Origin of the sequence: Streptomyces sp. NPDC059875 (assembly GCF_042731085.1) — a bacterium.
Classification (GTDB): domain Bacteria; phylum Actinomycetota; class Actinomycetes; order Streptomycetales; family Streptomycetaceae; genus Streptomyces.
On the sequence record NZ_JBHWJZ010000015.1, the window covers coordinates 85,824 to 186,771 of the forward strand.

General features: G+C 71.5%; 80 protein-coding genes and 1 riboswitch. Of the genes, 24 read left to right on the forward strand and 56 right to left on the reverse strand.

Translation table 11 applies throughout. The annotated features are described in order from the left end of the window. Positions 1-103 precede the first annotated feature (103 nt). Positions 104-2,155 (reverse strand): APC family permease, encoded by a 2,052-nt coding sequence (locus ACFV9D_RS19930; RefSeq protein ID WP_385147514.1) that lies wholly within the window; start codon positions 2,153-2,155, stop codon positions 104-106. 234 nt (positions 2,156-2,389) lie between these two features. On the opposite strand from ACFV9D_RS19930, the gene ACFV9D_RS19935 reads away from it, so the two are divergent. Next, positions 2,390-3,058 (forward strand): potassium channel family protein, encoded by a 669-nt coding sequence (locus ACFV9D_RS19935; RefSeq protein WP_385147517.1) that lies wholly within the window; start codon positions 2,390-2,392, stop codon positions 3,056-3,058. After that, positions 3,058-3,741 carry a potassium channel family protein gene (locus ACFV9D_RS19940; RefSeq protein ID WP_385147520.1) on the forward strand — a complete coding sequence of 228 codons (684 nt, stop codon included), beginning with the start codon at positions 3,058-3,060 and terminating at the stop codon, positions 3,739-3,741. The genes ACFV9D_RS19935 and ACFV9D_RS19940 overlap by 1 nt, the downstream gene beginning before the upstream one ends. A gap of 133 nt (positions 3,742-3,874) precedes the next feature. On the opposite strand, the gene ACFV9D_RS19945 is transcribed toward ACFV9D_RS19940, so the two are convergent. The 8 genes from ACFV9D_RS19945 to ACFV9D_RS19980 form a co-directional block, all read right to left on the reverse strand. After that, positions 3,875-4,639: a DUF3159 domain-containing protein gene (locus tag ACFV9D_RS19945; protein ID WP_385147522.1), complete on the reverse strand. Its 765-nt coding sequence runs from the start codon at positions 4,637-4,639 to the stop codon at positions 3,875-3,877. Between the two features lie 3 nt (positions 4,640-4,642). Then, a complete protein-coding gene (locus ACFV9D_RS19950; RefSeq protein WP_361967355.1) occupies positions 4,643-5,041 on the reverse strand; it encodes an OB-fold nucleic acid binding domain-containing protein in 399 nt (132 codons plus the stop codon). A gap of 43 nt (positions 5,042-5,084) precedes the next feature. Then, positions 5,085-5,771: a response regulator gene (locus tag ACFV9D_RS19955; RefSeq protein ID WP_385147525.1), complete on the reverse strand. Its 687-nt coding sequence runs from the start codon at positions 5,769-5,771 to the stop codon at positions 5,085-5,087. Positions 5,772-5,925: 154 nt separating this feature from the next. Continuing rightward, positions 5,926-8,472 carry an ATP-binding protein gene (locus ACFV9D_RS19960; RefSeq protein ID WP_385147528.1) on the reverse strand — a complete coding sequence of 849 codons (2,547 nt, stop codon included), beginning with the start codon at positions 8,470-8,472 and terminating at the stop codon, positions 5,926-5,928. Between the two features lie 130 nt (positions 8,473-8,602). Next, positions 8,603-9,331, reverse strand: a complete 729-nt coding sequence (locus ACFV9D_RS19965; RefSeq protein ID WP_385147531.1) for an ABC transporter ATP-binding protein — start codon at positions 9,329-9,331, stop codon at positions 8,603-8,605. Positions 9,332-9,475: 144 nt separating this feature from the next. Next, positions 9,476-10,237: a DUF3710 domain-containing protein gene (locus ACFV9D_RS19970; protein ID WP_385147534.1), complete on the reverse strand. Its 762-nt coding sequence runs from the start codon at positions 10,235-10,237 to the stop codon at positions 9,476-9,478. A 1-nt stretch (position 10,238) separates the two neighbouring features. Continuing rightward, entirely contained in the window at positions 10,239-10,751 is a 513-nt protein-coding gene (gene dut, locus ACFV9D_RS19975; RefSeq protein WP_385147537.1) for a dUTP diphosphatase, read from the reverse strand. Next, the gene (locus tag ACFV9D_RS19980) at positions 10,751-11,335 is read right to left on the reverse strand and encodes a PaaI family thioesterase (protein WP_385147540.1); all 585 of its coding nucleotides are present in this window, start codon (positions 11,333-11,335) and stop codon (positions 10,751-10,753) included. Before ACFV9D_RS19980 ends, dut begins: the two co-directional genes overlap by 1 nt. 58 nt (positions 11,336-11,393) lie before the next feature. On the opposite strand from ACFV9D_RS19980, the gene ACFV9D_RS19985 reads away from it, so the two are divergent. After that, positions 11,394-11,912 carry a DUF3093 domain-containing protein gene (locus ACFV9D_RS19985; protein WP_385147543.1) on the forward strand — a complete coding sequence of 173 codons (519 nt, stop codon included), beginning with the start codon at positions 11,394-11,396 and terminating at the stop codon, positions 11,910-11,912. On the opposite strand, the gene ACFV9D_RS19990 is transcribed toward ACFV9D_RS19985, so the two are convergent. The 4 genes from ACFV9D_RS19990 to ACFV9D_RS20005 all read right to left on the reverse strand — a co-directional run bounded on the left by ACFV9D_RS19990 (position 11,909) and on the right by ACFV9D_RS20005 (position 15,508). Beyond that, a complete protein-coding gene (locus ACFV9D_RS19990) occupies positions 11,909-12,910 on the reverse strand; it encodes a hypothetical protein (RefSeq protein WP_385147546.1) in 1,002 nt (333 codons plus the stop codon). The genes ACFV9D_RS19985 and ACFV9D_RS19990 overlap by 4 nt on opposite strands. A gap of 12 nt (positions 12,911-12,922) precedes the next feature. Next, on the reverse strand, positions 12,923-13,219 hold the full coding sequence (locus tag ACFV9D_RS19995) for a DUF4193 domain-containing protein (protein ID WP_003955561.1): 297 nt from the start codon (positions 13,217-13,219) through the stop codon (positions 12,923-12,925). A gap of 395 nt (positions 13,220-13,614) precedes the next feature. After that, complete coding sequence (locus tag ACFV9D_RS20000; protein WP_385147549.1) at positions 13,615-14,850, reverse strand: sensor histidine kinase; 1,236 nt, start codon at positions 14,848-14,850, stop codon at positions 13,615-13,617. 4 nt (positions 14,851-14,854) lie between these two features. Next, positions 14,855-15,508 (reverse strand): response regulator transcription factor, encoded by a 654-nt coding sequence (locus ACFV9D_RS20005; RefSeq protein WP_132914883.1) that lies wholly within the window; start codon positions 15,506-15,508, stop codon positions 14,855-14,857. Between the two features lie 386 nt (positions 15,509-15,894). Between ACFV9D_RS20005 and ACFV9D_RS20010 the strand changes: the two genes are divergently transcribed. Continuing rightward, positions 15,895-16,068, forward strand: coding sequence for a hypothetical protein (locus ACFV9D_RS20010; RefSeq protein ID WP_315893340.1), 174 nt, complete (start codon positions 15,895-15,897; stop codon positions 16,066-16,068). 66 nt (positions 16,069-16,134) lie between these two features. On the opposite strand, the gene ACFV9D_RS20015 is transcribed toward ACFV9D_RS20010, so the two are convergent. Both ACFV9D_RS20015 and ACFV9D_RS20020 read right to left on the reverse strand, forming a co-directional pair. Then, positions 16,135-16,959, reverse strand: coding sequence for an inositol monophosphatase family protein (locus ACFV9D_RS20015; RefSeq protein ID WP_385147552.1), 825 nt, complete (start codon positions 16,957-16,959; stop codon positions 16,135-16,137). A gap of 9 nt (positions 16,960-16,968) precedes the next feature. Further along, the gene (locus ACFV9D_RS20020; RefSeq protein WP_385147555.1) at positions 16,969-18,096 is read right to left on the reverse strand and encodes a ferrochelatase; all 1,128 of its coding nucleotides are present in this window, start codon (positions 18,094-18,096) and stop codon (positions 16,969-16,971) included. A gap of 146 nt (positions 18,097-18,242) precedes the next feature. On the opposite strand from ACFV9D_RS20020, the gene ACFV9D_RS20025 reads away from it, so the two are divergent. Beyond that, positions 18,243-19,496 carry an MFS transporter gene (locus ACFV9D_RS20025; RefSeq protein WP_385147558.1) on the forward strand — a complete coding sequence of 418 codons (1,254 nt, stop codon included), beginning with the start codon at positions 18,243-18,245 and terminating at the stop codon, positions 19,494-19,496. Next, positions 19,456-20,775, forward strand: coding sequence for a D-arabinono-1,4-lactone oxidase (locus ACFV9D_RS20030; protein ID WP_385147561.1), 1,320 nt, complete (start codon positions 19,456-19,458; stop codon positions 20,773-20,775). Before ACFV9D_RS20025 ends, ACFV9D_RS20030 begins: the two co-directional genes overlap by 41 nt. Before the next feature lie 3 nt (positions 20,776-20,778). Here the strand turns inward: ACFV9D_RS20030 and ACFV9D_RS20035 are convergent, their stop codons facing one another. Continuing rightward, positions 20,779-21,696, reverse strand: a complete 918-nt coding sequence (locus tag ACFV9D_RS20035) for a hypothetical protein (protein WP_385147564.1) — start codon at positions 21,694-21,696, stop codon at positions 20,779-20,781. A 465-nt stretch (positions 21,697-22,161) separates the two neighbouring features. On the opposite strand from ACFV9D_RS20035, the gene sepH reads away from it, so the two are divergent. Continuing rightward, the gene (sepH, locus tag ACFV9D_RS20040) at positions 22,162-23,193 is read left to right on the forward strand and encodes a septation protein SepH (protein ID WP_385147567.1); all 1,032 of its coding nucleotides are present in this window, start codon (positions 22,162-22,164) and stop codon (positions 23,191-23,193) included. 490 nt (positions 23,194-23,683) lie between these two features. On the opposite strand, the gene ACFV9D_RS20045 is transcribed toward sepH, so the two are convergent. Then, positions 23,684-24,517, reverse strand: a complete 834-nt coding sequence (locus tag ACFV9D_RS20045; RefSeq protein ID WP_385147570.1) for a sulfurtransferase — start codon at positions 24,515-24,517, stop codon at positions 23,684-23,686. A 318-nt stretch (positions 24,518-24,835) separates the two neighbouring features. On the opposite strand from ACFV9D_RS20045, the gene ACFV9D_RS20050 reads away from it, so the two are divergent. Then, a complete protein-coding gene (locus ACFV9D_RS20050; protein WP_385147573.1) occupies positions 24,836-25,609 on the forward strand; it encodes a VOC family protein in 774 nt (257 codons plus the stop codon). A 45-nt stretch (positions 25,610-25,654) separates the two neighbouring features. On the opposite strand, the gene ACFV9D_RS20055 is transcribed toward ACFV9D_RS20050, so the two are convergent. The 3 genes from ACFV9D_RS20055 to ACFV9D_RS20065 all read right to left on the reverse strand — a co-directional run bounded on the left by ACFV9D_RS20055 (position 25,655) and on the right by ACFV9D_RS20065 (position 30,700). After that, positions 25,655-26,989, reverse strand: a complete 1,335-nt coding sequence (locus ACFV9D_RS20055; RefSeq protein WP_385147576.1) for a polysialyltransferase family glycosyltransferase — start codon at positions 26,987-26,989, stop codon at positions 25,655-25,657. 2 nt (positions 26,990-26,991) lie between these two features. Next, positions 26,992-27,957 carry a glycosyltransferase family 2 protein gene (locus ACFV9D_RS20060; RefSeq protein ID WP_385147579.1) on the reverse strand — a complete coding sequence of 322 codons (966 nt, stop codon included), beginning with the start codon at positions 27,955-27,957 and terminating at the stop codon, positions 26,992-26,994. A gap of 121 nt (positions 27,958-28,078) precedes the next feature. Next, entirely contained in the window at positions 28,079-30,700 is a 2,622-nt protein-coding gene (locus ACFV9D_RS20065) for a YfhO family protein (protein WP_385147582.1), read from the reverse strand. Between the two features lie 238 nt (positions 30,701-30,938). Here ACFV9D_RS20065 and ACFV9D_RS20070 point away from each other — a divergent pair, with 238 nt between their 5' ends. Together ACFV9D_RS20070 and ACFV9D_RS20075 are read left to right on the forward strand one after the other, a co-directional pair. Then, the gene (locus ACFV9D_RS20070; protein WP_385147585.1) at positions 30,939-32,165 is read left to right on the forward strand and encodes an MFS transporter; all 1,227 of its coding nucleotides are present in this window, start codon (positions 30,939-30,941) and stop codon (positions 32,163-32,165) included. Positions 32,166-32,213: 48 nt separating this feature from the next. Continuing rightward, on the forward strand, positions 32,214-32,651 hold the full coding sequence (locus tag ACFV9D_RS20075; protein WP_385147588.1) for a heme-binding protein: 438 nt from the start codon (positions 32,214-32,216) through the stop codon (positions 32,649-32,651). 16 nt (positions 32,652-32,667) lie between these two features. Here the strand turns inward: ACFV9D_RS20075 and ACFV9D_RS20080 are convergent, their stop codons facing one another. The 4 genes from ACFV9D_RS20080 to ACFV9D_RS20095 all read right to left on the reverse strand — a co-directional run bounded on the left by ACFV9D_RS20080 (position 32,668) and on the right by ACFV9D_RS20095 (position 38,426). Beyond that, positions 32,668-33,315 (reverse strand): thymidine kinase, encoded by a 648-nt coding sequence (locus tag ACFV9D_RS20080; protein WP_385147591.1) that lies wholly within the window; start codon positions 33,313-33,315, stop codon positions 32,668-32,670. Positions 33,316-33,414: 99 nt separating this feature from the next. Beyond that, the gene (locus ACFV9D_RS20085) at positions 33,415-34,620 is read right to left on the reverse strand and encodes an alkaline phosphatase family protein (protein ID WP_385147594.1); all 1,206 of its coding nucleotides are present in this window, start codon (positions 34,618-34,620) and stop codon (positions 33,415-33,417) included. After that, a complete protein-coding gene (locus tag ACFV9D_RS20090; RefSeq protein ID WP_385147597.1) occupies positions 34,620-35,204 on the reverse strand; it encodes a DUF5998 family protein in 585 nt (194 codons plus the stop codon). Before ACFV9D_RS20090 ends, ACFV9D_RS20085 begins: the two co-directional genes overlap by 1 nt. 54 nt (positions 35,205-35,258) lie before the next feature. Beyond that, positions 35,259-38,426, reverse strand: a complete 3,168-nt coding sequence (locus ACFV9D_RS20095; RefSeq protein ID WP_385147599.1) for a GNAT family N-acetyltransferase — start codon at positions 38,424-38,426, stop codon at positions 35,259-35,261. A gap of 174 nt (positions 38,427-38,600) precedes the next feature. Between ACFV9D_RS20095 and ACFV9D_RS20100 the strand changes: the two genes are divergently transcribed. Further along, positions 38,601-38,882 carry an HPr family phosphocarrier protein gene (locus tag ACFV9D_RS20100; RefSeq protein WP_030118648.1) on the forward strand — a complete coding sequence of 94 codons (282 nt, stop codon included), beginning with the start codon at positions 38,601-38,603 and terminating at the stop codon, positions 38,880-38,882. A 149-nt stretch (positions 38,883-39,031) separates the two neighbouring features. Here the strand turns inward: ACFV9D_RS20100 and ACFV9D_RS20105 are convergent, their stop codons facing one another. From ACFV9D_RS20105 to ACFV9D_RS20120, 4 genes are all read right to left on the reverse strand, one after another. Beyond that, positions 39,032-39,715, reverse strand: a complete 684-nt coding sequence (locus tag ACFV9D_RS20105; protein ID WP_385147602.1) for a GntR family transcriptional regulator — start codon at positions 39,713-39,715, stop codon at positions 39,032-39,034. 165 nt (positions 39,716-39,880) lie between these two features. Beyond that, positions 39,881-40,663 (reverse strand): M23 family metallopeptidase, encoded by a 783-nt coding sequence (locus ACFV9D_RS20110; protein ID WP_385147605.1) that lies wholly within the window; start codon positions 40,661-40,663, stop codon positions 39,881-39,883. Between the two features lie 12 nt (positions 40,664-40,675). Continuing rightward, positions 40,676-40,842, reverse strand: a riboswitch (cyclic di-AMP (ydaO/yuaA leader). Positions 40,843-41,054: 212 nt separating this feature from the next. Then, a complete protein-coding gene (locus ACFV9D_RS20115) occupies positions 41,055-42,422 on the reverse strand; it encodes a M16 family metallopeptidase (protein WP_385147734.1) in 1,368 nt (455 codons plus the stop codon). 26 nt (positions 42,423-42,448) lie between these two features. Further along, positions 42,449-43,795, reverse strand: a complete 1,347-nt coding sequence (locus tag ACFV9D_RS20120) for a M16 family metallopeptidase (protein WP_385147608.1) — start codon at positions 43,793-43,795, stop codon at positions 42,449-42,451. 225 nt (positions 43,796-44,020) lie between these two features. Between ACFV9D_RS20120 and ACFV9D_RS20125 the strand changes: the two genes are divergently transcribed. Continuing rightward, entirely contained in the window at positions 44,021-46,477 is a 2,457-nt protein-coding gene (locus tag ACFV9D_RS20125) for a DNA topoisomerase (ATP-hydrolyzing) subunit A (protein WP_385147610.1), read from the forward strand. Here the strand turns inward: ACFV9D_RS20125 and ACFV9D_RS20130 are convergent. Next, complete coding sequence (locus ACFV9D_RS20130) at positions 46,474-47,520, reverse strand: CobW family GTP-binding protein (RefSeq protein WP_385147613.1); 1,047 nt, start codon at positions 47,518-47,520, stop codon at positions 46,474-46,476. The two genes, ACFV9D_RS20125 and ACFV9D_RS20130, sit on opposite strands and share 4 nt — an antisense overlap. A gap of 295 nt (positions 47,521-47,815) precedes the next feature. Between ACFV9D_RS20130 and ACFV9D_RS20135 the strand changes: the two genes are divergently transcribed. Both ACFV9D_RS20135 and ACFV9D_RS20140 read left to right on the forward strand, forming a co-directional pair. Continuing rightward, positions 47,816-49,507: an ATP-binding protein gene (locus ACFV9D_RS20135; protein ID WP_385147616.1), complete on the forward strand. Its 1,692-nt coding sequence runs from the start codon at positions 47,816-47,818 to the stop codon at positions 49,505-49,507. Continuing rightward, the gene (locus tag ACFV9D_RS20140; protein WP_385147619.1) at positions 49,504-50,187 is read left to right on the forward strand and encodes a response regulator; all 684 of its coding nucleotides are present in this window, start codon (positions 49,504-49,506) and stop codon (positions 50,185-50,187) included. The genes ACFV9D_RS20135 and ACFV9D_RS20140 overlap by 4 nt, the downstream gene beginning before the upstream one ends. 13 nt (positions 50,188-50,200) lie before the next feature. Here the strand turns inward: ACFV9D_RS20140 and ACFV9D_RS20145 are convergent, their stop codons facing one another. The 5 genes from ACFV9D_RS20145 to ACFV9D_RS20165 all read right to left on the reverse strand — a co-directional run bounded on the left by ACFV9D_RS20145 (position 50,201) and on the right by ACFV9D_RS20165 (position 56,548). Next, the gene (locus ACFV9D_RS20145; RefSeq protein WP_385147622.1) at positions 50,201-51,799 is read right to left on the reverse strand and encodes a cation acetate symporter; all 1,599 of its coding nucleotides are present in this window, start codon (positions 51,797-51,799) and stop codon (positions 50,201-50,203) included. Beyond that, on the reverse strand, positions 51,796-52,305 hold the full coding sequence (locus tag ACFV9D_RS20150) for a DUF485 domain-containing protein (RefSeq protein WP_385147625.1): 510 nt from the start codon (positions 52,303-52,305) through the stop codon (positions 51,796-51,798). The genes ACFV9D_RS20145 and ACFV9D_RS20150 overlap by 4 nt, the downstream gene beginning before the upstream one ends. A 98-nt stretch (positions 52,306-52,403) precedes the next feature. After that, positions 52,404-53,162 carry a response regulator gene (locus tag ACFV9D_RS20155; protein WP_385147628.1) on the reverse strand — a complete coding sequence of 253 codons (759 nt, stop codon included), beginning with the start codon at positions 53,160-53,162 and terminating at the stop codon, positions 52,404-52,406. Continuing rightward, positions 53,159-54,331, reverse strand: coding sequence for a sensor histidine kinase (locus ACFV9D_RS20160; RefSeq protein WP_385147631.1), 1,173 nt, complete (start codon positions 54,329-54,331; stop codon positions 53,159-53,161). Before ACFV9D_RS20160 ends, ACFV9D_RS20155 begins: the two co-directional genes overlap by 4 nt. Before the next feature lie 99 nt (positions 54,332-54,430). Then, positions 54,431-56,548, reverse strand: a complete 2,118-nt coding sequence (locus ACFV9D_RS20165) for a type IIA DNA topoisomerase subunit B (protein WP_385147634.1) — start codon at positions 56,546-56,548, stop codon at positions 54,431-54,433. 432 nt (positions 56,549-56,980) lie between these two features. Between ACFV9D_RS20165 and ACFV9D_RS20170 the strand changes: the two genes are divergently transcribed. Next, on the forward strand, positions 56,981-57,211 hold the full coding sequence (locus ACFV9D_RS20170; RefSeq protein ID WP_137992866.1) for a hypothetical protein: 231 nt from the start codon (positions 56,981-56,983) through the stop codon (positions 57,209-57,211). Between the two features lie 134 nt (positions 57,212-57,345). Here ACFV9D_RS20170 and ACFV9D_RS20175 read toward each other — a convergent pair whose 3' ends face one another. The 7 genes from ACFV9D_RS20175 to ACFV9D_RS20205 form a co-directional block, all read right to left on the reverse strand. After that, the gene (locus ACFV9D_RS20175) at positions 57,346-58,164 is read right to left on the reverse strand and encodes a S1 family serine peptidase (RefSeq protein ID WP_385147637.1); all 819 of its coding nucleotides are present in this window, start codon (positions 58,162-58,164) and stop codon (positions 57,346-57,348) included. A 133-nt stretch (positions 58,165-58,297) separates the two neighbouring features. Beyond that, entirely contained in the window at positions 58,298-59,845 is a 1,548-nt protein-coding gene (locus ACFV9D_RS20180) for an RNA polymerase sigma factor (RefSeq protein ID WP_385147640.1), read from the reverse strand. A 376-nt stretch (positions 59,846-60,221) separates the two neighbouring features. Then, entirely contained in the window at positions 60,222-61,109 is an 888-nt protein-coding gene (locus ACFV9D_RS20185; RefSeq protein WP_385147643.1) for a FadR/GntR family transcriptional regulator, read from the reverse strand. 160 nt (positions 61,110-61,269) lie between these two features. After that, positions 61,270-63,081 (reverse strand): ATP-binding cassette domain-containing protein, encoded by a 1,812-nt coding sequence (locus ACFV9D_RS20190; RefSeq protein ID WP_385147646.1) that lies wholly within the window; start codon positions 63,079-63,081, stop codon positions 61,270-61,272. A gap of 119 nt (positions 63,082-63,200) precedes the next feature. After that, positions 63,201-63,971 carry an NUDIX domain-containing protein gene (locus ACFV9D_RS20195; RefSeq protein ID WP_385147649.1) on the reverse strand — a complete coding sequence of 257 codons (771 nt, stop codon included), beginning with the start codon at positions 63,969-63,971 and terminating at the stop codon, positions 63,201-63,203. Between the two features lie 105 nt (positions 63,972-64,076). Next, complete coding sequence (locus tag ACFV9D_RS20200; RefSeq protein WP_385147652.1) at positions 64,077-66,128, reverse strand: glycogen debranching N-terminal domain-containing protein; 2,052 nt, start codon at positions 66,126-66,128, stop codon at positions 64,077-64,079. Between the two features lie 115 nt (positions 66,129-66,243). Then, positions 66,244-67,626, reverse strand: coding sequence for a DUF4192 domain-containing protein (locus ACFV9D_RS20205; protein WP_385147655.1), 1,383 nt, complete (start codon positions 67,624-67,626; stop codon positions 66,244-66,246). Between the two features lie 133 nt (positions 67,627-67,759). Here ACFV9D_RS20205 and ACFV9D_RS20210 point away from each other — a divergent pair, with 133 nt between their 5' ends. Continuing rightward, entirely contained in the window at positions 67,760-69,943 is a 2,184-nt protein-coding gene (locus ACFV9D_RS20210; protein WP_385147658.1) for a RecQ family ATP-dependent DNA helicase, read from the forward strand. A 217-nt stretch (positions 69,944-70,160) separates the two neighbouring features. After that, positions 70,161-70,790, forward strand: coding sequence for a hypothetical protein (locus ACFV9D_RS20215; protein WP_385147661.1), 630 nt, complete (start codon positions 70,161-70,163; stop codon positions 70,788-70,790). 109 nt (positions 70,791-70,899) lie between these two features. Here ACFV9D_RS20215 and ACFV9D_RS20220 read toward each other — a convergent pair whose 3' ends face one another. The 6 genes from ACFV9D_RS20220 to abc-f all read right to left on the reverse strand — a co-directional run bounded on the left by ACFV9D_RS20220 (position 70,900) and on the right by abc-f (position 77,778). Then, complete coding sequence (locus ACFV9D_RS20220) at positions 70,900-71,529, reverse strand: hypothetical protein (protein WP_385147664.1); 630 nt, start codon at positions 71,527-71,529, stop codon at positions 70,900-70,902. Between the two features lie 91 nt (positions 71,530-71,620). Further along, on the reverse strand, positions 71,621-72,331 hold the full coding sequence (locus tag ACFV9D_RS20225) for a ribonuclease HII (RefSeq protein WP_385147667.1): 711 nt from the start codon (positions 72,329-72,331) through the stop codon (positions 71,621-71,623). Between the two features lie 310 nt (positions 72,332-72,641). Then, positions 72,642-74,081: a DUF4153 domain-containing protein gene (locus ACFV9D_RS20230; RefSeq protein WP_385147670.1), complete on the reverse strand. Its 1,440-nt coding sequence runs from the start codon at positions 74,079-74,081 to the stop codon at positions 72,642-72,644. Between the two features lie 469 nt (positions 74,082-74,550). Next, on the reverse strand, positions 74,551-75,462 hold the full coding sequence (locus ACFV9D_RS20235) for an ADP-ribosylglycohydrolase family protein (protein ID WP_385147673.1): 912 nt from the start codon (positions 75,460-75,462) through the stop codon (positions 74,551-74,553). 12 nt (positions 75,463-75,474) lie between these two features. Next, a complete protein-coding gene (locus tag ACFV9D_RS20240; protein ID WP_385147676.1) occupies positions 75,475-76,134 on the reverse strand; it encodes a histidine phosphatase family protein in 660 nt (219 codons plus the stop codon). Positions 76,135-76,167: 33 nt separating this feature from the next. Then, positions 76,168-77,778: a ribosomal protection-like ABC-F family protein gene (gene abc-f / locus ACFV9D_RS20245; protein ID WP_385147679.1), complete on the reverse strand. Its 1,611-nt coding sequence runs from the start codon at positions 77,776-77,778 to the stop codon at positions 76,168-76,170. Positions 77,779-77,916: 138 nt separating this feature from the next. On the opposite strand from abc-f, the gene ACFV9D_RS20250 reads away from it, so the two are divergent. Beyond that, positions 77,917-78,582: a TetR/AcrR family transcriptional regulator C-terminal ligand-binding domain-containing protein gene (locus tag ACFV9D_RS20250; protein WP_385147681.1), complete on the forward strand. Its 666-nt coding sequence runs from the start codon at positions 77,917-77,919 to the stop codon at positions 78,580-78,582. On the opposite strand, the gene ACFV9D_RS20255 is transcribed toward ACFV9D_RS20250, so the two are convergent. Continuing rightward, the gene (locus tag ACFV9D_RS20255; RefSeq protein WP_385147684.1) at positions 78,583-79,188 is read right to left on the reverse strand and encodes a YdbC family protein; all 606 of its coding nucleotides are present in this window, start codon (positions 79,186-79,188) and stop codon (positions 78,583-78,585) included. It lies immediately after the preceding gene. Positions 79,189-79,356: 168 nt separating this feature from the next. Here ACFV9D_RS20255 and ACFV9D_RS20260 point away from each other — a divergent pair, with 168 nt between their 5' ends. Continuing rightward, positions 79,357-79,887 (forward strand): TerD family protein, encoded by a 531-nt coding sequence (locus ACFV9D_RS20260; protein WP_385147687.1) that lies wholly within the window; start codon positions 79,357-79,359, stop codon positions 79,885-79,887. 79 nt (positions 79,888-79,966) lie between these two features. Here the strand turns inward: ACFV9D_RS20260 and ACFV9D_RS20265 are convergent, their stop codons facing one another. Beyond that, complete coding sequence (locus ACFV9D_RS20265) at positions 79,967-82,855, reverse strand: vitamin B12-dependent ribonucleotide reductase (RefSeq protein WP_385147690.1); 2,889 nt, start codon at positions 82,853-82,855, stop codon at positions 79,967-79,969. A 160-nt stretch (positions 82,856-83,015) separates the two neighbouring features. Beyond that, positions 83,016-83,528, reverse strand: coding sequence for a transcriptional regulator NrdR (gene nrdR, locus ACFV9D_RS20270; RefSeq protein WP_385147693.1), 513 nt, complete (start codon positions 83,526-83,528; stop codon positions 83,016-83,018). A 480-nt stretch (positions 83,529-84,008) separates the two neighbouring features. On the opposite strand from nrdR, the gene lexA reads away from it, so the two are divergent. Continuing rightward, the gene (gene lexA, locus ACFV9D_RS20275; RefSeq protein ID WP_315893389.1) at positions 84,009-84,800 is read left to right on the forward strand and encodes a transcriptional repressor LexA; all 792 of its coding nucleotides are present in this window, start codon (positions 84,009-84,011) and stop codon (positions 84,798-84,800) included. Between the two features lie 111 nt (positions 84,801-84,911). On the opposite strand, the gene ACFV9D_RS20280 is transcribed toward lexA, so the two are convergent. From ACFV9D_RS20280 to ACFV9D_RS20300, 5 genes are all read right to left on the reverse strand, one after another. Next, entirely contained in the window at positions 84,912-86,885 is a 1,974-nt protein-coding gene (locus ACFV9D_RS20280) for an ATP-dependent DNA helicase (RefSeq protein WP_385147696.1), read from the reverse strand. Between the two features lie 37 nt (positions 86,886-86,922). Next, positions 86,923-88,728 carry an IucA/IucC family protein gene (locus tag ACFV9D_RS20285; RefSeq protein ID WP_385147699.1) on the reverse strand — a complete coding sequence of 602 codons (1,806 nt, stop codon included), beginning with the start codon at positions 88,726-88,728 and terminating at the stop codon, positions 86,923-86,925. A 61-nt stretch (positions 88,729-88,789) separates the two neighbouring features. Next, positions 88,790-89,518 carry a GNAT family N-acetyltransferase gene (locus ACFV9D_RS20290; protein ID WP_385147702.1) on the reverse strand — a complete coding sequence of 243 codons (729 nt, stop codon included), beginning with the start codon at positions 89,516-89,518 and terminating at the stop codon, positions 88,790-88,792. A gap of 96 nt (positions 89,519-89,614) precedes the next feature. Continuing rightward, a complete protein-coding gene (locus ACFV9D_RS20295; protein WP_385147705.1) occupies positions 89,615-91,516 on the reverse strand; it encodes an IucA/IucC family protein in 1,902 nt (633 codons plus the stop codon). A 49-nt stretch (positions 91,517-91,565) separates the two neighbouring features. Then, positions 91,566-93,029: a diaminobutyrate--2-oxoglutarate transaminase family protein gene (locus tag ACFV9D_RS20300; protein ID WP_385147708.1), complete on the reverse strand. Its 1,464-nt coding sequence runs from the start codon at positions 93,027-93,029 to the stop codon at positions 91,566-91,568. 321 nt (positions 93,030-93,350) lie between these two features. Here ACFV9D_RS20300 and ACFV9D_RS20305 point away from each other — a divergent pair, with 321 nt between their 5' ends. Continuing rightward, positions 93,351-94,526: a trypsin-like serine peptidase gene (locus ACFV9D_RS20305; protein WP_385147711.1), complete on the forward strand. Its 1,176-nt coding sequence runs from the start codon at positions 93,351-93,353 to the stop codon at positions 94,524-94,526. A 59-nt stretch (positions 94,527-94,585) separates the two neighbouring features. Here the strand turns inward: ACFV9D_RS20305 and uvrA are convergent, their stop codons facing one another. Beyond that, a complete protein-coding gene (gene uvrA / locus ACFV9D_RS20310) occupies positions 94,586-97,564 on the reverse strand; it encodes an excinuclease ABC subunit UvrA (protein WP_385147713.1) in 2,979 nt (992 codons plus the stop codon). A gap of 188 nt (positions 97,565-97,752) precedes the next feature. Here uvrA and ACFV9D_RS20315 point away from each other — a divergent pair, with 188 nt between their 5' ends. From ACFV9D_RS20315 to ACFV9D_RS20325, 3 genes are all read left to right on the forward strand, one after another. Continuing rightward, entirely contained in the window at positions 97,753-98,478 is a 726-nt protein-coding gene (locus ACFV9D_RS20315) for a maleylpyruvate isomerase family mycothiol-dependent enzyme (protein ID WP_385147716.1), read from the forward strand. Positions 98,479-98,528: 50 nt separating this feature from the next. Beyond that, positions 98,529-99,185 (forward strand): MBL fold metallo-hydrolase, encoded by a 657-nt coding sequence (locus tag ACFV9D_RS20320; RefSeq protein WP_385147719.1) that lies wholly within the window; start codon positions 98,529-98,531, stop codon positions 99,183-99,185. A 377-nt stretch (positions 99,186-99,562) separates the two neighbouring features. Further along, entirely contained in the window at positions 99,563-100,846 is a 1,284-nt protein-coding gene (locus ACFV9D_RS20325; RefSeq protein WP_385147722.1) for an MFS transporter, read from the forward strand. Positions 100,847-100,948: the final 102 nt, after the last annotated feature.

Consider the following 100,948-nt stretch of genomic DNA (forward strand, 5'->3'; position numbering starts at 1 on the left):
CCTCTTCCCAGCCCCCCACACTTTTCTTCTTTGTGGGGTTTTTCTTGCGGTGGTCAATCATGCATCAGGGGGGGGCGGGCCCCCCCCCCCCCCCCCCACCAGTCTACGTGTTCTTGCCGGCCGGTTCCTTCGTGCGCTTCTCGACCGGGCCTCGCCGCACCGAACCGGGTGCGTTCCAGTCCTGGCGCTTCCTCGCCCGCTTCTTCGCGGCCTCGGAGGACTGCAACTGGTACGGGACGGACGTCACCATCACGCCGGGGGTGAAGAGCAGACGGCCCTTGAGCCGCAGGGCGCTCTGGTTGTGCAGCAGGTGTTCGTACCAGTGGCCGACGACGTACTCCGGGATGTAGACGGAGACGGCGTCGCGCGGGCTCTCGCGGCGGATGTTCTTCACGTACTCGATCACCGGCCGGGTGATCTCGCGGTACGGCGAGTCGAGGATCTTGAGCGGTACGTTGATCCCGCGCCGCTCCCACTCGTCCTTGAGCGCCTTGGTCTCGGCCGGGTCGACGTTGACGCTCAGCGCCTCCAGCTCGTTCGCGTGCAGCAGCTTGGCGTAGGCGAGCGCCCGCAGCGTCGGCTTGTGCAGCTTGGAGACGAGGACGACGGAGCGGACGCGGGAGGGGCGCACGTACTCGTCGGGGCGCTCCTCGGCGGCGGCGATCTCCTCGGCGACCGAGTCGTAGTGGCGGCGGATCGCCGACATCGTCCCGTAGAAGATCACCATGCCGAGCAGAGCGACCCAGGCGCCGTGCGTGAACTTGGTGGCGAGGACGACGACGAGGACCAGGCCGGTGAAGAAGGCGCCGAAGGTGTTGATCGCGCGGGAGCGGATCATGTGGCGGCGCTTGGCCGGGTCCTTCTCGGTCTTCAGGTGCCGGTTCCAGTGCCGGACCATGCCGGTCTGGCTGAGGGTGAAGGAGACGAAGACGCCGACGATGTACAGCTGGATCAGCTTCGTCGAGTCGGCCCCGTAGACCCACACCAGCAGCATGGCGGCGCCGGCGAGGAGCACGATGCCGTTGGAGAAGGTGAGCCGGTCGCCGCGGGTGTGCAGCTGGCGCGGCAGGTACCGGTCCTGGGCGAGGATCGAGCCGAGGAGCGGGAAGCCGTTGTACGCCGTGTTGGCGGCCAGGAAGAGGACGAGCGCGGTGGCGGCGGCGAGGAGTACGAAGAAGAAGGTTCCGTCGCCGAACACGGCGGCCGCGACCTGGGAGATGACCGGGTCCTGGACATAGCTCTCGCCGACCGGTTGGCCGTTGCTCAGCAGGTCGTGGGCGGGGTTCTCGGCCATCCGTACGTCGGTGGCCATGGCCAGGCCGATGATGCCGCAGAACATGGTGACGGCCAGGCCGCCCATGAGGAGGAGCGTGGTGGCCGCGTTCTTCGACTTCGGCTTGCGGAAGGCGGGGACGCCGTTGGAGATCGCCTCGACGCCGGTGAGAGCGGCACAGCCGGAGGAGAAGGCCCGCAGCAGCAGGAAGACCAGCGCGAAGCCGGCCAGCCCCTCGTGCTCGGGCTTGATCTCGAAGTCGGCGGTGGGCGCCTGCATGGTCTCGTCGAGGACGATCCCCTTGTACGCGCCCCAGGCGATCATGATGAAGACGCCGGCGACGAAGACGTACGTCGGGATGGCGAAGAGGCTGCCCGACTCCTTCACCCCGCGCAGGTTCATCAGCGTCAGCAGCAGGATGACGGCGACCGCGCAGAGGACCTTGTTCTCGACGACGAACGGGATGGCCGAGCCGAGGTTCTCGATTCCGGAGGAGATCGATACGGCGACGGTCAGGACGTAGTCGACGAGCAGGGCGCTGGCGACGGTCAGTCCGGCCTTCGGGCCGAGGTTGGTGTTGGCGACCTCGTAGTCGCCGCCGCCGCTCGGGTAGGCGTGGACGTTCTGCCGGTACGAGGCGACGACCGTGAACATCAGGACGACGACGGCCAGCGCGATCCACGGGCTGAAGTGGTAGGCCGACAGACCCGCGATCGACAGGACGAGCAGCACCTCGCCGGGTGCGTACGCCACCGAGGACAGCGGGTCGGAGGCGAAGACGGGGAGAGCGATGCGCTTCGGGAGAAGGGTCTCCCCGAGCTTGTCGCTCCGCAGAGCCCGTCCGATCAGGATCCGTTTGGGCAGGTCGGTCAGTTTGGACACGGAGAGGATCGTAAGCGTTCGAAAAGAGCCATGCTCACCGCGACCCCCAATCCGCACGGAATCTCCCTGGCAGGCACCTCGGATGCGGTCCCGTTCGGCGTTGCCGCATAAGCTCGGATCGGGCAGCACGGCAGGGCGCTGCCCGCCACGGCCCGGGCCAGTCGGGTGAGGAAAGTTGTGAGCAGGGTGTATTCGCAGGTCAGTAAGACGATCAGGAGTGCGGGGTAAGGGGACGTGCACATCGTCATCATGGGCTGCGGGCGAGTGGGAGCCGCTCTCGCGCAGACCCTGGAGCAGCAGGGGCACACCGTCGCCGTCGTGGACCAGGACCCGACGGCTTTCCGCCGTCTCGGCTCCGGCTTCGGCGGCCGTCGTGTCACCGGCGTCGGCTTCGATCAGGACACGCTCCGCGAGGCGGGGATCGAGGAAGCCGGTGCCTTCGCCGCGGTGAGCAGCGGCGACAACTCGAACATCATCGCGGCGCGGGTCGCGCGCGAGATGTTCGGCATCGAAAACGTGGCCGCGCGGATCTACGACCCGCGGCGCGCCGAGGTCTACCAGCGTCTCGGCATCCCGACGGTCGCCACGGTCCGCTGGACCGCCGACCAGATGCTGCGCCGGCTTCTGCCGTCGGGCGCGGAGCCGCTGTGGACCGACCCGAGCGGCGGGGTGCAGCTCGCGGAGGTGCACACCTCCGCGGCGTGGATCGGCCACAAGATCAGCAGGCTGCAGGACGAGACGGGTGTGCGCGTGGCGTTCCTCACCCGGCTGGGCGAGGCGATCATCCCCTCCTCGCAGACCGTGTTGCAGGAGGGCGACCTCGTGCACGTGATGATGCGTACGGACGAGATCGCGAAGGTCGAGGCGGACTTCGCCGAGGGGCCTGAGGAGGGCGGTCACTGATGCGTGTCGCTATTGCGGGCGCGGGTGCGGTGGGCCGTTCCATCGCGGGCGAGCTCCTGGAGAACGGTCACGAGGTCCTGCTGATCGACAAGGCGCCCACCGCCATCTCGGTGGAGCGGGTGCCGCAGGCGGAGTGGCTGCTCGCCGACGCCTGCGAGATCACGTCGCTGGACGAGGCGGCGCTGCAGCGCTGCAACGTGGTGATCGCGGCCACCGGTGACGACAAGGTGAACCTGGTCGTCTCGCTGCTCGCGAAGACCGAGTACGGCGTGCCGCGTGTCGTCGCCCGGGTGAACAACCCGAAGAACGAGTGGCTCTTCAACGAGTCCTGGGGCGTGGACGTCGCCGTGTCGACGCCGCGACTGATGTCGGCCCTGGTGGAGGAGGCGGTGAGCGTCGGCGACCTGGTCCGGCTGCTGCGCTTCAGTCACGGTGACGCGAACCTGGTGGAGCTGACGCTCCCGCCGGAGTCGGCGATCGCGGGGACGGCGGTGGGCGACGTGGCCTGGCCGCAGGACACCTCCCTGGTGACGATCATCCGCGGCTCTCGGGTGCTGACCCCGAGCCCGGAGGAGACCCTGGAGGCGGGCGACGAGCTCCTCTTCGTGGCCGCTCAGGCGCGCGAGGAGCAGCTGGAGGACCTCCTGTCGGTCCGCCGCGACGACGCGTCCTCGACGAGCTGACGCACGACACGGTACGGACGCACGACGCGCGGTTCGGACGTACGACGCGGTACGGACGCACGACGCGGATGCGGCAGTACGCGGAAGGGCCCGGGACCTGGACAGGTCCCGGGCCCTTCCCCGTGTACGCGCGTTACGCCTCCGGCGGCCTCGCCGCGGCCGCCTTGCGGGCCTTCTCGGCCTCTTCCTCCGCCTCCATCTCGGCGAAGACGTCGATCGGCGGCGGGGCCTTCGCGAGGAAGACCCACGTCAGGTACACCGCGAGCAGGAACGGCGGGATCTTCAGCGCGACCAGGACCCAGCCGAACTTGGTGGTGTCCGCCCACCAGTACATCGGGAAGAGGATCGCGCACTTGCCGAGCAGGATCAGGCCCCACGCCCAGCTGGCCTTCGCGTACGCCTTCTTGCGGCCGGGGTTGCGGGTCCGCCAGGAGAGGTTCTCCTTGAAGACCGGGCCCAGGATCAGGCCGATCAGCGGGACGCCCGCGAGCGTGGTGATGATGTACGCGAGGGCGAGGCCCAGCGTGTACAGCATGCCCGGCAGGTAGAAGTCCTTGGCGTTGCCGGTCATCATCGCGAAGACCACGCCGAACGCCACGCCGAAGACGCCGCTGAAGGCGTGCTTGACGGTGTCCCGGCGGATCAGCCGGACGGCGACGAGGATCAGGGAGACCGCGAGCGCCGCGATCGCCGAGATGTGCAGGTCCTTGTTGATCGTGAAGATCGTGACGAAGAGAAGGCCGGGCAGGACCGTCTCGACCATGCCCCGCAGGCCGCCGAAGGCCTCGAACAGCGCGGCCTCGGTGACCTCCTTCGAGGCCTGGGGATCCTGACGCCCCTGGCCGTCCTGGCCGTTCTGGGCGTCCTGATCCGTCGTCGGCTTGTCGAGCGACGTCACCGGCTACTCCTGTCCGAGCGGTCGGAGCTCGTATTTGGGGTTGAAGAGGACCCGCCGGCCATGGCTCATCGAGATCCGGCCGGAGGCGATCAGCTTGCGGCCCGGCTCGATGCCCACGATGGACCGCCGGCCCAGCCACACCACGTCCAGCGGGGCCGTGCCGTCGAACAGCTCGGCCTCGAGGGCCGGCACGCCGGCCCGGGGGCGCAGGGTGACCGTGCGCAAGGTACCAGTCACCTTGACTATCTGGCGGTCGGAGCAGTCGGAGATTCGGGTGCAGCCCGACGCCTCGGCGTCCTCCTGGAGCTCTTCGGACTCCAGCTCCTCCTGCGAGGTGGACAGCCGGTCGAGCATCCGGCGGAAGCGCCCGGCCGGCTTCTCTGTACGCGGTGCAGCACTCATACAGAAAGCGTACCGGCCCCCGCGAACGGCGAACCGCCCCGTATCAGTGCTCGAAGCGGTAGCCCATGCCCGGCTCGGTGACGAAGTGCCGCGGGTGCGAGGGGTCGGCCTCCAGCTTGCGCCGCAGCTGCGCCATGTAGACCCGCAGATAGTTGGTCTCGGTGCCGTACGACGGTCCCCAGACCTCCTGGAGGAGCTGCTTCTGGCTGACCAGGCGCCCGCTGTTGCGGACGAGCACTTCGAGCAGGTGCCACTCGGTGGGGGTGAGGCGGACGTCCCGCCCGTCCCGGTGGACCTTCTTCGCGGCCAGGTCGACCGTGAAGCCCTCGGTCTCGACGACCACGACGCCGTCCTCGCCGCCGCCGACCGGCTCGGCCCGGCGGACCGCGGCGCGCAGCCGGGCCAGGAGCTCGTCCATGCCGAACGGCTTGGTGACGTAGTCGTCCGCGCCCGCGTCGAGCGCCTCGACCTTCTCGTCGGAGGTCTGCCGCGCCGAGAGCACCAGGATCGGCACCCGCGTCCAGCCGCGCAGGCCCTTGATGACCTCGACGCCGTCGAGGTCGGGCAGTCCGAGGTCGAGGACGACCACGTCGGGATGGCGCTCGGCGGCCATCCTGAGGGCGGTGGCGCCGTCGGGGGCCGCGTCCACCTCGTACTTCCGCGCCTTGAGGTTGATCACCAGCGCGCGGACGATCTGCGGCTCGTCGTCGACGACGAGAACCCGGGTCATCGAGGGCTTCCTTCTCTCTGTCTGTCTTCTGGGGCTCTGACTACTCGCGGTGGGATCGCGGGGTCGAAAGGTGGCATGAGTGGCGGGTCACGACGTGGCACGGGTGGCGGGGTCACGAGGTGGCGCGGTCACGAGGTGACGTGGGGCGGCGCGGTCACGGGACGGCGTGGGCGGGCAGGTCGGCGGCCGACGGTGGGCGCTGCCCCGTCACGGCCTTGAGGGTGAGGGTCATCGTGAGTCCACCGCCGGGGGTGTCCTCGGCGGTGATGGTGCCTCCCATCGCCTCGACGAAGCCGCGGGCGACCGCGAGCCCGAGACCGACGCCGGAGCCGCGCGGGGCGTCCCCGAAGCGCTGGAAGGGTTCGAAGATGCCGTCCTTGCTCTCGTCGGGAACGCCCGGCCCGCGGTCCACGACCCGCAGTTCGACCCGCTCGCCCAGGGCGCTGGCGGAGACGGCCACCGGCACGCCCTGCGGGCTGTACTTCACGGCGTTCTCGACGATGTTGGCGACGGCCCGCTCCAGGAGCCCCTTGTCGACCTCGACCATCGGGAGGGTCTCGGGGATGTCCAGTTCGGCGCTGCCGTCGGGCACCCCGCCGAGCGCCATCGGGACGACCTCGTCGAGGTCGATCGGGCGGATCAGCGGGGTGACGGTGCCGGTCTGGAGCCGCGACATGTCGAGGAGGTTCCCCACCAGGTGGTCGAGCCGGTCGGCGCCCTCCTCGATGCCGGCGAGGAGTTCGGCGCGGTCCTGCTCGGACCACTCGATGTCGTCGGAGCGCAGGGAGGACACGGCCGCCTTGATGCCGGCGAGCGGGGTACGCAGGTCATGGCTGACCGCCGCGAGCAGCGACGTACGGATCTTGTTGCCCTCGGCCTGCTTGCGGGCCTCCTCGGCCTCGCCGACGAGCCGCTGCCGGTCCAGGACGACCGCGGCCTGGGCGGCGAAGGCGCCGAGCACGCGCCGGTCCTCGGCGGGCAGCACCCGGCCGGTCAGGGCGAGCGCCAGGTGCTCGCCGACGGGCATGTCCACGTCCGCGTCCTCGGGCCGGGCGACGGGGCGCGACCCCACGCTCGCCGCGCAGGTCCACGGCTCGACGTCGCTCACCCGCTCCAGCAGGGCGACGGACTCCATGGCGAAGGTCTCGCGGACCCGTTCGAGCAGGGACTCCAGGCTGGACTCTCCGCGCAGCACGCTGCCCGCGAGGAAGGACAGGGTCTCGGCCTCGGCCCGCAGCCGGGCGGCCTGGTGGGTGCGGCGGGCCGCGAGGTCGACGACGGAGGCCACGGACATGGCGACGCCGAAGAAGACGGCGATCGCGACGATGTTCTTCGGGTCGGCGATGGTCACCTTGTGCAGCGGCGGGGTGAAGAACCAGTTCAGCAGGAAGGAGCCGAAGGCGGCGGAGGCGAGCGCCGGCAGGAGTCCGCCGAGCAGCGCCGAGGCCACGGTCAGCGCCAGGAACAGGAGCATGTCGTTGGCGAGGCCGAGGTCCGCGTCGACATGGGTGAGCAGCAGCGTGAGCAGGGCGGGGCCGCCGATGCCGACGAGCCAGCCCCAGATGATCCGGGAGCGGCCGAGCCGGGCACTGCGGGCGACGGGCAGTCCGCGGCCCTTGGCGACCTCTTCGTGCGTGACGATGTGGACGTCGAGGTCGGGGCCGGACTCCCGGGCGACGGTCTGACCGACGCCGGGGCCGAACATGTACTGCCAGGTCTTGCGGCGGCTGGAGCCGAGGACGATCTGGGTCGCGTTGACGCCCCGGGCGAACTCGAGCAGGCCGGAGGGGATGTCGTCGCCTATGACGTGGTGGAACGTTCCGCCGAGGTCCTCGACCAGGGTCCGCTGGACGGCGAGCTCCTTGGGCGAGGCGGCCGTGAGGCCGTCGCTGCGGGCGATGTAGACGGCGAGCACCTCGCCGCCCGCGCCCTTCTCGGCGAGCCGGGCCGCGCGCCGGATGAGGGTGCGCCCCTCGGGACCTCCGGTGAGCCCGACGACGATCCGCTCGCGGGCCTGCCAGGTGGAGCGGATGTTGTGTTCGCCCCGGTACTGCTGGAGGTATTCGTCGACCCGGTCGGCGGTCCACAGCAGCGCGAGTTCGCGCAGCGCGGTGAGGTTGCCGGGACGGAAGTAGTTGGCGAGGGACGCGTCGATCCGGTCCGGTTTGTAGATGTTGCCGTGGGCCATGCGGCGGCGCAGGGCCTGTGGCGACATGTCGACCAGCTCGATCTGGTCGGCGCGGCGCACCACCTCGTCGGGGACGGTCTCCTTCTGCCGTACGCCGGTGATCGACTCCACGACGTCGCCCAGCGATTCGAGGTGCTGGATGTTGACCGTCGATATGACGTCTATGCCGGCGGCGAGGAGTTCCTCGATGTCCTGCCAGCGCTGGCCGTTGCGGGAGCCGGGGACGTTGGTGTGGGCGAGTTCGTCGACGAGCGCGACGGCCGGCTTCCGGGCGAGCACCGCGTCGACGTCCATCTCGGTGAAGGTGGCGTCGCGGTACGGGAGCGTGCGGCGCGGCACCTGCTCCAGGCCGTGCAGCATGACCTCCGTACGCGGCCGGTCGTGGTGCTCGACGAAGGCGACGACGCAGTCCGTGCCACGCTCGACGCGCCGATGTCCCTCGGAGAGCATCGCGTACGTCTTGCCGACGCCCGGTGCCGCGCCGAGGTAGATCCGTAGCTTGCCGCGTCCCATGGCATGACCTTACGTCCAGCGAAACGGACATTCTGCACGAGAGGCAAGGCCCGGGGGCTGTATTGACGTGATTCTGATGGCTGCCCGCTGCCGCGGGGGCCCGGCCGCGTCGTGGCGCGCCGGACCGGCCTCAATGCTCGATGATCTCGCCGTCGCTCAGTTCGAGCACCCGGTCCGCGAGCCCCAGGAGCTGGGTGTCGTGGGTGGCCACCAGCGCCGTGACGCCCTCGCTGCGGACCACCGCGCGCAGGAGCTCCATCACCGCGAGCCCGGTCTCGGCGTCGAGCTGACCCGTCGGCTCGTCGGCGATCAGCAGGGCCGGCCTGTTGGCCAGGGCCCGGGCGATGGCGACGCGCTGCTGCTGGCCGCCGGAGAGCTCGCCGGGCCGCTGGGCCGCGTGGTCGGCGAGGCCGACCAGCGCGAGGAGGAGGGCGACCCGCTCCTCACGCTCCTTCGGGTCCGCCTTGCGCAGCCGCAAGGGCACCCCCACGTTCTCGGCCGCCGTCAGGATCGGGATGAGTCCGAAGGACTGGAAGATGAAGCCGATCCGGTCCCGGCGCAGCTCCAGGAGCCCGTTCTCGCCGAGCTCGGCGAGGTCGGTCCCGCCGATGGTGATCCGACCGTCGTCGGGGCTGTCCAGGCCGCCCACGAGGTTGAGCAGCGTGGTCTTGCCGGAGCCCGAGCGGCCCTTGAGCGCGACGAGCTCGCCGCGCGGGATGTCGAAGGTGACCCCGCGCAGGGCGTGGACGGCCGCCGCGCCCGTCCCGTACGAGCGGTGCAGGTTCTCGACCCGGACCATGGGTCCGCCGTGCGGGTCCTCGACCACCGCCGCGCCGGACCGTGCGCTGCTCTCACTCATCCTGGGCTCCCCCTCGTCGAACGTGTGCGCCCGTCAGTATGTGCTGCCGAGGAGCCGCCGGGCCAGGGTCCGGGAAACGCCGGTGGGCCGTATTCCGGACGGGATGTTCGGAATACGGCCCACCGGCCCTGTACGACTACGGATTCAGCGGACCTCGGTGATCTCCGGTCCGCGCTGGAGCTGGCCCATGCCTCCGGAGAAGCGCGAGCCCTCCTGCTCGTCCTGCTGGACACCCTCGGGCACCATCTGCGCGTCGTTGGGGAGCTTGAGGACGATCGGGTCGCGCGGGGCCATCGGGCCCTCGCCGCGGACCACGACGGTGTCCCGGACGATCTGCTCCAGCAGACCGGCCGCCTCCGGCTGCACCGCGCCCTGGCCGGAGATCACTCCGCGCAGGAACCAACGGGGGCCGTCGACACCCACGAAACGCACCAGCTGCACGCCACCGGTGCCGTCGGGCAGCTGCACCGGGACCTGGGCCCGCAGCTCCCAGCCCAGCGGGCCCTCGACCTCGTCGATGACACCGCCCTGCTGGGTGATGCCGGAGGCGATCTCCTCGCGGACCTCGCCCCAGATGCCTTCCTTCTTCGGTGCGGCGAAAGCCTGCAGCTGCACGGCGCTGTCGCGCAGGACGACGGTCGCCGCGACGATCGCGTCGCCCGCGACCTCGACCCGCAGCTCCATGCCCTCGACTCCGGGCACGAAGATGCCGCCGAGGTCCACGCGCCCGTCCTCGGGCTTGGAGACCTCGGAGATGTCCCACGGCCCGTCGGGCCGGGGCGCCGGCGGAAGGTTCACCCGACGCGGCGCGTCGGCCGCGCCGTCGGTGCCGACCTCGTCGACGACCTGCTCGGCCTCGCCCGCTGCGTCCTCAGCGGCACCGCTCTTCTTGCGACGTCCGAACACGTCACTGTCCTTCCCGGTCGGATACGACCGAAGCGTATCGATTCCCACCCGTTGAGCCGTCCACGGCGGCATGACCGCCGGTGGACCCGAAGCCCCCCTCGGCCCGCGCCGAGCCGGGAAGCTCCGCCACCTCGTGGAAGCGCACCTTCTCGACCTGCTGGACGACCAGTTGGGCAATCCGGTCGAACCGTTCGAACCGCACGCTCTCGCGCGGGTCGAGATTGACCACGATCACCTTGATCTCTCCACGGTACCCGGCATCCACCGTCCCCGGGGCATTCACGAGGGCGACTCCGCACCTGGCCGCGAGCCCGGAGCGCGGGTGGACGAAGGCGGCGTAGCCGTCGGGCAGGGCGATGGAGACGCCAGTGGGCAGCACGGCCCGCTCGCCGGGGGCCAGGACGGCCGCCTCGGTGGTCACGAGATCGGCTCCGGCGTCGCCGGGGTGGCCGTAGGTCGGGATCGGTACGTCCGGGTCCAGGCGCCGGATCAGGACGTCGACAGGGTTGCGCATCAGGGGTTCACCTCGAAGGCGCGGGCGCGCCGGACCTGGTCGGGGTCGGACATGGCGGCCTGGATCTCCTCCGGGCGGCCGTTGTCGATGAAGTGGTCGACCTTGACCTCTATGAAGAGGGCGTCGGCGCGGACCGCGACGGGGCCGTCGGGCCCGCCGATCCGGCCGGTGGCGGTCGAGTAGATCTTGCGCCCGTGCACCGCGGTGACCTCGGCCTCCAGGTGCAGGACGGTGCCGACCGGAACGGGCCGCGCGAAGTCGGTCTCCAGACGTCCGGTGACGGCGATGACCCGCAGCAGCCAGTTCAGGGAGCCGAGGGTCTCGTCGAGCGCCGTGGCGAGCACGCCGCCGTGGGCGAGACCGGGCGCGCCCTGGTGGTCGGGGGTCACGGTGAACTCGGCGGTGACGCGCACGCCGTCGCCGGCCCGGGCCTCCAGATGGAGACCGTGGGGCTGCCCGCCGCCGCACCCGAAGCAGTACTCGTAGTGCGCGCCGAGCAGCTCGCCGGGGGCGGGCGCGTCCGGGTGGCGTACCGGCGGTATGGCGTCGGCCGGCGGGGTGAGGGCGGCAGATGTTGCAGTCACAGCCGCAGACCTTACCCGCGAGGCCAGGCGCAGGTCGCGCCGTGCCAAGCTTGGACGTATGCAGCCTTCCGTATCGCCCTCCGCGCCGCGCTTCGACGAACGTCTGACCGCTCCCCGCTCCTGGTGGGTGATCACGGCTCTGCTGGGCCTGTCCGGCGGTCTGGTCATGTTCCCGCTGGGCACGGTCCCGACGCTGGGCGGGCTGATCGCGGCGGCGGCGCTGGCGGCGGTCGTCGTCTCCTCGTACGGCTCGGCGCGCATCCGGGTGGTGGCCGGTTCGCTGGTGGCGGGCGACGCTCGGATCCCGGTCTCGGCGCTGGGGACACCGGAGGTGCTGGACGCGGAGGAGGCGCGCGCCTGGCGCACGTTCAAGGCCGATCCGCGTGCCTTCATGCTCCTGCGCAGCTACGTCCCGCGCGCGGTCCGGGTCGAGGTGACCGACCCGGCGGACCCGACGCCGTACGTCTACCTGTCCACCCGTGACCCGGAAGGCCTGGCCGCGGCCCTGGAGGCCGCGCGCGCCGAGAGCCCGGTCGCCGACGCCGACGCGCGGACGGACGAGGTCGCGGAGGCCTAGAAGCCGATCTGCTTGGGGTTCTCGGGCTGCTCCAGCGGGGGCAGCCCCTCCAAGGCTTCCCAGGGGACCTGGCGCTTCCGCAGGTCCTTGCGGACGTGCTCGGCGACCTTCCTGGTGTCGCGGCGGTTCATCAGCGCCCCGACGGCGGCGCCGACCATGAACGGCATCAGGCTGGGCATGTTGCGCACCATGCGCTTCATGATCTGCTGACGCAGCTCTCGCTTGAGCTGCCCGCCGAGCGCCGCGTTGACGGTGGTCGGCTTGCCGGGGTCGATGCCCCGCTCCTCCGTCCAGGAGGTCAGATAGGCGGTCGAGCGCTGGGTGAGTGTGCCGGGCGGCCGCAGGCCGTACACCTCGTGGAGCTCGGCGATGAGCTTGAGCTCGATCGCGGCGACCCCGGTGATCTCGGCCGCGAGCTCGGCCGGCATCGCAGGGGGTACGGGCAGCATCGCGGCGGCGCCGATGCCGGCGCCGACGGTCGAGCTGGCGTTGGCGGCGCCCGCGACGAGCTTGTCGGCGATCTGCTCGGGCCCGAGGCCCGGGAAGTGCTTGCGCAGGGTCGCGAGGTCCCGGACGGGAACGCGCGGGGCGATCTCGATGATCCGGTCGGCGAGGTAGCCGATCCCCGCCTTGGCGCTCTCGCCGCCACGCTTCACGCCGCGTTTGACGGCGTCGATCCGCGCGCGGTCGAGTTTCATACGGTCCAGCTGTGCGCGCGCCGGATCACCGACGCGCTTGACGGCATCGAGACGGCGCCCGCCACGCGGGGCCTTCCCGTCCGCCGGTTCCGGTGTCCCGGCCGTTTCGGTCACGACTGCTTCGAGCGAGGCCGAGGGGCCCCGCTCGTCGTCACGTGCGCCGAGGGAGGGCAGGAGGGCGGTCTGCTCGGCTTCTGGGGCCTCCTGGGCACCCTCCACCGGGTCCGAGCCGCCCTGATACGCCTCCGGCCTCCCGGGAAGCCGGAAGCGTCGCTTCCGAGACGGTGTGTCGCCTGCCACGGCCGAGCGATCTCAGTCGCAGTCGCGGCAGATCGGCTGACCGTTCTTCTCCCGAGCCAGCTGGCTCCGGTGGTGCACGAGGAAGCAGCTCATGCAGGTGAACTCGTCGGCCTGCTTCGGCAGGACCCGTACGGCGAGCTCCTCGTTCGAGAGGTCCGCGCCGGGCAGCTCCAGGCCTTCGGCGGCCTCGAACTCGTCGACGTCGACCGTCGAGGTCGACTTGTCGTTCCGGCGAGCCTTCAGTTCCTCAAGGCTGTCCGAATCGACGTCGTCGTCGGTCTTGCGTGGGGTGTCGTAATCCGTTGCCATGTCGCTCTCCCCCTCTGGGTGGTTGCGGTGTCTCCAGCGCACGTAACGCGTGAGAGGCCGGACTTGTGCCCGACCCGAGGCGGAGATTTTGCCTCACATCAAGGTCTGTTACTCAATCGACACCCAACCGGCCCTCTCACGAGTGATCGGCTTTGGGTGGCGAACGGGACCGTACACGGTCCACCTGCCGTCCTTCACGGGCGCCACCCCGTGTACTTCCCGTCATCCAGGCCCCCGGAAACCCGGACTTTTCCGGGTTTTCCGAGGGAATTCTCGATCACGGAGAGTAGAGAACCGGATGCTCGTCCCTGTGATCGATCACACATGAGCGTCTCAGAAACGGGACCCGGGAATTCCGCGCAAAGCGAACGGAACCGGCTGGTACCCGAAGTGTGTCAGATCGGGAGAGTGACACGCATCACGAGACCGCCGCCTTCGCGGGGCTCCGCGATGATACGGCCGCCGTGGGCGCGCGCGACGGAACGGGCGATCGACAGGCCGAGACCGACGCCCTTGTCGCTCCCCGTCCGCTCCTGACGCAGCCTTCTGAATGGCTCGAAAAGGTTGTCGATCTCGTACGCGGGAACGACGGGACCGGTGTTCGAGACGACCAGGACGGCCTGACCGTGCTGGGTCTCGGTGGTGACCTCCACCCAGCCTCCCTCGGCCACGTTGTACCGCACGGCGTTCTGGACCAGGTTCAGGGCGATCCGTTCGAGCAGGACGCCGTTGCCCTGGACGACGGCGAGGGCCCGCTCGCCGCGGATCTCCACGCCCTTGGCCGCGGCCTCCGCGTGCACCTGGTCGATGGCGCGCGAAGCGACCTCGGCGAGGTCCACGGGCTTGCGCTCGACGATCTGGTTGTCGCTGCGGGCGAGCAGCAGCAGCCCCTCCACCAGCTGCTCGCTGCGCTCGTTGGTGGCGAGCAGGGTCTTGCCGAGCTGCTGGAGCTCCACGGGCGCCCCGGGGTCCGAGAGGTGGACCTCCAGGAGGGTGCGGTTGATCGCCAGCGGGGTGCGCAGCTCGTGCGAGGCGTTCGCGACGAACCGCTGCTGGGCCGTGAAGGCCCGCTCCAGCCGCTCCAGCATCTCGTCGAAGGTGTCCGCGAGCTCCTTCAGCTCGTCGTCCGGACCGTCCAGCTCGATCCGCCGGGCAAGATCGGATCCGGCCACCTGGCGGGCGGTCCGGGTGATCCGGCCGAGCGGGGAGAGGACCCGGCCCGCCATCGCGTAGCCGAAGGCGAAGGCGATGATGCTCAGGCCGAGCAGGGCGAACAGGGAACGGCGCAGGAGGTCGTCGAGCGCCAGGTCCCGCTGGTGCTGGAGGCAGGCGGAGACGGCTTCGTTGAGCTGCTCTCCGGTGCCCTGGACGGGCAGCTGGCACCAGGAGGTGGTCGGCTGGACCTTGCCCTCGACGACCTTGAAGGGCAGCTCGGAGGCGCTGTCGCCCAGCGCCTGCGCGGTGAACAGATAGATGATCGACAGCAGCAGGATGCCGGCGATCAGGAACATTCCGCCGTACAGCAGCGTGAGCCGTATGCGGATGGTGGGACGGAGCAGGGGCCTGACCGGGTCCCTGGGGTCCCAGGTCGGCTTCGGGGGCGCCTGAGGGGGCGCGGGGGTCGCGGCCACCGGGTCAGATCCGGTAGCCGGAGCCGGGGACGGTGACGATGACGGGCGGCTCGCCGAGCTTGCGGCGCAGGGTCATCACCGTGACCCGTACGACGTTGGTGAACGGGTCCGTGTTCTCGTCCCAGGCCTTCTCCAGGAGCTGCTCGGCCGAGACGACCGCGCCCTCGCTGCGCATCAGGACCTCCAGGACGGCGAACTCCTTCGGTGCGAGCTGCACCTCCTTGCCGTCGCGGAAGACCTCGCGGCGGTTCGGGTCGAGCTTGATGCCGGCGCGCTCCAGGACGGGCGGCAGCGGCACGGTGGTGCGCCGGCCGAGGGCGCGCACGCGCGCGGTCAGCTCGGTGAAGGCGAAGGGCTTGGGGAGGTAGTCGTCCGCCCCCAGTTCCAGGCCCTCCACGCGGTCGCTGACGTCGCCGGAGGCCGTGAGCATGAGGACGCGGGTGGGCATCCCCAGCTCGACGATCTTGCGGCAGACGTCGTCGCCGTGGACCAGGGGGAGGTCGCGGTCGAGAACGACCACGTCGTAGTCGTTCACCCCGATGCGTTCCAGGGCGGCGGCGCCGTCGTACACGACGTCGACTGCCATGGCCTCCCGGCGCAGTCCGGTGGCCACCGCATCGGCGAGCAGCTGCTCGTCCTCGACGACGAGTACGCGCACGTCTGTCATTCCTTCCTGCGAGCCCCTGTCCTTCACACGGACCGGGCGGTTCCTGGGCACTGACTGTGCGTATCCATCCTGCCCCGTACGCGCGTAAACCGGCTGTAAGACGGTCTGCGGGCGGAGGCCGGCAAGGCGCGCGGGCGGAGAGGGGGCGCGTGGGCGCATGCATGGGGTCGGACAGGGGCGTGCGAAGAATTCACCGGATTCACGGGCCAGTTGAGGTTTCTGTGAGGAAAGTCCTGGGGAGGACGTACGCACACCCCGCGATCACGCCCTGTATGTGGCGCGCCACCAGCCGCTCTGTCCCCCAGAGGTTGCAGCGTGTGATCCACCCCACCCTCGGCACACCCCCGTGCCACCGACCCATGACGAGGGGGCGCACGATGGACGCTTTCACCGCAGGACTGCTGCAGCGCATAAGGACTGCGCAGACCGACCTCACACGGGCACGCGAGACGGGCGACGACTTCCTCGCGGAGGTCGAGCAGGCCGAGCTCGACGACCTGCACCGCCTGGCCGCCGAGCACGGTGTGGAGGTCGGCGCCGCCAGCGCCTGACCACCCCTGACATGGAGGGGCCCCGGTGTCGACGACACCGGGGCCCCTTCGCGTGGGCGCGCCTGCCTAGTCGTGCCAGGCCCCGAACTCCTCCAGAAGCTCCTGGAGCGGCTCGAAGACCCCTGGCGGGGCCGCGATGGCCAGCTCGCCCGACGGGCGCTCTCCGGGCCGTCCACCGGTCAGGGCGCCCGCCTCACGGGCGATCAGGTCGCCCGCGGCGAGGTCCCAGGGGTTGAGGCCGCGTTCGTAGTAGCCGTCGAGACGGCCCGCGGCGACGTCGCAGAGGTCGATGGCGGCCGATCCACCGCGCCGGATGTCGCGCAGGCGCGGGATCATGCGCTGCGCGACGTCGGCCTGGTGGGCGCGGCGGGTCTGCACGTAGCCGAAGCCGGTGGAGATCAGGGCCTGCTCCAGCGGGGGCGCGGGGCGGACGGCCAGCCGGCGCTCGCCCAGGTACGCGCCGCCGCCGAGCACGGCCTGGTACGTCTCGCCCCGCATGGGGGCGTCGACCACGCCGACGACGGTCTCGCCGTCGCGCTCGGCGGCGATGGAGACGGCCCAGGTGGGCAGCCCGTACAGGTAGTTCACCGTCCCGTCGAGCGGGTCGATCACCCAGCGGACTCCGCTGGTGCCGGGGCTGGCGGCGCCCTCCTCGCCGAGGAAGCCGTCCTCGGGCCGGTGCTCGGCGAGGAAGCCGGTGATCAGCTTCTCGGCGGCGATGTCCATCTCGGTGACGACGTCGATGGGGCTGGACTTCGTCTGCGCCACGGCCAGGTCGTCCGGCCGGCCGTCACGCAGCAGCTCGCCCGCCCGGCGTCCCGCCTCCAGGGCGAGGTCGAGCAGTTCGGCGAGCAGGGGGTCGGTCGGCACAGGGTTCACGGGCTCGGTCACAAGCTCTCCTTACGCGTACGGACTGTCGGCTCCGGCCGCCGCGGGCCGCTCCGCCCGCGCCGGGCAGCAGCCGATCGGGCAGAGGTCGTGGGAGGCCCCGAGGGCGCCCAGGGCGCAGCGCTCGACCCGGACGCCGCGCTCGCTCGCCGCGCGCTCCAGGACGAGGTCCCGTACGGCCCGCGCGAACCGGGGGTCGGCGCCGACGGTCGCGGAACGCCGGACGGGCAGCCCCAGTTCGGCGGCCTTGGCGGTGGCCTCGGTGTCGAGGTCGTACAGCACCTCCATGTGGTCCGAGACGAAACCGATCGGGACCATCACCGCGGCCGGAACGCCCGCGCCGTGCAGCTCCTCCAGGTGGTCGCAGATGTCCGGCTCCAGCCAGGGGATGTGCGGGGCGCCGCTGCGGGACTGGTAGACGAGCTTCCAGGGGTACTCGACGCCGGTCTTCCTGCGGACCTCGTCGACGATCACCCGGGCCACGTCGAGATGCTGCTTCACATACGCGCCGCCCTCTCCGTGCTCGCCGACCGGCCCGGAGGAGTCGGCCGCGGAGTCGGGGATCGAGTGGGTGGTGAAGGCGAGGTGCGCGCCGGTCCGGACGGACTCGCCGAGGTCGGCCAGCGAGGCCAGCACGCCCTCGACCATGGGCTCCACGAAGCCGGGGTGGTTGAAGTAGTGCCGGAGCTTGTCCACCCGGGGCAGCGGGAGCCCCTCCGCCTCCAGCTCCGAGAGGGCGTCGGCGAGGTTCTCGCGGTACTGCCGGCAGCCCGAGTACGAGGCGTAGGCGCTGGTGGTGAGGACGGCGATGTGACGCCTGCCGTCGGTGATCATCTCGCGCAGGGTGTCGGTGAGGTACGGCGCCCAGTTCCGGTTTCCCCAGTAGACCGGCAGGTCGAGCCCCGCCCCCGCGAAGTCCTCGCGCAGCGCGTCGAGCAGCGCGCGGTTCTGGTCGTTGATCGGGCTGACGCCACCGAAGAGGAAGTAGTGCTGCCCCACTTCCTTCAGCCGCTCCTTGGGAATGCCTCGGCCGCGGGTGACATTCTCGAGGAAGGGGACGACGTCGTCCGGGCCCTCGGGGCCGCCGAAGGAGAGCAGCAGAAGGGCGTCGTACGGGGCGGGATCGTGCTGATCGGACATGGCACCGATCCTCCCACCCGCCACTGACGGCCGATGGCGCGCCCCGACCGAAAATGCTGCTGCGGCATCCAGTTCAACACCGTAGGCTTTAGCTATTAATTACACGTGTTGAGCCGACACGTGTGGAGCCGAGCCCGGAGATCCTCTTGCCCAGTCCCTACCGCGCGATCTTCGCGGCGCCCGGCACCAGATCGTTCTCGGTCGCCGGTTTCATCGGCCGGATGCCGCTGTCCATGATGGGCATCGGCATCGTCACGATGATCTCCCAGGTCACCGGGCGGTACGGCCTCGCGGGCGCGCTCTCCGCGACCATGGCCATGTCCGCGGCCGTGCTGGGCCCGCAGGTCTCCCGGCTGGTCGACCGGCACGGCCAGCGCCGCGTGCTGCGCCCGGTCACCCTCGTCTCGCTGGTCGCGGCGGCGGGCCTGCTGCTCTGTGTCCAGCAGGGCGCCCCGGACTGGACCCTGTTCGTCTTCACCGCCGTGATCGGCTGTGTGCCGAGCCTCGGCGCCATGACCAGGGCGCGCTGGGCGGACATCTACCGCGGGGAGGCGCGCCGGCTGCACACCGCGTACTCCTGGGAGTCGATCGTCGACGAGGTGTGCTTCATCTTCGGCCCGATCATCTCCATCGGTCTGTCGACCATCTGGTTCCCCGAGGCCGGCCCGTTGTTCGCGGCCGTCTTCCTCGCCATCGGCGTCTTCTGGCTGACCTCGCTGCGCGCCACCGAGCCCGCGCCGCACCCGAGCGACGGGCAGTCCGGCGGCTCCGCGCTCCGCTCCCCCGGCCTGCAGGTCCTGGCCCTCGCCTTCGTCGCCACCGGCGCGATCTTCGGCTCGGTCGACGTGGTGACGGTGGCCTTCGCCGAGGAGCAGGGCAGCAAGGCCGCCGCAAGCCTGGTGCTCGCGGTCTACGCGCTGGGCTCCTGTCTGGCCGGCGCCGTGTTCGGCCTGCTCCACCTCAAGGGCGATCCGTCGCGCAGGTGGCTGCTGGGCGTCTGCGCGATGGCCGTGAGTATGATCCCCCTCCTACTGGCCGGGAACCTGCCGTTGCTGGCCGTGGCGCTCTTTGTCGCGGGCCTGTCCATCGCACCGACGATGGTGACCACCATGGCCCTCGTCGAAGCGCACGTACCTCGCACCAAGCTGACCGAGGGCATGACCTGGACAGGGACCGGGCTGGCCATCGGTGTGGCGCTCGGCTCCTCGGCCGCCGGCTGGGTCGTCGACGCGTCGGGCGCGGAAGCGGCGTACGTGGTGCCCGTCGTGTCGGGCGCGCTCGCGGTCCTGGTGGGTCTCCTGGGGTACCGCCGGCTGCGCAAGCCGGTGCCGACACGGGAGGGGCAGCGTGAGCGGGACCATGAGGACGAGCACCAAGGCGGCGAGCAGCCCGTGGCGTAACTGGGCGGGGACCGTCACCTCCCGTCCGGTACGGGAGGTGAGCCCGGCCTCCGCCGAGGAGCTCGCCGACGTCGTCAGGGAGGCGGCCTCGGACGGGCTGCGGGTGAAGACGGTCGGCACCGGCCACTCCTTCACCTCGATCGCCGCCACGGACGGCGTGATGATCCGGCCGGACCTGCTGACGGGGATCAGGCGCATCGACCGCGAGGCGATGACGGTCACGGTGGAGTCCGGCACTCCGCTCAAGCGGCTCAACGTGGCGCTGGCCCGGGAGGGCCTGTCGCTCACGAACATGGGCGACATCATGGAGCAGACGGTCGCGGGGGCCACCTCCACGGGCACCCACGGCACGGGCCGCGACTCGGCCTCGATCGCCGCCCAGATCCGGGAGTTGGAGCTGGTCACCGCGGACGGGTCCCTCCTGACCTGCTCCGAGAAGGAGAACCCCGAGGTCTTCGCGGCCGTCCGGATCGGGCTCGGCGCGCTCGGTGTGGTCACGGCGATCACCTTCGCCGTGGAGCCCGTCTTCCTGCTCACCGCGCGCGAGGAGCCGATGACCTTCGACAGGGTCACCTCGGAGTTCGACGCGCTGCACGCGGAGAACGAGCACTTCGAGTTCTACTGGTTCCCGCACACCGACAACTGCAACACCAAGCGCAACAACCGCAGCGCCGGCCCCGCCGCCCCGCCCGGACGGGTCAGCGGCTGGATCGAGGACGAGCTGCTCTCCAACGGGGTCTTCCAGCTCGCCTGTTCGCTGGGCCGCGCGGTGCCTCCGGTGATCCCGTCGATCGCCAAGATCTCCAGCCGCGCGCTGTCGGCCCGTACGTACACCGACATCCCGTACAAGGTCTTCACCTCCCCGCGCCGGGTTCGCTTCCTGGAGATGGAGTACGCCCTGCCGCGCGAGGCGGTCGTCGCGGCGCTGCGCGAGCTGAAGGCGATGGTCGAACGCTCCCCGCTGAAGGTGAGCTTCCCGGTGGAGGTCCGGACCGCCCCGGCCGACGACATCGCGCTCTCCACGGCCTCGGGCCGGGAGACCGCGTACATCGCCGTGCACCTCTACAAGGGCACGCCCCACCGCGCGTACTTCACCGCGGTGGAGCGCATCATGACGGCGCACGGCGGACGGCCGCACTGGGGCAAGGTGCACACCCGGGACGCCGCGTACTTCTCCGAGGTCTACCCGCGCTTCGCCGAGTTCACGGCGCTGCGTGACCGGCTGGACCCGGAGCGGCTGTTCGCCAACGACTATCTGCGGCGGGTGTTGGGCGACTGACGGTCACTCGGCCGGCGGGGCCTCCTGGCCACCGACATCGGTGCCCGCTTCGGTGCCGGTGCCGGTGCCGGTGGACTGGGTCCCTGTCGGAGGCGGGGTCGGCGTCGCGTCGGAGGGCGTGGGCGTCGGGGTGGGTGTCGGCGTCGGGTCGCCCCCGGTCGAGCGGGAGGGCGTCGGAGTGGGGTCGGGGGTGCTCTCCCCGGTCCCCGGGGACTGCGTTCCGGTCCGGCCGCCGCTGCCGTCCTGCTCCCGCTGCTGCTCGGTCCGCGGCTGCTGCGAGGGCGTCGTACCGGTCGCGGGCTCGCCCTTGCCGCCGCCGTCGCCGCGGACGACCGAGCCGAAGGTCGTGGCCCCCTTGGTCCCGCTGAAGTCCTGATCGGAGATCAGTTCGTAGGTGGTGATGCCTCCCATCGCGACGAGGAAGACGAGCGCGGCGGCGATGCCGGAGCGCTTCCAGCCCCGGACGCGGGAGCCGTGCGTGGTGGCCGCGCCGAACTCCTCGTCGTACGACGGCGCCACGGGCCCGCCGGCGGTCGTGAGGACCGGCGTGCGGTCCATCCGCGTACGGCCCATCCGCGTTCGGCCCATCCGCGTCCGGTCGGGCGCGGGTTGCCGCGCCGGCTTCGACGGCTCGGCGTGGACGGCGACGTCCCGTATCTGCTCTCCCGTGCGCTTGAAGAGGTGCTGGAAGACCGAGCCGCCACAGGTCGCGATGACACTGATCACGCCGGCGCCCAGGATCGTGCCGTACACGCCGAGGGTGGAGGCGAGTTTGGCCGCGACGACGGCGGCGACCGCGCTGCCGGAGACCTGAGCGACGCTCAGGTCGAGGCGCTTCTTCTTCTCGTCGTTCGCCTCGTCCGGCGCCCCGTCCTTCTTCGCGTCCTTCTCCTGATGCATACCCGGCCCTTGCTTGCTCATCTGTTCAACCATCCACCCACAAGGGACAAATGGGCGAAGTGAATAGTTCCGTTTCTGCTGGTTCTGTGAAGAGCGACACGTGCGGGCGACGGCGTGGAGACCCAACTCCCATACCTCGGGAGAAGTTGGGCGGCGTGCCGGTCCACCCAGGTGGCCCGAATGGAGTACTGTGTCGAGCCCTGGGTCCGGGCTCCCGCGAGGGTGCTCGGGGTCTACGGGAGGGGGCCGAAAGCGGCGCTCGAACCGGCGGCGCCGCGGCACCGCACGGACGCCTGATGCACAGAGTGACGATCAGTCACTCTGCGTCGCAAATAGGTAACCGTGCCATAACGGCGTTCCAGGGTCCATGCCCGACACGCCGGGCAACTCGGCAAGGTTGTGGCAGGCTGCACCCGGGCAGGCCACACTCGACTAGCGGAAGCAGCGACGCACGTGACGTCGGCAGGCACCACCCGGGAGGTCCCCATGCCCGAACTGCGTGTCGTGGCCGTCTCCAACGACGGCACACGACTGGTGCTGAAGGCTGCTGACAGCACGGAGTACACGCTTCCGATCGACGAGCGGCTGCGCGCCGCCGTGCGCAACGACCGTGCACGGCTCGGTCAGATCGAGATCGAGGTGGAGAGCCACCTCCGCCCCCGCGACATCCAGGCACGGATACGTGCCGGTGCCTCCGCGGAGGAGGTCGCCCAACTCGCCGGCATCCCCGTCGACCGCGTACGGCGCTTCGAGGGCCCCGTGCTCGCGGAGCGTGCGTTCATGGCGGAGCGGGCCCGCAAGACCCCCGTGCGCAGGCCCGGAGAGAACACCGGACCCCAGCTCGGCGAGGCGGTGCAGGAGCGGCTGCTGCTGCGCGGCGCCGAGAAGGACACCGTGCAGTGGGACTCCTGGCGCCGTGACGACGGCACGTGGGAGGTGCTGCTCGTCTACCGGGTGGCGGGCGAGGTCCACACGGCCAGCTGGACGTACGACCCGCCCAGGCGGCTCGTCCAGGCCGTGGACGACGAGGCGCGCGCGCTGATCGGCGAGACGGACGACACGATCGCCGCCGCGCCGGAGCCCAGCTTCCCCTTCGTGCCGCGCATCGCCCGGCTCCCCCGGGACAGGCCGCTGGACCGCGCCCTGGACCGCCAGATGGAACGGCCTGCTCCAGCTCCCGAGCCGGAGGAGGAGCGGGACTCGCTCACGAGCCTCCTGGAGGCGGTGCCGAGCTTCCGCGGCGACATGGTCGTCCCGGACCGAAACCCCGAGCCGACCTCGTCCGAGCCCTCCGACGAGCCCGAGGCGGAGGAGCCCCCGGCTCCGGCGGCTTCGGCCGGCGCGGGCTCGGCGTACGCCGACGTGCTGATGCCCCGTGCGGTCTCGGGCCACCGCGACCGCCTGACGGGCACCACCGACCGCCAGGCCGAGGCGGACGGCGTCCGCCCGGGCCGCCGCGCGGCGGTCCCGAGCTGGGACGAGATCGTCTTCGGCACGCGAAGGAAGAAGCAGGACTGACGTCCGTACGAGAAAGGGGCCCGCGCCGACCCGGCACGGGCCCCTTTTCCGTGCCCCCGAGCGCGCGGCGCTGCACGAGCACCGCGGCGCGCCACCGGACAGCGGCCGCCGGCCGAGGCGGGTCCGGGCCGAGCGGCGGCGCAGGCAGGGCTGAGCACCGCAGCGCGCGACCAGGCAACGGCCGCCCGAGGCGGGTCCGGGCGGCCGCGCGGCGCCGTCGGCAGGACCGGGCGAGCGCCACGGTGCACACGCGGGCAGCGGGCCGCCGAGACGGGCCCCGGGCGGGGCGAGCGCCGCGGCGCGCCACCGGGCGACGTGCGGGCCGAGGCGGGCCCGGGCCGCGCGGGCACCGCAGCACGCCACCGGGCGGCGTGCGGGCCGAGGCCTCCCCGGGCCCTCAGGGCTGGGGCCGGTGCGGCGGGCCGTGCCGGGACGCCCTCGGGCGAAGCTCCGGGCCGTCGTCGCAGCGGTCAGGATCCGCCGGGCTCCCCTACGGGTTCGGGCCCGTCGACACCGGGCGGGTGGGGTCGTTGGACCACTCCGACCAGGAGCCGGCGTAGAGGGCCGCCGGGATGCCCGCGATCGCCAGGGCCAGTACCTCGTGCGCGCCCGAGACGCCCGAGCCGCAGTAGACGGCCACCGCCGTGTCGTCGGAGGCGCCGAGCTTCGAGAAGCGCGCCGCCAGGGCCTCCGCGGGCAGGAAGCGGCCCTCCTCGTCCACGTTCTCCGTCGTCGGGGCCGACACCGCGCCCGGGATGTGGCCGCCGACCGGGTCGATCGGCTCCACGTCCCCCCGGTAGCGCTCCGCCGCCCGCGCGTCGAGGAGCAGGCCGGAGCGGGCGAGAGCCGCGGCCCCGTCCGCGTCGAGCAGACCGACGTCGGCCGGCTCGGGCGCGAAGTCGCCCGGCTCCGGGCTCGGGCTCTCCTTCGAAAGACCGTGGCCCGCCGCCGTCCACGCCGCGAGCCCGCCGTCCAGGACCCGTACGTCCTGGTGACCCGTCCAGCGCAGCAGCCACCAGGCGCGGGCCGCACCCCAGCCGAGCCAGTCGTCGTAGACGACGACCGGCGTCTGTGCCGAGACACCCGCACGGCGCATCGCCGCGCCGAACACCGCCACGTCCGGCAGCGGGTGGCGCCCGCCCCGACCGGGCGGACCGGCCAGTTCCGCGTCCAGGTCCACGTAGACCGCGCCGGGGATGTGCCCGGCCTCGTACGCCGGCTGCCCGGGCGGACCGCCGAGCTGCCAGCGGACGTCCAGCAGTACCGGGGGCCTGGCCCCGGCCGACTCGCTCACGAGTTCGCTTGCGGTGATGATGGGCTTCATGGGTGCCATCCTCGCGCAGCCCGCGCAGCCCGCGCCGCCCCGGACCACGTCGTAGCGACCGCGGTACCCCCCGGCGCAGCCGCGATCCAGGCATCCTCGCGCGGGATCGCGCCGAAACGGCGCGGCCCCGGCGCGCGGCACGCCCGGTGGTGCAAGCATCTGCTCGGGGGCGCGCGACCCAGGCGCGCGTACGACAGGTGAACGGCGGGCAGTAATCCGCTGCGAACCCCGGAGCCCGGCTCCCACCGCCCGTACGCGCTCGTGCGCACGGCTTGTCCCCCCGTACGGCCACGACGATGGTCCGAGGAGAGAGTGACGATGACCGAGGCGACTCGGCGCACACCCGGTACACCCTGTTGGGTGAGCTTGATGGTGCACGGGCTTGACGCCACACAGGAGTTCTACGGCGCACTCTTCGGCTGGGAATTCGTTCCCGGGCCGCAGCAGCTGGGCCCGTACGTCCGCGCACTGCTCGACGGCAGGGAGGTGGCGGGCATCGGCCAGCTGCCGCCCGACCGGCATCTGCCGGTCGCCTGGACGACGTACCTGGCCACCGACGACGCCGACGAGACGGCGGAGACCATCCGCTGCTGCGGCGGCACGGTCGCCGTCGGCCCGATCGACGCCGGCGAGGCCGGCCGGATGGCGATCTGCTCGGACCCGACCGGCGCGGTCTTCGGTGTCTGGCAGGCCGAGGCGCACCACGGCACCGCTGCCGCGGGCCCGTCCGGTACGCCGGTCTGGAACGAGCTCCTGACGTACGAGACGTCGGCGGTCGGCAAGTTCTACCGGACGGTGTTCGGGTACGAGGTCGAGCCGGTGGTCTCCGCCGACTTCGACTATCTGACCCTCCACCTGGAGGGCCGCCCGGTGGCGTCCCTGCACGGCGTCGGCACGGCGCTCCCGCGCGACCGGGGCGCGCACTGGATGACGTACTTCGAGGTCGACGACACGGACGCGGCCGCCCGCCTGGTCGTCGAACTGGGCGGCCAGGTCCTGCGGCCGCCCAGCGAGGGGACGGCGGGCCGGCTCGCCCTGGTCGCGGACCCGGAGGGTGCGGTCTTCACGATCGTCCGCTCGGCGGGCGCCTGAGCGACAGGGTGCCGGGGGCGCGAACGCCGGCCCCCGGCCTCGGGGTCAGCTCCGGCCGCTGCGGGCGAGGCTCCGCAGGAGCCGGGACGCGGCCCCGCGCCCGTCGCCGCCGGGAAGCCCGAGCTCGGTCAGCCGCTCCCGGTGGAAGTACCGCGCCGCGCCGCCGTCGGCCTGATGTGCCGTGAGGAACGCGGCTGTCTCCTCGCGCATCAGGGGGTGCAGCTTCGCCTGCATGCAGTAGCCCACGGCACGCACGAGCGCCGTCAGGGACTCCGGTGCGTCGCCGGGCACGGCGGGGCCCTCGCCGGACTCCAGGTCCGGTACGACGTGGTCCACGATCGTCAGCGGCACCCGGTTGCTGTTCTCGTACGGGGTGAGCCGCTCCAGGACCGTGCCGGTGCCGACCCGGGCGATCGGGACGTCGTAGTAGACGGAGGCGGTGAGCATCGCGGTCGAGAAGCAGCCGACGACGAGCCGCGGTCGGCAGCGCTCGTAGAAGGTCTCGGCGAGGAGCGGACCGTCCAGGACGGTGAGGCGCACGCCGGTCTCCTCGGCCGCCTCGTGCAGGGCCGTCGAGTAGCGGGCGGGTGCGGTCGGGTGCGGCTTGAAGATCACCGACGTGTGTCCGGCCGCCGCGGCTCCGCGCAGCATCCGGATGTGCAGCTCCTCCTCCTCGTCGGCGCTGAGGATGCCGAGGGCGGCGAGGTACTGGCCGAGGAGGAGGGCGGTGGGTGCGGCCGCGACCGCTTCGGTCACCTGCCGGTCGTCCGCGGCCGCCTCGGCGATCTCCGCGAGCACGGCGCGGAAGGCCGCGTCGGGTACGAGCTCGGGCTCGACGCCGTACTCGCCGAGCAGCAGCGGGCGCAGGCCGGGCACGAGGTCGAGGTGGAGCAGGCGCTGGATGCGGCAGGCGATCGACTGGGGCAGCTCGTCGCGCGTCGGCCCGTAGCTCATCAGGCCGTCCGCGTACAGATCGACGGCGCTCTCGGCGAAGACCGCGGCGAGTGCCTTGGCCGGGTTGACCTGGATGGACTCGACGATCAGCTGGACCGGAGCGTCGCCGAGCCCCCACGCCGTCCGGAACACCCGCTGCCACAGCGGGACCTCCTCCGGGCGCGGCGCCCAGGAGCCGGGGTGGTGCGGGTGGATGGCCTCGTTCCAGTCGATCGTCTCGTCGAAGCGGGTGACGATCCGGTCGTAGCCGGTCATCGCGTCCAGTCGCAGCGCCGTCTCCGGGATCTCGGCGTTGTTCGACACGAGGAGGATCCGCCGGACGTCCTCGCGGGCGCCGAACTGACCGGCGTCGAGCGCCGCCGCGAGGGTGGCCGCGCCGTAGAGCGTGGACACCTGGAAGATCTGGGTGCGCGGGTTCGCGGTCATGGTCAGGGGGTCCTTCCGGTGGCGCGCAGGCTGCTGAGCAGGGTGCTGCGCGCGGTGTCCATCGTGGCCAGCGTCTCGTCGAGCACCTGCTGGGGCATACGGCGCAGGGCGTCGGTCACGTTCTGCCTGAGCCTCTTGGTCACGGCGGGCTCGTACTGGTCGGCCTTGCCCATGTGGAAGGCGATCATGGCGCAGTAGGTGCGCACCGCCTTCGGCAGAAAGCGGTCGGCCTCGGCATCCTTCGAGACCTCTTCGAGGAGGAGGTCGTACGACGGAATGAAGTCCAATTGGCGATTGTCGGTGATCTGCGTGAGCGAGGTGGTGACACCGCGCCGGTAGAAGACTCCGTGCAGGCTGAGGGCCGCGTAGGTGGTGGCTTTCAGATGGAGGCGCCAGATCCAGAGCCGATCCTCGGCGGTGCGCAATTTCGTCTCGAAACGCGAAGCGCCGTTCTCGAAAAGGCGTCCGCTGTAGATGCCGAAGGGAACGAAGGGATAGTCCACCATCGTCACCATGCTGGCCGGTGCGATTCCGTCGCGCGGGTTCATCACGGTGTCGCGCTGCTTCGCCGGCGCGTAGCGGATGCTGCGGGAGGGGCCGGTCGACTGCACGTGGTCGGTGCGGGCGAAGTCGCAGCCGAGCGACTCGATGCCGCGGACCATGGCGCGCAGATGGCCGGGGGCGTACCAGTCGTCGCCGTCGAGGAAGGTGACGTAGTCCCCGGTCGCCGCGTCGAGGCCGGTGTTGCGCGCCTGCGCCACGCCCAGATTCGTCTCGTGGCGGATCACGGTGGCGTTCGGCACGCGGCTCTGCCAGCGGTCCAGGACGTAGGGCGTCTCGTCCGTGGAGCAGTCGTCGATCAGCAGGAACTCGAAGTCCGGGTCCGCGTTGTTCGCGAGACTGCGCATGGTGTCGGGGGCATAGATCCCGACATTGTGGAGCGGCACGATGACGGACAATTTCGGCACACGGAATCCCAACACTCAAACAGACGATCAACCAGTCGATCACGCGGGCGATCGAGCGGGCGATCGAACTCATGACGTTCACTCAGGCACAACACCGGCCAGGCGGGCAGCGTATCCGTCGTCATTTCCCGTCGGACGAGCCCGATGTGCATTCCAGGTGAACTCTTGACGTCCTGCGAAGAAATCGGCTCCGGTATCCGATCGCCACGAGGACGAGGAGCGCGACCGCCGCGATCGCACCGCCGAGTTGCAGACCCGGGGGCCGGAACGCACAGGTGACCGAGGTCGCCCTACCGTCGAGCGGGACGGCGATGAGGCCCAGGTACCGCTTGGCGGGGGTCGCGGGCGCATCGCCCGCCGCGCAGGTCCAGCCGGAGATCCGCGGGGCGGCGATGACGGCCGTTCCGGTGCTGCCGGGCGGGAGTTCGGCGGTGAGGGTGTGGCCGGAGACGTGCACGGCGGTGGCGCCGGTCGCCGTCAACTGCCGTACGGCCGTGTCCAGTCGCTCCTGGACGAGGCAGCCGACCGGCTGCCGGGGCAGCCTCGGGGCTCCCCGGTCGGCCCGCAGGTCGATCCGTACCGCGCCGGAGGCCGGGACGGTGCCGAGCGCTTGCATGGGCGCCCGAACGGCCGGCAGCTTGCCGGCGAAGGAGACGGCGGTCTCGCCCTCCAGGGCCGCGGTGCCCTTGTACTCGGGAGCCCAGAACCAGACCCGGGTGTTCGCGGGGCAGGTGGCCGTCAGCGTGGCGGAGCCGCCGGGCCCGTCCGTACGCCGGAGGTCGGCCGGCACCTCGTACACCTTCGAGCCGAGCAGCAACTCCTGGTTGGCGAAGGCGGAGTCGACGAACCGGATCTTCGGGTCGGGCAGCTGGACGTCCGGGCGGACGGTGACGAGCGGGGGGACGGGTGTGTCGGTGACGGTGATGTCCGCCTCGGGCAGCATGTCCGTCCGCAGGGGCGCCGTGGGCTCGGAGCGCATCCGGGTGCCGATCGAGAAGATCGCGTCGGTCACCGGGTTGTCCAGGGTGACCGGGTGGCGCCCCTTGGCGTAGAAGCCGAAGCCGAGGGAGGACAGCGTGCGGGAGTAGATCTCCGCGGTCAGGCTGGAGTAGTAGTCGGCGCCCTGTCCGCCGACGAGCAGGGTGTCGTTGCCGCCGGGCACCTCGCCCGGGTCCGTACGGTGGCGCGGCCAGGCGTCCTTGTCCGCGGTGGCGTGCGCCATGTCGTGGTGCCAGGGGCCGACCCGGGGAGCCCAGGAGACCTGGCTCAGCTGCTTCTCCTCGATCCTGCCGCCCGTGATCGCGGTCTCGCCCGCCTGCGCCAGGACGAGGAGCAGGACGCCCAGGGCGGGAAGGACGCGGGCGCCGACAGCGTACCGGCGGGCGATCAGGACGGCAGCGGCGGCGAGCACGGCGAGGATCAGGGCGGCGGCGAAGGCGGGGTAGGTCCAGCGGTCGACGACGAGGCTGCCCCGGGCCGCGAACGCGATCGCGGCGAGGAGCGCCAGGGCGCCGAGGAGTGCGGGCGGTCCGGGCAGCCCTCGGGCGGTGGACATCCAGGCGGCGATCAGCAACAGCCCGCAGAGCACGAAGGTCTGACGGTACGGGATGCCGTTGGGCGAGGCGCCGGCGTGCCAGAGCAGATGGGTGGGGCCCCACTGCATCGAGAGCGCGACCAGGCAGATCGCGGCCGTCCAGCCGATCCGGACCCGGGGGGCCACGGTGCGGTTGAACGGCAGGGTCAGCGCCAGCGCGAGCGCCGGGGTGCCGATGAAGAGGGCGGGGCTCGCGACGCTCGCCGTGGCGGGCAGCAGCCGGGCGAACACCTCCGTCCAGGCGACGGCGGTGAACGTGACCTCGGGGGTCGGGTCCGCGACCCGGGTGGCGAGGAAGATCACCAGGACGAGCGGGGCCGCGAGGGCGACGCCGACGAGGACGGCCCGGGCGGCGCGCATCAGCCCGGCCAGGCGCCGGCGGCCGGTGTCGTCGGCCGTGAACAGGCGGACGGCCAGCACGACGGCCGCGCCGACGGTCGCCATATACGCGGTGTAGAAATTGGCGAACCAGGCCAGGCCCACGATCAGCGGGCCGAGGACCGGGCGGCGGCCGGCCAGCGCCCACTCCCCCACCAGGCACAGGAGCGGGAAGGCCAGCAGGCCGTCGAGCCACATCGGGACGGTGGTGGCGTAGTTCAGCGTCCAGCCGCACAACGCGTACGCCGCTCCCAGGACGGCGGCCACCTGCCAGAGGCCGCGGCGCAGCCTCAGGAGCAGCACGGCCATCGCCGCGCCGGCGGTGGTGATCTTGGCGGCGGTGACGACGTAGAGGGCGAGTTCGATCCGGTCCGCCGGGAAGAGCACGACCATCAGGTCGAACGGGCTGCTCAGATACGTGCCGTAGTCGCCGAGGAAGTTCGATCCGAAGCCCGCACCCCAGTTCAGGAAGAGATCGCCGTCCGCCTCGCCGAGCAGGAGTCGCCGCCAGTAGGCGTGGTACGGCAGGTACTGCTGTCCGAGATCGACGGTGTTGCGGGTCGTGGGCCCGAACGGATGGATGCCGGCCAGCAGCCCGCCGAGACAGAAGACGAGGCAGGTCAGGAGAGCGGCACCGGCGGCGGCCCGTACGCGGATGCTGCGCCGGGCCCGGGGGATCAGCCGATCCGGACGGGGCCGGACCTCGTCGCCCTCCACCTCGGTCCGAGCGCCCTCGGCCCGGTCGGGCACGGTCTCGGCAGCAGGGGGCACGGGTCCTCCGGGGTGTGTCGTGCGGCGCGCGGATGCGCGGGGCCCATTACCGCCGAGCAGGGCGTCCCGAATCCGATCAGCAGTGGGTCTCCGGGCCTACCGCAGGTGAACACGAGGTGCTCCTCGACCTCGGGAAGCCGTCGCGCGCCACTATCCACCGCTTGCACTTATCCCGCGTCTGCAACTATTGTCGAAGCACGTAAGACCCCCCTGCAATCGTTTTGGAAGGTATTTCGCCATGCCTCTCGCGCTCCTGGCCCTGGCCATCGGGGCCTTCGGGATCGGCACCACCGAGTTCGTGATCATGGGCGTGCTGCCCCAGGTCGCCGGCGACTTCGGTGTCTCGATCCCCACGGCCGGCTGGCTGGTGACCGGCTATGCCCTCGGCGTCGTCTTCGGAGCCCCGCTCCTGACCGTGCTCGGCACCAGGGTGTCCCGGAAGAAGATGCTCATGTTCCTCATGGGCCTGTTCATCGTGGGCAACACGCTCTCGGCACTCGCGCCCAGCTTCGGCGTGATGCTGATCGGCCGAGTCGTCGCCTCACTCGCCCACGGAGCGTTCTTCGGCATCGGTTCCGTCGTCGCGGCCGATCTGGTCGCCCCGCAGAAGAAGGCCTCCGCCATCTCCCTGATGTTCATGGGCCTGACGGTCGCCAACATCGTCGGCGTCCCGGGCGGTACCTCCATCGGCCAGGCCCTCGGCTGGCGCGTCACCTTCGTCATCGTCGCCGCGCTCGGCGTCCTCGGCCTGCTCGGTGTCGCCAAGCTCGTGCCCGAGCAGGGCAGGCCCGAGGCCGGGAACGTCCGCACCGAGGTCGCCGCGTTCAAGAACGTCCAGGTCTGGCTCGCCATGGCGATGACCGTCCTCGGATACGGCGGCGTGTTCGCGGCCATCACCTACATCACCCCGATGATGACCGAGGTCACCGGCTACACCGAAGGCGCCGTGACCTGGCTGCTCGTCCTCTTCGGCATCGGGATGTTCCTCGGCAACCTCCTCGGCGGCAAGTTCGCCGACCGCGCCCTGATGCCCCTGCTCTTCACCACCCTGGGCGGGCTGGCCCTGTCCCTGCTGGTCTTCACGGCGACCGCGCACGACAAGGTGCTCGCCGCGATCACCCTCACGCTGATCGGCGCTCTCGGCTTCGCCACCGTGCCACCGCTGCAGAAGTGGGTCCTCGACCAGGCCTCCGCCGCCCCCACCCTGGCCTCGGCCGCCAACATCGGCGCCTTCAACCTCGGCAACGCGCTCGCCGCCTGGCTCGGTGGCGTGGTCATCTCCGCCGGCCTCGGCTACACCGCGCCGAACTGGGTCGGCGCGCTCCTCTCCGCCACCGCCCTGCTCCTGGCCTTCCTGGCCGCGTTCCTCGACAGGCGCACCAAGGCCCGCTCCCGGGTCGTGGCGACGGGCCCCGCCCCGACGCAGGCGCCGGCTCCGGCGGCCGCCTCGGCCGCCCGCCACTGACCCCCGTACCCCTGCCCCCTCATCACCCCCACGAAGGAAGCACGCACCATGAGCACCACCACGACCACCACCCCCACCGCCGTCACCCCGCTGACCACCGACGACGCCGAGATCCTGCTCAGCGCCGCGCGCCGCGCCGCCGAGGCCGCGGGAGTGACCGTCAGCGTCACCGTCCTGGACGCGGGCGGCCACCTCCTCGCCTTCCGCCGGGACGACCGCGCCGTGCTCGTCTCCGGCGAGACCAGCACGCGCAAGGCGTACACCGCCCTCCAGCTGAACGCCCCCACCGCCGACCTCGTCGACCTGGTCAAGCCCGACGGCCCGTTCCACAGCCTCACCACGGCCCTGGACCGCCCGCTGCTCTTCATCGCCGGCGGGCTTCCCGTCCATCGCGACGGCCGGCTCATCGGCGCCATCGGGGTCGGCGGTGGTGCCCCGGAGCAGGACCACACCTTCGCCACCACGGCCGTCGCGGCCCTCGCCTGAGCCGCCAGGGGGTCCGTCAGACCGGCGTGACCGGCAGCACGTCGGGTGACAGGGCCGCCGCACGAGCCGTCGCCGCCGTCATCCGACGGCGGTGGTGGCGTCGGCACAGCACCTCGTAGCCGATCTCGTCACCGGCGTTCACATCGCCCACCACGACCTGCGCACCCTCGACGACCATCGCGCCGCCGACGGTGCGCGCGTTGTGCGTGGCCCGGGCCCCGCACCAGCACAGGGCCTCGACCTGAAGCACCTCGACCCGGTCGGCGAGTTCCACGAGCCGCTGCGAGCCGGGGAAGAGCTTCGAGCGGAAGTCCGTCGTGATGCCGAAGGCGAAGACGTCGAGTTCGAGGTCGTCCACGACCCGGGCGAGCTGGTCGATCTGCTCGGGCGAGAGGAACTGGGCCTCGTCCGCGATGACGTAGTCGCAGCGGCCGCCCTTGGAGAGATGGGCGACGAGGTAGGCGTAGAAGTCGAAGCCCTCCGCCGCTTCCACGGCGTCGGTGACCAGTCCGAGGCGCGAGGAGAGCTTGCCCTCCCCCGCGCGGTCGTCCCGCGTGAAGATCATGCCCTGGAGTCCGCGGGTGGACCGGTTGTGTTCGATCTGAAGAGCGAGGGTGCTCTTTCCGCAGTCCATCGTTCCGGAGAAGAACACCAGCTCGGGCATGGGAGGTCGAGGACCTTTCAGGTCGTGGGTGGGTAAACCGAGTACGGGGTGTAAACGGAGTACGGGGTCAGGAGTACGGGACGGGTCAGGAGTACGGGGTCAGGAGCGGACTTCGAGGAGCGGCACCAGCTGCTCCGCGGGCGTCATCGATCCGTGCACACCGACCATCGCCGACTCGTGGGGCTCGTTGACGGAGGCGGTGATGACGACGTCGTCGTGGGCCGCGGCGACGACGTCGCCGATCCTGCCGTACACACGCTCGTCGACCCCGTCGCCGAACCAGCCGAGCGCGATGGCCTCGTCCCGGCTCGCCACCCAGAACTGCTCGCCGAGCACCTCGCGCCAGCACGTCAGCACATCGGCCTCGGCTCCCGGCACGGCGTAGACATGGCGGGCGCGGCCCTCGCCGCCGAGGAGGGCGACGCCGGCGCGCAGCTCCCAGTCCTCGTCGAAGTCGATCCGGTGCTGGTCGTCGAAGGGGATGTCGACCATGCCGTGGTCGGCCGTGACATAGAGGGCCGAGTGGGGAGGCAGCTGCTCGGCGAGGCGCTGGACGAGCCGGTCGACGAACATCAGCTGGCCGCGCCAGGCGTCGGAGTCGATGCCGAAGCGGTGTCCGGCCCCGTCGAGCTCGCTGTAGTACGTGTAGACCAGCGAGCGGTCGCCGCCGGCGAGCTGCTCGGCGGCGAAGTCCATCCGCTCCTCGCCGGAGAGCCGACCGTGAAACGTTCCGCCACTCAGCGCGATCTTGGTGAGCGGGGTGTCCTGGAAGATCGGCGAGGAGACCTGGGCAGTGTGGATCCCGGCCTCGTGGGCGAGCTGGAAGACGGTGGGGTACGGCTGCCAGACCTGCGGCGAGGTCCACGGCTTCCAGCGGAGCTGGTTCATCAGCTCGCCGGTCTCGGGATTGCGGACGGTGTAGCCGGGCAGGCCGTGCCCGCCGGGGAAGAGTCCCGTGCCGACCGAGGCGAGCGAGGTCGCCGTGGTCGCCGGGAAACCGGCGGTGATCGGGCGTCCCGTACCGCCGCGCGAGGAGGCGAGGAGGGAGGTGAGGTACGGGGCCTCGTCCGGGTGGGCCTTGATCTGCTCCCAGCCCAGCCCGTCGATCAGGAAGACGCAGTTCCGGTCGGCCGGGGTGAGCTCGGCGATCCGGGCGTCGAAACCGGGCGCGCCCAGTCCGGCGACGAGCGTCGGGAGGACGTCGGCCAGAGATCCGGTGCCGTACTCGGGCACGGGCGCGGCGGCGAGGTCGAGCGGGACGGGATCGTCCGGCCAGCCGGAGGTGACGGCGGTGGGCTGGACCATCAGCGGGTCGCCGCGGTGGCTTCGGAGAGCGACTGGGCGAAGGCGAGGGTCTGCCGCACGGTGTCCGGGCCGTCGCCGGCGTCGCTGACGCGGAGGCTGAGGTCGTCGGCGGTGGCGTTGCCGGTGTAGCCGTGGTCGGCGTCGCAGTTCGGGTCGCCGCAGGCCGCGGGCTCCAGGTCGATCCGCGAGACGGCGCCCCAGCCGATCGTGAGGACGACCTCACGGGGCAGCGTGCCGGGCGTGTACGACTCCGGGTTGGCGACGACGCGGCTGACGACCACCGAGGAGATCCGGTCGAGCTTGACCGACTCGGTGGAGGTGGTGGCGTACGGCGTCGGGGAGCTGGTGTCGGCGTTCTGCTCGTCGGTGTGGCTGACGATGAAGCGGTTGGCCGTCAGGACGAGGACCGTGACATGGCGTCGGACCTCGTTGGAGTCGAAGGTGGTCTCCTGGTGCACCAGGTACGACGCGATCGGCTCGCCACCGACGGCGGCCTCCACCGCCTCGGCCACGAGGGCCGGGTAGTAGCCGCTGCGCTCGATCGCCGCGCGGAGCCCCTGGGTCGTCGTACCGGTCTTCGCCATGGACTCCATCCTAATCCGTCGGAAGGGGCGCTTCGGGCCCCTGTGTGGCGGGGCTCAGTAGCTGGGGAGACGGCGCGGGCCGAGGTCCGTACGGGGCGGGGGCGGGGCGAGACGGACGGTGGCGCCGAGCACGGAGAGGCCGTGCGGGGCGACGACGACGGGCTCCAGGGCGATCGCGACGACCTCGGGGTGGTCGTCGACGAGCCGGGAGACACGCAGCAGCAGCTCTTCCAGGGCCGGGGTGTCGACGGGGGCGGAGCCGCGCCAGCCGAAGAGGAGCGGGGCGGTGCGGATCGACCGTACGAGGTCGGCGGCGTCCCGGTCGGTGGCCGGGACGAGCCGGTGGGACATGTCGCCGAGCAGCTCGGAGGCGGCTCCGGCGAGCCCGAAGGAGAGGACGGCGCCGACGGCCGGGTCGATGGCGGACCGCACGACGGTGTCCACGCCACGCGGCACCATCGCCTGGACGACGGGCTGGAGCTCGGCGGGCTTGCCGAGCGCCTCGGTCAATTCGGTGTATGCGGTCCTGAGTTGTTCCTCGGTGGCCAGATCGAGCCGTACGCCGCCGAGGTCGGGGCGGTGGCGCAGGTGGGGCGCGGTCGTCTTCAGGGCGACCGGGTAGCCGAGGCGGGCGGCGGCCAGGACCGCGGCGTCGGGGGTGGGCGCGGGCAGGGTGGGCAGCACGGCGATCCCGTACCGCCCGAGGAGCTCGCTCGCCGCGTCGACGTCGAGGGTGACGCCCCGGGCGGCGCTCTCCGACTCCTTCGGCGTCCCGTCCCCGAGCACCCGCTCGATCTGCGCGGCGGCCCCGCCCTCGTCGATGTCCTCGTACTCCGGAACCCGCCCCGGCTCGGCGGCCTGCCGCCGCCACTCCCCGTACCGCGCGGCCTCGGCCAACGCCCGCACGGCCCGCTCGGCGGCGGGGTAGGCGGGAATGCCGCCGGGGAACGGCGCGCCCTCGCCACCGGGGGCACCGCCGTGACCGGGACCACCGGCGGAGGTGTCGTCACCGGCCGCGCCACCGGCGAGGGAACCGCCGGGACGGCCTGGTGCGGCGCCGGCGGTCGTGCCGCCGGCCACGGACCCGCCGGGGCCGCGCGGCGCCGGGCCGGCCGTCGTGCCGCCCGTCGTGCCGTCCGACGCCGGTCCGGCGGGCGGGACAGCCCCTGGATGCGTCTGCGGCGGGCCAGGCACGCGGGAACCGGAGCGCGGCGCCGGGCCGACGGTGCCCGCCGCCCTGTTCACGACGTCCCCGGCGGCGCCGGCGGCGCCTGAGGCCGCACCCACCCCCGCGCCCGCGGCCCGCCGCGCCGTCGGTCTCGTGCTCGTCGCCGCAGAGAGGGCTTCCGCCAGGCCGCCCATTTCGACGTGGACGACGACCACGGGCTTCGCCGGGGCCGGGGCCGAGGCGACCGCGTCGCGCAGGGCGGCCGCGAGGACCTCGCCGTCGCCGGACTCGACGGCGCCGTTCTCGCCGACCCAGGGGATCGCCGTCACCACGACCGCGTCGCAGGCGTCGTCCCCGAGCGCCGCCGTCAGCGCATCACGGAAGTCCGCCGGGCTCGCACCCGTCGTCAGGTCGATCGGCCGCAGCGGGCGCAGCCCTTCCGTCAGACAGGCGTCGTACGTCAGCAGGCCGAGCGACTCGGAGTTGCCGAGGATCGCCACCCGGGGCCCGCCCGGCAGCGGCTGGCCCGCCAGGAGCAGGCCCGCGTCCACGAGTTCGGTGACCGTGTCGACGCGGATGACCCCGGCCTGCCGGAGCAGCGCGGAGACGGTGGCGTGCGGAATCCGCGTGACCGGTACCCGGTGGCCCGGGGGCGCGCTCCCGCTGTGCCGGGCGCCCTTGACCACCACCACCGGCTTGACCGCCGCCGTCCGCCGGGCCAGCCGGGTGAACTTCCGGGGGTTCCCGATCGACTCCAGGTACAGCAGGACGACGTCGGTCGCCGGGTCGTCGTACCAGTGCTGGAGGAAGTCGTTGCCCGAGACGTCCGCGCGGTTGCCCGCGGAGATGAAGGAGGAGAGGCCGGCGCCCCGCCGGTGCAGTCCGGCGAGCAGCGCGATGCCGATCGCGCCGGACTGGGTGAAGAGTCCGATCCGCCCGGCGGCCGGCATCTGCGGCGCGAGCGAGGCGTTCAGCCGGACGTCGGCCGAGGTGTTGATGATCCCGAAGGCGTTCGGGCCGATGATCCGCATCCCGTACGAGCGGGCCTGCCGCACCAGTTCGCGCTGCCGGTCCCGCCCTTCCGGCCCGCTCTCCGCGTACCCCGCCGAGAGCACGACCAGGCCCTGCACCCCGTGCTCGCCGCAGTCGGCGACCGCCTCCGGCACGCGCTCGGCGGGCACCGCCACGATCGCCAGGTCGACCGGTTCGCCGATGTCCCCGACGGAGCGGAAGGCCGGTACCCCGTCGAGTGTGGCGGGCCCCTCCCCGAAGGCGCGGTTCACGGCGTAGGCACGCCCGGTGTACCCGGAGCCCAGCAGGTTACGCAGGACCGTCCGGCCGACCCCGCCCGGCGCGCGTCCGACCCCGATGACGGCGACCGAGCCGGGCGCGAGGAGGCGCTGCACCGAGCGCGCCTCGGCCCGCTGTTCCCGCGCGCGCTGCACGGCGAGGGAGCGGTCGGTGGGCTCCAGATCGAGGTGCAGCCGCACGGAGCCGTCCTCGAAGCTGCGCTTCTGGGTGTACCCGGCGTCCGTGAAGACCTTGATCATCTTGGAGTTGGCGGGCAGCACCTCCGCCGCGAAGCGCCTGATGTCCCGCTCCCGCGCCACCGCCGCGATGTGTTCAAGCAGCGCGGAGGCCACTCCCCGACCCTGGTGCGCGTCCTGGACGAGGAAGGCGACCTCGGCCTCGTCCGCGGGCGCGGACGCGGGCAGCCCCTGGGCGTTGATGCGGTCGTACCGCACCGTGGCGATGAACTCCCCGCCGACGGTCGCCGCGAGCCCCACCCTGTCGACGAAGTCGTGATGGGTGAAGCGGTGCACGTCCTTGGCGGAGAGCCGTGGGTAGGGCGCGAAGAAGCGGTAGTACTTCGACTCGTCCGAGACCTGCTCGTAGAAGCTGACCAGCCGGTCGGCGTCGTCGACGGTGATCGGCCTGATGCGCGCGGTGCCGCCGTCGCGGAGGACCACGTCCGCTTCCCAGTGGTCGGGGTAGGCGTGTTCCGGCCGCTCCGGTGGTTCCGGTCGTTCCGGCTGTTCCGACGCGCTCTGCATGGGGCAAGACTACGGCCGGGGTCCGACACGGGCACCGGTCGCGCGGCGCATGTGCGCCATGCAAGGTAGGGAGGACCGATCGGCCCTGCCGCAGGGCCGAAGGCCGACCACGAGCACCCCGCGACCCGTGAGAGACTGGTCTAGACAACCGCTTGAGACTTGAAGGGCAACACCATGGCTGAGCGCCGCGTCAACGTCGGCTGGGCCGAGGGCCTGCACGCCCGCCCCGCCTCCATCTTCGTCCGTGCCGCCACGGCCTCCGGCGTCCCCGTGACGATCGCCAAGGCCGATGGCAACCCGGTGAACGCCGCGTCGATGCTCGCGGTGCTCGGCCTGGGCGCGCAGGGCGGCGAGGAGATCGTGCTCGCTTCGGACGCCGACGGCGCCGAGGCCGCTCTGGACCGTCTGGCGAAGCTGGTTGCCGAGGGGCTCGAGGAGCTTCCCGAGACCGTCTGACCGAATTCCGATGGAGCCGCACACGCCGAAATGACGGCGGGTGCGGCTCCATTGTTTACCCCCGCCGGCCGTCCCGTCGATTTCCGTGGAATTCAGGGCAGCACGAAGGACGCCCAACCAATTCCTATTCTTTGTATACGGCCCGCGTGTTAATTGCGGACGCTCGCCGTGTTTACGACGTGTTGCGAAGCCCTCACACGCCCGCGCTCGGGGCGCTTCAACCGGTGCCGGCCCAGCGAGCGCTCCGCGTGCAGCGCGGTCAGGGTGCGGGCCCGCTCGGCGTCACCGCGCGCCAGCGCGTCCACGATCGCCCCGTGCTCGGCCCACTCCTCGACGGGCTGGGCGGCCGGCTCGACGGCGTACATCCAGGCGATCTTGTGCCGCAGCTGGGTGAGCAGCGCCGTGAGCGCCGGGCTGCCGGAGGCCTGCGCCAGCGTCTCGTGGAACCAGCCGCCGAGCGAGCGCAGATCCTCGCCCTGGCCACGCCTGGCCCGTTCCTGCCCCAGCCTGACCAGGCCACGCAGCACCTTGAGATGGGCCTCGGTGCGGCGCTGGGCGGCACGCGCGGCACCGAGCGGCTCCAGCAGCGCCCGTACGTCGAGCAGGTCCGCCGCCTCCTGGTCGGTGGGCTCGGCCACATGGGCGCCCGCGTGGCGGCGGCTGATCACGAAGCCCTCGGACTCCAGGGTGCGCAGCGCCTCGCGGACCGGGACGCGGGAGACCCCGTAGCGGCGGGCCAACTGCTCCTCGGTCAGCCGACTGCCGCAGGCGAAGACGCCGGAGACGATGTCGTCCCGGATCGCCGTGCATACCGAGTGCGCGGGAATGCGCATGTTCGACCTCCGCCTTAATCCGCGCGAAACCGGGCTCGTCGGCGACTCTATTGCAGCGGGGCGGCATTTCCGATGGCTCCCCGGGAACCATGGATATCTTTTGGACAGCGAAAAGCCCCGGCTCAGTACGAGCCGGGGCTTTTCTGACGTGCCGGGGGACCGCGGTCAGACGTTCACGCCGCGGGCGCGCAGGTACGCGACCGGGTTGATGTCGGAGCCGTACTCGGCGGTGGTGCGCGCCTCGAAGTGGAGGTGCGGGCCGGTCGAGTTGCCGGTCGAACCGGAGAGGCCTATCTGCTGGCCCGGGGTGACGGACTGGCCGACCGAGACACTGATGGCCGACAGGTGACCGTACTGGGTGTACGTGCCGTCGTTCATCCGGATGACGATGTTGTTGCCGTACGCGCCGCCCCAGCCGGCCTCGACGACGGTGCCGGAGCCCACGGAGACGACCCGGCTGCCGGAGGCGGCGTGGAAGTCGACGCCGGAGTGGCTGCCGGAGGACCAGAGCGAACCGCCGGTCTTGTAGCCGGTGGTCACGTACGAGCCGGCCACGGGGAGCTGGAAGGAGTTCAGTCGCTTGCGCTCGGCCTCACGGGCGGCGCGCTCCTTGGCCTCGCGGACCTCCTTGGCGCGGGCCTCGGCCTTGCGCTTCGCCTCGGCCTTCGCACGGGCCTCGGCCTTGGCCCGCTCCAGGGCCTCGGCGGCCTCGCGCTCCTGCGCGGCGGCCTGGGCGTCGATCGTGTCCGCGAGGGAGTCGGCGGCGACGATCTGCGTCAGGCCGGTGTCCTCGAGGGAGGGGGCGTCCGGTTCGGCGGCGAGCGCCGGGGAGGCGAGGGTTCCGATGACGCCGGTGGTGGCGAGCGTCGCGACGCCGGCGATGCCCGCGCTGCGGCGCGCCAGACGGCTCGGACCACGATGCTTCCCGGTGGCACGGGTGAACGCCATGTAGTGGCTGATCCTTTCCTTCCTTCTCGCCTACCGGGTTAGCTGACGGGTTCGGAGCAGGAAGGTCTCCTACGGGCCCCTCCGCACGGATGCGAAGGCGTCCGATTCACCCCAGGGACTTCGTGTGGGTCCCCGGCTCCCCAGGCTCGCGCCTGACGGGGACTCGGCGATGACTGTCCGATGCCGCGGGTGCGGCGGGTGCAACTGGCGAACAGCCGGACCGACGCTAAGCGGACCATCTTTCAATCACCAAACAGACACGCCCGTTTGTAAGACATGCCACAGGGCATACGCCAACCCTCTCCCGCAATCCGGACAAAGAGGAGGACCCCGACGTACCGTGACGTCGGGGTCCTCGAAGTCGCGCCCTGTCGCGGCGCCGCCAGCTCAATCAGCCGGTGACGACGGTCACTTCGCCGATCCCGAGGGCGCGCACCGGCTCCTCGATATGCGCCGCGTCACCGACGAGCACGGTGACCAGACGGTCCACCGGGAACGCGTTGACGACGGCCGCCGTCGCCTCCACCGTGCCGGTCTCGGCCAGCCTCGCGTACAACTGCGCCTGGAAATCGTCCGGAAGGTGCTGCTCGACCTGGTCGGCGAGCGTCCCGGCGACCGACGCGGCGGTCTCGTACTTCAGCGGCGCCACGCCCACCAGGTTCTGCACGGCCACATCGCGCTCGGCGTCCGTCAGACCCTCCGCGGCGAGGGTGCGCAGCACCTTCCACAGGTCGTCAAGTGCCGGGCCGGTGTTGGGAGTGTCGACCGAACCGCTGATGGCGAGCATCGAGGCGCCGTTGCCCCGGCCGTCGGAGCGCAGCACCTGGCCGAAGGCCCGCACGCCGTACGTGTAGCCCTTCTCCTCCCGCAGGACGCGGTCCAGACGGGAGGTGAGGGTGCCGCCGAGGCAGTACGTGCCGAGCACCTGCGCCGGCCAGACGCGGTCGTGCCGGTCGGCGCCGACGCGCCCGATGAGCAGCTGGGTCTGGACGGCGCCCGGCCGGTCCACGATGACCACCCGGCCGGTGTCGTCGGCCGTGATCGGCGGGACGGGGCGCGGCTCGGCGCTGCTCCCGGTCCACGCGCCCAGCGTCTCGGCGAGGACTTTGTCCAGGTCCACGTCGGTCAGGTCGCCGACGACCACGGCGGTGGCCGTGGAGGGGCGGACGTACGCCTCGAAGAAGGCGCGCACGGCCGCGGCGTCGATCGCCTCCACCGTCTCCTCGGTGCCCTGGCGCGGCCGGGACATGCGCGAAGTGGCCGGGAACAGCTCCTTGGAGAGCTGCTTGGCCGCCCGGCGGGCCGGGTTGGCCGTCTCGTGCGGGATCTCGTCGAGCCGGTTGCGCACCAGGCGCTCGACCTCGGTGTCGAGGAAGGCCGGCGCGATCAGCGCCTCGGAGAGCAGGCCGAGCGCCTTGGGCAGCCGGGAGACGGGGACCTCCAGGGAGACCCGTACGCCCGGGTGGTCGGCGTGCGCGTCGAGCGTGGCGCCGCAGCGCTCCAGCTCGGCCGCGAACTCCTCTGCGGAGTGCTTGTCCGTGCCCTCGGAGAGGGCCCGGGCCATGATCGTGGCCACGCCGTCCAGCCCCTCGGGCTCGGCGTCCAGCGGGGCGTCGAGGAAGATCTCGACGGCCACCACCTGCTGGCCGGGGCGGTGGCAGCGCAGCACCGTCAGGCCGTTGTCCAGCGTTCCGCGGTCCGGGGCCGGGAAGGCCCAGGGCTTGGCGGCGCCCGGCTCCGGCTGCGGGTGGAACGTCATGCTCGTCAAAGACGCGGCAGCGTCGGTCACTGGTCCGCTCCCTCTTCCTCGTCGCTGTCGCTCTGTTCGGTACCGATCGGCTCGTAGACGAGCACCGCGCGGTTGTCCGGGCGCAGCCGGGCCTTGGCGACCGCCTGCACCTCCTCCGCGGTGACGTCCAGGACCCGGTGCACGGCGGTCAGGGCGAGCTGCGGGTCGCCGAACAGGACCGCGAAGCGGCACAGTTCGTCGGCGCGGCCCGCGACCGTGCCGAGCCGGTCCAGCCACTCGCGCTCCAACTGGGCCTGGGCGCGCTCCATCTCCTCGGGCGTCGGGCCCTCGGCCGCGAACCGGGCCAGCTCCTCGTCGACGGCGGCCTCGATCTCGGGCACCTCGACACCGCCGGACGTCTTGACGTCCAGCCAGCCCAGCGAGGGCGCCCCGGCCAGCCGCAGCAGGCCGAAGCCGGCGGCCACCGCGGTGCGGTCGCGGCGGACCAGGCGGTTGTGGAGCCGCGAGGACTCGCCACCACCCAGGACCGTCAGGGCGAGGTCGGCGGCGTCGCACTCGCGCGTGCCGTCGTGCGGGAGCCGGTAGGCGGCCATCAGCGCGCGCGCCGGGACCTCCTCCTCGACGACCTCGCGCAGCTGCTCCCCGATGGTGTCGGGCAGCGTGCCGTCGCGCGGCGGCAGCTTGCCGTCGTGGGACGGGATGGAGCCGAAGTACTTCTCGATCCAGGCCAGGGTCTGCTTGGGGTCGATGTCGCCGACGACCGACAGCACCGCGTTGTTCGGCGCGTAGTACGTACGGAAGAAGGCCCGCGCGTCCTCGAGGGTGGCCGCGTCCAGGTCGGCCATGGAGCCGATCGGCGTGTGGTGGTACGGGTGGCCCTCCGGGTACGCGAGGGCGGTGAGCTTCTCGAAGGCCGTGCCGTAGGGCACGTTGTCGTACCGCTGGCGGCGCTCGTTCTTGACGACGTCCCGCTGGTTCTCCATGGACTCGTCGTCCAGGGCGGCGAGCAGGGACCCCATGCGGTCCGCCTCCAGCCAGAGCGCAAGCTCCAGCTGGTGGGTGGGCATGGTCTCGAAGTAATTGGTGCGCTCGAAGCTCGTCGTGCCGTTGAGCGAGCCGCCCGCGCCCTGCACCAGCTCGAAGTGACCGTTGCCGTGGACCTGCTTCGAGCCCTGGAACATCAGGTGCTCGAAGAGGTGGGCGAGGCCGGTGCGGCCCGCGACCTCGTGGCGCGAGCCGACGTCGTACCAGAGGCAGACCGCGGCGACCGGGGTCAGGTGGTCCTCGGAGAGCACCACGCGCAGGCCGTTGGCCAGCCGGTGCTCGGTCGCTGTCAGGCCGCCGGAGCCGGCCTCTGCCGTGGCCGTGTGACCCATGGGCATGTACGTCCCTTCGATCGCGATATGGAAAAGTCCTGCCACCCTATGCAAGCGCACTGACACCTGGCGAAGTTCCCGCTGGTTCGCGGCGTCCCTCTTCCGGGTCGCGCGGGCCTCTCGTACGGCCGACAACCGGCCCGTACCCGGGTCGCGGTCGGCGTTGTCGGTGGGACGGTCCACAATGGTCCGCGTCAGATCAACCTTGTTGGTGAAGGAGCCGCAGCCGCGATGGCCCGCCGCAGCACGAAGACACCGCCGCCGGACGACGCGTTCGAGGAGAGGATCCTCGACATCGACGTCGTCGACGAGATGCAGGGCTCCTTCCTCGAGTACGCGTACTCGGTGATCTACTCCCGCGCGCTGCCGGATGCCCGCGACGGCATGAAGCCGGTGCAGCGCCGCATCGTGTACCAGATGAACGAGATGGGCCTGCGCCCCGACCGCGGCTATGTGAAGTGCGCGCGCGTCGTCGGCGAGGTCATGGGCAAGCTCCACCCGCACGGCGACGCGTCGATCTACGACGCGATGGTGCGCATGGCCCAGCCCTTCTCCATGCGCCTCCCCCTCGTCGACGGCCACGGGAACTTCGGTTCGCTGGGCAACGACGACCCGCCGGCCGCCATGCGGTACACCGAGTCCAAGATGGCCGCCGCGGCGCTGATGATGACGGAGTCGATCGACGAGGACACCGTCGACTTCTCGCCGAACTACGACGGCCAGGAGCAGGAGCCCGTCGCGCTCCCCGCCGCGTACCCGAACCTCCTGGTCAACGGCGCGTCCGGCATCGCCGTCGGCATGGCGACGAACATGCCGCCGCACAACCTGGGCGAGGTGATCGCGGCCGCCCGGCACCTGATCCGGTACCCGAACGCGGACCTCGAGGCGCTGATGCGTTTCGTGCCCGGCCCCGACCTGCCCACGGGCGGCCGGATCGTCGGCCTGTCCGGCATCAAGGACGCGTACGAGAACGGCCGCGGGACGTTCAAGATCCGCGCCACGGCGACGGTGGAGAACGTGACGGCCCGCCGCAAGGGCATCGTCGTCACCGAGCTGCCCTTCACGGTCGGCCCGGAGAAGGTCATCTCCAAGATCAAGGACCTGGTCGGCTCCAAGAAGCTCCAGGGCATCGCGGACGTCAAGGACCTCACCGACCGCAACCACGGCCTCCGCCTGGTCATCGAGGTCAAGAACGGCTTCGTGCCGGAGGCGGTCCTGGAGCAGCTCTACAAGCTGACGCCGATGGAGGAGTCCTTCGGCATCAACAACGTGGCGCTGGTCGACGGCCAGCCGCTCACGCTGGGCCTCAAGGAGCTCCTGGAGGTCTATCTCGACCACCGCTTCGACGTGGTGCGCCGCCGCTCGGAGTTCCGCCGGACCAAGAAGCGCGACCGGCTGCACCTGGTCGAGGGTCTGCTCGTCGCGCTGCTCGACATCGACGAGGTCATCCGCCTCATCCGCTCCAGCGAGAACTCGGCGCAGGCCAAGGAGCGCCTGATCGAGCGCTTCTCGCTGAGCGAGGTCCAGACGCAGTACATCCTGGACACCCCGCTGCGCCGGCTCACCAAGTTCGACCGGATCGAGCTGGAGACCGAGCGCGACCGGCTCAACGGCGAGATCGACGAGCTGACCGGGATCCTGGAGTCCGACAGCGAGCTGCGGAAGCTGGTCTCGGCCGAACTGGCCGCGGTGGCGAAGAAGTTCGGCACCGACCGGCGCACGGTCCTGCTGGAGTCGGCGGGTGCGCCCGTCACCGCCGTGTCCCTGGAGGTCGCGGACGACCCGTGCCGGGTGCTGCTGTCCTCGACGGGTCTCCTGGCCCGTACGGCGACGGAGGAGATCGCGGCCGCCTCGGAAGGCAGGCGCGCCAAGCACGACGTGATCGTCTCCGTGGTGCCGGCGACGCAGCGCGGCGACGTCGGCGCGGTGACCTCTGCCGGACGGCTGCTGCGGATCGCGGTCATCGACCTGCCGCAGCTGCCGATCACCGCCGCCGCGCCGAACCTGGCGGGCGGGGCGCCGCTGGCGGAGTTCCTCACCCTGGAGGACGACGAGACGGTGGTCTGCCTGACCACGCTCGACGAGGCCTCGCCAGGCCTGGCGCTGGGCACCCTGCAGGGTGTGGTGAAGCGGGTGGTGCCGGACTATCCGGCGAACAAGGACGAGTTGGAGGTCATCACCCTCAAGGAGGGTGACCGGATCGTCGGCGCGACCGAGCTGCGCACGGGCGAGGAGGACCTGGTCTTCATCACCTCCGACGCCCAGCTCCTGCGCTACCAGGCCTCGCAGGTACGGCCGCAGGGCCGCCCCGCGGGCGGCATGGCGGGCATCAAGCTGGCCGCGGGCGCCGAGGTGATCTCGTTCACGGCGGTGGACCCCGCCGTGGACGCGGTGGTGTTCACGGTCGCGGGTTCCACGGGCACGCTGGACGACTCGGCCGGTACGTCGGCGAAGCTGACGCCGTTCGACCAGTACCCCCGCAAGGGGCGGGCGACGGGCGGCGTGCGCTGCCAGCGCTTCCTGAAGGGCGAGGACGTGCTGATCCTCGCCTGGGCGGGCGCGACCCCGGCCCTCGCCGCGCAGAAGAACGGCACCCCGGTGGAGCTGCCGGAGGCCGACCCGCGCCGCGACGGCTCGGGCACCCCGCTGCCGAAGCCGGTCGCGGTCCTGGCGGGCCCGGCGAGCTAGTCGACCGGCTCTTCCTCGTTCTGTCGTACGTACCGCAGGACGCCCCACATGCTGTGCTCGTCGGGGGCGTCCTGCGGGCCGTTCACGCGGCAGGCGTCGAGCTCCTTGCGCAGCGCCTCGCCGTCGACGCCCGAGCCGATGAGGACGAGCTGGGTGAGGCGTTCCTGGCCGGCCGGCCAGGGCTCGGGGTAGAAGCGCAGGAACCGGCCGACGGCGTGCACGGAGTAGCGGTTGCCGGGGTCGGCGGCGCCGAAGTCGACGAATCCCTTGATGCGGTAGAGGCCCTCAGGGCGGGAGTCCAGGAACTCCATCAGTCGGCGCGGGTGGAGGGCGGTGTCCGAGGCCAGGGAGAGGGTCTCGTAGGCGGCGTGCGGGTGGTCGTGGTCCTCGGGGTCTCCGTAGAGCAGGTCCTCGATGGACATCTGCCCTTCGATCTCCCCCTCGGGCACGACCCGGTCGAAGAGCAGCTCGGGGTCGACGCGTCCGTGCGCCGTACGGACCACCGCGGCGGGTCCCGCGAGCCCGCTGACGACCGCGTGGACGGCCTCCAGCTCCCGCGCCTCCACCCGGTCGGCCTTGTTGACCACGACCAGGTCGGCGAGGGCGAGATGCCGGTCGGTCTCGGGGTGCCGCGCGCGCGTGGCGGAGAACTCGACCGCGTCGACGACCTGAACGAGCCCGCCGTACACGATCCGCTCGTTCTCGCTGGCGAGCACCATCCGCACCAGCTCCTGGGGCTCCGCGAGCCCGCTCGCCTCGATCACGATCACATCGAGGCGCAGCTCGGGCCGGGTGAGCACCTCCAGGTACTCGTCCAGCTCGCTCACGTCGACGGCGCAGCACAGGCACCCGTTGCCGAGCGAGACGGTGGACCCGACCTGCCCGGCGACGGTCATGGCGTCGATCCCGATGTCGCCGAAGTCGTTGACCATGACCCCGATCCGGGTGCCCCGTGCGCTGCGCAGCAGATGGTTGAGCAGCGTCGTCTTCCCCGACCCGAGAAACCCGGAGAGGACGACGACGGGAATCTGCTGGCTGGTCAAGGAAACCCTCCGACGACTCGACACACCAAAGCCCCCAGAATAGGCACGCAACCCCAGGACCCCCGCACCCGCCGACGGCGCACAACCGCCCACAGGGCGACCCGTACCTCTGCTCTCTCAGCTGCACGGGTGGTGCGGGTGGGAACCCCAGCCCGGCCGGAGGCCGGGCGCACCCCCACCGGCCCGCGGCCGACGACACCGCGCCCACCACGCCCCGCCCCGGCCCCACCAAGCGCGGCCCCCGCCGCCCCCGCACATTTCCGGTCACGGCCCCCCGCCCCGTACCGTTCCTGCCATGAGCCCCGCACCGACCGCCCCCGCCGCGCGCCCCCCGTCGCGCCGTCGGCGGTTCGGCTGGCCGCGGCGGGTCTTCGCCCAGGTCCTCCTCATGCAGCTGGCCATCGCCACCGGCGTCACGGTCCTGGCCACCGGCCTCTTCCTCGCACCGCTGAGCGACCAGCTCGACGACCAGGCCATGCGCCGCGCCCTCGCCATCGCCGAGACGACCGCGTCCCCGCAGGTCGCCGCCGCGCTGAAGACCTCCGCGCCCTCCGCCCAGGGACCCGTGCAGACGGAGGCCGAGCGGATCCGACAGTCCACGGGCGCCGAGTACGTCGTCGTCATGGACACCCGGGGCGTGCGCTGGTCCCACACCGACCCCACCCAGATCGGCAGGCGCGTCTCCACGGACCCCAGCGCGGCCCTCGCCGGGCGGGAGGTCATGGAGATCGACAGCGGCACCCTGGGCCGCTCCGCCCGCGGCAAGACCCCGTTGCGCAACGCCGACGGGACCATCGTCGGCGCCGTGTCCGTCGGTATCGAGTACGACAGCGTCCAGGACCGCCTGCTCGGGGCGATCCCTGGGCTCCTCGCGTACGCCGGCGGGGCGCTGGCGGCCGGCGCCCTCGCCGCGTATCTGATCTCCCGCAGACTGCAGCGGCGGACCCACGACCTGGCGTTCTCCGACATCTCCGCGCTGCTCGCGGAGCGCGAGGCCATGCTCCACGGCATCCGCGAGGGCGTCGTCGCCCTCGACCGCACCGGCCGGATACGCCTGATGAACGACGAGGCCCAGCGCCTCCTCGGGATCGGCCCGGAGGCCACCGGCCGGCCGCTGGAGGAAGCCCTCGGGCCGGGCCGTACGGCCGACGTGCTGGCCGGGCGGGTGACGGGCGAGGACCTGGTGACCGTCCGCGGTCACCGGGTCCTGATCGCCAACCGGATGCCGACGGACGACGGCGGCGCCGTGGCCACCCTGCGCGACCGTACCGAGCTGGAGCGCCTCGGCCGCGAGCTGGACTCCACCCGCGGTCTGATCGACGCCCTGCGGGCCCAGGACCACGAGCACGCCAATCGTCTCCACACCCTCCTGGGCCTTCTCGAGCTGGAGATGCACGACGAGGCGGTCGAGTTCGTCACCGAGGTCGTCGGCGTCCACCGGGCCACCGCCGAGCAGGTCACCGAGAAGGTCCACGACCCGCTCCTCGCCGCGCTCCTGGTGGGCAAGGCCACGGTCGCCGCGGAGCGGGGCGTGTCCTTGCGGATCTCGCACGACTCGCTGCTCCCCGACCGTCTGGTCGACCCGCGCGAGCTGGTCACCGTCGTCGGCAACCTCGTCGACAACGCTCTGGACGCCGCTGCCGGCACCGCCGAGCCCCGCGTCGAGGTCGCCCTGCGGGCCGAGGGGCGCACCGCCGTCCTGCGGGTCACCGACAGCGGGCCGGGCGTCCCGGACGATCGGCGCGAGCTGATCTTCACCGAGGGGTGGACCACGAAGGAGCTGCCGTCGCACGGCAAGCGAGGTCTGGGCCTGGCCCTGGTGCGGCGGCTCGCCGAGCGGCAGGGCGGCAGCGCCCGGGTCGCCGACGGGCCGGACGGGGGCGCCGAGTTCACCGTCGTCCTCCCGGAGGCGCTGAGCGAACCGGAGCCGCGGCGGGAGCCGGACCCGGAGCCCGCGATGGCCCCGGCATACGAGGAGCCGCGATGATCGACGTACTGGTCGTGGACGACGACGTGCGCGTCGCACAGATCAACGCGGCCTATGTGGCGAAGATGCCCGGGTTCCGCGTCGTCGCCACCGCCCACTCGACCGCGGAGGCGATCACCCGGCTCGGCGAGGTCCCGGTCGACCTCATCCTGCTCGACCACTACCTGCCGGACGAGAACGGCCTCGCGGTCGTACGGGAACTGCGCCGGCAGGGCCACCTGACCGACGTGATCATGGTGACCGCGGCGCGCGACGTGGCGACGGTCCAGGCGGCGATGCGCCACGGCGCGCTGCAGTACCTGGTCAAACCGTTCACCTTCGCCGGGCTGCGCGCCAAGCTGGAGGCGTACGCCGCCCTGCGCCACACCCTCGACGGCGGCGGCGAGGCCGAACAGGCCGAGGTGGACCGGATCTTCGGCGCCCTCTCGGTGGGTGCGGCCGAGCCCGAACTGCCGAAGGGGCACTCCCCCACCACCGCGGAGCTCGTACGACAGGTGCTGCTCGCCGCCGACGGGGCCCTCTCCACGCAGGAGATCGCCGAGCGGGCCGGCGTGAGCCGGCAGACCGCCCAGCGCTATCTCAAGCTGCTCGAACGCACCGGGCGGGTACGCCTCTCGCTGAAGTACGGCGAGACGGGCCGACCCGAGCACCGCTACGTCTGGACGCCGGCCGCGCCCTGAGCTCCCGGTGTGCTCACACCGCCCCTGCGCCGGTCAGCGCCCTGACCTCCGTCTCCGCGTGCTTGGCCGCGTCCGGCGGCTCGGAGGAGGTGACCGTGCCGATCCAGCCCGCCAGGAAGCCGAGCGGGATGGAGACCACTCCCGGGTTCTGGAGCGGGAAGACATGGAAGTCGACGCCGGGAAAGAGCGCGTCGGGGCTGCCGGAGACGACCGGCGAGAGGACGACCAGCAGGACGGCCGGGACGAGTCCTCCGTACACCGACCACACGGCGCCGCGCGTGGTGAAGTTCCGCCAGAAGAGCGAGTAGAGCAGCACGGGGAGATTGGCGGAGGCGGCGACCGCGAAGGCGAGTCCGACCAGGAACGCCACGTTGAGGTCCCGTGCGAGCAGTCCGAGCCCGATTGCGGCGACGCCGATCCCGGCGGCCGCCAGGCGGGCCACTGTCACCTCGCTGTACTGCTTCGCGTGCGCGTTGCGGCGGCGCAGCGAGGCGTACAGGTCGTGGGCGACGGAGGCGGAGGAGGCGAGCGTGATGCCGGCGACGACGGCCAGGATGGTCGCGAAGGCGACGGCGGCGACGATCGCGAAGAGGACGGTGCCGCCGGTCGAACCCGCTCCCCCGCCGAGGTCGAGGGCGAGCAACGGTACGGCGGTGTTCCCCGCGGCGTTCGAGGCGCGGACGGCGTCGGGACCGATGATCGCGGCCGCGCCGAAGCCGAGGACGATCGTCATCAGATAGAAGCTGCCGATGAGCCCGATGGACCAGACGACCGACCGGCGGGCGGCCCGCGCGGTGGGCACGGTGTAGAAGCGGGACAGGATGTGCGGCAGGCCCGCGGTGCCCAGGACGAGCGCGATACCGAGGCTGATGAAGTCGAGACGCGCGGTCCACTCCCCGCCGTAGCGCAGCCCGGGTGCGAGGAAGTCCCGTCCGTGTCCGCTGCGCTCGGCGGCGGTGGTGAGCAGTTGGTTGAAGTCGCCGTGGAAGCGGAGCAGGACGAGCACGGTGAGGGCGATCGTGCCGGCCATGAGCAGGACCGCTTTGACGATCTGGATCCAGGTGGTCGCCCGCATCCCGCCCAGCGACACATAGATCACCATCAGGGCTCCGACGCCGATCACGGTCCAGGAGCGGGCGGCCTCGCTCGTGCCGCCGAGGAGGAGGGCGACCAGACTGCCGGCGCCCACCATCTGGGCCACGAGATAGAGCACGGAGACGGTGACGGAGGACGTCCCGGCGGCGATACGGACGGGGCGCTCGGCCATCCGGGCGGCGACGACGTCGGCGAGCGTGAACCGGCCGCAGTTGCGGACCAGTTCGGCGACGAGCAGGAGCACGACCAGCCAGGCGACGAGGAAGCCGACGGAATACAGCATCCCGTCGTACCCGAAGAGCGCGATGAGGCCCGAGATACCGAGGAAGGAGGCGGCGGACATGTAGTCGCCCGCGATGGCGAAACCGTTCTCCATGGGCGAGAACAGTCGGCCGCCGGCGTAGAACTCCTCCGCCGAGCCGTGCCGGTTGCGGCTCACCCAGGTGGTGATCGCCAGCGTCACCGCGATGAACGCGCTGAAGAGCAGCAGTGCGAGTGTCTGATGGTCGTCGGTCACCGCCGCCCCCCTCGCGTGTCCTGAGCGCGCGTCTCGTCGTACACGGTCCAGCGCAGTTCCAGCGCCGCCCGGTCCCGGCGCAGCCGGGCGTGCCGCGTATAGGCCCAGGTCAGCAGGAAGGTGGAGAGGAACTGGCCGAGTCCGGCGACCATCCCCACGTTCACCGCGCCGGCGACGGGCCGGGCCATCAGACCGGGCGCCGCGGTCGCCGCCACGACATAGGCGAGGTACCAGAGAAGGAAGCCGAGGACGGCGGGGACCACGAACCGCCGGTAGCGGCTGCGTACTTCCTGGAAGGCGGCGCTGCGCTGGACCGCCAGATAGATGTCGGCAGTGCTGTGGCCCGGCTGCTGTCGCGGTACGGCTCCGGACACCGGCGCTGTGTGCGCCGTGGCACCGGGCGGCGCATCGGTCTCGGCCGCCTCGCCCCAACCGGCGGCCAGTGCGTCGTACCAGGGGTCGTCGATCCGCACTGCCGGGGCACCCGGCTCTTCGTGCTTCTCCACCGGTGAACTCTCCTTGTCAGCGAACCGTTTCGGCCGCGTGCCCAAGGATGGACAGAGCGGGAAGATCCAGGACTCTTCTCCTCTCCCACTTCACCCCATCAGGTGATGGATTCCCCAGGTGGTGCGACGAGCCCGTGCTGATATGCGTACCGGACGGCCTGCGCCCGGTCCCGCACCCCGGTCTTGGCGAAGAGGTTGTTGATGTGCGTCTTGACGGTCGCCGTGGAGATGCCCAGGCGGCCGGCGATCTCCTGGTTGGAGAGTCCGTCCGCGACCAGGGTGAGCACTTCGGTCTCGCGCTCGGTGAGTCCGTCGGGTTGGGACTCCCCGGACTGCGGGCTGCGCCATCCGTCCCGTGCCACTCCGGACGGTCCCCCTTCGGACGGTGAGCGCCCCTGCGGCTGGGCCATCAGCTGTTCCAGGAGCCGTCGTTGGACCGCGGGGGCGAGCCCGGCCCGGCCGTCGAGCACGTCATGGACGGCCCGTACGATCTCCTCCCCGCCCGCGTCCTTGGTGAGATAGCCCCGGGCGCCGGCGCGGAGCGCCGGGAACAGCGAGTCGTCGTCGGCGTAGGTGGTGAGCACGACGACCTCGGTGTCCGGGTGTTCGGCGCGAATGCGCCGGGTCGCCTCCACACCGTCGCAGCGCGGCATCCGAAGGTCCATCAGCACCACATCGGGGGCGAGTTCGGCGGTCAGCGCGATGGCTTCCTCGCCGTCCCGGGCGGCTCCGACGACCTCGATGCCGGGCAGCAGTCCGAGGACCAGCACGATGCCCTCGCGCACCATGGACTGGTCGTCGGCGACGATCACACGCGCGATCCGGCCGGTCTCGTACCGGCTCCCGTGGCCGCTCATGCCGGAACCCGCAGCCGCACCGCGAAGCCCTTGCCCTCGGGGCCGGCGTCCAGCGTGCCGCCCAGGAGCTCGGCGCGCTCCCTCATCCCGAGGAGGCCGTAACCGGAACCGGAGGCGCTCAGCCCGGCGCCCTCCGCGTCTCCGGCCGCACCCGAGTCCCGTATCTCCAGGGCGACCTCGCCCGTCTCGTAGGCGAGGCGGAGCCGGGTCCTGGCCCCGGGCGCATGCTTCCGTACGTTGGTGAGGGCCTCCTGGGCCACCCTGCGTACGGCCTGGGAGGCCTCGGCCGGGAGGGGCCTGCGGACGCCGGTCACCTCGACCTCGGTTCGGTCCTCGCGTGCGAGCTCCCGCAGATAGTCCTCGACGGGCACCATGTCGCCGCGGAGCGCGGAGAGCGCGTGCCGGGTCTCGGCCAGCCCTTCACGTGCCATGGACCGGGCGGCGACCACCCGCTCGAGGATCTCCTCCCTGCGGGCGCCGGCCTCGATCTGCAGCCGCGCGGCCTCCAGGTGCACCATCTGGGCGGAGAGGCTGTGCGCCAGGACGTCGTGGATCTCCCGGGCGATCCTGGCCCGCTCGGCCAGGGCCGCGGAGGCCGCCTCGGCCTCGCGGGCGGCCCGCTCGTGGGCCAGCAGCCGGAACCCGGCGCTGCGGGCCTCGGCGTCCAGGCGCAGGGAGTATCCGGTGAGCAGCACGGCGGCGGTGGTCACTCCGGCCCCCAGAACCCCGGTCTCGTCCGCGTCGACGAAGCCTCCGGCGAGGACCAGCACGGTGGCCAGGGCGACGAGGAGAGGCAGTCGCTCCATCGCCGTGATCGAGACGACGATCCAGAGCAGCGTGGCGGACACATGGGCGCCGGCGGCATGTGCGCCGAGCCCGAGGGCGGCGACGAGGGCGAGCAGGCCGAGCGAGCGTGACAGCCGATGCGCGAGGGTCGTCGCGTGGTAGGTCCGGATCGCGGCCGCGCAGAGGACGAGACCGAGCGGGGGCAGGACCCCGTACCCACCGGGAAAGGCTCCCGAGGTGTACGCGCTCACCAGGATCCCCCCGCCGATCGCGGCCAGCAGAAGGCCGTCGAGCACGAGGCGGCCGCGCGGCACACCGACCCGTGTCAGCGCCTCGGGCGCGGGCCACATGAGCCGTCGATGGGTCGACCTGCTGCTGGTCATCTCCGTCCCCCTCCGTCGATTCGATGCTACGGAGGGGAGGCGCGTCCGTGATCGCCTCAGGGGTGGAGCTTGGCGGCTCCACCCCTGGGTGGACGGTCGCTAGGCGTCGATCCGCGAGCGGTCGAGGGTCGCCGCGGAGCTGGTGATGAACTCCTTGCGGGGAGCCACGTCGTTGCCCATGAGCAGATCGAAGACCTGCTCGGCCGACTCCAGGTCGCCGATGTTGATCCGGCGCAGGGTCCGGTGCCGCGGGTCCATCGTGGTCTCCGCCAGCTGGTCCGCGTCCATCTCGCCGAGACCCTTGTAGCGCTGGATGGCGTCCTTGTAGCGGACACCCTTGCGCTGGAACTCGAGCAGGGTCTGACGCAGCTCGTTGTCCGAGTACGTGTAGACGTACTTGTCCTGGCCCTTCTTGGGCTGGACGAGCTCGATGCGGTGCAGGGGCGGCACGGCGGCGAAGACCCGGCCGGCCTCGACCATCGGGCGCATGTAGCGCTGGAAGAGGGTCAGCAGCAGGCAGCGGATGTGCGCGCCGTCGACGTCGGCGTCGACGAGGAGGACGATCTTGCCGTAGCGGGCGGCGTCGATGTCGAAGGTACGGCCCGAGCCGGCTCCTATGACCTGGATGATCGCTCCGCACTCGGCGTTCTTGAGCATGTCCGAGACGGAGGACTTCTGGACGTTGAGGATCTTGCCGCGGATCGGCAGCAGGGCCTGGAACTCGCTGTTGCGGGCGAGCTTGGCCGTGCCGAGCGCGGAGTCACCCTCGACGATGAAGAGCTCGCTGCGCTCCACGTCGTCGCTGCGGCAGTCGGCGAGCTTGGCCGGCAGCGTGGAGGACTCCAGCGCGGTCTTCCTGCGCTGCGCCTCCTTGTGCTGGCGGGCGGCGATGCGGGTCCTGGCGGCCGCCACGGCTTTCTCCAGGACGGCCCGGGCCTGGGCCTTGGCGTCGCGCTTGGTGGACGTCAGGAAGGCCTTCAGCTCCTTGGCGACCACGTTGGCGACGATCCGGCGGGCCGCCGAGGTGCCGAGCACCTCCTTGGTCTGGCCCTCGAACTGGGGCTCGGCGAGCCGGACGGTCACGACGGCCGTGAGCCCCTCCAGGGCGTCGTCCTTGACGATGTCGTCCTCGGCGACGCGCAGCATCTTGGCGGAGCGCAGGACCTCGTTCACCGTCTTGGTGATGGCCTGCTCGAAGCCGGAGACGTGGGTGCCGCCCTTGGGCGTGGCGATGATGTTGACGAAGGACTTGACCGTGGTGTCGTACCCGGTGCCCCAGCGCAGGGCCACGTCGACGCCCAGCTCGCGGGTGACCTCGGTGGGCGTCATGTGCCCACGGTCGTCGAGGACCGGGACGGTCTCCTTGAACGTGCCCTGGCCGGTGAGGCGCAGCACGTCGCAGACGGCCTTGTCCTGGGCCAGGAACTCGCAGAACTCGCTGATGCCGCCGTCGAAGCGGAAGGTCTCCTCGCTCTTGCCCACGCCCTCCAGGTCGCGCTCGTCGCGGACCACGATGGTCAGGCCGGGCACCAGGAAGGCGGTCTGGCGGGCGCGCTGGTGCAGGTGCTCCAGGGAGAGCTTGGCGTCCTTGAGGAAGATCTGGCGATCGGCCCAGTACCGCACGCGGGTGCCGGTACGGGTCTTGGGGACGCGCTTGCCCTTCCGCAGCCCGTTGCCGGGGTCGAAGGGGCTGTCGGGGCCCTGCTCGGTGAAGATGCCGGGGACGCCGCGGCGGAAGCTGATCGAGTGCGTGGCGCTGTTCCGGTCGACCTCGACGTCGAGCCGGGCCGACAGGGCGTTCACCACGGAGGCGCCCACGCCGTGCAGACCGCCGGAGGCCGCGTACGAGCCGCCGCCGAACTTTCCGCCGGCGTGCAGCTTGGTCATGACGACCTCGACGCCGGAGAGCCCGGTCTTGGGCTCGACGTCGACCGGGATGCCCCGGCCGTTGTCGCACACCTCGACGGAGCCGTCGTCGTGGAGGATCACGTCGATGTGGTCGCAGTAGCCGCCGAGGGCCTCGTCGACCGAGTTGTCGATGATCTCCCAGAGGCAGTGCATCAGGCCGCGGCTGTCGGTGGACCCGATGTACATGCCGGGGCGCTTGCGGACCGCTTCGAGCCCTTCGAGTACGAGCAGGTGCCGCGCGGTGTAGTTGGAACCGTCACGGTCTGCGGTCAGCAGCGCACTGGACGGCACGGACGTCTCGGCGGTCACGCGGTTCGCTCCTCGCTGAATTTGAAAACTGGCCCGGTGGGGTAAGGCCCGGCGTCGTTCACCGGTCTGAGGGTACCGATGCCTGGTAGAGCCGTTGTCACGCCACCCTCCTGATTTCTCATGCTAGTGCAGAGTCGCATGGGTGTTCGATCCCTCGATGGGGTGACGCGAACATCACGTTCCCTTCCAGGCATGAACCATTTAGGCTCCGGGCACGTCCTCATGAACAACCGGCAACCCAGCCGGGAGGACGAACCGAGACAAGCAATGCGAAATCCGTAGAGCGACGCAATACGGCTCATTCGCCGCCAACCGGCAGCAGACAGCCACCTCGGGAAGAAGTTTCGAGGAAAAGCCACGAGCGGGAACGTTTTCGGCCTGGTTGGATGTTGACCCTGGTACGACAGCTCGTCGAGCTAGAGAAGAGGCGACGTGACTACTGTTCTGACCCCCGCGAGCCCCCTGACGGCCGCTGACCGCTGCGACCGCTGCGGCGCCCAGGCGTACCTGCGCGTCGTCCTGACCAGCGGCGGTGACTTGCTCTTCTGCGCCCACCACGGGCGCAAGTTCGAGCCGGAACTCAAGAAGATCGCCGCGGAAATACAGGATGAGACCGACCGGCTCACCGACGTGCCGGCCAAGGCAGTAGACGAGGACCGCTGACGCCTCGCATCCACGACGAGCCATGGGCCGGTCGCTGACCGGACGACGGGCGGCCACCCCCGCAAGCAAGGGGGGCGGCCGCCCGTTCTCGCACCCGAGGCCCTGGGCCCTCTCGGGCCCTGCGGGCGTGCGACTCAGAGGTTCGGCGGCAGGACCGCCGAGATTCGGGTGTAGACGCCCGGATTCTCCGCCTGCCCGCAACCACTCCCCCAGGACACGAGCCCGATGAGCCGCCCCGCGGCCACCAGCGGCCCTCCGCTGTCTCCCTGGCAGGCGTCCCTGCCGCCCTGCGGATCGCCCGCGCACAGCATCGTCTCGGCCCGGTACGCGGCTCCGAAGCCGCCCGGATAGGCCCGCTCGCACGCCGCGTCGGGCAGCACCTGGACACGCGCCGAGCGCAGCGCCGAGGCATAGGTGCCGTTGCCGGTCGTGTCCCCCCACCCGTAGACGTCCGCCGCGGTCCCTGGAGTCTCGGCCACGTCGCCCGGGCGGGCCGCCTTGATCACATAGGACTGCGGCAGAGCGGTGGCCAGCGTCAGCACGGCCAGATCGTTGGCGTTGGTCGTGGGGTTGTAGTCCGGACTGATCCAGGTGTCGGAGATCCGGATCTCCTGTCCGCTCTGGCCGAGCAGGGTGCTGCGGCCCGCGATGACCTTGAGGTCGGGGAGGTTCGAGGGCTCGCCGCCCAGGACGTCCCTGGCCAGGCAGTGGGCCGCCGTGAGCACCCGGGTGGGCGCGACCAGCACGCCTCCGCAGAACTGCCCGGCACGCGTACCTCCGAACCGGTCACGGCTGGAGAGCGCCACGGCCCACGGCGCGTCCGCGATCTCCGCGGTCTGTCCCCCGACCACGACACTGTCGGCGGCCGCGGGAGCGGTGGCGGCGAGCGGCCCCGCCGCCGCCGAGATCAGGCCCAGGGCAGCGGTCACTGCTCGGGCGATGGGGCGACGCATAGAGCCTCCTGACTCTCCGATGATGTCGGTTCACCCAGCGTCGTCCAGGCGCCCGCACCGTGCACCCGCGCACGCCGAAGGGCCCGGCTCCCTTTTTCGGGGATCCGGGCCCTTCGGCGTGTACGACCGCGGACTAGTCGAGGTAGTCGCGCAGGACCTGCGAACGGGACGGGTGGCGCAGCTTCGACATCGTCTTCGACTCGATCTGACGGATCCGCTCACGCGTGACGCCGTAGACCTTGCCGATCTCGTCCAGCGTCTTCGGCTGGCCGTCGGTGAGACCGAAGCGCATGGAGACCACGCCGGCCTCACGCTCGGAGAGCGTGTCGAGGACGGAGTGCAGCTGCTCCTGGAGGAGGGTAAAGCTGACCGCGTCGGCCGGGACGACCGCCTCGGAGTCCTCGATGAGGTCACCGAACTCGCTGTCTCCGTCCTCACCCAGCGGGGTGTGGAGGGAGATCGGCTCACGGCCGTACTTCTGGACCTCGATGACCTTCTCAGGGGTCATGTCGAGCTCCTTGGCCAGCTCCTCCGGGGTGGGCTCACGGCCCAGGTCCTGGAGCATCTGGCGCTGGACGCGCGCGAGCTTGTTGATGACCTCGACCATGTGCACCGGGATACGGATGGTGCGGGCCTGGTCGGCCATGGCGCGGGTGATCGCCTGACGGATCCACCAGGTGGCGTACGTGGAGAACTTGTAGCCCTTGGTGTAGTCGAACTTCTCGACGGCGCGGATCAGACCCAGGTTGCCTTCCTGGATCAGGTCCAGGAAGAGCATTCCGCGGCCGGTGTAGCGCTTGGCCAGCGAGACCACCAGTCGGAGGTTGGCCTCCAGGAGGTGGTTCTTGGCGCGGCGACCGTCCTCGGCGATGATCTCCAGCTCGCGCTTGAGCTTGGGCGCCAGCTTGTCCGAGTTGGCCAGCTTGTCCTCGGCGAACAGGCCGGCCTCGATGCGCTTGGCGAGCTCGACCTCCTGCTCGGCGTTGAGCAGCGGGACCTTGCCGATCTGCTTCAGGTAGTCCTTGACCGGGTCCGCGGTGGCACCGGCGACGGCGACCTGCTGCGCCGGAGCGTCGTCCTCGTCCTCGTCGGACAGGACGAAGCCCTTGTTCTCGCCCTCGGCCTCTTCGTCCTCACCCTTGCCGGGCGCGACGTCCTCGAGGAGCTCCTCGCCCTCGGGCACCTCGTCGGCGTCCTTCTTGGAGGCGGTCTTCTTGGCCGTCGTCTTCTTGGCGGTGGCCTTCTTGGCCACCGTCTTCTTGGCCGCGGTCTTCTTCGCGGCCGCCTTCTTCGCCGGCGCTCCGGCCTCGTCGGCCGGGTCCGCGCTCTCTGCTGCCGGGGCCGCCGTGGCGGCCGAGACGGTCTTCGTCACGGTCGTCTTGGCGGTGACGGTCTTGGTGGCGGTGCGCTTGGCCGGGCTCTTCGCTGCGACGCTCTTGCGGGCGCGCTTCGGCGACTCCGCTGCACTGACCATCAGCGTCACACCCTCTTCCTCGAGGATCTGGTTGAGGCTGCGCAGAACATTCTTCCACTGGGTTGGCGGAATCTGGTCAGCCTCGAAGGCCCGACGCACGTCATCGCCGGCGATCTGCCCATCAGCCTTTCCCCGCTCGATGAGCGCCATCACAGACTCGGACTCGGCGATCTCCGGCGGGAGCGTACGGGATGTGCTGGCCGACACGAACAACCTCTCGGAACGATGGAAAACGGCTTCCGGCCCCGCCCGGGATCGGGCCGGAGCCGACGACCATCGGCTGGGAATGTGCCGACGGCGCGGGCTGGACCGGGGAACTGCACAGCGCCTCACGCGGCTGCTGTATTCCTTCCTCGGCTGTCACCTCTTAAGTCATCGCACGGCTTCGAGGAGTGTTACGCCCAATCCGCGTGGCCCGAGTCACACCTCAATCGCGACGAATCGGCCAGAACGGGCGTTCGTCGCACATTCGCGCCGCCCGGGCCCCCGCGGACCCTGGGGATACATCATGATCCCCGGGCTCCGCGCGGCTCCGGCGACACGCGAGGCGTGCGGCTCCGCACCCCAGGCCGTGGCCCGCGGGTCAGTGCTCACGCGGAGCGGGCACGACGCGCTCCACCTCCGGGTGGACGGTCAGCAGCTGACGCATGGCCGTCTCGGCGCCCTGCGCGTCCCCGGCCGCGAGGCAGTCGACGATGCGTGCGTGGTGCCCGAGGCAGGACTCACCCGGGCGGTCACAGCCGGTGACCGGGCCGCCGGACACCTGGAGCGCCGCGGCGACGATGCCGGAGAGGTGCTCCAGCATCCGGTTCCCGGCGAGCTGGATCAGCAGGGAGTGGAACTCGACGTCGGCCCGGGAGAAGGTGATGCCGTCGCCCTGGGCGTACGCGTGGCCCATGATCTCGACCATGTCGGCGAGTCGCTGCTGGACGTCCTCACGGCCGTGACCGGCGGCGAGCCGGGCGGCCAGCGGCTCGATCGTCCAGCGCAGCTCGTTGAGCTCGCGGCGCTGGTCGTCGCGCTGCGGGCCGAAGGCGCGCCACTCGATGATGTCGGGGTCCAGCAGGTTCCAGTCGCTGACCGGCCTGACCCGGGTGCCGACGTTGGGGCGGGCGCTGACGAGACCCTTGGCCTCCAGCACGCGCAGCGATTCGCGCACGACGGTGCGGGAGACCTCGAAGCGCTGCCCGATCTCCTCCGGGACGAGCGGGCGGTCGGCGCCGAGGTCACCGGAGACGATCATCTGCCCCAGCTGCTGGACGAGCTGGCCGTGCAGGCCGCGGCCGCGGCTGCCGGCCGTGCGACGACCGACCCGGCCGAGGTCGGTCTCCACCCCTTCCCAGGAGGACGGACCCACGCGATCGGCGACGGGCGCCTCCGCGTACGGGTAGCGGTCGAGATCGCCCGGGGCGCCGAGGCCGGAGTCGACGGGGCGGGCGGCGGTCATCATGGTGTGCGCAAGGGTACTCACGCATCCTTTGTCGGCGTGCCTCCCGTGACCCTTGAGGTCTTTGGTGAAAAGCACACGAAAGGGTGATCGGCACCCCCTACACAATTGACGATTAATCGGACATAACCGGCCATTCTCAAGGGAGTTACCGCGAAAGCGGAAGCTTTCGATCTGGAAATGATCACCAACGCGCCTTACGACGAAGGCCCGTGAACAGATAGGCGCAGAGCAGGACGGTCAACGACAGCGCCAGCGCCACCCCCACGGGCTGGGCGACCACCCGCAACGCCCCCGCCAGCCAGCGGTCGGCCGCCGTCGGCCACTCCATGGTGACGAAATCACGCAGCCGGGCCGGGAGTCCTGAGATCGGGCGGCCCGAGGGTCCGGAGGTGGCCATCCGCAGCAGGGGCGCGAGGACCACCGGCACCGCGAGGACCGCCGCCACACCCGCCGCGGCGACCCGGAAGACCCCGGCCCCGAGCACCCCGGCCCAAGCGCAGCCGACGATCAGACCGAGCCAACTCGCACACAGTGTCGGCCAGTTTTTCGGTACGGGAATCAACTCGCTGCCGTAGACGAGGCGAAGGACCTGCAGGTCGGCGGCCACGACCAGCACGGCCAGGACCAGGGCGACGGCGGCCGCGACCGTGAGCTTGGCGAGCAGCAGCCCGAGGCGGCGCGGAACCGCGCCCCGGCCGGTCGTGAGCGCCGGGTAGCGGTACTCGTCCGCGAACGAGAAGGCGCCGAGCATCCCCGCCCCGATCGCGGCGGGCGGCAGGGGGGACAAGGCGGGCCAGCCGGCGAGCAGCGGAGGCAGGGGTGTCCCGCCGCTGCGCGCGAGCACCACCGAGATCACGACGGAGGCGACCAGGACGGCCGCCGCGACGAGCGGGGTGGCCGGAACGCCCAGCAGCCTGCGGATCTCGTACCGGAGCGGGCGGAGCGGCGAACGCGTCGGCCGCCGCTCCGACGGCGGCTCGCGCTGCGGCTCGGGCTCGGGCTGCGGCTCGGGCTGATGCTGCTGCTGGCGCTGGGGCTCGTGAGGGACAGCGACGGCTTCGGCGGCGGGGCCACGACCAGGCGCCGGAGCGGACCCGGTGGGGCCGGAGGAGGCGCGCGGGCCCGTGTCGCCCACTTCGTCGGACAGTTGGTGGATGAGCACCCCGTGCCGGAACGCGGTCTCCCCGATCGCGGCGCAGTCGCTGCCGTAGACGGACAGCCGATTGCCCTTCTCGGTGATCACCTCGACGGTACGGCGCGCGGCGCGCGCCTCCTGCGTGACGGCCGCGGCAAGCCGCGCGGCATGGGGCGTGCGTACGGCCACCCGCGGCCGCAACCGGGTGCGGGCGAAGTCGGCGACCTCCTGCTCCGCGACGAGCCGGCCGCCGGCGAGGGTGACGACGCGGTCGGCGTTGCGGACCACGTCCTTGGGGTCGTCGGTCGTGTAGAGGACGGTGCCGCCGTCGACGGCATGGGCGCGCAGGAGTTCGTGCAGCCAGGCGTTCTCCCGTGCGGAGAGGCCGGTGCCGGGTTCGTCCAGGAGAAGTGTGTGCGGATCGGCCAACAGGGCCGACGCGAGGCCGAGTCGACGGTCCATCGCGCGCGGCAGGGTGCCGATGCGCTGGTCGTGGAGGCCGGTGAGTCCTACGGCCCGGAGCATCTCGTCGGCCCTGGACGCGGGAACCCCGGTCGCCGCGCACAGCATCCGCAACTGGCTGCGCATGGTTCGCGAGGGGTGTCCCGGGACGTCACCGAGCAGCACACCGACCTCGCCGGCGGGGTGCGCGATGCGGTGGAGGGGGCGGCCGCGGAAGTACGTGACGCCACGACCGGGTTCGAGTTCGAGCATCAACCGCAAGGCGGTGGTCTTCCCGGATCCGGTGGGGCCCAGAAGGGCGGTGACCTGACCCGGACGGGCCTCGAAGGTCAGATCGTCCACAGCGGGCGGGAGGTCGCGGCGGGGGCTGCTGGTGAGTCCGATGGCCTGGAGCATCGCTTCTCTCGCGGTAGGTGACACCGCTCCGCGGCAGGGCGGCTATCGAAGCAAGATAACGCTACATTTCGGACTTTTGGTGCAGGGTTGAGGCCTCGGGTCGCCTCGGAGAACGCCGGTCAGACCTCGGGGCGCAGCATGGGCGGGTTGAGCAACGTCGCCCCACCTGCCCGGAAGAGCTGTGCGGGACGGCCGCCCTGGCGCGTGGTGGTGCCACCCGCCGGAACCAGGAAACCGGGGGTACCGGTCACCTTTCGGTGGAAGTTGCGCGGGTCGAGCGCGACACCCCACACGGCCTCGTACACCCTCCTGAGCTCGCCGACCGTGAACTCCGGCGGGCAGAAGGCGGTGGCCAGCGAGGAGTATTCGATCTTGGAACGGGCCCGCTCCACTCCGTCGGCGAGGATCTGGGCGTGGTCGAACGCCAGCGGCTCCCCCTGGCCCTCCTCACGTTCGACCGAGCCGTCCTTGCCGAGCAGCTCCTCGACCGGTGCCCAGCGGGCGCTGTTCGCGTCTCCGCCCGCGCGTGGCGCCGGCAGGTCCGGAGCGAGCGCCAGGTGCGCAACGCTGACCACCCTCATCCGGGGGTCGCGCTGCGGGTCCCCGTAGGTCGCCAGCTGCTCGAGATGCGCGCCGTTGCTCGGCATCGGTGACGGGGCGCCCGGGTCGTGGACGCAGAGCCCGGTCTCCTCCACCAACTCGCGCGCCGCCGCGGCACCGAGGTCCTCGTCGGCGCGGACGAATCCGCCCGGCAGCGCCCACCGGCCCTGGAACGGAGCTTCTCCCCGTCTCACGACGAGAGCGCACAGAGCGTGGCGCCGCACGGTGAGCACGACCAGATCGACGGTGACGGCAAAGGGCGGGAAGGCCGACGGGTCGTAGGGAGGCATGCCGCGATCATAGTCGTCTTCCTGACGATAAACACGCCCCTCCGCTGTATCGACCATGACTTCTCCCTCCGACGACGCTTCCTCGGCGGCGACGCCCCGCATGGTTCAGCCCCCCAGCTGGAGGCCGTCGGCGGCCTCCTCGACCATGCCGAGTCCGAGCCGGCTCACCCGTACGGCGAACGGCTCCCCCGCGACACGCAAGCCCGACAGCCGTACCGCGCCGAGGGGAGCCGACCGGACGGGGTGCAGGGCCACGGTCCGGCCCGGCACGTCGGGCCGGATCCCGGCGAGGGTCGCCAGGAGGTGGACCCCGGCGGCCGCGGCCACGGCGGCCGGTCGGCAGGCCGCCGGGTGCGGCACCGGAACCCCGCCGGCCGTGCGCTGGTCGCCCGCGTACATCTCGGGCAGCCGATGGCCGAACGCCTCCGCCGCGTCGAGGGCGCCACGGAGCAGGGACGCGGCCTCCCGCTCGTACCCCGCAGCCGCGAGCCCGGCCACGGCGACCGCCGTTTCGTGGACCCGCACCGCTCCTGCCCGGTGGCCGAAGGGATTGTGGCCGGCTTCCTTGGCGCCGAGGCTGCGCAGCCCCCAGCCGGAGTCCAGCGCCGGGGTGCCGAGCAACCGGGCCAGCTGTTCGGTCTCGGTCCTGTCCAACAGACCGGGCGCGTACCGCCCGCCGCCCAGCAGGCCGGTGTCGAGGAGGTGCGCCGCCCACCCTCCGAGCTGGCTCCACGGCCGACCTCCCGGCGCGCGCGCAGCGGCGGGTCTGCCGCCGGACCGGTCGTCGAGCCAGAACTCCGCGCGGAAGCGCGTGCGAAGAGTCCTCGCCCAGTCCCGCCAGGCGTCGCCACCGGGCCGGCCGCAACCGTCGAGGAGATCGGCGCCGAGCACGGCAGCTCGGTGGGCATGGGCCTGTGTCTCGGCCCGCCAGGGACCGGTGGGCCCCGGATCCGGGACGAAACCGTGCGGGTCGGCGGCGGCCCGCAGCCACTGCAGGCAGCCCTCCGCGGCGGGAAGCAGTTCCTCCAGGTCCTGGTCGGGCAGCCCCCAGCGTCTGGCCTCGGCCAAGGTCGCGGGGAAGGCAAGGGTGGCCTCGATGCCGGTACAGCGGGGCGGCAGGTGGGGCCCCGCGTCCCTGAACGTGCCGGGGATGCGCCCCGCCGCAGGGCCGGAACCGCCGATCTGGGTACGGGCCAACGTGCGGAGCGTCGTGACGGCGAGCCGGGTGCCGAGGGGCAGGGCCATACGGGCGGCCCAGAGCGCCTCGGCGGTGGCGGGTCCGCAGCGCCAGGGCACTCCGGCCGCGAGATGGACGTCCGCCGGGTGCGCGGGGTCGCGCTGGAGGAGGGCCCGCAGATCGTCGACGGCCGTGCGCAGGAGCTCCCCGATCCTCGGATCGTCGCCCTCGGCGCGGGCTTCGGCGAGGACGGCCCCGCCGGGCCGCCCTGCGCCCGGCGGTGAGAGGTGCGCGAGCCGGGGTGTCCGGTCCCCGCGCACCCTGAGCTCGATGGTGGCGGCGGCTCCGGGTGCCAACTCGATGTCCCACCGCAGAAGCCCGGCGGCGGCCAGCGCGTCCATCGGCGGCGGGTCTGCGGTGACGGCCGCGCACCGGCCGTCGTCCGCCGTCCAGCGCATCCCGGTGCCGTGGACGCTGGGGTGGATCTCGGGCCCGGGCCGCCCGGACGCCACCGCCCCCAGATCCGCGAGATCCGTCCCCAGAGCGATTTCCACCGGGAGTCGCAACGGTCGGCCGGCCGAGCTGCGCAGGGTGATCCGCTCCGTTCCGTCGGCGCTGCGCGAGCGCTCGACCGTGACGCCGGGGTCGGGTCCGTTGTCTCCCGCCGTACGCAGGACCCCGAGGAACACGGCCCGGTCGGAGGCGGCCCGCCTGCCCTGGAGCGCGATCGGCTCGCGTCCGGCCACCCGCAGCACGCAGCGGGCCAGGAGTCTCCTTCCGGACACATAGACCCCTTCGAGGCCGTGCCCGGTGAGCTGTCCGTGGTCGGCACAGATGACGAGGGCGGGCAGGGCGACGCAGATGAGCGCGTTGTGCACCGACGGCAGGTCGCCCGGCCGTGGGGCGCCCGGGAGCGTGAGACCGGCGAGGGTCGCGGGTCCGGCCGGGGGTCCGGGGGCCGGGACGGAACTGGGGGCCATGGTTGGTGTGCGGCGCTCTCTGTGCGATCCGGACTGCCGGTGAGCTGTCGGCGGGACGGGTCGTGGGGCTCCGCCACAGAGCTGAACGCCGCCGCGGGCGGCCTGGTCACGGGCGTCATCGCCCGCTCCTCGTGCCCGGCTGTCCGGTGCGCCGGGCCGCGCCGCCCCGGGGCGGCTTCGGCGAGGCCTTGCCGGGGCGGGTGCCGGCGGGCGGCCCGCCCTTCTTGATCGTCTGCGGACGGGCGCCCCGGGGCGCGACCCGCCGTGCGGCGGGGCGGGGCGCGATGGCCGTCGCCTCCCTCGTCTCCCGTTCCTGTCGCAGGCAACTGCGCAGGGACTCGGGGTCGAGCCCCTCGTTGCAGGCCTGGTGCAGCAGGCGGGCGAAGACGTAGTCGGGGTCGGCGCCCAGTGCGAGGCTCAGGGCGACCCGGGCCGCGGGTTCGTCGCCGGTGGACCAGGCCACCCAGCCGACGAGGGTGAGGGGCGCTGCCGCGTGTTCCTGGAAGGGGGCGACACAGCGGCGCGCCAGTACCCGCCAGAGCCGAAGGGCCGCAGCGCCTTCCGGACCTTCCATCCATTCGGCGGCCTGGTCGCGGGTGTCACGGTCCTGGAGTCCGAGGATCAGCGCCGCTGCCTCGTCGGGATCGATCAGTGCGTCGTCGGCCTCGTCCCGCTCCGCCGTCCCCATGCCGCGTACCCGATCCGCCGCCGATGTCCGCGCCGGCCCCTCGGTCGCGGTGGACGGCCCGCCGAAGCGCCGCAGCATCTCGCGGGCGAGCCGCAGCGTCTTCTCCCTGACGTCCGCTCGGCCCGCGCCCGGCGGATCGTCGAGGATCTTCGGGACGATCACGGCGGCGGCCGCGTTCAGGGCCTTGCGCTGCGGCTCGACGTCGGAGGACGCGGGGTCGGAGGATGGGCGCGGCTTGAGCCGCGCCTCCATGTCGCGCAGGGATCCCCGCACCTGGATTCCGGCGTAGGCGGCCGATGCCGCCATGACCGACGTGCCGGTCAGGGCGAGTGGGGTGCCGTCGGGCGGGCAGCAGCGGGTGTCGGGACAGACGTAGGAGAAGAAGAGACCGTCGGAGATGCAGAGGACTTCGTAGACGGGAATGTCGAGCTCGCCGCAGGCCGTACGCAGCCGCTGGGCGAAGGGCCGCAGCCGCTCCATCACCCGGCGCCCGGTCTCGCCCGGCGCGGGGTCCTGGCAGAGGAAGACGACGATGCCGTCCGGGCGGGTGCCGCGGCGGGCGCAGCCGTCGACGAGGCACTCGGCGAGGTGCTCCGCCGTCGAGGGCCACTCCTTCGCCGAGCGCGGGATGCCGAGCCTGACCCGGCTCCCGAAACGGCCGTGCTCGCCGTGCAGGGCGACGAGTACGACGGAATCGGTGGGATGGAAGCCCAGCATGAAGGGGAGTGCGTCGGCCAGTTCGGCGGGGCCGCGCAGGGTGATCTGCTGCGATTCGGCCGGTCCACGGGATTCGTGCGGGTTCGTGTTCATGGTCACGACGGTCTCGCGACCGGCCCGGGCTCGGAAACCCCTGTGGATAACTCTCGCGGGCCCTGCCTCCCCGTTGTCCACAGGTTCTGTGCCTCGTTCGCGCAATGTCCGACCCATCGGGTTGCATGGGGGCATGACCAACGCAGACCGTCTCTCCGACCGCGCGGGCCTCCGGGCCACCGCCGATGCCGTACTCGCCCGCCTCGTCGGGGACCCGAGCGGCACGGCGAGACTGCGAGAGGACCAGTGGCGGGCCATCGAGGCCCTCGTCGCGGACAAGCGACGGGCACTGGTGGTGCAGCGGACCGGGTGGGGCAAGTCCGCCGTGTACTTCGTGGCGACGTCCCTGCTGCGCGAGGCCGGCAGCGGTCCCACGGTGATCGTCTCCCCGCTGCTCGCGCTGATGCGCAACCAGGTGGAGGCGGCGGCCCGTGCCGGTATCCGTGCCCGCACGATCAACTCGTCGAACACGGAGGAGTGGGAGACCGTCCAGGAAGAGGTGGCCGCGGGCGAGGTGGACGTGCTGCTGGTCAGCCCCGAGCGGCTCAACAACCCGGACTTCCGCGACGAGGTCCTTCCCCGGCTCGCGGCCGCCACGGGTCTACTCGTGGTCGACGAGGCGCACTGCATCTCCGACTGGGGCCACGACTTCCGGCCCGACTACCGCCGTCTGCGCACGATGCTGGCGGAGCTGCCGGCCGGTGTGCCGGTGCTCGCCACCACGGCGACGGCCAACGCCCGTGTGACGGCGGACGTCGCCGAGCAGCTGGGTACGGGCGCGGGGACGGACGCGCTGGTGCTGCGTGGCCCGCTCGACCGGGAGAGCCTGAGCCTCGGTGTGGTCCAACTGCCCGACGCCGCGCACCGGCTGGCCTGGCTGGCCGACCATCTCGGCGAACTGCCCGGATCCGGGATCATCTACACGCTCACGGTCGCGGCCGCGGAGGAGGTCACCGCCTATCTCCGCCAGTGCGGCCACACGGTGTCCTCGTACACGGGGCGCACGGAGAACGCGGACCGGCAGCAGGCGGAGGAGGACCTGCTGGCGAACCGGGTCAAGGCGCTGGTGGCGACGTCGGCGCTGGGCATGGGGTTCGACAAGCCGGACCTGGGCTTCGTGGTGCACCTCGGTTCGCCTTCCTCCCCGATCGCGTACTACCAGCAGGTGGGCCGTGCCGGGCGTGGGGTGGAGCACGCAGAGGTGCTGCTGCTGCCGGGCAAGGAGGACGAGGCGATCTGGCAGTACTTCGCGTCGGTCGCGTTCCCGCCCGAGGAGCAGGTGCGCCGCACCCTGGACGTGCTGGCCCATGCGGACCGCCCGCTCTCCCTGCCCGCTCTGGAGCCGCTGGTCGAGCTGCGGCGGACCCGGCTGGAGACGATGCTCAAGGTGCTGGACGTGGATGGTGCGGTGCACCGGGTCAAGGGCGGCTGGACCAGCACGGGACAGCCGTGGGTGTACGACTCCGAGCGGTATGCCTGGGTGGCTCGGCAGCGGGCTGCCGAGCAGCAGGCGATGCGTGAGTACGCGGCGGCGACGGGCTGCCGGATGGAGTTCCTGCGTCGCCAGTTGGACGACGACGAGGCCGCCCCGTGCGGACGCTGTGACAACTGCTCGGGGTCCCGGTTCGACCCGAAGGTGAGCGATGCGGCGCTCGATGCCGCCAAGGGTGAACTGGGACGGCCCGGAGTGGAGGTGGAGCCGCGCAAGATGTGGCCGACCGGACTCACGGCGGTCGGTGTCGATCTGAAGGGCCGTATCCCGGCGGGCGAGCAGTCGTTCGGCGGGCGCGCGCTCGGGCGGCTGTCGGACATCGGCTGGGGCAACCGGCTGCGTCCGATGCTGTCGGAGCGGGCGCCTGACGGTCAGGTTCCGGACGATGTCGTGCAGGCGGTGGTGCGCGTCCTCGCCGACTGGGCCAAGGGCCCCGGGGGTTGGGCGTCCGGCGTGGCCGACGCTCCCGCCCGGCCCGCCGGAGTGGTCACGATCGCCTCGCGCAACAGGCCCCAACTGGTGGGCTCGCTCGGTCGGCGGATCGCGGAGATCGGCCGGATGCCGCTGCTGGGTTCGGTCGAGTACGTGCCGGAGGCGGAGGATCTTCGGATCTCCCGGACGAACAGCGCGCAGCGGGTGGTGGGGCTCCATCAGGCGCTGACGGTTCCTCCCGCGTTGGCCGAACGGCTGGTCTCGGCCGGCGGTCCGGTGCTGTTGGTGGACGACTTGTCGGACAGTGGATGGACCCTTGCCGTGTCGTCCCGACTGCTGCGCCGGGCGGGAGCGGAAGGAGTGTTTCCGCTGGTGCTTGCCGTCCAGGGGTGAAACGGGGAGTGAACACTAGGTAGCTGGGCAGGGATATGAGTGTCATACCGGCGCATTCCAGTCAGCGGCCTCAATTGCTCGTTGCCGCCCGCGCACAGGCCCGCAAGAATTGGGACCCCGCCCCGCACGGCCCTGTACGCGGTCCGGAAGGACTGTGCTGTGGTGCGCCCTCACTCGACCCTGCCCGCCTCGCGGGCGCGTATCCGAAGGGAGGACCGTGACCTTCGGATTCGCTCCGTCCGCAGCCACCTCGATCAACTCGTCGTCCGAGTCCGCCAGCCGCCTCGCCCGGATGCTGGAACCGTCCGAGTGGGCCGGGGCCGGAATCCCGCTGCTCCGCAACCCTCGTGAGGTCGTCAGCGGTCTGCACACCCGCCATCGACCGACTCCGGCGACCGCGGTCGTCGCCGTCCTGGACCACGAGGAACGGCTCGCCGCCAGCGCGTCGTTCGTTCGCCGCTCCGTCCCCGCGGACGGCTGGGAGTTCCGCAACGCGCTCCTCGCGCATCTGCGCCGTGTCATCCCGCACGACCTGCGGCGCCGGTCGCCCGTACGGACGGCCGTGCTGCTCTACTGCCGTGACGGTGACGAGCGATGGACGGAGGAGGACGGCGCCTGGATGTGGGGGCTGCGAGACGCCTGCACGCTCCACGGCCTGCGCTGCGGTGCGTACATCACGCTGACCCGCGGCGGTTGGCAGGTGCTCGGCGAGGGCCGGGGTGGCAGGCATCCCAGCTCCGATTCGCGTCCGGCTGCCCTGGGAGACGTCGCCTCCGAACTCGGCGTCTTCACGCCGCGTACCGCGGGTGGCGCCTCCGAACCGTTGCGTCGGACGGCGGCACGCTGACGCGCCCGCGCTGACGCATCCTCGCCGGTGTGGACCCGTGGGCCCTCGGGACCACGGCCCGGCCGCCCGCAGGGGGCAGCCGGGTCAGGACCGCGAGAGGTACTCCGTCTCAGACACCCGCGCCGAGCACGGCGTTGATGCGCTGCGGGTCACCGCAGACGATGAGCAGCGCTGTCGCGCGTCCCATCGCCAGGGGCAGGGCCCGTGCGGCGACGTCATCGGCTCCGCCGTTGACCGCCACGACGACCACCGGCCGTCCGGCGGCCTGCTCCACGGCGCCGGCGTCCGCGAAGAACACGTCGTCACGGGTGTCCTGTTGGGCCCAGTAGGCGGCGTCACCGAAGGACAGCTCGTGCGCCGCCCACGGGTGCTGCTCACCGGTGGTGAGGACGAGGATGTCGCCGGGCGGGCGGCCGGTCTCCAGAAGCAGATCGACGGCCTCTTCGGCGGCGTCGAGCGCGCCGTCGACGGGGGCGGGGATCAGCTGGATCTGAGGTCCGGACCGCTGTTCGGAACGATTCTCCGTGCGGGGCGACGGGGACTGCCCGGCAGCGGGGTGCGGGCGCGGCGCCGGCGGGGCGGGCCTGGCCGGTGCGGGGCCGGGGCGCCCGGGACGCGGCGACGCCGCGGAACGCGGACCGGGTACGGGACGAGGGGTCGGCGCGGGGTGGCCGGCGGCCGTGGCGCGGGGACCCTGGGCACTCTCGTGAATCTGAGGCTCCTCGGGGATGAGAGGCATGAGTGGATGTCTATCAAACGCCGGTGCGCGAGGCTCCGGCGGGTGGGCACAATCGTGCGACCCGGCTGCTGAGAAGAGGGTGCCGGGAAGTTCAGAAGTCGAAGCCGAGTTGGCCCCCGCTTTCCAGTGCGACCGCCTCGGCGGAGATGCGGACCTTCTTGAGATGCCGCCACTGGGGCAGCGCGTCGAGATACGACCAGGAGAGCCGGTGGTACGGGGTGGGCCCCCGCTCCTCCAGGGCGGCCTTGTGGACCGGCGATGGGTAGCCCGCGTTGGCGCCGAAGCCGTAGGCCGAGCACTCCTCGGCTTCGCTCTCCAGCTCGGCCATCATCGCGTCGCGCCGCACCTTGGCGATGACCGAGGCCGCCGCCACGGCGATGCAGGACTGGTCACCCTTGATCACCGTACGGACCTTCCAGGGGCTGCCGAGGTAGTCGTGCTTCCCGTCGAGGATCACCGCGTCCGGACGGACGGGCAGGGCGTCCAGTGCGCGCACGGCTGCCAGCCGGAGCGCGGCGGTCATGCCGAGCGCGTCGATCTCCTGGGGAGAGGCGTGCCCGAGCGCGTAGGCGGTCACCCACGTCTCCAGTTCCGCGGCCAGGGCGGTACGGCGCTTGGGGGTGATCAGCTTGGAGTCGGTGAGTCCCTCGGGGGGCCGGCGCAGACCCGTGACGGCCGCGCACACCGTGACCGGACCGGCCCATGCCCCGCGTCCGACCTCGTCGACCCCGGCAACGATCTTGGCGCCGGTGGTGGCTCGGAGCGATCGCTCGACGCTGTGGGTAGGTGGTTCGTACGGCATGGCGCCAGACAGGTTACGCCGATGAGGACCGCCCGCGATACCCGGATTCCCGTCGGATGTCCGAAGCGACCACGGGGAGGCGGCTCACACATGCGGAGAGCGGCGCATCGGCATCATGATCTGCTCGATCATGATGCCGATCTCGGTCCTATCCATTCGCTGGCGCACACATTCTGCGATCGCACCAAAGGGCGCGTATCGCGCGCTCTCGTCATGCGCATAACCGCGCGACCTCCCACTCCGAGGTCTCGCTATCGCATTCGTGAATGATCTGCGACACAGCGAAGAGTGTCCGGCGTCGCGATCGGGCTCAGGGGGTGCTGTACGGATCACCATCCGCGTCCGGGTCGTACTCCTCTTCCCTGCTCGGCCCGCCGCAGTCCACGGGAGACCGCTTGATCCCGCGCTCCGCCAGGATCGATCGGGCCCTGGCCTCCGACCAGCTGGTGGCGAACCACCCTCCGTCGTCTGCGCGCAGCCGCGCGTCGATGTCCATCAGCGCGCAGGAACGTTGCGGCTCGGGAAGCCGGTCGAGCGCGGGCACGGCGTCGGCCGAGAGCCCTTCGAGGTAGGGGACGTCGATCTTCTCGAGGCGCTCGTACCGCTCGACGTTCCGCTCGGCGACGATCGCGTCGGGCGAGGCCAGGCCGAAGGCCAGCACGGCCACGGCTGCACTCGCGGCCAGCGCCCGCGGCAGCAGGCGCGCACCGAAGACCCCCGCAGCCATGATCAGCACGATGACCAGTCCCAGCCAGATCTCCATCGCGGCCACCGAGATACGCAGCCGGGTGAGCCCGTACGCGTCCACGTAGAGGTCCATCCTGCGCAGCGCGGAGGCGACCACGACCAGGGTGAGGACACACAGGGTGCCGAGCACGGTGCGCACGAGCGTCCGGTCGCGGGCCTCCCCGCGCGGCGCCCACCGTAGGGCGAGGCCGATGACCACGAGGGTGAGCAGGGTGGCCATGAGGAGCTGCCAGAAACCCTGGCGGGCGTACGAGGAGTAGCTCAGGCCGGTCTCCTCGAGCACCTTGTCGTATCCGCCGAAGAGAACGGTGAGTTGGACCGCGTTGAAGGCCGCGAAGAGCAGGTTCAGGACGATGAGCGGAGCGGCCCACTCGAGTCGTGCCCGGGCCCGGCCGGGGCGGATGACCATGCGGTCCCAGCGCAGCGGCGCGGCGGCCGTTCGGGCGAGGGAGATCGCGCCGAACAGGCCGAGCAGGAAGAAGGAGAGCCGCCAGGGCACCTGGGCCGGCGAGAAATCGGGGATGAGCGAGCCGAGCAGGTCGGCGAAGGCCGCGTCGGCGCCCGCGAACAGTGCGCCGAAGACGACGAGCAGGGCGACGGCCACTCCGACCGTGCGCACGACCGGACCCCATCGGCCGCGGGAGCCGTCGGCCCGGTCACGCAGCCCTCGCCAGGCCCAGGTGGTGCCCGAGCCCAGCGAGTCGATCAGGCCGAAGGGCCCGAACAGCATGCTCGGCCAACCCCGGCCGCCGTGCAGGGCGAAGGCGGTCAGCGCCAGCGCGGAGACGATCGCGAGGAAGGTCGGCCAGCCGGCGTCCCGCAGGGCGGGCACGCCGAGGAGGGCGAGTCCCCCGATCGCCCAGACCAGCGTCCAGGGACGAAGGCGGCGGCCCGCCGCCCGCGCGGCGAAGGAGGCGGCGAGTACCGCGGGGACGGCCACGAGCACCAGGTTGAGCCCGATTCCGTCGCCGAGCAGCAACGCGCTCAGCAACGCCGTCGCCACGATGGCCGCCAGGGTCGCGGTCGTGGCCCGGGCCGGCGCGGCAGGACGCAGGGCGGTGAGCCAGCTGTCGCTCGGAGGCGCCGGGGGTGCCCAAGGATGGTGAGGTCTCTGCCCTCCCGGCCCCGGCCCGGGCCTTGGCCCCCCGGTGGACGCCACTGCCCGGTGTTGCGGCGGCACGGGCGGTACGGAACCAGGCGGAGTCGCCGAGGTGGCGGCCTGCGGCTCGGACGGAGCGCTGTCCTTCGGCGGTGGTGCGGACGGTGTGTCGGACACGGGACCCCCTCCCGACCCGGTCCGCACACGAGGCCATGACGGCGGAGGGCTGCGTCCGGGTGTCTCGTCGGCGCGCTCTCTTCATGATCAGCGCTTGGGAGTGGCCGACTCTAACCGTGCGCCCGGGTGTTCGACCCGCACCGGTCGGCGCTGTGGCAGGACCGTGACACTTGCCCGCCCTGCCGACGCGTCGACGTCAGGGGTGTACGGCGGCGGGGAGCCAGTCCGGCAGTTCCTCGGTCTGGTCCAGCCAGGACGTGGGGGGCGCTCCGGTCGTGGCGGAGGCTACGACACCACCCGCGATCGCACAGGTGGTGTCGACATCGCCGCCCACTTGCGCGGTCGTCCAGAAGACCTGCTCGAAGTCGCCCAGCCCGCGGGCCGCCGACCAGAGCGCGAACGGCACGGTGTCGTGTGCGCTGGTGCGCCGACCACTGCCCAGGACCGCGGCGACCGTTCCCGCGTCGCCGTAGTCGAGCATGTCCCGGGCCCGGCGCAGACCTGCGCCGACGGCGCTGCGCGGCACGAGTGCGATCACGCCGTCGAGGAGGTCCGTGGGGGTGGGCGGGCCGGCCGGGTCGGCGGCGAGCGCCGCCGCGGCGGCCACGGCCATCGTGCCGACCACGGCTTCGCGGTGCTGGTGTGTCGTGTACGCGGAGATCTCGGCCTGATGGGTCGCCTGCTCGGGGTCGTCCGCGTACCAGGCACCGAGCGGGGCGATCCTCATCGCGGCCCCGTTCCCCCATGAACCCTGGCCGTTGAAGAGCGCTGCGGCCAGCTCTCGCCAGTCGCCGCCCTCCCTGATGAGCCGGAGCATTCGGTTGACCGTGGGGCCGTAACCCCGGTCGAAGTCGTGATGCTCGGCGAACGCGTGCGCGAGGGCGTCCTGATCGATCCGGTTGTGCCGCGCGAGGACGGTCAGAACGGAGCAGGCCATCTCGGTGTCGTCGGTCCACTGCCACGGTCCCGACGGCACTTCGCGTCGTTTGAGCAGCGGATAGTTGGCGGGGACGAAGTACTGGGAGCCCAGGGCGTCTCCCACGGCCAGCCCTCGAAGGCTGGCCAGGGCGCGGTCGAAGCGCCGGTCGAGAGAGGAGTCAGCGGTCATCGCTCTGCCACTCTATCCGGTGTGGCCGTACGGTTCGGGGGTACGCCAGCGTTCGAACGGCCGGTCCAGTCGGTATCGGCCGTCCTCGCCGAGCAGGAGGGTCCGCGTCTCGGCGTTGCCCGGGTTGGACAGCGACTCGAAGTCGGCGACCGTCCAGTGGAACCAGCGCATGCAGAACAGTCGCATGGTCAGTCCGTGGGTCACCAGCAGCACGTTCGGCGGGTGGTCGGGTGCCTCGAAGCTGCGGTACAGACTCTCCAGGAACGCCCCGACCCGGTCGTAGACGTCTGCCCCCGACTCGCCCTGGGCGAAGCGGTAGAAGAAGTGCCCGTACGCGTCGCGGTACGCCTTCTGCAGCCGTACGTCGTCCCGGTCCTGCCAGTTTCCCCAGTCCTGCTCCCGCAGCCGCGGCTCCTCGCGCACGCGCACCTGCCCGGGGTCGAGGCGGAACGCCCGGAACGTCTCGTGGGTGCGACGGTACGGCGACACGTAGACGCTGACCCGTTCCGTGCCGAACAGTTCCCGAAGCCGCTCCCCCGTCTCTTCCGCCTGCCGTAGACCGGTTTCGGTGAGCCGGAGCGCATGGTCCGGTTCACGTTCGTACACCGTGTCGTCGGCATTGCCCTCGGACTCTCCGTGCCGTACGAGAACGATGCGCCGCGGTCGTGCCATGCCATGACCCTAGATCGCCCGCTCCGGAGGGGCTCAGCCGAGGAGGCGACCGGAGTCCATCCGGCGTATTCGGCCGGTGAAGCGGCGGCGCAGTTGTCGGTCGTGGGAGACCACGATCAGAGCCCCGGTCCATTGGTCCAGCGCCTCCTCCAGCTCCTCGACGAGGCCGAGGGCGAGATGGTTGGCCGGCTCGTCGAGGAGCAGCAGATCGGCCGGCCGGGCCAACAGGCGGGCGAGCGCGAGCCTGCGACGCTGCCCCGCGGAGAGGCTGCCGACCGGCACCCGGAGGTCCGCCGGGCGGAACAGGCCATAGGACAGGAGCAGTTCCGCCTGCTCGTCCTCGGTGAGCGCAAGCCCGCGGCCGAAGGCGGCGAGCACCCGCTCCGCGGGCCGGTGAGCCGGTATCTCCTGGGCCAGGAACCCGATGCGTCCCGTACGGCGCACCTCCCCGGCCTCCGGCTCGGCAAGGCCCGCGATGACGCGGAGCAGGGTGGACTTGCCCGCGCCGTTGCCGCCGTGGACCAGGAGCTTCTCCCCCGCCCGGACGGTCAGGTGGTCGACGGCCAGCCGGTCCGCGACGCGCACCCCGGCCAGGGTGACCAGATCCCCCTGGGCGCCGCCGGCGACCGGCCGCGCGACGAAGGTGAGCGGGCGCGGAGGCCGGGCCACCGGCTCGGCCCGGAGGCGGCGCAGGCGCTCCTGGGCGTTGCGCACCCGCCCGGAGACGGACGCCTGGACCCGGCCGCCGGCCCGGTCGTAGGCCATCTTGTTGTTGTCCTTGATGGAGCGGCCGGCCGCGACTCCGTGCGCGGTGGTCGCGGCGTATGCCTCGAGCCGCTCGGTCTCGTCACGCCACTCCTCGTACGCCTGCTCCCAGCGTTGCCGGGCGGCCGCCCGTTCGGCCCGGAACCCGGCGTACCCGTCGCCGTACCGGACGACCGTGCGGCGGTCGGCGTCGATCTCGAGGACGGCGGTGGCGACCCGCTCCAGGAAGACGCGGTCGTGGGTGACGGCCACGACGGTGCCCCGGTGGGCCAGCAGCGCCTCTTCCAGCCAGCCGAGGGCCTGTTCGTCGAGGTGGTTGGTCGGCTCGTCGAGCAGGAGGACCTCGGGCGCGGCGGCGACCGCGCAGGCGATGCCCAGCCGGGCCTGCTCGCCGCCCGACAGGCTGCCGAGCCGGCGCTCCCTTCCTATGGAGGCGAGTCCGAGGCCGTGCATGGCCTTGTCGACCCGCGCGTCCGCTTCGTACCCGCCCCGCAGTTCATAGGCGGTCAGCAGTTCCCCGTACGCATCGAGCGCGCCCCCGTCCGCGGTACCGAGCTCCGCTTCGAGCTCCCGAAGTCGCCGCTCCATGTCTCGGAGCTCCCCCAGGGATTCGTCGATCGCGTCGGCCACGGTGTGGTCGCCCGACAGTCGCGGCGTCTGTGCCAACAGCCCGGTACCGCCGTCGACCAGGGTGACGACCTCGCCTTCGTCGGGCGCTTCGATCCCGGCGAGCATTCGGAGCAGGGTGGTTTTGCCCGCCCCGTTCTCCCCCACGATCCCGATCCGCTCACCTGGGCGCACGGTGAGCGAGATCCGGTCGAGCAGCAGCCGGTCGCCGCGGGACACGGTCACGTCGTGCAGTGAGATCTGTGTGGGCAAGGGCGCCTCCGGTGAAGAGCTGGAATGAATCGATCAGGACAGGCAGAGCAGGGACACACCCCCGGCCCACAAATGCAACCGGAGTGGCGTTACGAAGAGTGTGGCAGACTCGACCCACTAACGCAACGGGAGTAGCAATTGAATGCATCGATCGAAGGTGAGCAGACGCCCGCGCCCGGCAGCAGGCGCCCCGGCGGCCGCACCGCACGCACCCGGGCCGCCGTGCGCGACGCGGTCCTGACGGGTCTGGCCGAATACGGCTATCCCGCCCTCACCGTCGAGTACGTCGCGGAGCACTCCGGCGTGCACAAGACGACGCTCTACCGTCGCTGGGGCAGCCTGGAAGGACTCGTCGCCGACGCCCTCGACCTCGCGGGCGAGGACAGCTGGACACCGCCCGACACCGGAAGTCTGGACGGCGATCTGCGGGCACTCGCCCGCGAGGTGGTCGACTCCTTCGCCGACCCCGCCGCCGCGGCGGCCCCCACCGCGTTCGTCGGCGCCGCCTTCCAGTCCGAGCGGGCCGCCGAAGCGCTCCGGGCCTTCTACACCGAGCGCTTCACCCGCTGCGAGGTGGTCGTCGAGCGGGCCTCCGCCCGCGGCGAGGCGCCCGCGGGCACGGACGCCGGCGCCGTCGTCCGCGCCGTCTCCGCGCCCCTGTTCCTGCGACTGTTCGTCACCCGTGAGCCGGTCGACATCGCGACGGCGGACCAATCCGCCCGCGCGACGCTGGCCGCGATCACCGCGGGCGCGTTCGTACGGCGACCGGAAGCCGGCGGCGAGGACTCGGCCGCCACGGAGTGATCAGACCGTCCAGGACGGCTCGAGCTGCACCACGTCACCGGTCAGCGCCGCCACGTCGGCCTCCGTCTGGGCCCGCAGCCCGAGTCGCTCCACGCGCTCGACCCGGTACTTGCCGTGCTCGGCGGCGGACCGCCACATCGACAGCACCACGAACTCGTTCCCGGGCGCCTCGCCGAACACGCCGCGCAGCATCCCCGGGGAACCGGCCATCGCCGGATTCCACACCTTCTCCTGCATCAGCGCGAAGTGCTCGACGCGGTCCTCGTGGACGCGACAGTGCGCCACCCTGGCCACGTCGGCATCGGTGAACCTCGGCTCGAATCCCGTCTTCACGTCGAAGCGGTGATCGAAGAGCTTGGCCTGGAGGTCCTTGTACGTGCCCGTCTGCGCGGCCGCGAGCCGGTCGTGCGAGCGCGCCATGAACGAGTCGTAGAAGGCGCGGCTCTCCCAGAAGGCGAAGATGTGGGCGACGTCCGGCCGCGCCCGGCTCCATCCCCCGCCCTGTCCCCGGAATCCCGGCTCTCCGAGCAACCCCGCCCATTTCCGCTGTCCCCGCTCGAACCCCCGACGGTCCACCACGGTGCAGCGAATCCACTTGACCAGCACCGCGCCATCGTACGGGGCGGGACGCGGCCCCCGTCAGAGTACGGAGGAGTGCACCGCACAATGATCACGAGAACACCGAACGCGCGTGACACCATGAACAACCTGTCCGAGACCACGGGCAGTTGACGGTCCATCGGGTGCGCATCGTACGCAGAGAGGGGATTCACCGTGAGCGGACTCAACAAGGGGGTCGGCAAGGTCGAGGTGACGCTCAAGTGGGATCCGAGTCCGATCGGCGCCGCGGCGCACGACCTGGACATCGTCGCCGGGGTGTACACGACCGACGATCCCTACGGCTCGCCCGACTATCTGGTGCACTTCGGCAGCCGCTCCCCCGACGGCACGATCACGCTCAGCCGGGACAGCCGTACGGGACAGGGCTTCGGATACGACGAGGCCATGACCCTGGAACTGAACCGGCTCGCCCCCCGGTACGCGCGCGTGGTGGTGGGCGTGGCCATACAACAGGGCAACGGACGGCTGACGTTCGGCGACATCGCCAACACTGGCGTACGCGTCCGCGAGGGCTACACGGATCTCGCGGCGCACGATTTCGAAGACGTCGCCGAGGCCACGGCGGCGACGGTCGTGGAGTTCACCCGAGACGGTGTGGACGGCTGGTCCTACCGGTCGATCCGCCGCGGGTTCGACGCGGACCCGCAGGCCTTCGCGACGCTGATGGGTGCCGAGCACTCCTGAGCGTTCCACGCCGCCGCCACGCGACCACGAAGGGGACCGGCCACGGGCCGGTCCCCTTCGTCAGTCACTGCTCAGCGGTTCAGCTGCAGCCGCTGGTCGAGCCGCAGCCCTCGCAGATGTAGCAGGAGCCCGCCCGCTGCATCTTCGTACCGCAGGAGAAGCACAGCGGGGCGTCCGCGCTGATGCCCAGCTGCATCTCGACGAGCTCCGCCGAGGTGTGCGCCTGCTTCGGCGCCGGGACCTCCGCCTTGACGGCCGGGGCGACGGCCTTCAGGGTCTCCGTCTGGCGCGGGGCGGACTGGGCCAGGCCCTCGACGTCCATCTCGTCGTCGGCGGGCTCGTAGGAGCCCGTCTCCAGGTGACGCTGACGCTCCTCGGCCGAGTGGATGCCGAGCGCGGAACGGGTCTCGAAGGGCAGGAAGTCCAGCGCCAGGCGGCGGAAGATGTAGTCGACGATCGACTGCGCCATCCGCACGTCCGGGTCGTCCGTCATGCCGGCCGGCTCGAAGCGCATGTTGGTGAACTTCGAGACGTACGTCTCCAGCGGGACGCCGTACTGCAGGCCGACGGAGACGGCGATGGAGAAGGCGTCCATCATGCCGGCGAGCGTCGAACCCTGCTTGGACATCTTCAGGAACACCTCACCGAGACCGTCGTCCGGGTAGGAGTTGGCGGTCATGTAACCCTCGGCGCCACCGACCGTGAAGGAGGTGGTGATCCCCGGGCGGCCCTTGGGGAGGCGCTTGCGGACCGGGCGGTACTCGACGACCTTCTCGACGGCCTCGCGGATCGTCGCCTCGGACTTCGCGGTGACCTCGACCTTCTCCTCCTCCTTCTTCTTGGCGGAGAGGGGCTGGCCGACCTTGCAGTTGTCGCGGTAGATGGCGAGCGCCTTGACGCCCATCTTCCAGGCCTCGAAGTAGACCTCCTCGACGTCCTCCACCGTGGCCGTCTCCGGCAGGTTCACGGTCTTGGAGAGGGCGCCGGAGATCCACGGCTGGATCGCGGCCATCATGCGGACGTGGCCCATCGCGGAGATGGAACGCTCGCCCATGGCGCAGTCGAAGACCTCGTAGTGCTCGGTCTTCAGGCCGGGCGCGTCGATCACATTGCCGTGCTCGGCGATGTGGGCGACGATCGCCTCGATCTGCTCCTCCTGGTAACCCAGGCGGCGCAGGGCCTGCGGAACGGTGCCGTTGACGATCTGCATCGAGCCGCCGCCGACCAGCTTCTTGAACTTGACCAGGGCGAGGTCGGGCTCGAGGCCGGTGGTGTCGCAGGACATCGCGAGACCGATGGTGCCGGTCGGGGCGATGACCGAGGCCTGGGCGTTGCGGAAGCCGTTCTTGGCGCCGAGGCGGATCACGTCCTGCCAGGACTCCGTGGCGGCGGCCCAGATCGGCGAGTCGAGGTCGTCCATGCGGACGGCCGCGGTGTTGGCGTCGGCGTGCTGCTTCATGACGCGCTGGTGCGGCTCAGCGTTGCGGGCGTAGCCGTCGTACGGGCCGACGACCGCGGCGAGCTCGGCGGAGCGCTTGTACGAGGTGCCGGTCATCAGGGAGGTGATGGCACCCGCCAGGGCGCGGCCGCCGTCGGAGTCGTACGCGTGGCCGGTGGCCATGAGCAGGGCGCCGAGGTTGGCGTAACCGATGCCCAGCTGGCGGAAGGCGCGGGTGTTCTCACCGATCTTCTGGGTCGGGAAGTCCGCGAAGCAGATGGAGATGTCCATCGCCGTGATGACCAGCTCGACGACCTTGGCGAAGCGCTCGACGTCGAACGACTGGTTGCCCTTGCCGTCGTCCTTGAGGAACTTCATCAGGTTCAGCGAGGCCAGGTTGCAGGACGTGTTGTCCAGGTGCATGTACTCGCTGCACGGGTTCGAGCCGTTGATGCGGCCGGACTCGGGGCAGGTGTGCCAGTGGTTGATCGTGTCGTCGTACTGGATGCCCGGGTCGGCGCAGGCCCAGGCGGCCTCGGCCATCTTGCGGAACAGCGACTTGGCGTCGACCTCCTCGATGACCTCGCCGGTCATACGGGACGTCAGGCCGAACGTGCCGCCCTCCTCGACCGCCTTCATGAACGTGTCGTTCACGCGGACCGAGTTGTTGGCGTTCTGGTACTGGACGGACGTGATGTCGTCGCCGCCCAGGTCCATGTCGAAGCCCGCGTCGCGCAGGGCGCGGATCTTCTCCTCCTCCTTGACCTTGGTCTCGATGAAGTCCTCGATGTCGGGGTGGTCGACGTCGAGGATGACCATCTTGGCCGCGCGGCGGGTGGCGCCGCCCGACTTGATCGTTCCTGCAGAGGCGTCGGCGCCGCGCATGAAGGAGACCGGGCCGGAGGCGTTGCCGCCGGAGGAGAGCAGCTCCTTGGAGGAGCGGATGCGGGAGAGGTTCAGGCCGGCGCCGGAGCCGCCCTTGAAGATCATGCCCTCTTCCTTGTACCAGTCGAGGATCGACTCCATGGAGTCGTCGACGGACAGGATGAAGCAGGCGGAGACCTGCTGGGGCTGGGGCGTGCCGACGTTGAACCACACCGGGGAGTTGAAGCTGAAGATCTGGTGCAGGAGGGCGTACGCCAGCTCGTGCTCGAAGATCTCGGCGTCGGCGGGCGAGGCGAAGTAGCCGTGCTCCTCGCCGGCCTTCGTGTAGGTCTTCACGATCCGGTCGATGAGCTGCTTGAGACCGGTCTCGCGCTGCGGGGTGCCGACGGCCCCGCGGAAGTACTTGCTGGTGACGATGTTGACCGCGTTCACCGACCAGAAGTCGGGGAACTCGACGCCACGCTGCTCGAAGTTGACCGAGCCGTCGCGCCAGTTGGTCATGACGACGTCACGACGCTCCCAGACCACCTCGTCGTACGGATGCACGGCGGGGGTGGTGTGGATGCGCTCGATACGCAGGCCCTTGGTCGCCTTGGCTCCCTTGGCGCGGGAACCTCGTGCCGGACCGCTCGCCGTCTCTGTCATGCCGCCTCCCATATACGGGCAAAACACGCTTAAGTGCCCAGATAATCCCAGGGCACAGTCTTCTTGTCTGCTGTCGCGCGCACCGCTCAGGGCGCTCGCGACACGTCTTCTCGGCCGCTCGCTGCCGGGCCTCGGCCGGACCCTCGGTCCGGCCCGCCGGTCAGTCGGCGGCGGTGGCGGGAACGGGGACCTCGGGGGTCGCTCCGGTCCCGCAGTCCTCTGCGGGAGGCCGTCGCTCGCGGAGTTCCGCGATGGCGGCCTCGAAGTCGTCGAGGCTGTCGAAAGCCTTGTAAACGGATGCGAAGCGCAGGTACGCGACGAGGTCGAGCTCCTGCAACGGGCCGAGGATGGCCAGGCCCACGTCGTGGGTGGTCAGCTCGGCACTCCCGGTGGCGCGCACCGCCTCCTCGACCCGCTGGCCGAGCTTGGCGAGGGCGTCCTCGGTCACGGGCCGCCCCTGGCACGCCTTGCGCACGCCGGAGATGACCTTGGTACGACTGAAAGGTTCGGTCACGCCGGACCGCTTGATCACCATCAGCGATGCGGTCTCCACCGTCGTGAAACGACGGGAGCAGTCGGGGCACTGGCGGCGGCGTCGGATCGACGTCCCGTCGTCGGTGGTGCGACTGTCGACGACACGGCTGTCGGGGTGCCTGCAGAAGGGGCAATGCATGGTTCCGACCCTCCCTCACGGCACGACTGAATAGCCTCGCCGGGCCCGTCAAGGCCCCTCGAAGCGACCACCAGCATAGGCGATGCGGGCGCCCCCGGCGGACCGGGGACCACAACTTGTAGGTGGCTGATGCAATGCAACCACTAGATCTGGGGTTGGGTCGCGTTTCCGGCACTTCGCGCGTGTCGCGCGTGCGGCGCGCCCGCGACCGGCCACGAGGGTACGGGAAGCGCGCGGCTCCGCCGATTCCGGCCCCACGGATGTCACACTGGGAAGGCACCCCCCGCCGCCGTGCGACCCGGCGACGAACGCTACCGTAATGACCGAATTGCCACTGCACCCGGGGCCTGCATATACACCCACCTACACATATGCGTAAGGCAATCTGCGATTTTTCACTCGAACGTGTGTTTGGCGCAACCTTTCGAAAGCCACTACCGTTGTGCCAGCCAGGGAGACCATTCGAGAGGGGCCGCCGACGTGACCACCACCGCAGACAGTGCCACCATCACTGCCCAGGACCGCTCCCAGGGCCGACTCGAGCCGGTGCATGCCATGAATGACGCAGCCATGAACGGGGACGGGGAGCCGGGCCGACCTGCTCGCTCGTTGCCCGGGCGACCTCCAGGCATCAGGGCGGACAGCTCCGGCCTCACAGACCGCCAGCGGAGGGTCATCGAGGTCATCCGGGACTCGGTCCAGCGGCGCGGCTACCCGCCGTCGATGCGCGAGATCGGGCAGGCCGTGGGCCTCTCCAGCACCTCCTCCGTGGCGCACCAGCTGATGGCCCTGGAGCGTAAGGGCTTCCTGCGCCGCGACCCGCACCGGCCCAGGGCGTACGAAGTGCGCGGCTCCGACCAGCCCAGCACGCAGCCGACGGACACCACGGGCAAGCCCGCCGCCTCGTACGTGCCCCTCGTCGGCCGGATCGCCGCCGGTGGCCCGATCCTGGCGGAGGAGTCCGTCGAGGACGTCTTCCCGCTCCCCCGGCAGCTGGTCGGCGACGGCGAGCTGTTCGTCCTGAAGGTCGTCGGCGACTCGATGATCGAGGCCGCCATCTGCGACGGCGACTGGGTCACCGTGCGCCGTCAGCCGGTCGCGGAGAACGGCGACATCGTGGCGGCCATGCTCGACGGCGAGGCCACGGTCAAGCGCTTCAAGCGCGAGGACGGCCATGTCTGGCTGCTGCCGCACAACGCGGCGTACCAGCCGATCCCTGGTGACGAGGCGACCATCCTCGGCAAGGTCGTCGCGGTGCTGCGGCGGGTGTGACACCACCACGCCGGCTCTGACCGGGCCCCGGGACCCACTGCGCCGGTCCCGGGGCCCTGCTGTGTTCTCCCGGGGTCCCTGCCGAAACGGCAGGGACCCCGGTCGGCTCTCTCAGGCCCCCGCCGCCTTCGAAGCGGCGTCGATCGCCGCCAGCGACTTGCGCACCTGATTGCGGTCCGTGGTGTACCAGAAGTCGGGAAGCGAAGCCTTCAGATAGCTGCCGTACCGTGCCGTGGCCAGCCGTGGATCGAGCACGGCGACGACGCCACGGTCCCCGGTCGCCCGCACAAGACGTCCGGCTCCCTGTGCCATCAGCAGCGCCGCGTGTGTGGCCGCGACGGCCATGAAGCCGTTGCCGCCCGCATCCTCCACCGCCTTCTGGCGGGCGCTCATCAGCGGGTCGTCAGGGCGCGGGAACGGGATCTTGTCCATCACGACCAGCTGACAGCTGGCGCCCGGGACATCCACTCCCTGCCAGAGCGAGAGCGTCCCGAAGAGACAGGTCTGCGGTTCGGCGGAGAAGTTCTTGATCAGCTCGCCGAGCGTGTCCTCACCCTGGAGCAGGATCGGGAACTCGGGGATGCGGGAGCGCAGCTCCTCCGCCGCGAGCTGAGCGGCGCGCATCGAGGAGAACAGTCCCAGCGTGCGGCCGCCTGCCGCCTGCATCAGCTCGGTCAGCTCGTCGAGCATGTCGGCACGGTCGCCGTCGCGCGCGGGACGCGACAGATGCTTGGCGACGTAGAGGATGCCCTGCTTCGGGTAGTCGAACGGCGAACCGACGTCGATGCCCTTCCACACAGGGATGTCCTCGCCCTGAGTGCCCTCGGGGGCCAGGCCGAGGGAGGCACCGACCCCGTTGAAGTCACCGCCCAGCTTGAGGGTGGCCGAGGTCAGCACCACGGACCGGTCCGCGAAGAGCTTCTCCCGTAGGAGTCCGGAGACGGAGAGCGGCGCCACCCGCAGCGAGGCTCCGAAGCGGTCGTGCCGCTCGTACCAGACCACGTCGTACTCGGAGCCCTGGGTGATCCGCTCGGCGACGCCGTGGACGGTCTCCACCGAGGCCATCGCCTGCTTGCGGACGGCGTCCTCGTCCTGGACGGACTTGTCGCGGGTGGAACCGAGCGCCGTGATGACGGCACGCGAGGCGTCGCGCAGCGCCATCAGCGCGTAGGCCAGGTCCTCCGGAACCTTCTCCAGCCGGCCCGGCAGGGCCAGCTCCATCAACCGCTCGAAGCCCTCGGCCGCGGTCTGGAGCTGGTCGGCGACCTTCTCGTCGACCAGCTTCGCTGCACGGCGGACCGCGCGGTTGACCTGGCCGGGGGTCAGCTCGCCGGTGGCGACGCCCGTGACCCTGGAGACCAGCTCATGGGCCTCGTCGACGATCAGCACCTCGTGCTGGGGCAGCACGGGGGCGCCCTCGATCGCGTCGATGGCCAGCAGGGCGTGATTGGTGACGACGACCTCGGCGAGCTTGGCGCGCTCGCGGGCCGCCTCGGCGAAGCACTCCGCCCCGTACGCGCACTTGCTCGCCCCCAGGCACTCCCGGGAGGAGACCGACACCTGCGCCCAGGCACGGTCGGAGACACCCGGCGTCAGATCGTCCCGATCGCCCGTCTCCGTCTCGTCGGACCAGTCGCGGAGCCGCAGCAGGTCCTGGCCCAGCTTGCTGGTCGGAGCCGCGGCCTCGAAGGGATCGAAGAGGCCTTCCTCCTCGTCCTGCGGCACACCCTCGTGGAGACGGTGGAGGCAGAGATAGTTCGACCGCCCCTTGAGCATGGCGAACTCCGGACGCCGACGCAGCTGAGGGTGCAGAGCGTCGACCGTACGCGGAAGATCCCGCTCGACCAGCTGGCGCTGGAGCGCCAGGGTGGCCGTGGCCACGACCACGCGCTCACCGTGCGCCAGCGCCGGCACCAGATAGCCGAGGGACTTTCCGGTGCCGGTGCCGGCCTGGACGAGGAGGTGGGAGCTGTCGTCGATGGCCTCGGCCACCGCTTCGGCCATGGTGACCTGGCCGGGGCGCTCCACACCGCCGACGGCGGAGACTGCGGCGTGGAGGAGGTCGGGGAGGGATGGCTTCGTCATAGCGCGTCCAGCCTACGGCGCGGCACTGACAGTCGGATCACGCGAGGGGATTCGGGACCGTCCCGTGGACGGCGGCGTGGGGTCGCTGGGGGCGGTCGCGGTAGCCGTCCAGGTGCAGACGGTTGCGGTTGAGACACAGGCGCTCGATCCGGGGCGTGAGGAGATCGAACAGCTCGAACCGTTCCTTCAGCTCGGGGAAGCGTGCCTGGTGGCGCAGGATCTCCGCGCGCACCAGCGCCCAGAAGTCTGCTTCAGGCACGGCGAGTTGCTCCTCGCACAGGGGTGCCAGGTAGCGGAAGACGCCGACGAAGAGCCCTGAATGGATGAACTGCGTGAGGAAGTCGGGCTCCTCGGTGAGCAGGACGGCACGGACGTCGTCCGGCATCGCGTCGTGCTCGGGAAGCGGCCGGGCGCTGATGTTCACGTCGTCGACGAAGTCCTTGATCGCCAGGCGTACGGGGACGTCCTGGTCGTCGTAGACGACGATGGCGTTCTCGCCGTGGGGGGAGAACACGGTGCCGTACTGGTAGAGGAAGTGCAGCAGCGGCGGGAGCAGGGCCGCGAAGAGGTGCTGGAGCCAGACGGTGGGGGCGAGCCCGGAGCGCTCGACCAGTTCGGCGACGAACGCCCGGCCGTTCGGATCGGTGTGGAGCAGCGCGGCGAGGGTACGGGCTCGCTCGCCGGGCGGGAGCCTGAGGGGTTCGCGCCAGATCGCTCCGAGGAGTTCCTTGTACTGGTAGGGGACCTCGGGCAGCCGGTCGTAGAGGGGGTGCTCGACCGTGACGGAGGCGACTTCGCCGAGCAGGATCACCCCGCACTCGTCGCGCAGGAACGGGTCGGCGTCGCGCAGCCCGTGGACCCAGGAGGTGACGGCGGGGGCGGCGATCGTGCGTTCCGTGGGGAGGCCGCGCCAGACGAGGGTGTTGAGGACCGACAGCGGCAGCTTGACGGTGTGCCGGTCGGGCCGGCTCGTGTTGAGGAACGTACGGATGGACTGCTGCGGCAGCCGCTGGTCCCGGTCGGCCGGCAGCGGCACGATGGCTCCGGCGGCGACGGCGGGGGCGTACAGCGGGAGGATGATCTCGTCCCACTGCCACGGGTGGACGGGCAGGAGGAGATACCGGTCGGGGTCGAGTCCGCGGGCCCGCAGCGTGGCGTGGAAGCTCTCGCGGATGTCGTCGTCGAGCTCGCCCGCGTAGAGCCGGTCCGGGGTGTCGAGGCCGGGTACGCCGCGGTAGGCGGCGAGATCGGTGCTCACGGCGATCCAGGGGAGATGGGTGGTGCTGCGAGCCTCAGGGGCCCAGCGGGCGGCGTCGGTCGCGGAGAAGCCGATCCGGCCCTTGTTGAGGACGAGCCACGGGTGGCCGGTCTGGTGGCCTTCGAGTTCGGCGTATCCGAGGTCGGCCAGCCGGTCGGCCGTCATTGCTGTCCGGTCGAGGCGGGCGTCGGCGGCGAGGGTGGTCGTGAGTTCGCGGATGAGATGACCGAGGGTGGCGCCGTCCAGGCCGAGGAGTCCGCGGGCGCGCACGAGGAAGGCCAGCGGGTCGGTCATCGGCCGGCCGTCGAGGTTCAGGGAGCCAGGTGCGACCCGCCAGCTTCCGTAGGCGCCGCGGCGGGCCGTGAAGGTCAGTGACGAGCCGTCGTCGAGGCGCAGGAGATAGCGGTCGGGGTGGCCGGGGGTGTCGGTCGCGGTGTCGGCGGGGACGGGTTCGACGATCTCCTCGTACGCGAACTCGCCGATGGTCTTGGCGAGCAGGCGGGCGGCGGCCCTGGTCCAGGCCGCGGGGGTCAGCTCGGGGGGTGCGAGCAGTGCGGAGTCATGGGTGGCAGGGGACGACGGCACGGGGACTCCTCGGGGTGGGAACCGCTGTGGGTCGAGCGGTGTATGTAAGACAGGGAGGCGTTCACAGGACGTGACGAAGGGCGCGGTCGCGGACCATGAGGGCGGCTCGTTTGTCAGGAAGGTCGACTTCTGCGGTAAAGCGGAAGCCGGCGCTCAAGAAGGCCGAGACGGAAGGGGTGTTGCGAAGGTCGGGTTCGGCGATGACGCGGGTGCAGCGAGGCCGGTGGTCGAGTACGAGATCGGCGACGGCTCTCAGGAGCATGGTGCCGACTCCCCGGCCGCGATCGGCGACGCTGCCGAGGAGGAGGTGGATGCCGGTGTCGTGGGGCCGGGCCGGATAGTGCCGGGCGAGAGGGTCGAGGTCGGCGCGGTAGATCTCGAAGTAGCTCATCGGGGTGGAGTCGAGCACGCCGAGGCAGGGCACGCTGCGGCCGTCGGCGTCGAGTTGGGCGCGGATGTGGGACTCGGTCACCGCCTGCGAGCCGGCGAGCTCCCAGAAGGCGGCCACGGCCGGGTCGTTCATCCAGCGGGTGACGAGCGCCAGGTCCCGTTCGATCCGCACCGGCACGAGGTGGAACGGACCGGCGGGAGTGGCGGCCGGGCCCCAGGTGGCGACCGCGTCGAGGAGGTCGCCGTCCATGGCCTCCGTCCCGTCGCCGGTGGCGAACAGGGCGACGAGTTCGTCCGAGAGGTGCAGGTCCAGAGTGTCCTCGCCGCCCGTGTCGGACGGGGGTCGGGGGCCGGCTCCGGGATCGGTGCCCGTGTCGGTGCTCGCATCGGTGGGAGACATGGTGGTGCTCCTCTCGGCGGTTCGGTCGGGTCGTGATCTTTCGGCCGGACGGTCGGGTCTGGTCGGAGTGTGGACGGGTGTGGTCGGTGTGGTTCCTCAGGCACGAAGGGGGTTGGTGATGGCGACGTAGACGGACTGGGTGTCGACGGGTCCGACGAGTTCGTCGAGGCCGTGCAGGCGGGTGAGGAGGTTGGCCTTGCAGCGCAGGGTCGCGGCCTCCAGGAGCCGGTGCGGCAGCGGGGAGCCGAGGCCGGTGGCGGAGGTGAGGAACTGGCGGAAGCCGGCGAGCAGGACGCGTTCGTCGGCGAGTTGTTGGGCGCCGAAGGCTCCGATGAGGCCGAGGACGTTGTTGATGCCGAGGTAGTAGGCGAAGCGCTCGTCGGTGACCTGGTCGGAGACGAAGGTGTCGCTGGCCGCGCCGATGCCGGGGAGGCGGCTTTCCAGTTCGTCGCGGCGGGACTCGCGGAAGTAGTACCCCTGGTTGTCGCGGTAGCGGCCGCCGATCGGCCAGCCGTCGGGGTCGAGGAGCACCAACGTGTTCTGCTGGTGGGCTTCGAGGGCGACGCCCGCGAAGCCGTCGAGCCAGAGCACGGGGCGGACGACCTGGTCGAGGTAGCGCAGGAACCACTCGGCAGCGACGGCCGTGGTGGGGCGGCCGGTGCGGGCGGCGAGGCGGGTGACGATGTCGGCGAGGCGGGAGCGCATCCGCGTGGTGCCGGGCCAGGGGCGCGGGGCGGTGAGGGCGGCGATGCAGACCGCGTCGTCCCCGGCGGTGAAGGGGTTGTGGCGGACCATGACGTCGAGTCCGGGGACGGGTTCGCCGGTGGGGGTGTCGACCGCGAGCCAGGCGGGGTCGCGGACGATGTCGAAACCGGGGTGGGTGGCCTGCCACTGGTCGACGAGCCCGGTGCGCAGCAGCCGGTGGACCTCGACGCCACGGTGGAGCTCCTTGCGGAGGTTCTCGCGGCGGGAGTTGGTGATGCGTACGCCGAGGGAGAGCTTGAGCATCGTGCGGGCGCCGGGCCGGTGCACGGTGCGGACGGAGGAGGTCGGGTGCCAGTCGGCGCCGTGGGGGCCGAGGTCGAGGAGCAGGCCCGCGTCGAGGAGGGCGGCGACGGCGGGACGGTGCCGAAGCTCACGCGCCTGCCAGGGGTGCAGGGGCAACGGCACGGTACCGGGGGGCAGTTCGAGGCCGTCGGCGAGGCCCAGGGCGAGCTGGGATGCGGTGACCGGACGACCCTGTTCCGTCCATGCGGAGTCGGAGGCGAGGATCGTGTGGTCGACGGCCATCCAGTGCAGTGGGAAGGAGCCATAGAGCTCGGGTGAGTAGAGCCGGGCCTCGGCGTCGGAGAGTCCTTCGCGGCTCTTGGGGGTGGGGTGGAGGGGGTGGCCCAGCAGCAGGGACTGCTCGGCGGTGAGGAACAGGTCGGCCTCGGGGCCGGGGGTGGGTCGGCGGCGCCGGTCGGTGATGAACTCGGCGGTACGGCGGGCCGAGTCTGCGACGCGGCCGACGAGTTCGGTTCCTTCGGGGCGTCCGGTCTCGCGGCTGAGGAGGGCGGCGACGGTGACGGCGTCGGCTGCGGGGGCGGTGGGGAGCAGCCCTTCGAGGGCGGGAGCGCCGAAGCGGTGCCACCCCGTCCGCGACCAGTAGTGGACGGGGACGAGGAGGGCGGTCCCGCTGGCTTCGAGAGGAACGCGGAGGGTCGTGGACTCGGGGGCGGGAAGGTTCTTCTCGCGCACCCAGCAGCGCAGCAGGTTCTCGATGGTCGCGGCGTCGGCGGCGCGCTGCGCGTCCGGGTCGTCGAGGTGGTCCTCCCGGATCGCCGCTCCGCCCCCAGCCGCGGCCGTGTGCGGCGCGGGCACCTGCGGTGCGGGCGCCGCGGGCTGGGGGTCGTACGGGCCGGAGTGCTGGCGTGGGACGGTGACCTGCTCGACGGTGACCGGGCCGCGGGCGGCGCTGCCGGTGTCGGACGCTTCGGAGGCGGGGCTGGCGTTCACGGGGGGCTTCCTTGTGAGGGTGTCCGGGTTCGGTCCGGGATCAGCGGGATCAGCGGGATGGTCCGGTCGGTCCGGTGTCGTTCCGGAGACGCGTGTCACGTGTGGGGGCGCCTGGGCGGTGGGCGCGTTCGGCGGCGGCCAGGGCGTCGGCGAAGCGGTCGAGGACGGCCTCGGCCTGCTCGTCGGTGAGGGTGAGCGGCGGAAGGAGGCGTACGACTCCCGAATGGCGGCCGCCGAGTTCGACGATGAGACCGCGGTCGAGGCACTCCCGCTGGACGGCCACCGCGAGGACGGGGTCGGCCGGCGGGGCGGGGGCGCCGCGGTCCCCCGGGTCCTCGGATTCCGGGTCCACCAGCTCGACGCCGATCATCAGGCCCCGGCCACGCACGTCGCCGATGCAGGGGTGGGCGGCGGCCAGGCCCTGGAGCCGACCCGTCATGCGGGCGCCGAGGGTGGCCGCGCGGTCGGCGAGCCGGTTCTCCCGTACGTACGCGAGGGTGGCGGCTCCCGCCGCCATGGCGAGCTGGTTACCGCGGAAGGTGCCCGCGTGGGCGCCGGGCGCCCAGGCGTCGAGCTCCGCCTTGTAGACGATGACCGCGAGTGGGAGGGAGCCGCCGATGGCCTTGGAGAGGACCATGACGTCGGGGACGATGCCGCTGTGCTCCACGGCCCAGAAGGCGCCGGTGCGGCCGACGCCCGTCTGGACCTCGTCGGCGATGAGCGGGATGGAGCGTGCCGCGGTGATCTCCCGCATCCGGCGCAGCCAGGTGTCGGGGGCGGGGATGACGCCTCCCTCGCCCTGGACCGGTTCGAGGATCATGGCGGCGGGGGCGGTGACCCCGCTCTTGGGGTCGTCGAGGAGGTTCTCCGTCCAGCGCGCGGCCAGTTCGGCTCCGCGCTCGCCGCCGACCCCGAAGGGGCAGCGGTAGTTCTGCGGATAGGGCAGCCGGGTGACCCGTACGTCCGTCGCGCCCCCCGAGGCGTCGAGGGCACCGGCCGTCATGCCGTGGTAGGCGCCGGTGAAGCTGAGCAGTCCGCGTCGGCCGGTGGCCGTGCGAACGAGCTTGAGGGCGGCCTCGACCGCGTCCGTGCCCGCCGGTCCGCAGAACTGGATGCGTGCGTCGCGGGCGAGTTCGGCGGGAAGCGTGGCGAAGAGCTCGGTGGTGAAGGCGTCCTTGACCGGCGTGGCGAGGTCGAGGACGTGCAGGGGGGCTCCGGAGTCGAGGACCTTCTTGATGGCCTCGAGGACCACCGGGTGGTTGTGCCCGAGGGCCAAGGTCCCCGCGCCGGACAGGCAGTCCAGGTAACGCCGGCCGTCCGCGCCCTCGATCGTCAGCCCCCGGGCCCGTACGGGAACGATCGGCAGAGAGCGCGCATAGGTGCGCGCCGCCGATTCCCGCAGCGATTGGCGGCGCAGAATGCCCTCATGGGCGCCGCTCTCGCCCGCCCTCCGCTCCCCCTGGTGTGCGTACGCGGCCGACGGTACGGCCGGAGCTGGTTCGGTCACGGCCACGGCTCGGTGTCCTCCCGCTGTAACAGTTGCGTTGCACATCGGTACGTTGCTCCACCGTGCGAACGGTGGCGCTGAACGCTTCCTCTGTGTCCCCCGTACGTACCAACGACGAGGGCTGCCAAGGATCACGGGAGAATCCCAAGATCCTTGGAGTGGTGGGGATCACGGCCTGGCAACGGCCGCACGGAGACCGGAACCGCGGACCTGCCGCGCACCGTCCCCTCCGGCACCGGCATAGTGGTGGCCGCACATCGGCGCCGGTCACGGCGCCACCACAGTTCACTCATGCACAAGTTGACGTAGTCCCAGGGGGATCACGAGATGCGATCGATTCGTCCGCTGCTGGCCGCGGCAGCCGCTGTCGCGGCCTTGACGCTGACGGCGACGGCCTGCGGCCCGACCGAGGAGAACGCGGGAGACAAGCCCAGCGCGCCCGCGAGCCCGTCCACCGGCGACAAGATCACGATTCCGGACGATCTGAAGGATCGGCTCAAGGAGCACGGGATCGATCTGGACAAGTGGAGGAACGGCGAGTGGAAGAACTGGGACCGCGACAAGTGGCTGCGTGAGGCCAAGGATTACGTCAACCCGATCATCGAGGACCTCTGGGACCCGGACCGCATGCGCGACGCCCAGCGGCCCGACAAGCCGGTCGAGGAGGAGGACATCTCGGGCGACGAGGGTGTCACCGACCCGACCCCCGCGCCGGTGAAGGCGAAGGGCGTGCAGGCCCCGTACCACGCCAACGCCCCTGAGGCGGGCAAGGTGTTCTTCGACGGCCCCGAGGGTTCGATGGTCTGCTCGGCCACGGTCGTGAAGGACCCGGCCAACCCCGGCAAGTCCAACATGGTCTGGACCGCGGGTCACTGTGTGCACGCCGGCAAGAAGGGCGGCTGGTACCGCAACATCGCCTTCGTCCCGTCGTACAACGACCGTGCCCTGCCGACCGCGCAGCTGGAGAAGGCGACGCGTGAGCAGGTCGCTCCGTACGGCGTGTGGTGGGGCGACTGGGCCCAGACGTCCGAGCAGTGGATCTCCCAGGGTGCGGCGACCGGCGGTCAGGGCGCTCCGTACGACTTCGCGGTGATCCATGTGACGCCGGAGAAGGGCAGCACGGGCAAGTCGCTGGAGGAGACGGTCGGTTCGGCGCTCCCGGTGGAGTTCAACGCCCCCGCGGTGTCGAAGATCGCGACGATGACGGCGACCGGCTACCCGGCGGGCCCGCCGTTCGACGGCCAGAAGATGTTCCAGTGCGCGGACAAGCCGGGCCGCCTGTCGGTGAAGGCGGAGCAGCCGACGATGCACCGCATCGGCTGCACCATGACCGGTGGTTCGTCCGGCGGCGGCTGGGTGGCGGCGGGTCAGGACGGCAAGCCGGCGCTGGTGTCCAACACCTCGATCGGCCCGGTGACGGCCGGTTGGCTGGCCGGTCCGCGCCTGGGCGTCGAGGCGAAGGGCGTCTACGACGAGGTCAGCAAGAAGTTCGCCGGCCGCTAGGCGACGTCGTTCGGAGGGGGTGGGGCCCCGGGGGGGCCCCCCCCCCCCCACCCCCGACGTCACGCCTTGCGGGCCCGTGCCACCGTCTTCTTGGCGGGCGCGGCCTTCTTCGCGGCCGTCTTCTTCGCGGCGACCTTCTTGGCAGGCGCCCGCTTCGCGCTCCGCGCCGCAGGCACCGTCGCGTCGCTGATGCGGTCCGCGCCCAGGATCTCGCGGAGGAACTTGCCGGTGTGGCTCGTCGGGACCGAGGCGACTTCCTCCGGCGTGCCCTCGGCGATCACCAGACCACCGCCGCTGCCGCCCTCCGGGCCCATGTCGATGACCCAGTCCGCGGTCTTGATGACATCGAGGTTGTGCTCGATGACGATCACCGAGTTGCCCTTGTCGACCAGGCCGGACAGGACCTTGATCAGCTTCGAGATGTCCTCGAAGTGCAGACCCGTGGTCGGCTCGTCCAGGACGTACACCGTGCGTCCCGTGGAACGCTTCTGGAGCTCGGAGGCGAGCTTCACGCGCTGCGCCTCACCGCCCGAGAGCGTCGGTGCGGACTGGCCGAGCCGGACGTACCCGAGACCCACCTCGTTGAGCGTGCGCAGATGGCGCGCGATCGTCGGGACGGCCTCGAAGAAGTCCAGGGCCTCCTCGATCGGCATGTCCAGGACCTCGGCGATGGACTTGCCCTTGTAGTGGACCTCCAGGGTCTCCCGGTTGTACCGGGCGCCGTGGCAGACCTCGCACGGGACGTAGACGTCCGGCAGGAAGTTCATCTCGATCTTGATCGTGCCGTCGCCGGAGCAGTTCTCGCAGCGGCCGCCCTTGACGTTGAAGGAGAACCGGCCGGGCAGATAACCGCGGACCTTCGCCTCCATCGTCTCGGCGAAGAGCTTGCGGACGTGGTCGAAGACGCCGGTGTACGTCGCCGGGTTCGACCGCGGGGTGCGGCCGATCGGCGACTGGTCGACGTGCACGACCTTGTCGACGAGGTCGTCGCCGTCCACGCGCGTGTGCCGCCCGGGCACCGACTTGGCGCCGTTCAGCTCGCGCGCCAGGTGGGTGTACAGGATGTCGTTGACCAGCGTCGACTTGCCGGAGCCGGAGACTCCGGTGACGGCCGTGAGCAGGCCGAGGGGGAAGGAGACGTCGATGTCCTGGAGGTTGTTCTCGCGGGCGCCGTGCACCGTGAGCCGGCGCGAGGGGTCCATGGGGCGCCGGATGTCCGGCATCCCGATGGCCTTGCGGCCCGAGAGATACTGCCCGGTCATCGACTCCTTGTTGGAGAGCAGCTCGGCGAGGGGTCCGGAGTGGACGACCTTGCCGCCGTGCTCGCCGGCGCCGGGGCCGATGTCGACGACCCAGTCGGCGACCTTGATGGTGTCCTCGTCGTGCTCGACGACGATGAGCGTGTTGCCCATGTCCCGCAGCCGGACCAGCGTCTCGATGAGCCGGTGGTTGTCGCGCTGGTGGAGGCCGATGGACGGCTCGTCCAGGACGTACAGCACGCCGACCAGACCGGAGCCGATCTGGGTCGCGAGCCGGATGCGCTGGGCCTCGCCGCCGGAGAGCGTGCCGGCGGCGCGGTTGAGGGAGAGGTAGTCGAGACCGACGTCGACGAGGAACCGCAGCCGCTCGTTGACCTCCTTCAGGACCCGCTCGGCGATCTTCTTGTCGCGGGCGTTGAGCTTCAGCCGGCCGAGGAAGTCGGCGCACTCGCTGATCGACATCGCGGAGACCTCGGCGATGGACCGTTCCATCACCGTGACGGCGAGGACGATCGGCTTCAGTCGGGTGCCCTCACAGGTGGGGCAGGGCACCTCGCGCATGTAGCCCTCGAAGCGCTCGCGGCTGGAGTCGCTCTCCGCCTCGCTGTGCCGCCGCTTGACGAAGGAGACCGCGCCCTCGAAGGCCGGGGTGGTGTACGCGCGCTCGCGTCCGTACCGGTTCCGGTAGCGGACCTCGACCTGGGTCTTGTGGCCGTGCATGAGGGCCTTCTTGGCCCGCGCGGGGAGCCCGGCGTACGGGATGTCCGTACGGAAGCCGAGCGCCTGGGAGAGCCCGCCGATGAGGCGGCCGAAGTACTCCCTGGTGTGGCCGTGCGACCAGGGGTGGATGGCGCCCTCGTCGAGCGAACGGTCCTCGTCCGGGACGATCAGCTCGGGGTCGACCTCCATGCGGGTGCCGATGCCGGTGCAGTCCGGGCAGGCGCCGAAGGGCGAGTTGAAGGAGAAGGAGCGGGGCTCCAGCTCCTCGAAGGACAGGTCGTCGTACGGGCAGTACAGGTGCTCCGAGTACATCCGCTCGCGCTCGGGGTCGTCCTCGGCGAGGTCGACGAAGTCGAGCACGACCATGCCGCCGGAGAGTCCGAGGGCCGTCTCGACGGAGTCGGTGAGCCGGCGCTTGGCGCTGTCCTTCACGGTGAGGCGGTCGACGACCACCTCGATCGTGTGCTTCTCCTGCTTCTTCAGGGTCGGCGGCTCGCTGAGCTGGATGGTCTGTCCGTCCACCCGCGCCCGGCTGTAGCCCTTGGTCTGGAGGTCGGCGAAGAGGTCGACGAACTCGCCCTTGCGCTCGCGCACGAGCGGCGAGAGGACCTGGAAGCGGCTGCCTTCGGGCAGCTCCAGGACCTTGTCGACGATGGCCTGCGGCGACTGGCGCGAGATCGGGCGGCGGCACTCGGGACAGTGCGGCTTGCCGATGCGGGCGAAGAGCAGGCGGAGGTAGTCGTAGACCTCGGTGATGGTGCCGACCGTCGAGCGCGGGTTGCGCGAGGTCGACTTCTGGTCGATGGAGACTGCGGGCGAGAGTCCCTCGATGAAGTCGACGTCCGGCTTGTCCATCTGGCCGAGGAACTGCCGGGCGTACGAGGAGAGCGACTCGACGTACCGGCGCTGACCCTCGGCGAAGATCGTGTCGAACGCGAGGGAGGACTTGCCCGACCCGGACAGCCCGGTGAAGACGATGAGGGAGTCACGCGGGAGGTCGAGCGAGACGTTCTTGAGGTTGTGCTCGCGAGCGCCACGAACGATGAGACGGTCGGCCACGCCGGTCCGCACCTTTCTTGAGAGAGCGGAGGCACAGAAGTGCGGGTCGCAGATATGCCTGGAAGTACCTGAGTACCCAACAACCAAGGATGCCGGATGCTTCCACCGAGCCTATAGCACGCACATTCGATTTCCGGCCTTGCTCCGACCGCTTCACCCGAATGAGTGGCGGCGCTAGGGTCGGCCTCATGATCGACCATGTGCGTGACCTGGCCTCTGTACGTGAAGCGACCGAGCGGCTCCTCGACGCAGCCGCCTCATGGGACAACGCGGCGGTCGCCGAGCCGTCACGGCTTCCCGGCTGGACCCGCGGCCATGTCCTGGCCCACATCGCCCGCAACGCCGACGCTCTGGTGAACGTTCTCCAGGGCCGGCCCATGTACGCGGACGCCGCGACCCGTGACGCCGACATCGAGCGCGACGCCCCCCGCCCCCTGGACGAGCAGCTCACCGACGTCCGCGAGAGCGGCGAGCGCTTCCAGGCCGTGGGCGCGGAGCCCGCCGACTGGCAGCGGACCGTCGAGCTCCGCAACGGTGTCACGGACCGCGCGGCCCGCGTCCCCTTCCGCCGCTGGGTGGAGGTCGCCCTGCACCATGTCGACCTGGGGGTCGGCTACGAGCTGGAGGACCTGCCCGAGGAGTTCGTCCTGCGGGAGATCGACTTCCTGGCGGAGCGCTTCGCGGGCCACAAGGACGTGCCGGCGACCGCGATCCGCACCCAGGACGGCCGCATCTGGACGCCTGACGGCGGCTTCCAGGACGACGCGGCCTGGACGACCGGCGGCGGCGCCGAGGGCGGCCCCGTGGCCGTCTCGGGGACCGCGCCCGAGCTGCTCGGCTGGCTCGCCGGGCGTCGCGACGGCTCCGCCCTGAAGGTCGAGGGCGGCCCGCTTCCGAAGCTCCCGCCGTTGTAGTCCCGGCTGTTGGGACCCCGCGTGTCGGCGCCCGGCGATAGGCTGAGCCCATGACGTACAGCGGAGCTGTGAAGGTCGGCGGGCCCGCCGATGTGCACGAGCTGACGGACCTGATGATCTCGAAGGTCGCGGTCGGCCCGATGGACAACAACGCGTACCTGCTGCGCTGCCGGGCGACCGGTGAGCAGCTGCTGATCGACGCGGCCAACGAGGCCGACACGCTCCTCACGCTGATCGGTGACGACGGCATCGCGTCCGTCGTCACCACCCATCGGCACGGCGATCACTGGCAGGCGCTCGCCGAGGTGGTCGCCGCGACGGGGGCGCGGACGTACGCCGGGGCGTACGACGCCGAGGGCATCCCCGTGCCGACCGACGTGCCGCTGGAGGACGGCGACACGCTCACGGTCGGCCGGGTCGAGTTGACCGCGCGCCGGCTGGTCGGGCACACGCCCGGCTCGATCGCCCTGGTCTACGACGACCCGCACGGCCCCCCGCACGTCTTCACCGGCGACTGCCTCTTCCCGGGCGGCGTCGGCAACACCTGGAAGGACCCGAAGGCCTTCGCGAGCCTGATCCAGGACGTCGAGACCAAGCTCTTCGCGGTCCTTCCGGACGAGAGCTGGGTGTACCCGGGCCACGGCAAGGACACCACGCTCGGTGACGAGCGGCCGCATCTGCCCGAGTGGCACGCGCGCGGCTGGTGACGTCGCCCGGAGGGCCCTGACCGGTGAAGGCGCGCGGTCCACGGCCGCGCGCTTCCGCACGCCCCCCGTAACCCGGACGGACGCAGGGTAGTTGGCGCGACATGCGCCACAGTCACTCTCCGCGTCCGTCTCCGGATCCGGACAGCCCGGCCTCCGCCGGCCCCCCGGAGTCCGCCACTGTCCCGGCACCGGCGGCCCGCCCGACCTCCGCCGACTCCGCCGCCGCACCGGCACCCCCGGACTCTCCGACTGCATCGGACTCCTTGGCACCCCTGGAACCTCCGGGCCCTCCGGCCCCCCGGGGCTCCTCGGATGTGCCGACTCCCCCGGACTCCCCGGCTCCCCCCGCTACTCCCGGCTCCCCCGCTCCTCCGTCGATGGGGCGGCTCGCCGCCGCCTCGCTCGTCGGTACGGCCATCGAGTTCTTCGACTTCTTCGTCTACGGGACGGCCGCCGCGCTCGTCCTCGGGCCGCTCTTCTTCCCCACCTTCTCGCCCCTCGCCGGGACCCTGGCAGCCTTCGGCACCTTCGCCGTCGGCTTCATCTCCCGTCCGCTCGGCTCGGCTCTCTTCGGGCACGTCGGCGACCGCTACGGACGGCGCCCGGTCATGTTCGCCTCGCTGCTGCTGACCGGCTGCGCCACGGTCGCGGTCGGCTGTGTCCCCTCGTACGCCACGCTCGGCATCACCGCCCCCGTGCTGCTGCTCGTGCTGCGCTTCCTTCAAGGGCTCGGCCTCGGTGGCGAGTGGGGCGGGGCCGTCCTGCTCACCGCCGAGCACGCGCCGGAGCGGCGCCGCGCGCTGTGGGCGAGCTTTCCGCAGATCGGCCCCGCGGTCGGCTTCCTGCTGGCGAACGGGGTGATGCTGGCGCTGTCGGCCACGCTGACCGACGCCCAGTTCCGCGAGTGGGGCTGGCGCGTGCCGTTCTGGGCTGCCGGCCTGCTGGCCGCGGGCGGGCTGCTGCTGCGCTCCTCGCTCACCGAGACGCCCCAGTTCCAGGAACTGAGCGCGACCGGGCGGCGGGCGAGCGCGCCGCTCGCCGAGGTCGTGCGCGACCACTGGCGGCTGGTCCTGCTCACCGCCGGGGCGCTCGCCGTCGGGTACGCGGTGTTCTACACGGTCTCCACCTGGGCCCTGGCCTACGGCACCGAGCACCTGGGTGTCACCCGTACGACCATGCTGGTCTGCATCATGGCAGCGGTGGCGATCAAGGGGGCCGTGACGCCGCTGGCGGCGATGCTGGGCGACCGGTACGGCCGTCGTCCGCTCTGCCTGGCCGGATGCGCGGCCTCCGCGGTGTGGATGTTCCCGATGGTCGCCCTGCTGCACACGGCGGAGCCGGTGCTGATGTTCCTCGGGTTCCTGGGCTCGATGCTCGCCTTCATCACGATGTTCGCGGTGGTCGCCGCGTACCTCCCCGAGCTCTACGAGCCGAGGGTGCGGTGCACGGGCGCGGCGGTCGGCTACAACCTCGCCGGAGTGCTGGGCGGGGCGCTGACCCCGATCGTGGCGACGGCCGTGTCGGGCGGCTCGGGCCCGCCCTGGGGTGTCGCGGCGTATCTGACGGCTGTGGCGCTGCTGAGTCTGGGCTGCTTCGCGCTGCTTCCGGAGACGCTGCCGGCGCGGGCCACGTCACCGGCGGCGGAGAAGGTCCCCGCATAGAAACGCACCGCGGCCGGTGGGGGCGGTGGTGTGCCGCCCGCACCGGCCGCGGTGGGTTATGGTGGCGGGGGCCGGGCAGGGGTCGGAGGTGTCCATGTCGGT

Excerpts from the sequence above, each read along its gene's own strand:
- ACFV9D_RS20290 (WP_385147702.1), bottom strand. The coding sequence starts at position 89,518 with ATGTCTCCCACCGATGCGAGCACCGACACGGGCACCGATCCCGGAGCC.
- ACFV9D_RS20035 (WP_385147564.1), bottom strand. The coding sequence starts at position 21,696 with ATGAGCAAGCAAGGGCCGGGTATGCATCAGGAGAAGGACGCGAAGAAG.
- ACFV9D_RS20280 (WP_385147696.1), bottom strand. The coding sequence starts at position 86,885 with ATGACGAAGCCATCCCTCCCCGACCTCCTCCACGCCGCAGTCTCCGCC.
- ACFV9D_RS19960 (WP_385147528.1), bottom strand. The coding sequence starts at position 8,472 with ATGGGACGCGGCAAGCTACGGATCTACCTCGGCGCGGCACCGGGCGTC.
- nrdR (WP_385147693.1), bottom strand. The coding sequence starts at position 83,528 with ATGCATTGCCCCTTCTGCAGGCACCCCGACAGCCGTGTCGTCGACAGT.
- ACFV9D_RS20205 (WP_385147655.1), bottom strand. The coding sequence starts at position 67,626 with ATGAACACGAACCCGCACGAATCCCGTGGACCGGCCGAATCGCAGCAG.
- ACFV9D_RS19965 (WP_385147531.1), bottom strand. The coding sequence starts at position 9,331 with ATGAGTGAGAGCAGCGCACGGTCCGGCGCGGCGGTGGTCGAGGACCCG.
- ACFV9D_RS20115 (WP_385147734.1), bottom strand. The coding sequence starts at position 42,422 with ATGACGTTCCACCCGCAGCCGGAGCCGGGCGCCGCCAAGCCCTGGGCC.
- ACFV9D_RS19995 (WP_003955561.1), bottom strand. The coding sequence starts at position 13,219 with ATGGCAACGGATTACGACACCCCACGCAAGACCGACGACGACGTCGAT.
- ACFV9D_RS20010 (WP_315893340.1), top strand. The coding sequence starts at position 15,895 with ATGGACGCTTTCACCGCAGGACTGCTGCAGCGCATAAGGACTGCGCAG.
- ACFV9D_RS20050 (WP_385147573.1), top strand. The coding sequence starts at position 24,836 with ATGACCGAGGCGACTCGGCGCACACCCGGTACACCCTGTTGGGTGAGC.
- ACFV9D_RS20080 (WP_385147591.1), bottom strand. The coding sequence starts at position 33,315 with ATGCCCGAGCTGGTGTTCTTCTCCGGAACGATGGACTGCGGAAAGAGC.
- ACFV9D_RS20175 (WP_385147637.1), bottom strand. The coding sequence starts at position 58,164 with ATGCGTCGCCCCATCGCCCGAGCAGTGACCGCTGCCCTGGGCCTGATC.
- ACFV9D_RS20305 (WP_385147711.1), top strand. The coding sequence starts at position 93,351 with ATGCGATCGATTCGTCCGCTGCTGGCCGCGGCAGCCGCTGTCGCGGCC.
- ACFV9D_RS20235 (WP_385147673.1), bottom strand. The coding sequence starts at position 75,462 with ATGACCGCTGACTCCTCTCTCGACCGGCGCTTCGACCGCGCCCTGGCC.
- ACFV9D_RS20155 (WP_385147628.1), bottom strand. The coding sequence starts at position 53,162 with ATGAGCGGCCACGGGAGCCGGTACGAGACCGGCCGGATCGCGCGTGTG.
- ACFV9D_RS20070 (WP_385147585.1), top strand. The coding sequence starts at position 30,939 with ATGCCTCTCGCGCTCCTGGCCCTGGCCATCGGGGCCTTCGGGATCGGC.
- ACFV9D_RS20055 (WP_385147576.1), bottom strand. The coding sequence starts at position 26,989 with ATGACCGCGAACCCGCGCACCCAGATCTTCCAGGTGTCCACGCTCTAC.
- ACFV9D_RS20140 (WP_385147619.1), top strand. The coding sequence starts at position 49,504 with ATGATCGACGTACTGGTCGTGGACGACGACGTGCGCGTCGCACAGATC.
- ACFV9D_RS20085 (WP_385147594.1), bottom strand. The coding sequence starts at position 34,620 with ATGGTCCAGCCCACCGCCGTCACCTCCGGCTGGCCGGACGATCCCGTC.
- sepH (WP_385147567.1), top strand. The coding sequence starts at position 22,162 with ATGCCCGAACTGCGTGTCGTGGCCGTCTCCAACGACGGCACACGACTG.
- ACFV9D_RS20090 (WP_385147597.1), bottom strand. The coding sequence starts at position 35,204 with ATGGCGAAGACCGGTACGACGACCCAGGGGCTCCGCGCGGCGATCGAG.
- ACFV9D_RS20135 (WP_385147616.1), top strand. The coding sequence starts at position 47,816 with ATGAGCCCCGCACCGACCGCCCCCGCCGCGCGCCCCCCGTCGCGCCGT.
- ACFV9D_RS20095 (WP_385147599.1), bottom strand. The coding sequence starts at position 38,426 with ATGCAGAGCGCGTCGGAACAGCCGGAACGACCGGAACCACCGGAGCGG.
- ACFV9D_RS20045 (WP_385147570.1), bottom strand. The coding sequence starts at position 24,517 with ATGAAGCCCATCATCACCGCAAGCGAACTCGTGAGCGAGTCGGCCGGG.
- ACFV9D_RS19955 (WP_385147525.1), bottom strand. The coding sequence starts at position 5,771 with ATGACCCGGGTTCTCGTCGTCGACGACGAGCCGCAGATCGTCCGCGCG.
- ACFV9D_RS20320 (WP_385147719.1), top strand. The coding sequence starts at position 98,529 with ATGACGTACAGCGGAGCTGTGAAGGTCGGCGGGCCCGCCGATGTGCAC.
- ACFV9D_RS20120 (WP_385147608.1), bottom strand. The coding sequence starts at position 43,795 with ATGCCCATGGGTCACACGGCCACGGCAGAGGCCGGCTCCGGCGGCCTG.
- ACFV9D_RS20125 (WP_385147610.1), top strand. The coding sequence starts at position 44,021 with ATGGCCCGCCGCAGCACGAAGACACCGCCGCCGGACGACGCGTTCGAG.
- ACFV9D_RS20190 (WP_385147646.1), bottom strand. The coding sequence starts at position 63,081 with ATGCTCCAGGCCATCGGACTCACCAGCAGCCCCCGCCGCGACCTCCCG.
- ACFV9D_RS20075 (WP_385147588.1), top strand. The coding sequence starts at position 32,214 with ATGAGCACCACCACGACCACCACCCCCACCGCCGTCACCCCGCTGACC.
- ACFV9D_RS20225 (WP_385147667.1), bottom strand. The coding sequence starts at position 72,331 with ATGCCGTACGAACCACCTACCCACAGCGTCGAGCGATCGCTCCGAGCC.
- ACFV9D_RS20210 (WP_385147658.1), top strand. The coding sequence starts at position 67,760 with ATGACCAACGCAGACCGTCTCTCCGACCGCGCGGGCCTCCGGGCCACC.
- ACFV9D_RS20220 (WP_385147664.1), bottom strand. The coding sequence starts at position 71,529 with ATGCCTCTCATCCCCGAGGAGCCTCAGATTCACGAGAGTGCCCAGGGT.
- ACFV9D_RS19985 (WP_385147543.1), top strand. The coding sequence starts at position 11,394 with ATGCAGCCTTCCGTATCGCCCTCCGCGCCGCGCTTCGACGAACGTCTG.
- ACFV9D_RS20105 (WP_385147602.1), bottom strand. The coding sequence starts at position 39,715 with ATGCGCATTCCCGCGCACTCGGTATGCACGGCGATCCGGGACGACATC.
- ACFV9D_RS20160 (WP_385147631.1), bottom strand. The coding sequence starts at position 54,331 with ATGACCAGCAGCAGGTCGACCCATCGACGGCTCATGTGGCCCGCGCCC.
- ACFV9D_RS20100 (WP_030118648.1), top strand. The coding sequence starts at position 38,601 with ATGGCTGAGCGCCGCGTCAACGTCGGCTGGGCCGAGGGCCTGCACGCC.
- ACFV9D_RS20265 (WP_385147690.1), bottom strand. The coding sequence starts at position 82,855 with ATGACAGAGACGGCGAGCGGTCCGGCACGAGGTTCCCGCGCCAAGGGA.
- ACFV9D_RS20315 (WP_385147716.1), top strand. The coding sequence starts at position 97,753 with ATGATCGACCATGTGCGTGACCTGGCCTCTGTACGTGAAGCGACCGAG.
- ACFV9D_RS20110 (WP_385147605.1), bottom strand. The coding sequence starts at position 40,663 with ATGGCGTTCACCCGTGCCACCGGGAAGCATCGTGGTCCGAGCCGTCTG.
- ACFV9D_RS20200 (WP_385147652.1), bottom strand. The coding sequence starts at position 66,128 with ATGGCCCCCAGTTCCGTCCCGGCCCCCGGACCCCCGGCCGGACCCGCG.
- ACFV9D_RS20030 (WP_385147561.1), top strand. The coding sequence starts at position 19,456 with ATGAGGACGAGCACCAAGGCGGCGAGCAGCCCGTGGCGTAACTGGGCG.
- ACFV9D_RS19940 (WP_385147520.1), top strand. The coding sequence starts at position 3,058 with ATGCGTGTCGCTATTGCGGGCGCGGGTGCGGTGGGCCGTTCCATCGCG.
- ACFV9D_RS20195 (WP_385147649.1), bottom strand. The coding sequence starts at position 63,971 with ATGCCTCCCTACGACCCGTCGGCCTTCCCGCCCTTTGCCGTCACCGTC.
- ACFV9D_RS20020 (WP_385147555.1), bottom strand. The coding sequence starts at position 18,096 with ATGTCCGATCAGCACGATCCCGCCCCGTACGACGCCCTTCTGCTGCTC.
- ACFV9D_RS20325 (WP_385147722.1), top strand. The coding sequence starts at position 99,563 with ATGGGGCGGCTCGCCGCCGCCTCGCTCGTCGGTACGGCCATCGAGTTC.
- ACFV9D_RS20240 (WP_385147676.1), bottom strand. The coding sequence starts at position 76,134 with ATGGCACGACCGCGGCGCATCGTTCTCGTACGGCACGGAGAGTCCGAG.
- ACFV9D_RS19950 (WP_361967355.1), bottom strand. The coding sequence starts at position 5,041 with ATGAGTGCTGCACCGCGTACAGAGAAGCCGGCCGGGCGCTTCCGCCGG.
- dut (WP_385147537.1), bottom strand. The coding sequence starts at position 10,751 with ATGCGCAACCCTGTCGACGTCCTGATCCGGCGCCTGGACCCGGACGTA.